Below are 115343 nucleotides of genomic sequence, written 5' to 3' on the forward strand. Positions count from 1 at the left end.
AGCACCAGAAATTTCAATAAAAAGAAACCTTATGGACAACTTACATAAATGGCGACTCGTACTCGGTGGTAAAGAATCAGACGGCACCGGCTTCAATCTCACTGGTGATGAATTGAAAATGGACCAAACCCTCGAAGCCCTCTACGATAGTGAAAAGAAAGGAGGACTCGGTCCCTCCTCTCCTAACGTAAGCCGTTGGTTAGGTGACATCCGCACCTTCTTCCCTGCTTCTGTCGTACAAGTTATGCAACGCGATGCATTGCAAAGATTAAACATCACACAGATGCTCTTTGAAAAAGAGATGCTGGAAAATGTAGAACCAGATGTACACCTGGTTGCAACGTTATTAACGTTGCGTCATGCAATCCCTGATAAAACAAAAGATACGGCCAGACAAGTGGTACGCAGAGTGGTTGAAGAATTATTGAAGAAACTCACACAACCTACACAACAAGCTATTACCGGCAGTTTACATCGCAGTATCCGCAATCGCCGTCCTAAGCATAATGAAATCAACTGGCATGCGACCATCTTGAAAAATCTGCGTCACTATCAACCTGAATATAAAACGATCATACCAGAAACACGTATTGGTTACGGTCGTAAAACAACATCATTAAAAGATGTGGTACTTTGTCTGGATCAAAGTGGATCTATGGGTACGTCAGTTGTATACTCCGGTATCTTTGGTTCTGTCATGGCATCTATTCCTGCTATCAAAACAAAGATGGTTGTATTCGATACATCCGTTGCAGATCTCACAGAAGAATTAAAAGATCCTGTTGATCTATTATTCGGTGTGCAGTTAGGTGGCGGTACAGATATTCAGTTAGCACTGAATTATTGCCAGCAGATTATTACAAGACCAACAGATACTGTACTGGTATTAATCACTGACTTATTTGAAGGAGGTAGTAATGATCGTATGCGTAAGCGTACTGCTGAATTAGTGGCAGCTGGTGTACAGGTAATAGTATTGCTTGCATTAAATGATGATGGTGCACCTTATTATGATCATGACAATGCACAGTTCCTTTCTAATTTAGGTATACCTGTATTTGCATGTACACCGGATAAGTTTCCGGATATGATGGCGGCAGCGTTGAGTAAACAGGATATAAATAATTGGGCAGCAAGGGAAGATCTTGTATTAAAAAAGTAAATGAATTTGGGTGTGGCTCTCAGCCACACCCAAATTCATTTACTCAACCCAAAAGGTCCTGCCAGAGGCAGGACCTTTTGGGTTTATTTACAATTAAAAGATGTTATTGACAGGTAATATCAACATACTTTCAGCCATTCATCATCCTGAGATATCACCCCTGCTTCTATAGATTGTTTAATCGCATTAGAAAGCTCCAGCTTCAACTCCTCCGTCGCTCTCGTAAACCCTAACGCCTTCGCCACTAAAGGTATTGCCGCTTCCTCCGTAATCGCCACCGCATCCCTCACCACCTTCTCTATCGCCACCGTCATTTCCTCCGGTGCTATATACATCACCTTCCTTGATGCCGCAGGCATATTCGCCCTATTCCTCAATACCGGTACTTCCATTTTCGCATCCCACAAGAACGGCTCTTTCACCACAATACTCCCGCTCTCTTCCGCACTTGATATCGCCTGTTTCAACGTTTCACGTATACGACTACCCACTCTCGCTACGCCTGCTGCTTCAATCATTCTTCTCGCTACTTCCTCTGTATGTACCGGACTTTCTACCTGCACAATTTTTTCTAACCAGCTTCTCAATTTATCCAACCCATGTGCATGCAATTCTTTAGAAGAAATCTCCATCGGTAAGATAGCAGTTTCATACAAGGGCTGCTCTGGCATCGTCATATCTTCCTCTTCTCTCACCATGGTAAAATCTTCTGCTATGTCTGGTTCTTCTTCAGGAATCACTTCATTCTTTTTTGACTGTTCAACCGCAGCTAACAATCGCTTGATTTCTCTCGCAGGATGTCTGAACCAATCTGTACTCCATACATGATATAAGTTCCATCCCATATCTTCCATCACCTGTTGTCTCAACCTATCTCTGTCTCTTGCAGAACGTGCAGAATTATAACCTTCCCCATCACACACAATACCTATCATATACTTACCCGGATGTTCAGGATCAGAAATAGCAAGATCAATAAAAAATCCTTTACTACCCACCTGTTTATGTACAACATATCCTGCTGCCTGTAAGTGTTTTGCTACTTCTTCTTCAAAAGGAACTCTCGCTGGCAATCCATCAGCAGATGGTGTATACAATTGTCCATGCTGTGCAAAGTAGAGGAAGTTCTTCAATGCTTTCACACCTTCACTCTCCGTACGGTTCAGATCTATATCATCAGAAGTCAGGTTCGTAAATACCTCACATCTTTGTTTCGCACGCGTGATCAATACGTTCAGTCTCTTCTCACCTCCTTCATTATTCAACGGACCAAATGCTAAACTCACAGATCCATCAGCAGTACGACCATATCCTATACTAATGTAAATAACATCACGTTCATCACCCTGTACATTCTCCAGGTTCTTTACAAAGAATGGTTCATGTGGATGTGCTTTAAAGAATGATTCTACTTCAGGCAGTTTCTTTCTCGCTGCTTCCAGTGATTCCTGTATCGCCTGCATTTGTGCAGTACTAAATGCCACCACACCTAAACTTAAATCAGGATGTTCTTTTGCATGTCTGATCACCGCTTCTGTAATTGCATTTGCTTCCTGTGGATTAGTACGTGTTTTACCACGATCGTAAACAGTATCTTTTAGATGATGATAAATCAATCCCATCTGATGCGTCGCACAAGGACTTGGGAAGATCACCAGTTTGTTCTCATAAAATTCCTGGTTAGACAAAGCGATCAATGATTCATGACGGCTTCGATAGTGCCAGCGCAACATACGTTGTGGAGCACCCTGTGCATCACACATACCTAATATACTTGGCATATCCGCAGTCACATTTTCTTCATCATCAGTCTCCTTTAATAATGAATCGAAGAAACTACCTGGTGGCATCTGTTTGCTATCACCCACTACCACTAATTGTTTTCCTCTCAGCAATGCACCCAATGCATCGACTGGTCTTACCTGCGAAGCTTCATCGAATATTACCAGATCAAACTGCAATGATCCCGGTGGTAAAAAATTAGCAATAGACAATGGGCTCATCATGAATACAGGTTTGATAGCCTGCACTGCCAATCCCGCTACCTGCATCAGTTTGCGGATAGGCATATGTCTTGCTTTCTTATTGAATTCAGTACGTAGTACATTTACCTGTCCACCCGCATCCAGGGGAGGTATTCCATCCCAATGTTTTAATGCAGCACGCGCACGATTGTATTGCAGGTTGAGTGTATCCAGTTTTACAAACTGTTTCACTGATGATTCATGACTCGCTCTTTCAAATTTTCTCAATGCAGCATGTTTCACCAATGCCTGTTCATACAGATATTCGTACCATGTTTTTTGCAAAGCAGGTTTCAAACCTTTCAGTGCTTCCGGCCAATAAATAACTGCATCGATCAAAGATTCCAATCCTTCATTGATAGCAGATGTGGCTAAATTGTTCCACGAAATCATTAAATGTATTTCAGGTAATCCTGCAATCCATGATTCCATCAGTACGATCTGATCTTCGTAAGAACGTTGTAATAAAGGAGTGATTTCTTTGTAACGAATTTGTTCATTGAATGCAGTGGCTGTCACAATTTGTTCGATAGCAGCTCCATGCTGTTGTAAATATTTTAACAGCGTATCGAGATATTTTTTCGCTGCGGCAACAGGCTCATTTTTTTCAAGATAAGAGAGGATCACTTTATCATATGAACCGATACTTACCTGTCTATGTGCATCACTTAAATAATTAGTGATTGCTTCCAGTTCATTCCAGTTACTCAATCCTTTTTGCCAGCGCTGACCAAACAGATCTTTAGCCAATTTTTCATCATCCTGCACTTGCTTATCCAATCGCTTTGCTTCCATGATTGCATCTACACAAGCAAGTTTAGCAGCTGCATCAGCAGGTGCACCATTTCTACACAATGCAGCTAACTGACGATTACTTCGATTGTAATCGCCAATAGCAAACTTGAACCACTTCTCTCCATATGCCAACAGGTTTTGTCTGATCTCCAGCACATTTTGTTCCCATGCCTCAGGTATCAAAATTGCATCATACACCTGATGGATCTGTGCTAATCTTTTTCCTGTTTGCAACAGTTCTTTGATGTCTTCTTTTCTTTGCAGCCAGGCTACATTCGAAATATTCACACCTGTTAATTCAGGACGTACAGAAGCCATTTGTACCACATAAGAAAGATCCATCGTATCCTTCTTATTTAGTGGCATTGGTGTACCTACCTGCGCAGCAATCATCGCACTTTCATGTTGCAGACTTTTGATTGTCTCAACAGTTTGTTGCATGAGTGGTATCAGTTTCTCTTGTTCTGATGGTGTTAAAATAGTTAACTGACTCCCCCAGAATAATAATGCAGATGGCATACCTGTTTCACCTAAGCGCGCAGTGATTCTATTCACCATATTTTCTGCACGCTGCATATTGCTGGCATCCCAGTTTGCAATGTCAGGAATCGGTATGCGTGGTAAGATCAGATCACCTGCTTCTTCTTTTAATTGCAACAGGTAACCCATCAGTTGTTGTGGCGTCAATCCACTTTTACCAACAGGTGCATTTACTGATAAGCAATAATCATTCAACTCTCGTCTGTACTCATGCAGTAAAGCAACTTCCTGTTGCAATTGCATGATCGCTGGTTTACCTAGTTCCAGTGTACGACGCAGTTCCTGATGTAATTCTTTTTTATTTGCTTTATGACTATGCAGTTCTAAACATGCATCGCCCAGTTGAATACTATCCAGTCTTCTCTTCACCACTTCTAACGCTGCCATTTTTTCTGCAACGAAAAGTACTTTCTTTCCTTCACCAATGGCATTTGCAATCAGGTTCGTAATGGTCTGTGATTTACCAGTACCGGGGGGACCCTGAATCACAAGATTTTTCCCTTCCTGTACAGCAAGCATAGCGAGTAGTTGTGAACCATCCGCATCTACTACCTGATGCATTTCATGTGCATTGGTTTCAATGTCGATAAATGTTTCGTCACTTACACGGGATTCACCTTCACTAAATCCTGCACCGAATAAACTTTGCAATACAGGATGCACAGCTGGTTGTTCATCCGCCGGCCAGTTTTCACTATCCATGTCATGGTACAACATCAGTTTTCCGAAAGAGAAAAATCCTAATTCAACAGTATCCATTTTCACTTCCCACTTCGGCATACCATATACCGCATCTGCAATTTCCTGCAGGTAGTCATTGATAGAAATTTCATCCGTTTCCGGCATGTCTGGCAATACAATTCCGAAGTCAGTTTTGATCTTGGTTTGTAAGCTTAAGTTCATCTCTACATCACTACCTGTATACCGTAAACGAAAACGCTCACGTGCACTACTTCTTTCCAGTGATACTGGTATGAGTATCAAAGGTGCTTGTCTTGCTTCTTTGGTATTGTCTTTTTCATACCACTGCAACATTCCTAAAGTAAGGAAGAGGATATTTACACCTTGTTCTTCCAGACTGGTACGTGCTGCATAGTAAGTATTGAGTAATCTGTTTTGTAGTGCGGCGGCAGCTTCCGTAGTTTGCAAACGGGTATCGTACACGACTGTTTCAGGCAGTGCGGTAGATCCTTCTTTTTGCTCTTCTTTCGGAAGTCCTGCATCGTCAGTAGCAGGTGGTGTTACCAATACTTCTTCTTTCAAAAATGCATTGGGGTCGTCCAGCATACTAGCTGCATTATCTTCCGGGGCAACAGCTTTCTCTTTGTTTTCTTTATTTCCTGGTTTGGGTAAAAACGTCATCGCCTTACCCTGTTTCACCAACACTTCATATACGTTGGCACTCTTTTCCTGATCGATATGAACTCCACGGCTAACCGGTAAGCGATAATTTAATAAAGGGTTACGCAGCCCCAGGTCGAGCAACTCCCTTCTCGAGGCTTCCAGTTTGGAGAGGATTGATTCCTGCATGTACAGCTTGTTATTACAACAAAAAAATTACTAATTATTTTTAGAACGAATGATATTAATAATTATTTGGTACAATAGCTGAGTAGTTAGAAAATTAACAGTTTATAAATGCGGGTGTTAGGTTTTAGCGAAAGCCTTCCCAAATGCCCTTCGAACGAATTGATGCTGTCTCTGGCAGCATCAATTCGTTCGATATAGAATTTCAGCACTATCTTTATCATACATAACCATATAACAACACGTGTATCAGGTATTATATTTTCTTTGGGGCACGAACTGGCACATCGCCATCAAGATCATCGGCTATGTATTGATCAGCCTTTCCTTTATAGGGGTGGTCGGCACTATCCTGCTGGAAAACCGTAACCCTGTCAAAGCGTTGTCTTACATCATGTTACTGGTGTTCGTCCCCATTCTCGGATTGATTGTATACTACTACCTGGGCCGTGACCTCCGCAAGCGTCGCCGCTTTACCCTGAAAGGCAGTAAGGACGAGACTTTGATGCTAAGATATTGGGAATCACAGCGTAGAGAAATTGAGCACATGCAGCTCGCCCTCCGCAATTCCGTAGCCAGCAAACAGGAGATCTCTGCTATGCTGTTGAATACCAGAAACTCCGTCCTTTCTCAGAATAATAAAGTCCAGATCTTACTCAATGGTGAAGAGAAATTCCCGGCAGTGATGAAAGCACTCAGGGAAGCCAAACATCATATACACATGGAGTACTACATCTTTGCCGCAGATGATGTAGGCAACGAAGTAGCAGACATACTCATAGAGAAATTAAAAGAAGGTATAGAAGTCAGGTTTGTATACGATGACCTGGGATGCAGTGACATTGGCGATATCCCGGATCTGTTGGAAGAACATGGTGCGGAAGTATTTAAGTTCTCACCTGTACTCATCAATTTCTACCTGAATGCAAACTATCGTAATCACCGTAAGATTATCGTCATAGATGGCAATATCGGCTTCACTGGCGGCATCAATATGGATGACCGGTATCTCAATAACGGTAAGCATCCTGTGTTCTGGAGAGACACGCATTTGCAGCTGGAAGGTGATGTGGTAAACCTGTTGCAGTTACAGTTCATGATGAGTTATCGCTATTGCAGTAAGAATACATTTCCATTCAGTGATCCTTACTTTCATCGTTCCAGTATAAAAGAACATTGCTTTGCAGATATCGTAGCCAGCGGACCTGATTCAGATTTTCCTATGTCGATGCAGACCATACTTATGGCGATCAATGTAGCAAGAAGAAGTATCCGTATCAGCAATCCTTATTTCATTCCTAATGATCAGATACTGAGTGCATTGCAGATGGCCGCCCTGGCAGGGAAAAATGTAGAACTAATAATACCCTCGCGTGGCGATTCATTCTTTGTACAACATGCTGCACAATCATACGTGAAACCTATGCTGGATGCAGGTGCAAAAGTGTATTTCTATCAGAAAGGATTTATTCACGCCAAGACCATCGTGATCGACGATAACCTGGCAATAGTAGGTACTGTAAACCTTGATAACAGAAGCTTTTATTTGAACAGTGAAATTGCAGTAGTCGTATATGACCGGCCGGTAGTACATAAATTAAACGCTGCCTTTGAACAGGATTTACAGGATGCCGTTCAGATCGAACGGCGCACCTGGAAAAACCGCTCTATCTGGCAGCGTTTTATAGATGCAGTGTGCAGATTGTTCACACCATTATTGTAATTGATTAAATATCATCTTCATTCGTCTCGTCCAGATCTTCATGCCTGTCTCCGCCTAAGCTGTAATAATTATTTTCTTCATCTTCCTCACCAATTTCTTCATCCGCATCATCCAGTTCACTGCCTGGTACATCCAGGTCATCTTCATCATTAAATTCTTCCGGAACGGAACCTTCTTCTCTGGCTATTTCATTGTTGATTCTTCGAGATCCTGTTACGCCTTCCACATCCAGTTCCTCTCTCTCTTCATTGTTCATGATGTCTTCACTGGCAGGATAAGTAGGATATCCCGGAAATGTCTGATCTCTTTTTTCCGCTAATTCATCCTGGGTTGGAATGTGTTCATTCCCATCTTTATTTTTTAAGTTTTCTTTTTTCATGGCTTGATCTTTTAAGTATTTATCGAAAAAGTTATGCCAATACGATTTAATTACTGCCTATGAATTTCAAACATACCGGGCTAGGTGTCTTCAGCTCTTCCTTTTGTTTTTTGAGGAGTCCGGTTACTTTGTCTCTTTTAAAGACAGTCACATTATTTGAATTCTGATGAGCCACCAACAGGAAGTTGCCGCTCGGGTCGATCACAAAATTTCTTGGTGTTTTTCCACCTGTTGCGATCTCTCCTTTTTTCACCAGATTCCCTGTTTTGGCATTGATAGAAAAAGTCAAAATATTATTAAGGGGATCACGATTTGTTGCGTATAAAAATTTTCCATCCAGTGAAATGTGGAGGTCGGCTGCCCAGGGTTTGCCTTTGAAATTGTCCGGAAGAATGGACACTGGCTGGAAAGGTGTCAGCTTTCCTTTATCATAATGGAAGGCTGTAATTTTTCCATCCAGTTCATGCAGTACATACACCCATTTTCCATTGGGATGGAATACCAGGTGGCGGGGACCTGACCCCGGAGGGAAAGGTGCAAATCCAGGATTAGCTGGTACTACTGGTTGCACATCACCCTGACGGTAATTGTAAATAGCTATCTGATCTATGCCCAGATCGGATACATATAATTGCTGGTGATCCGGGCTGAAATATACACAATGCACATGTGGTTTTTCCTGTCGCTCTTTGTTGGGACCGGAGCCGGTATGTTCAATAGTTTGTACAGGTGCTTCGAGTCGGCCATCTGGTTTCACAGGGAGGATAGAAAAACTGCCCCCTGAGTAATTGGCGACTACCACATATTTTCCATCCTGGTCAGTGGTGATATAACAAGGGTCGTCACCACCTGAAGGTTGTTTATTTAGAAAGGTAAGTTGGCCGGAAATAGTATCCCATTCAAAGGCACTTACATTCCCTGGATTATTTCCATTGGTTTCATCCACGGCATACACATATTTGTGATCCGGAGAGATAACCAGGTAAGAAGGGTTCTCTACATTTTTCGCAGTGCTTACAAACCGGAAGGTACCGGTTTGGGTGTTGAAAGCATAGACGCTGATACCCTCATCTGATGTTTTGGTATAGGCACCGATGAGTAAATATTTTTCAGCGGATGTATCTGTTTGTGCAAGCAAAGTAGAGGCAAATAGTAAAGCTGTGCTGGTGAGTAAGATTTTGATCATATTCGGGAATTGTTATGCCTAAACAAATTACTAAAAGTATCTAATAACAGGAAAACGCATTTTAAGGGGGTAATTTTAATTTGACCTTTATTTTGAAGGATTGGTATAGGTCATTAAATGATCGTCGAAATTTAAGGAGATAATGAAGTCATTTTGAAATAACATAAATAATTGATTTTCAATAAATTAAAAGAAATAACGCCTTATCAATCGAAAAAGTCATGATTTTCGATGGACACTATGAATTTTGTCTTTGTAAATATTCATAACGCCATTTTCATTGGCCTATTTAAAAACAAAGAACCCAGTCCGAAGAAAGGGACCGGGTGTTTATTATACTTCTAATTTAACCTTCACTTTAAGTAATATTGAGGCAAGGGAATACCTTGCCCTTCATGACAAATTTCTTAAGCTACGAATACAGGAATTTATAAAAACGTATGTTCAGTTTTATTTTCTAAAAGGTGGATAATTTCATAAGGTTTAAAGTAGGAATCATACTACAGGGAAAATATATATTGGTCTAGTGCTCATAGTTGTGTCGTTTCATTGAGGGATATGATTCAGTACTTATAGAAACGAATATAGTCAAAAAAAAATACATGCTCTACAAAAGCATGTATTTTTTATTCTATAAATAAAAAATTAAAATACGAGTTTTATCGCCCCATATACACCATCAGAATTTGTACATCACTTGGATTTACCCCACTGATTCTGGATGCCTGCCCCAAAGTACGAGGTCTGATTTTATTAAATTTCTGCCTTGCCTCTGCACTCAATGATACCAATTTTGTATAATCAAAACTATCCGGGATCACCAGGTCTTCGAGTTGACTCATTCTTTTTACCAGTTCATTTTCCTTTTCGATGTATGTTTCATACTTGATCTGGATCTCTGCCTGTTCCAAAGTTTCATCATCAAATGCAGCAAGTGCATTTTTCATCCTTGTCACATTATCCCTCATAGAGAAAATATCCATAGATGGACGTAACAAAATCTGGTAAGCACGAATTCTCTGAGGCAGTGGAGAAGTATTTTTCTCTGCCAGGAAGTGGTTAATTTCTTCCGGATCGATAGGCAATTCTTTCAGAATCGCTTTTATTTTTTCTACTCCTTCTGATTTCGATCTTACTTTTTCCATCCTGTTCTCTCTTGCCAAACCAATTTTATGACTTCGTTCGGTCAGCCTTAGATCCGCATTATCCTGACGAAGCAATGTTCTGAATTCTGCACGGGAGGTAAACATACGGTAAGGTTCATCTGTACCCTTGTTGATCAGGTCATCGATGAGTACCCCGATGTATGCTTCACTTCTTTTCAGTACAAAAGGTGGCTGACCAGTTGCCTTAAGGTGAGCATTAATACCTGCCATCAAACCCTGACATGCTGCTTCCTCATACCCGGTAGTACCATTTATCTGACCTGCAAAGAACAGGTTTTGAATATGTTTGGTCTCCAGTGAGAACTGCAACTGGGTAGGTGGAAAGTAATCATACTCGATGGCATACCCCGGACGGAACATCTTAACATTTTCAAAACCCGGCACTAATTGCAGGGCTTTATATTGTACATCTTCAGGGAGGGAGGTAGAAAATCCGTTCACGTAAATCTCTACGGTGTTCCAACCTTCTGGTTCTACGAACAACTGGTGTCTATCCCTTTCGGCGAACCTGTTTATTTTATCTTCGATACTTGGACAGTATCTAGGTCCCCTACCCTGTATTCTACCCTGGAACATAGGTGACCGGTCGAAACCAGTCTTCAGCATTTCATGTACCTCATTGCTGGTATAGGTAATAAAACAACTTCTTTGTTGCTCAGGTTTTATCTTCTCAATATCCAGGTAAGAGAAACCTGTGATGACATCATCACCTTTTTGTTCTTCCATTTTGGAATAGTCCAAACTTCTGGCATCGATACGAGGAGGTGTTCCTGTTTTGAGGCGATCACTTTCGAAACCAAAGGAAACTAATTGTTCGGTAATTCCGGTCGCAGCTTTCTCTGCAACCCTTCCTCCACCGAATTGTTTATCGCCGATGTGCATTACCCCATTCAGGAAAGTTCCGTTGGTGAGAACAACACTTTTTGCTTTGATTTCATGTCCAAGACCTGTCACTACCCCATAGCAAATACCATCTTTTACAAGAAGGCCTTTCACCATATCCTGATAGAAATCCACATTTGGGGTTTGCTCCAATGCTTCCCTCCACTTGGCTGCGAAGAGCATTCTATCATTTTGTGTACGGGGGCTCCACATAGCAGGCCCCTTAGATCTGTTCAACATACGGAACTGGATCATGGACTGGTCGGTCACAATACCAGAGTATCCACCCATGGCATCGATCTCCCTTACTATTTGTCCTTTTGCGATACCTCCCATAGCTGGGTTGCAACTCATTTGGGCAATAGTCTGCATGTTCATGGTTACCAGAAGAACCTTTGAACCCATATTCGCGGCAGCCGCCGCTGCTTCGCAACCGGCATGTCCTGCGCCTACCACTATAACATCGTAAGATGGAAACATAATTATAATTATACTAGAGATGCAAAGGTACAACCAAGGAACCACATATTATGTTCCACGTGGAACATTCACAAATAGAGTGAAGCTATAGTATAACTTCATTGCCAACATACCACCAAAAGTGCACCAAAAGGTCACCTCAATATCCCTGGGATATTGAGGTGACCTTTTGGTGCACTTTTGGTGATGATTAAATGACGGTGTTACACCGTAGCCATGATATGGCAATGGTATACCTAAAAAGAAAAAATAATTCTAGTGCTAATAAAAAAGCTACCCAAATGAGGTAGCTTTTCAAAAAATAAACAATGTTCCACGTGGAACATTTATACCGTAATACCTAAATATTCCTTCAGACACTCATTTTCCTTTGCCCTCATGGCAGCCGACTGCTCTTTTGACTTATCCTTATATCCACATAAATGAAGTGCTCCATGAAAAATAACCCTATGCAATTCCTGCTCTACAGGTACCTTGAACTTCTCTGCATTATCCTTCACTCTATCTATACTAATATAGATCTCCCCTTCCGTTACATTAGGATCTGTACCCAATTCAAAAGTTACAATATCTGTATAAGTATCATGTTGCAGGAACTGCTGATTAATTTCCAAAAGGTACTCATCTGAACAAAACACATATTGTAAGTCCTTCAATTTTTGTCCCTCTCTTGCAAACTTCTCTTTTATGTATGCCTTCAACCTTGTTTTCTCTTTCAGGTTTACCTTTACCTCGTGGGAAGTAAAATTAATCGCCATATACAACTGCTGTTTTATAGTGTAAATCTATATGTAAAAGTATAGTGAAATTTCTGATTAACAGCACACTATCTTTGGGGGTCTCCCCAGTAGCCAGTACCTTTGCACCATTGATTAAACACCACATGAGATGAAAAAAAGTGCGATTAAATTGTCCTCCCTTGCGATAGGAAAAAGTGCCGTGATTACTGCTTTCGAAAGCGACGATTTACATATAAAATTAATGGAAATGGGATGTGTGCCAGGTGAAACAGTAAAGATTGAAAAAATCGCACCTCTTGGAGATCCCATCTCAATTATGGTAGCTGGATATAATCTTTCCCTCCGCAAAACCGAAGCAGATTATATCTGGGTAGAAGAACTCTCTTAAAGATTTCCGCCTCTCAAATAAATACCTGATCCATGCCCTCATCCAATTCTTTGCCTACCCATCACCTTGATACATTTCATAAGGAACGTCATCGTACTTCTTCCAATGTCATCTTTGGGTATAACAATTTACCAGTACAACATCAGATCCCAGGATTTGAGTTGTACCCCACCGAAGGCATGATACCGGATTATGGTCCGGCAAAATCTACATTTTACAGAGTCGGTATTATCCTTCAGGGCAATCTCCATATGCAGTTAGGTCTGGAGCATTTCGATATAGGACCTTCCAGCCTGACATTCTCTATCCCCGGACAAGTACATAGTAAGTCTAACGCCAGCCCTGACATCTTCGGTTACTATATATTATTTGACTCAACCTTTCTTGAAGGCCTACTCCCACATGTGCATATGAGCGCCGAATTCCCTTTCTATGACTATGCTGGTTCCCAGCTACTAAATTGCAACGAGCAGGAAATCAATGAAATAGTAAATTTTATAGGAAAAATAGATACAGAACTAAAGGCAGATCATTCAGGTAAACTGACTGCTATCAAAATGTATGTCTACCTGTTACTATTGACAGCCAAAAGATCTTATGAAAGGCAATCGCCAGTCAACAACGTTCCAGCAACGACCCATATGGTCACGCTCTTTTATAAACTGGTGAGCCAGCACTTCCTGCAATACCGGCAGGTGAGCGACTATGCCCGTATGCTCCATGTCACACCCAACCACCTGAACAGGGTTGTAAAAAGTACGACTAACCGCACTGCCTCCGATGCCATTCAGGAAATGTTGGTGCAGGAAGCAAAAGTATTATTACAAAATACCTCACTCTCCATTTCAGAAATTGCTTATCAGTTGGACTTTAGCGAGCCAGCTGCATTCAATCACTTCTTCCGCAAAACCACCGGAGGAACACCACTCCAATACAGAAGCATAATCTGATCAATTCAACGCATCATTCAAACAATTTTTCCCCTCCTGGTATTTGCAACTTTGTACGGTTGAAACAAACAATACGTACAATGGAAAAAATAATCGTCGCCGGTGGTACTTCCGGAATTGGACTAGCCACTGCAAAACTGTTCGCCGAAAAAGGTGCATCTGTAATAGTAACCGGCCGTAGTGAAGAAAAGTTAGCTGCTGCCAGGTTAACAGCCCCTGGTATCACAGCCATTTCTTTAGACAGTACCGATGCCGATGCACTGAAATACTTCTTTGCACAAACTGGTCATTTTCACCACCTGATCCTCACCCTGAGTAGTTCAAAAGGTGGTGGCCCATTCGCCACCATAAATCTGACTGATCTCCGTGCCGGCTTTGATGGCAAATTCTGGCCACACTTACAAACCATTCAGGCTGCACTCCCATGGCTGGATAAGGATGGTAGCATTACTATCATCACTGCAGCATCCTCCACGGCAAAACTGCCTGGTACAGCTGGTTTGGCGGCGATCAACGGCGCCCTGGAGATCATGGTACCTATTCTTGCAAAGGAATTAAAACCATTACGCATCAATGCTGTGTCACCAGGTGTGATCGATACTGATTGGTGGAACTTTTTAAACAGTGAGGAGAAAAGTGCAGCCTTTGAAAGCTATGCACAGGGCATTGCTGTAGGCAGAATAGGTAATCCACAGGATGTGTCTAACCTCATTGAAACTGTTGTGCATAATTCATATATAAACGGCTCAGTACTCAATGTAAATGGGGGACTGATGTGAATTGTGAATTCGCATTTACACACATTTGTGGAAAAGTGCGCAGACTAATTTAATTTTTGAAGGCCTTGAGAATCAAACAGCTTAGACCATACCCAGGTGATCATTATATATGCGATTCTCCTGGCCTTCATTTTGAAATTTAGTCACCTTTCCATTTTTTGTGAATTTTATGTGGATAATTGTTTAAAATATCTGCTTTTACGAACGCGCTGAGAATTAAACGAACCTATTTCAGCTCAATTATTAACATTTCCACACGATTCTCAGGGCCTTTATATATGAAGGCCCTGAGAATTGAATGACATTTATACTATCCTTGATAGTCAAATTTCATCGCAATTATAAAGGCTTCTTTTTTAAAGAGGCTGAGAATGAAATGACTCCTATCCTACCTCATATCTATAAATTTCATTAAAACCTCAAGCCCTTCAATCAACAACGCTTTCACATTTAACTATACAGTAGTTCACATTATGTGTTAATTACCCATTGAATTCTAATAAGCTTCATTATACACATAGGGGATGTGTAAGAATTTTGTGAATAAAGAGAGTAAAATTCTATTTGAAGGGCTCGAGAATGAAGTGATGCGGACAATGGGTGGACCAGAATAATTCTACGCAATTCTCAGGGCCTTCATTTTTATTTTCATTATCTATTCCCACATTCTGTGAATCAGCTGTGGATAAGCAGGCATATAATCTGAATTTGTGAAAGCTCTGAGAATTAAGTGTACCTTATCTACCCCTTGACACATAAATTTTATTGAATTCTCAAGCGGTTCATTCAGGAAGCCTTTCACAATTTAATCCCATAGATATCCACACCATTATATATACTATAGCACAACTACAGGTCACTTATGGGCACAAAAAAGCCCGGTTAAATGACTAACCGGGCTTTAGAATCAAATAATTAATTCATAACTATTTGTATTTCAATACTTTAAATTACAGACCAGCCTGTGCACTAATCTCCAGCATCCGTTCAATGGGTTTTTTGGCCGCTATACGGAGTTGTTCGTTCATAGTGATTTCCGGTTCCTCGTATTCCATACATAAGTAAAGCTTTTCGAGTGTATTGAGTTTCATGTGTGGGCAGTCATTACAAGCACATGCATTGTTAGGTGGTGCAGGAATAAAAGTTTTGCCTGGATTTTCCTTTTGCATCTGGTGGAGAATTCCTGTTTCGGTCACCACGATGTATTCTTTGGCATCATCTTTTTTGGAAAAGTTCAGGATACCAGTGGTGGATCCTATATAGTCAGCGATTTCGAGCACAGCTGCTTCACATTCCGGATGCGCCAAAACTTTGGCTTTGGGATGGCGGATCTTGAGTCGGGTGATCTTTTCCAGGGAAAAAATCTCGTGAACCATGCAAGCTCCATTCCAGAGTAACATGTTTCTACCCGTTTTCTTGGCCAAATAAGCCCCTAAATTCCTGTCGGGGGCAAAAATGATGGGCTGGTCTGTGGGGACGCTATCGATGATCTTTTCGGCATTAGAGGAGGTGCAGATGATATCGCTGAGCGCTTTGATTCCCGCAGAACAGTTGATGTAGGAAATAACCAGATGGTCAGGATGTTTTTCTTTGAACTTGCGGAATAACTCCGGCGGTGCGCTATCGGCAAGTGAACAACCCGCTTTCAGGTCAGGTAACAGCACCTTTTTCTGCGGACTTAGAATTTTTGCGGTTTCGGCCATAAAGTGCACACCAGCAAAAACGATTATGTCAGCATCGGTTTTGGCAGCCTGTTGGCTAAGTCCGAGACTGTCCCCGATGTAATCTGCTACGTCCTGGATATCTGGTTCCTGATAATAGTGCGCGAGGACGATTGCATTTTTTTCTTTTTTTAATCTTTCGATTTCTTCAAAAAGATCCAAACGCGAATTGACCGGCAAATCCAAAAAACCTTTTCGTTGCAAATCTTTTTTTGCGATTTCGAGCTCCCTTATCATAACTATATTTATAATTTATTCTTTTAAAAAAGAAAAACCCACTACTACTAGGGCTGTGAATATGGGGAAAGTAATTTTTGCCACCGTGTACAAATGTAGTTGTTATTCTTTTTGCCTGTTCTATTCACAGGAAATTAACAGCCCATTTCGGCCATAGTATTGATTTTTGGTACTAATATCCACATAGGTGGATTTCTCATGGCGTGAATATTTTGTTAGGGCACCCAGTATTAAGAAAGTGTTAACTACCGGGTATAACAATTCACAAAACGGACCATTTTTCATTCAGACCAACATTTAAGGAAATAACAAATTTAGTTTTACGGTCAACGAACTCGGGTTTTTCAGAGGTTATTGAACAAAAAAGGAGGGTTTTTTAACAGGTCATGTGGATAAAACGAGCTCAAAAATTATTTCTCTATGCATTTCCCGTTTTTAGTTTTACTTTCACTTTTGTACACATTTAGATGTGAATCAGGAATCTGGACAATCTAAAATGTGAATATTGAATCCTTAAATTGATTAAGTGGTTTAAGCCCGAAATAAACGTCAGTAGCGGACCTCTGGGAGGTGATTTTGGAGTGTACACAATACTGTCTTTTTTAACCTTAATGTGGATAACCTGTGAATGAAAGATAAAATACCTATACCGTGATTTGCGATGAAATCCTTTACTGTATTGGGTTTGAGACAAAAAAAACTGTTTTGTAGTTACAGTTATTTTATTCTATTTTTGCTTTCCTTAAAAAATTTAGACTATATAATATATGTCAGTTATTCAGAAGATCAGGGATAAATATGCCGTGGTGATCGTAGTGGTGATCTGCGTGGCTATTGTCAGTTTCCTGCTGCAGGATGCCTTTTTCGGCAGAAATTCCATCATGCGCCGTTCTACCACGGTGGGTAAAGTAAATGGAGAAGAATTAGACTTCTCTACGTACCAACAAATGATCCAGGATGCGGAAGCTTCTGCTCGTCAGCAAAGCCCAACCGGTGCCGTGACTGAACAGATCCAACAGTATGCACGTGAGCAGGCCTGGAATCAGTTCGTAAGCGAACAGATCATGACTGCTCAGTATGATAAACTGGGTATTCAGGTAACTGAAAATGAACTTTTAGATCAATACACTGGTAAAGATCCAAATCCTGTTGTTGTTCAGCAATTCACAGACAAAAAAACCGGTCAGTTTGACCGTTCTGCATTACAGCAGGTACGTAATAATGCTAGCCAGGACCAGACCGGCAGGATTAGTACTGCGTTGAAACAGATGGATGACTATATTGTAAGGTCAAGAATGCAGGAAAAATATGTATCTCTTATTAAAGGTGGTGTATATTATCCTAAATGGTTGGCTGACGCTCAGATAAAAGATAATTCACAGTTTGCGAATGTATCTTATGTATCTGTTCCATATGCATCTATTGCAGATTCTACTATCGCTGTAACCGATGGTGAACTGAATACATATATTAATAAACACAAAGCTAACTTCAAATCTGAAGAAGGCCGTCGTGTAGATTACATCTCTTTCAATGCACTGCCTTCCGCTCAGGATACTGCTAATGCACTGAAAGTATTGCTCGAAGCAAAAGATGAAATGGATACAACTGGTGTTGCAGATATTGAAAACTTCGTAAAACGCAATTCTGATATCGCATACTTTGATGGTTATGTTGCTAAATCCGCACTGATGGTTCCTCAGAAAGATACCATCGCTAGTCTGCCAGTTGGTAGCACGTTCGGACCTTACTACGACGGTAGCATGATCGTATTTGCAAAAATGATGGATCGCAAAACTTTACCTGATAGTGTAAAAGTGCGTCATATATTAATTGCTACTGCTAATCCTCAGACTGGTGCAGGTCTGTCAGATTCTCTGGCTAAGATCCGTATCGATAGCATTGCAGCTGCTGTAAAAGGTGGCGCAGATTTCAAAGCACTGGTTGCTCAGTACTCTGATGATCCTGGTAGCAAAGAAAATGGTGGTGAGTATGATGTAACTCCTTCTTCTTCTTTCGTTCCTGAATTCAAAGATTTTGCACTGGATGGTAAAACTGGTGAATCTAAAGTGGTGAAAACCCAGTTTGGTTATCACCTGATCCAGATTATGAGCCAGAAGAACTTTGGTCCTGCGCTTAAAGTAGCTTACCTGGGTAAACCAGTGGAAGCCAGCAATGAAACTGATAGTAAAGCTTATGCTGCTGCCAACGAATTTGCTGCTCAGAACCATGACGCAAAAACTTTCGAAAAGACAGTACAGGAAAAAGGTTTGAACAAACGTATTGCTGATAATCTCCGTCCTATGGATTTCGTAATTCCAGGTATCGGTGCAGCCCGCGAATTAGTTCATTGGGCTTACGAAGCTAAGAAAGGTGACGTGAGCAATGTATTCACTTTCGATGGTAAATATGTAGTAGCTGTCCTGACCGGTATTCGTGCAGCAGGTACTAAAACATTGGATGAAGTAAGACCAGAAGTAGAAGGACTGGTGAAGAAACAGAAGAAAGCTGAGCAGCTGATTGCTAAGCTGAAATCTCCTGCTACCCTGGAAGCTGCTGCTGCCGCTGTAAACCAGCCACAGCTGAAAGCTGACAATGTAAACTTCGCTACCCCGTTTGTTGCTTCCATGGGCTTTGAACCAAGAGTAGTAGGTGCTATCTTCAATAAAGCATGGGGTGTTGGTAAAGTTACTGCACCAATTGAAGGTAATGCTGGTGTGTATGTAGTGAAGGTTGATAGCTTTGTACCAAATACACAGGGCATGGATCCGCTTACTATGGCAACTCAATATGAGCAAACTGTGAAAGGTACACTGGATCAGGGTGGTCAACTGTATGAAGTGCTGAAGAAACTGAATAAGATTGAAGACAATCGTGCTAAATTCTTTTAAGGAATATAATAACTGATAAATATTAAGCCTTGGGCATACGCCCAGGGCTTTTTTGTTTATGGGGTATTGTTTTAAATGAGTAAAAATTTCGCTCCCAGCAAAGCTGGGAGCGAAATTTTTAGAAAGCGAAGGAGGTCAGACNNGTCTGACCTCCTTCGCTTTCATTCGTTCTTACACGCGATTATTTAGTAAATTTGATTCATGGAAGAGATAGTAAACAAAGTAGCGCAAAGTGGACTCCTCACATTAGATCTGGAAGACTACTATCCTCAGGAAGAAACTGTTGTTTTCGACCTGAAACAATATCTTTTCATGGAGATGATCCTGAAAGAGAAAGATTTCCGTGCCGCCCTTCAAGAATTAGACTGGGAACAATATCGCAATAAAAATGTCGCCATCATCTGTTCTGCAGATGCTGTAGTTCCATTTTGGGGCTACATGCTCGTCATGACCTACCTGGAACCCATCGCACACTATGCAGCCTTTGGTTCTAAAGAAGAAATCTTCAAAACCCAGTTCATGAAGCGCCTCAATGCAATTGACATGACCGCTTACGAAGACAAACGTGTGGTTGTGAAAGGTTGTGGAGATAAAGGCGCCGGCGAAGCCGCTTATGTGGAAATCACCCGTTTGCTGCGCCCGGTGGCAAAAAGTATCATGTACGGAGAACCTTGCTCCACCGTACCGATCTTCAAAAAGAAATAATCAGAACCATCCTCTTTTTCTGAAGAAAATGATCATGCCCACCAGCATGAAGATCATAGATCCTAATACGATAAAGTACCCGTTGTGGGTATGCAGCTCCGGCATGTACTCAAAGTTCATCCCGTAGATACCTGCTACCAAAGTTAATGGCGCCATCAGTGTCGTCACCACCGCCAGTACCTTCATGATCTCATTCATCTTCAGGTTGATCTGGGTATGATATTGTTCCTGTACGTTCAGGAGTGCTTCACGGTAGTTTTCCGCCAGATCGTTGGCCTGTATGATATGATCATACACGTCCTTAAAATATTTCATAGTCCGCTCATCCAGCAGCGGACTTTCGCATTTCATAAACCCATTGATCAGGTCCCGTACCGGTGAGATCGCTCTTTTAAATAACAATAGCTCCCTGCGCAGGTAATTGATCCGCGCCAGTGTGCGGGTATTAGGTTGATGCTGCACCAGATCTTCCATCAGCTCTATACGGTCACCTAGTTTATCAAGAATAAGGAAGTAGCTATCCACAATCACATCGAGCAGGTTATAACATAGATAATCTGCCCCTGCGCTGCGGATCCGCGAATTTTCTATCCGTAGTTTTTCTCTTACATGATCGAATACATCTCTGGTCGCTTCTTCCTGGAAGGAAATGACATAATTTTTTCCTAGTACAATGCTCACCTGTTCATATTCTATAGTTGCTGTCTCTACATTGTAATACGCCATCGGCAGTAAGGCAAACAGGTGTTGCCCTATCTCATCCATCTTGGCCCGCTGTCCGACGCTCATAATATCTTCTTCCAGCAGCAGGTGAATGCCGATTTTTGTACAGATCTCATGCACCGTTTCCTTGTTGATTCCATCTACATTGATCCAGGTTGCTTCTGGTGTATCAATGTATTTGAAAATCGTGCGATGATCCTCCCCTGAGCTCTCTGTGAAATGAACCGGAGTGTAATCAAAAATTGTTACTTTCTCACATCTTCCCGGCGGGCGTGAAGTAGGGCCTGTCACTGGGTTATAGTTCATAATCCGTTGTTTCCTCACCTTGAATGGGTTCAGTACATCCGGAATCGGAATGGGTATGATGGACTTCGACTTACGCATGTTATAAATTTAAACAAAAAAGCGCTTTGCTATGTAGCAAAGCGCTTCTAAAGATATGGCCTTTCATTTGCAAAAGGTACTGCAGGCGAACGTTCCACCAGCAGCAAAAGATTGGTTATTAAGATAGGATATGGAGACTAAGTATTATAATACTTACGCTTCCGTAAAACTTACGGAACAACAAAAACGTTAGTACCAGAAATAGGGAATTACAAATAAAGAATGGGTAAAAATTAAGTCAGTTTCAAACACATCCCATGACACTCACTTCCATTTTGTTGTGATGGTATTTCTCGTCATTCTCAGAAGGTATATGGTTCACACTGATTGTCCTGCAAATAACACTACTGTCATAAGAATTCCAAAAAAAATAGAATAAATACTACAAAAATGTAAGAAAAATGAGTAACGATACCTGCATTGAGTAAAAATGTGGACAATCCAAATGGGGAAATCATCTGTTAAAATACCCGCTGGTAGTGGATGACTAAAAGGAAGGGTTTTTGTACTGGCATAATCAGCACTTAAACACCATCATTTTTAAAACATGAATTATGGAAAACAAGCTGAGTAATAAGAAAGTGGCCATCCTGGTGGCAGATGGTTTTGAAGAAGTAGAATTTACCAAGCCCATGGAGGCATTAAAAGATGCTGGTGCGGAAGTAGACGTTGTATCCCTCCACGATGGAGAAGTAAAAGCGTGGGCTGAAAAAGATTGGGGTAAAAGCTATCCCGTTACGCTGACAGTAAGCAATGCCAATGCGAAAGATTATGATGCCCTGGTATTACCAGGCGGTGTGATGAATCCTGATCATTTACGTGAGAATCAGGATGCCGTAAACTTTGTAAGCGGCTTTTTTGATGATAGCAAGCCAATAGCTGCTATCTGCCATGGTCCGTGGACGTTGATTGAAACAGGTGAGTTAAAAGGAAGAAGGGTTACCTCCTATCCTTCTTTAAAGACGGATTTGGTAAACGCTGGCGCCAACTGGGTGGATGAGGAGGTTGTAGTAGATAATGGACTGGTTACCAGTCGTAACCCACATGATCTGCCTGCTTTTTGCAGGAAAATGGTGGAAGAGATTGGAGAAGGTGTTCACGCTTGAGCAGGCATGTAAAATGAATGTGGGCAGTACAGGAGGGATCCCTCTTTGTTACTGCCCACATTTTTTTATTTTTTCTTTTTATATTTTATTTCTACTGGCGCCATTCCGGTACTAATCATGCCCAGCTTCTTTGCAGCTTTCTTTGATAGGTCTATCACTCTTCCTTCAACAAAGGGGCCTCTGTCTGTGATGGTTACCTTTACAGAGCGGCCGTTGGCGATATTCACCACTTTTACTTTTGTACCAAATGGTAAGGTACGGTGTGCGGCGGTCATTTTGTTCTGATGAAAAATACTGCCACTGGCGGTTTTCCTTCCCTCAAATTTGTCAGCATAATAAGATGCTTTTCCGCTCTCGGTAATTTTCCTGCTACAGGAGGAGAATAAAATAAGCATCGCGCTACACAGCACGAGCATCCATCTTGTGTGTTTCTTTGTAATCATAGGCATGCCGCTAAGTTAAACCAATTAGAAAGGATAACCGATCGCAATATTCAGGATCAGATTCTCTTTGCGCCAGTCCGGATCTCCAAATTTGATATCTTTCATGACCCATCGCTCCCCTTCCGGCAACCATGGTTTTCGAAGCGGAAAGGCCAGATCCAGGCGTACTACCAGGATAGATGCATCTACACGTAAACCGGCACCCGCATCTACTGCAATCTGACTAACAAATCTACTGGTGCTGAACTGACTACCCAGTTTTTCCGGTACTTCCTTCTTCAGCCAGATATTACCAGCATCCAGGAATACAGCAGCATTGAAAATGCCGGTGAGATGCGCACGTATTTCAGAGTTATATTCCAACTTCACATCTCCTGCTTCATTTGCCAGGTATTTACTGCTGGTATCACGATAGCTACCAGGACCCAGTGTTCTGGCGCGGAAACCTCTTAAACTGCTGCTACCACCTATGAAAAATTGCTTCACAAAAGGAAGGGTGGTAGAGTTGCCATATGGCATACCGTAACCGGCAAAGAGCCTGTTCACCCAGGTCAGTGACCTGTTCAGTTTCCAGTAGTGACGCACATCGGCAGACAAACGGATGAATTGTGCAAATGGACTACCGAAAATGGTCTTCATACCTGTATCATTTCTGGGAATGATCAAACCAGCCAGGTTACCGGAGTAATCGATGTTCCCATTCATGTAGAAGGTATGCACCTTATTCGTAGCCTTGTTATCGTAGGTGATATCGTAGTTACCGCCAAGAATAAATTGTTTCTCAATTGCTGAGCGCTGGCTTGGATCATTCAGTAATATACTGTCGTAGCCTGCTGTCGTCTTGGTAGGCAGTACATAGGTGATAGATACCGGTGCCCACTTGTGCTCCAGGAACTGCGTCTTGCGCCAGATGTACTGGAACTGGAAGTTGTAAGCATTCAGGTTATACAGCTGGCTACGGCTATACAGTTCATAACTCACGCTGATGCGGGTGCGGGGTACATAAGGTGTATGTACATTCAGGTTCCAGAATGGCTGATAGAAACGGGGAATCGTCATCGCTGCTTCTGTCTTCAGGTTATATGAGTTACCACCAACCACAGTTGAATTGGTACCCTTGCCTCCCACCTGCCATTCCAGACCACCGGATAATGAGATTTCCAACAGATTAGCATAATGAAGCCAGTTACGGTCTTTGGATGTGATCTTTATTTCGGAACCGGCGAAGTTGTTGGATTTGGATGTACCTCTCAACTCGGCGGACAAGCTACGCCTTGGATAAGGGGTGAGGAAGAAACTGACATTGAGCCTGGAACTGTCTCCCCTCACCTGCCGGAACTGCCCTTTCACAAATTTGAACGTACCCAGGTCAGTGAGACGATGTAGGGTAATGTCATGATTACTCAACCTGTACATACTATCCGGCTTCAGGAATACCATTCTGTCAAATACACTCGGCTTGAATTTTTTGGTAGAATCTATAATACGAATACCGTTATATATTACCGGCGTACCCTTTCGGGAGAGCGAATCCTGGTCCAGTGAATAATTCGGGTACAGCGTGATGTTCTTCATCGTGTACGGTCGCTTTGCCTGTGGAGGAGTTTCGTCTTTTACTTTCAGATAAAGATCAACCATACCATTGTTGGTACTATCAACTTCCACCAGCAGGTGATCGACAGTGAAGTAATAGTAGCCCTGGTCTTTCAGTATGTTATTGATTCTCACTCTTTCGGCCTTGATGCTATCCAGCCTGTAAGGGCGGTTGATCTTGAGAGAGGTATGTTTATAAGCAGCAGCAATGGCTTTACCCAGATCACTGCTGTCTGTTTGGTAAGTCACACTCTTAATACGGTAACGATGATTGGGCGTTACGGTGTAAACACCGGATGCTTTTTTACTACCGGAAGTTTTTATTTCAGAAGTGACCAGCGCCTGAAAGAAACCATTATCCACAAGATATTGCTCCAATACATTGGCAGTGTAATCTGCCTTTACAGAACTTAATAACACAGGAGCTTCTCCCAATTTATTGCGTAACAGGTGATTGAGACCTTTTCCTTTTGGTTTTTTACCAAGGTTATATAGATAGAGCCGGATGGGCATACCCAGGAATTTTTTGTTCGGCTTCGGCCTTACACTGCTTTCCAGGCTGGCATTCAGCGTACCATAATCCCTTGGCTTTTTGCCAACCCACTTGACGGAGGTTCCTGTATAAAGGCGATCGCCTTCCGGTACTGACTTAGTAGAACTACACGAATAAAAGCCCATGGCGAACAATGCTGCCAGTATCGGGGAAATTATATGTTTATAGCTTTTAACCATCTTATTTCTTAGTACTGGTTTTCTTCTGGGAACGGAGTTTTTCAGATTGCTTATCTTTTTTCGCCCGCTGGAATATCTCGCGGAAATTATCATAGTCCATGATCAATGCAAAGGCTACACCGGTTTCTACTACCTGCCCTTCGATAACAGTGGTATTGTCCTGACGCTGGTACACCCTTACACGATAACGGCCATCGCGGGTCAGTTTATATTCTACTGATACGTCGCCTACCAGTGTGCTGGGGTTTGCCTGCGATTCACCTTCCAGCATCACATTGGAACCAATGGATACAGAGAGGCGATCATTGAACAGGCTCTTGGAAGCACCTACTTTCAGATTGGTGGTTTGCTGTGCGGAACCGGATGAATAGTCTTCGTCTGATTGCAGGTCGAAGTTGAGGTCTACACCTTTGATCAGGCTACCAGCCAGGTTATTCAGCTGTTGAGAAAGGATCTTGCTCACACTCTGACGAGCCATGTTGCTCACGCCATAGTCGCTGCTACCTTCGCCTGACATCGGATCTTCAGGTATAAAGCTATTCAGCACCAGCAGACCCATTACCTGTTTGTTCAGTTCAGATGGGATCTGGTTAATCTGTTTGATGCGGTTATACACACTACCACTAAATGCATTTTGTTCTGCCTCCGGCATATCCAGTTCGAAGGAGATGTCTGGTTTCAGCAGATTGCCTTTGATATGGAGGTATACATAGAATGGTAATTTCTGTTTGTACTTGTTCCTGTCTGTCTGGGAGAGACTGGTCAGCTGATCCTGTACCAGGTCAGCCGCTTCTGCATTCACGGTATACTTTGCCGTGATATCCAGATCTGCATCGGTAGCGTCTCCGCTAAAGGTAATGGCACTTCCCTTTTCAATGGAGAAAGAGCGTTTGATCAGTTGGTTCAGCGACATTTCGTACTTACCCTCAGAAATTTCGTAACGGCCGGTCAGACTCATTTTGCTACTGGCATCCAGGGTCGCATTGATGCTGGCAGTACCCTTTGCTTCTACATAGTCACCATTCACAGGGTCAATGATGATACGGATGGTAGATTGAGGCGTTATCTCAGCATTGCCTGAGAAGTTGATGCCTTTCAGCTTTGGGTTTTGCAGTTTAGTGCTGTCTACCATTTTCACCAGCGAAGAATCCAGTGGATTGTCCTTGTCTACAAATATGATAACCCCTTCCCTGTTAGCTACCCCCGGTTCTTCGGATGGCAGGGTGACGGTTACATTCGATTTGTCGCGCAGCTTCACATAAGCATCTACTCTTGGCAGATCCAGGTTGCCCCTTACTTTGATACGGGTGTCTACGAAAGCAGGCCCGTAATACATTTGCTGAGGGTCTACCTGTTTACCGAGGATCATGAAGTTGTCTGCGTTGATATTGAGGTTGAAGTTATAATTAGAGTAGTCTTTTGTATTGATACGACCGTCCAGCACTAACTCATTCTGCAGGCTATCTGCTATTACGAATTTGTTGAACTGTACACCTTTTTCATCCAGTATGATGTTCTCATCAGGCATGGTGATATTGGCGCCTACATAGGTGATAGTACCACCAGCATCATTGAAATGCAGGTTCCCGGTTGCTTTAGGCATGTCGGTAGTACCTGTGATTTTGAAGTGGCCATCAGCACTACCATGCATGCGGGTCATATTACCGAAGGTGAATGACTCCAGCGATTTCATGTTCAGCTGGTTGATATCCACAGAGGCATTGATAATAGAGTCGTACGTTCCTTTTACCTGCAGGTCGTTGTCATTGCCTTTGAGATTCATGTCCAGGCTATACTGGTTAGGCTGTGGCGTGTTCACTTCGGCAGTTAGTGTACCCAGGTCAGATGCCCTGAAAGTCAGACTATCGACCGTGAGTTTTGAACTGATCAGCGGCGATTGATCCAGGTTGCGTATAGTGGCCTGCGCATTCAGGAGGCCATTGGCAAGTAAGGTATCGGCAGCCAGCAATGCGGTGATAGTAGAGAGCTTGAAGTTTTTGATATTCGTTTCGAGCGTGGGCAGTTTGCCATTGGCACTACTACTATCAGGTTTTGTCTGGATGGCGATGGACTGGTCATTGTATGATAACTGGATGTGGGCAGTATCAGGGCCACCATTGTGAATGTGGATCCGGTTGTTCTTATCCACCTGCCATTGCTGACGGTTCAGCAGCAGATCTTGTTTCAGTGAAAGTGCCAGCGCATTGTCCGGCAGGAATTCCACGAAGCCGCCTACTTTATATTTCGGATTGCGTTTTATGTCATCCAGCAGCAGGTCCCAGTCTACTTTCCCAGCTGTAGCAGCTGCCGTCAGGGACGTGTGATACAGGGGCATTACTTTATGATGAATATCTGCGAGAGATACCTGTGCCTTGAGGGTGGTATCTAAGATATTGGCATTAATGGCCAGGCTATCTATTAAGATAGAGTCGTAACTCAGCTTAGGCAGGGCGGCATTGAGCACCAGCAGGCTACTGTCAGAATTCAGACGGCCGCTGATGAGCAATGGATATTCCATGCGCAAGGTCGGCGCCATAGCCTGTAAGCTGCGCGGAAAAGTCAAAGAGGCATTCCAAAATAACAGTTGGCCGGTCGGCAGTTGCACTAGCTTAGCACTGTCATAAGGACTTAATGGCTTGTTGATGATTTGTCCGAACGCAGGGCCGATTTTGGTATAATCGATATTACCATTGGCGTTGATAAAACCAAATGGACCTGTGAGGCGCAGGTATTGCTGGTCCTTGTATTCAGCTAATAAAGAAATGGTATCTAATACGAAGACCTGCCCGTTGGTGGCCACCTGCCAGCTGGTGAGGAATGCATTCCCATCCAGGCGGTTGGGAGTAAGGCTGCTGAAATCTACATCCATATTTCCTCTCAGCTCAAATGGATCACTGTACAGGTGTGTGGTATACAGGTCTGCACGTTGTATCTGGGCATTGGCTTTCAGTGACTGGAGGGTCGTATCATTCAGTGTACCATCAGCATTGAAGGTGAGGTTGATACTGGAATCGTTGCTCTGACCTTCAGCATGTAGTTGTTGCTTGTCGATATTGGCTTTGATACTAACATCGTGGTAGGTATACCTGTTATAAGTCGCTTCGTTGATGTGGGCATCTGCTTTTGCAATCATACCCGGGAAGGTGTATCCCTTGCCAGAAGCCATGATGCGGCCACTGATCCAGCCGATGGTGGTATCATAGAGAAAATAACCTGGTTGAACACGGAAAGAGGTGAGGTTGAGGTCATAACTGCTATGGATACTATCGGTGATGTTGATGAGATGGGCGGTCAGACTGGCATTGGCGGCATTACTCTTCAGGTCCAGCTTTGTCTGCATGTCTTTCATGCCACCGAGGAAGCTACCGGTAATGATCATCTGCTCAGGCAGTCGGGGCGTATCCGGCATAGTACCTGGCGGCAGCCAGGAACGCAGGGCCTTATTTCCGGAAAGGATGTAGAGCGAAGGCAGGTTGGCATACAGGTGATCTACATCTGTTACATGGTCTACTTCACCTTTGGCATTGATACGGTTGCCTTTATTGTCAGTAAGATTGAGTGTTTCGATGATCAGTTTGCCCAGGCTGCCTTTGAGGGAAGTAGTGAGGAAGATTTCCTTATCCCACAGTGGTTTCATGGACGGGTTATTACGGCTGTCAGGCACAAAAGGGAGGAACTCACCAAGGGTGATGTGGGTAGAGTCCAGGTTAGCCTGCAACTGTAAAAGGTCGAGATGGTCAGAAATAGAAGACCAGTTTGGGGCATTCAGCACAATCTGTTTGCGCAGGATACTCCGGTTTGTTTCCAGCAGCAGGTTGCGCAGGGCGATGGTAGTTGCTGTGTATAATACATCGAAGTGACCCTGTTTAATCCCAAAACCTGATTTATCCTCCTGTACGGACAATTTGTGCAATACGGCACTGATAGTGTCCGGGTTATAATTGATATTGCCTACGTGAGCCACGAGGTCTTTGAGGAACAGGTGGTTGTAGTCAGGATCTTTTTTACCGGCACCTCTTGGAGCAGGTGCGGTATTATTATCGTACCGCAGGTTGATATGTTCCAGATCCGTTTTGGTGGCCAGCACTCTCCATGTATTTGGAGCAGCGCTGTCAGCAGGAGCGGGAGCGGAAGTATCTTTTGCGATATTCATGGTGACCATGCCGCCTGCGTTCCTGATGGACAGCTCACTTACCTGTATGAGTGTGGAGTCCATATCGATGCTGGAATTGAGGAGCTGTAGCTTACCTATTTTCCAGCCAGTGCTCAGGCCACTACCCTGATCGGCGTACAGGAAGGAGCTATTTTCTATTTCTAATTTTTTGAGAATAAGGTGGAAGGGTGTACTGGTGGTATCCATGGCAGGAGGCGGCGCTGTTGCTGCCAGTACCTTTGGCCTGTAGTCCTGTTTGAAGTAACCCTTGAGTCCATCGATCTTCAACCCACGAACAGCGTATAATCCCTGGTTCACGAGCAGATCATCAGGATCTACATGAAGCTCCTGGAAGGTGACCACGGCGTCCATACCTTCGGGGCCATCTAAATACCGAAGCGATACATGTTTCAGTGTAACGTCTTTGATGAGGAATTGAAGCGTAGTTCCTGTGCCGGTGCTTACTGTGTCCGGGATCGAATCTTTGGTAACGAAGGCGTCTACAATGAACTGGTAGTTGAAGGAAGAGTCTCCGGGGTTACGGTATATATTGGCCGTGACTGAATCCCATTCAAGGCTATTAATTCTCAGCTCATTGTTGAGAAATGCCAACAGATTGTAGCGGACTTTCAGATTTCCGGAGTAGAACAATTCCTGTTTGGAAGTATCTGCTACGTATACATTACGTAGTTCCAGGTACTGCCACCCGCGTACGCGGAGGTAGCCGATACTAACAGTTGTATGCAATTTTTTCCGGAGATATTGTTCTCCCTGCCGACGGATGAAGTCCTGTACAGATTCCAGCTGCAATACAAGAACAGCCATTACCGGTATAATGAGCAGGATTACAATTCCCCATAAGAGCCAACGCCACCATGGCCGGCCGTGATGTTTTTCATCGTTAGTTGCGGGTGCTGTCATTTAAAAGGATTACATAGAAAATACTGAGTTAAAACGCATTAGGCGGACCCTTGTTTAAACATAGAGTGTTAAACAAAATTTGTACCTACAGAAGGGGTTTAATTAAAAAAGCGCTTTTATCGTCGATAAAAGCGCTTTTTATGAGTATTTATGGGTGGAATTACCAATTGGGAATATTCCGCTGATTGAATTTCTGGATGTAGTAGACCAGGCGGTCCTTATTTTTAGGATCCTGGTAAAACTCCCTTGTTAAAGCAGTATCGTGTGGGAGGATGAATTTCTTCATATTATATAAGGTCAGGTCGTAGAAGTTGCCGGTGGTGAGGTTGATGACTTTTTTGTTCACAGCAGCAGGCGGGGTATTGCTGAATACCATGCCGCCGGTAGCTGTGTTGGGTGTAGCGGAGGTAATGGCGCGCACCTGGTATAAGCAGTAGTAGCCAACTTCTTCAACTTTTTGAAGGCCATTGTCTCTCACGTAAAGGTTAGTGCCGTCGCAATACCCCCAGTATTTTTTTACTTTATGTTCTTTGCCGGCGCTGTCGATGGCGACCAGTTCCGTAGGGGCAGACATGAGGTAGACCTGGGCGGCGGCGGTTTTCCCTTTTATTACAACATTACCGGTTTCGGAGGGTTCGTTGTTGCGGAACTCTTCGAAGGATTTGTAAATGCCTTTTTTATAGTTGTGGGTGTCGTAGATGGTGTGGCCTATCTGAGCGAAGGCGGTATTGAAAGCTCCTGCCAGAAGGAGGAATAAAAACGTCTTTTTCATGATAAACAAAAATAATCAAAATGCCGGAGCCTTTGACTCTGACATTTTGATTAACTCAAACCTTTCCGCGGCCTTCGGTCGCGGAAAGGTTTGAGTTTTTATAAAAAGAAAAGGCCGGGTAAAGACCCGGCCCGGCTGAAGGTTACAACAAAATCTAAACCTGCTTATGAGAATCTTTAAAACTAATGTGTGTTTGTATCAATCAGCAGGTTAAAAAAAGATACGCACATTCACATCAAGATTATGTGTTTACACTGCCAGTGCTGGTAAAGAAGCGTCTTTGCTTTCCAGGTGGGAAACTCCCATCAGGAACTCATCTACTTTACGTGCACACTCACGGCCTTCGCTGATCGCCCATACCACCAGTGATTGTCCACGGCGCATATCGCCTGCGGCAAACACCTTAGGAATAGAAGTCTGGAACGCCTTCTCCCCTGCTTTCACATTGCCTCTTTCATCTTTTTCAACACCCAGATCGTCAAGCAATCCGGTATGCTGCGGATGCAGGAAGCCCATTGCCAGGAAAGCCAGTTCGCAAGGAATTTCTCTTTCAGAACCAGGTACTTCTGTAAATCCACCCGGACGACCATCTGCGCCCAGGCTCCATTGCAGATCTACCAGTTTCAGGCCTTTCAGGTTACCGTTACTGTCACCTACGAACTCTTTGGTACCGATAGCCCAGTGGCGGTTTGCGCCTTCTTCGTGCGAAGAGGTTGTTTTCAGCACCATTGGATATGTAGGCCATGGCATATAAGGAGTACGTTCTCCCGGTGGCTTAGGCATTAGTTCCAGCTGGGTGATGCTCACAGCCCCATGACGGTTGGATGTACCTACACAGTCAGAGCCGGTATCACCACCACCAATCACTACTACGTTCTTGCCGGTAGCCATAATATCTTCCCCGCTTACAGTGCGGTTGCTTACGCGTTTGTTCTGCTGTTTCAGGAAGTCCATTGCATAGTGCACACCTTTCAGCTGACGGCCAGGAATATTGAGGTCGCGAGGGATGGTGGAACCACCAGCCAGCACGATCGCATTGTATTCACGGAGCAGGTCGTTCACGCTTATGTTCACACCTACGTTGGCATTACACTGGAAGGTGATGCCTTCTTCTTCCATTACTTTCACGCGGCGGTCGATCACCCATTTCTCCAGTTTGAAGTCAGGGATCCCGTAGCGGAGCAGACCTCCGGGAACATCGTCTCTTTCGAACACGGTTACCAGGTGACCAGCGTAGTTTAGCTGAGCGGCAGCAGCCAGGCCGGCAGGACCGGAACCAATTACTGCTACTTTCTTGCCGGTACGTATACGAGGTGTTTTAGCCTGTACCAGTCCTTTGTCGAAAGCGATTTCGATGATGTGGCGTTCGATTTCTTCGATTGCCACAGGAGGTTGATTGATACCCAGTACACATGCACTTTCGCAAGGCGCAGGACAGATACGTCCTGTGAACTCAGGGAAGTTGTTAGTGCTGGTTAAGATTTCATATGCTTCTTTCCAGTCTTTGTGATAGACTGCATCGTTGAATTCAGGAATTACGTTACCCAGCGGGCAACCGCTGTGACAGAAAGGAACACCACAGTTCATGCAGCGCGCAGACTGTTCATTCAGCTTGGTATCTGAAAGTCTTTCTACGAATTCGTTATAGTTCTGGACTCTTTCCCGAGGAGCTATCTTTCCAGGCAGCTCTCTTGTAAATTCCAGGAATCCTGTTGGTTTGCCCATTTTGGTTGTCGTTAGATTGTTAATGTTACTACTTCTCTACCTTCTCCTTTGCGTTGGAAGCTGTCAGCACCGCTTTGTATTCTTTCGGGAATACTTTCACAAAATGACGCAGCTGGTTTTCCCAATCCTTCAGGATGAACTTAGCCACAGTACTGTTTGTGTAAGCGTGGTGCTTGGTGATCAGGTCGTGCAGTGCGGTAACGTCATCCTGATCCAGCGGATCGAGGTCAATCATCTCCTTGTTGCAACGGCCGGCGAAATTGCCTTTCACATCGTATACATAAGCAATACCACCACTCATACCAGCGCCGAAGTTACGGCCGGTCTCACCAAGGATGACGGCCCTACCACCGGTCATGTATTCGCAACCGTGGTCACCCACGCCTTCGGATACGATGGTAGCGCCTGAGTTACGTACACAGAAACGTTCACCTGCTTTACCACGGATGTAAGCTTCACCGGAGGTGGCGCCATAGAAGGCTACGTTACCAGCGATGATGTTTTCTTCCGCTTTGAAGCCTGCTTCCGCATTTGGATAAAGGACCAGTTTAGCACCGGAGAGACCTTTACCGAAGTAGTCATTTGCCTCACCTTCCAATTCCAGGGTTACACCTTTGGTGTTGAATGCCCCGAAGCTCTGGCCGGCAGAACCAACGAATTTAAAGTGGATCGTATCTTCTGGTAAACCCGGGCCCTGATAACGTTTAGAGATCTCATTGCTCAGGATTGTACCTACGGAACGGTCAGTATTTTTAACATTAAACTGCTGGAATACCCTGGTCTTCTTGTCGAGGGCTGGCTGTGCAGCTTTCAGCAGCTGCCAGTCAATCACTTCGCTGATACCGTGATCCTGTTCTTCAGATTTGAACAGCGCTGTTGTTGCATCAGCTGGTTCTTTGTACAGGATCTGGGATACGTCCAGGTTTTTATATTTCCAGTGGGTGATGTTCTCTCGTACCTGCAGGCAGTCAGACTGACCCACCATTTCATTTACGGTACGGAAGCCCAGTTCAGCCATGATTTCACGGAACTCTTCTACCAGGAATCTGAACAGGTTCACTACGTTTTCAGGATCGCCATTAAAGCGTTTGCGCAGTTCAGGATCCTGTGTTGCCACACCTACAGGGCAGGTGTTCAGGTGACATTTACGCATCATGATACAGCCTTCAGCCACCAGTGCAGCAGTTGCTACACCCCATTCTTCCGCACCCAGCAGGGTTGCGATAGCGATGTCGCGGCCTGTTTTGAGCTGACCATCAGCCTGCACGGTTACACGGCCACGCAGCTTGTTCTTCACCAGTGTCTGGTGAGTTTCAGCCAGACCCAGTTCCCATGGCAGACCAGCATGCTTGATAGAGCTGATCGGAGATGCACCGGTACCTCCGTCGAAACCAGCGATCAGGATCACATCTGCCTTTGCTTTGGCAACACCGGCAGCGATGGTACCAACACCTGCTTTAGACACCAGTTTTACGCTGATGCGGGCAGCACGGTTGGCATTTTTTAGGTCGAAGATCAGCTGAGCCAGATCCTCGATAGAGTAGATATCGTGGTGGGGAGGCGGAGAGATCAGACCTACACCAGGTGTAGAGTGACGTACTTTCGCGATCCAGTCATCCACTTTATGGCCGGGCAGCTGGCCACCCTCACCGGGTTTAGCACCCTGTGCCATTTTGATCTGTAATTCATCTGCATTGGTCAGATAGTTGCTGGTCACACCGAAACGTGCACTAGCTACCTGCTTGATAGCAGAACGCATGCTGTCCCCGTTAGGCAACTTTTCGAAACGCAGTTCATCTTCACCACCTTCACCAGTATTGCTCTTGGCACCGATACGGTTCATAGCGATGGCCAGTGTAGAGTGGGCTTCGTGAGAGATAGAGCCAAAGCTCATAGCACCTGTTGCGAAGCGTTTGAAAATGCTTTCTGCAGATTCCACTTCATCAAGGGTGATAGACGGACGGTTACGTTTGAAGGCGAAAGTGCTACGCAGGGTAGCTGCTTTCTCGCTCTGGTCGTTTACCGCTTTAGAATATTTCTTGAAGATGCTGTAGTCGCCCATACGGGTTGATAACTGCAGCAGGTGGATAGTGGTTGGGTTGAAGAGGTGGAACTCACCTTTTCTCTTCCACTGGTAGATACCACCTACACCCAGACGGGATACAGGGGTTTCTTTACGGCCGTAACCCATCCAGTGCTTAGCGAGGGTTTCGCGGGCGATCTCGTCGAGGCCCATGCCCTGGATGCGGGATACCGCACCGGTAAAGTATTTATCTACTACCTGACGGTTGATACCTAATATTTCGAATATCTGTGCACCCTGGTAAGATTGCAGGGTGGAGATACCCATTTTGGAGAAGACTTTCAGCAGACCATCGCAGACAGCCTTTACGTAGTTCTTCTTCAGTTTGTCAACATCGTATTCAGTTTCCAGTTTGCCGGTGAGCTTCAGGGCACGAATCGTGCTCAGGGCCAGGTAAGGGTTGATTGCCGTCACCCCAAAACCAAGCAGACAGGCAAAGTGATGTACTTCCCACACATCGCCGGCTTCTACGATGATACCTACCTGACCACGGTATCCTTTGCGGATGAGGTGGTGGTGTACAGCAGATGCAGCGAGGATAGACGGGATAGCGGCATGTTCAGAGTCGATCGCCCTGTCGGAGAGGATGATTACTTCATAACCATCTTCAACAGCATCTACAGCATAGCGACACAGGCGTTGCAGACCTTTCTCCATAGAGCCGGCTTTACCGTCGGCACGGAAGTAAGTTTGCAGGGTCTTCGCCTGGAACAGACCGGTATCAATGCTACGGATCTTTTCCAGCTCGTAGTTGCTCAGGATGGGGTGACGCAGGGCCACACCATGACAGTGCAGAGGATTTTCGTCCAGCAGGTTGCCATTGTTACCTACATAGGTAGCCAGTGACATCACCAGTCTTTCGCGGATTGGATCGATAGGTGGGTTGGTCACCTGTGCGAACAGCTGTTTGAAGTAGCTGGTCAGGTGCTGTGGCTGATCGCTCAGCACAGCCAGGGGAGCATCCGTACCCATAGAGCCGATTGGCTCCTTACCATCCAGTGCCATTGGGGCGATGATGGTGTTCAGGTCTTCGGTAGTATAACCGAAGGCTTGCTGGTATTTAAAGATCTGTTCTGGTTCCAGGTGACTGAAAGTTACACGAGGTTCAGGCAGTTCTTCGAGACGGATTTTGTATTTGTTCAGCCATTCGCCGTAAGGTTGCTGAGAGCAGATGTTCTGTTTCAGTTCCTCATCGCCAATGATTCTGCCGGCTTCCATGTCCACGATGAACATTTTACCTGGTTGCAGACGGCCTTTTTCTTTAATATTTTTAGGATCTACGGGCAGTACGCCGGCTTCTGAAGCCATGATTACACGATCGTCTTTTGTAACAACGAAGCGTGCGGGGCGCAGACCGTTACGGTCCAGGGTACCACCGATGATTTTACCATCTGTAAAAGAGATACAGGCAGGACCATCCCAGGGCTCCATCATAGAAGCGTGGTATTCATAAAATGCTTTTCTTACCGGATCCATGTCCTCGTTGCCGTCCCATGCTTCAGGAATGAGCATCATCATAACATGAGGAAGGGAGCGGCCGGTGAGCAGCAGCAGTTCTACAACGTTGTCCAGGCTGGCGGAGTCAGACTGGCCTTCTTCGACGATAGGCGACAGCATGTCCATTTCTTCCTGAGAGAAGTATTTGGATACGAAGTCCTTCTCGCCGGCGCGGAGCCAGTTGAGGTTACCTTTCAGGGTATTGATCTCACCATTGTGCGCGATGTAGCGGTAAGGGTGAGCCAGTCTCCAGCTAGGGAAAGTATTGGTAGCGAAACGGGAGTGGATCACTGCGAAAGCAGATACCATCTTCTCGTCGCTCAGGTCAGCGTAATAGTGACGTACCTGATAGGTGGTCAGCTGGCCTTTATACACAATCGTTTTAGTAGAGAGGGAGGCAAAGTAAAACAGTGCTTTTTCCTTAGGAACGGTATTCCTAACGGTTTTAGATACATAATTACGGAGCACGAAGAGTTTACGTTCAAACTCGTCATTGTCGGCTATATGATGAGGACAGGCAATAAATACCTGTTCGATTTCAGGTTCTACTGAAAGGGCGCTTTCTCCGATGCCGTCGGGACGAACGGGAACTTTACGATATCCGAGAATATCGAGGCCAAGTTTCTCCGCCGCTCGGGCCAGGATCTCGCGACATTCTTCTCTCCATCGTGGTTCTTTTGGAAAGAAAACCATACCTACACCATATTTACCAAATTCTGGCAGACTAATGCCTATCTTTAGACATTCGTCGTACAAAAACTCGTGCGGGAGCTGGATAAGGATCCCTGCCCCGTCACCGGTGTTTTGTTCACAGCCACATGCACCGCGGTGTTCCATATTTTCCAACATGGTAAGCGCATCCCGGATGATCTGATGCGATTTACGGCCCTTAATGTGGACAGTAAAGCCTGTTCCGCATGCATCATGTTCAAAATCCGGGTGGTACAGTCCTTGCAATTGCTTCACTTCTTGCATTCGTTTAGATTTTTTGACCTTGGCACACACTTCACCCTTCTCAGGGCGCGGTGGAGGTACCGTAATTGTTTCGGGAACGGTATAAAGATACTAAAGGAAGCCGGTATTTTTTATTAAAACCTTCTTATAACACTAAAAATTTAGAAAAGATTAAAAAAGTATAGGCATTTGTTAGAATATAATAAGAGTGAGTGGTAAAAGTGTACTTATTTTACCCTTAGAGGAGTAGATCGTGTTGGAAATTAGTTTAATGTATGCATAGGGAATCCGCACTGGTTGCTATAGCAACCAATAAAATGGGGTTATATAATTATTAAGTGTATGATCCGGACTATACGATAGTCACATTGATCCCCATCTCTTCTACGGCTTTTACAATATGTGCTGAGATGCCACTATCGGTGATAATTTCATCGATATCTTCCAGACCACATATTTTACCAAACCCTCTTCTGCCGAATTTGGACGAATCGGCAATGACAATTGTTTTTTGTGCAGCAGCCACCATGCGCTGATTTAGCTGTGCTTCCATTAGATTTGTAGTTGTAAGTCCGAATTCAATGTCTATGCCTTCGAGGCCGAGGAACAGTTTACTGCAGGAGAAATCGGCGAGGATGCGTTCAGCATAGTTACCCGTTACGGAAGAAGAACTGTTGCGGACAATGCCTCCCAGTTGCAATACTTCTATTTCCGGATAGCGTAGCAGTTCCTGTGCTACGTTGAGTGCAGGGGTGATGACGGTGAGATGGCCTTTAGGGTGAATGTTCCTGGCCAGGGCCAGGGCGGTTGTGCCAGAGGAAATAATTATCGCGTCATTATGTGCGATGAGGGTAGCCGCAGCTGCACCAATGAGATTCTTCTCATCCCGGCGCAGTTTTTCTTTTTCATTTACAGGCTTGTCATTGATATAAGGATTATTGACTGTAGCGCCGCCGTGCGAACGGAACAGTAAGGCCTTGTCTTCCAGTAACTTGAGGTCTTTCCGGATAGTTACTCCAGATACATCAAGCTCTTTGCACAGGTCTATTACATTTACATATCCTTTTTCCGCTAACCGGTCTAATATATATTTATGTCGCTCAGCGATATTTATCATTGACATACGCGCAAAAGATTTTGTTGCTTCAATTGGTTACAAAATTACTTTCATGTTGTTGAATTTAATACATGTAAACGGAAAAAAATATTATGAAAAAGTACGCTTTTTGATGTATAAAAGTGGTTTTGGTGTATAGTATGTTGAAAACTAGTTAACAAAATATTATTTTCAACCACTGAATAGAAAGTCAAAACGAAAGTGGACTACTTGAAAGAGCGAAATAAAAAGAAAGATTTGAAAAGTGAATGTTATTAAATTCAATGAATAAGATGAGATCTTTACAAAAATTGTTGTCGGTAGTAGCCTTGTTGCCCGCTGTGATGGCTGCTGCACCTTTGCCAACGTTTTTTAAGGTAGGTCATAGGGGTACAAGGGGAATGATGCCGGAAAATACGATTCCTGCCATGATCCGTGCAATTGAAGATGGAGCAAATACCCTGGAGTTTGATGTGCATATTACAAAAGACGGACAAGTAGTGGTGTACCACGATGCCTCTTTTGACCCGGCATATACGACCAGGCCCGATGGTAGCGAGATTCAGCCCAGTGAGAGAGGTAAATATATTTTCTACCAAATGAATTATAGTGAGATCAGGCCTTTTAGAATAGGTGAAAAGCCCTATCCTAATTTTCCACAGCAGCAAAGAATGAGGACATATGCCCCATTGCTGTCTGAAATGATTGATTCTGTCGAAGCGTATAATGAAAAACACCACAAGCCGCCGGTTTATTATTTACTGGAAATCAAATCTTCTGAAAAAACGGATGGCAAGGAACAACCTGCCCCGAAAGAATATGTGGAAAAACTGATGGAGGTAAAACAGCTGAAAAAACTGAAACACAGACTGCTGATCCAGTCTTTTGATATGAGGCCGTTGCAGGTGCTGCACAGATCATATCCCAAAGTGACATTGGGATTCCTGACAGGAGATAAGAATGTATCTTTTTACCAGCAGCTGGAAGGCTTGGGATTTCTGCCTACGTTCTATAACCCACATTTTTCTTTGGTGACGAAGGAATTGCTGGATTATTGTCATAGTAAAGGTATGAAGGTAGTGCCCTGGACAGTGGCGGATCTGGAAGATATGAAAAGGTTGAAGGCAATGGGAGTAGATGGAATAATAACGGATTATCCGGATAGGATAAATAAGATATAACCAATTATGAGGCGACCTTCAGTTGCTTAAATTTAAATGAACAAGGCGGTCCGAAAGATCGCCTTGTTCATTTGATGAATGGAGGTTGTTTATCCTAATTAATACACATCTTTGCGAATGACAATCAGGAAATTATCAATATTATGACCAATATGAACAAAACATTATCCGCCCTGGCGGTGGTACTCGCCAGTACCTTCGGCCAGAAAGATACTGTAATGGCACAGACCCAACCGGCAGTTGCCCGCCCTAAGTTGGTAGTTGGTATCGTCGTAGACCAGATGCGCTGGGACTACCTGTACCGTTATGCTGACCGCTACGGAACCGGCGGTTTCAAAAGACTGTTAGGTGAAGGCTTTACATGTGAAAACGCATTCATTACCCACCTGCCCTCCTACACCGCTGTAGGTCACAGCACCATTTTCACCGGATCCGTACCAGCTATCCATGGCATTACGGGCAATGGCTGGACCGACCAGGCCACCGGCAGAGAATTCTATTGCACCGAAGATTCCACCGTAACTCCTGTGGGTACTACCACCGATGCGGGTAAAATGTCTCCACGCAGTTTACTGGCTTCCACCATCACGGATGAACTGCGACTGGCGACTAACTTCCGCTCTAAAGTAATAGGCGTATCCCTGAAAGACCGTGCTTCTATCCTGCCTGCCGGCCATATCGCAAACGGCGCTTTCTGGCTGGATGACAGCAATGCATCTTTTGTGACCAGCAGCTATTACATGAAAGAATTGCCGGAATGGGTAAAGCAGTTCAATGCTAAAAACGAACCGGCTGAACTGATGGCCAAACCATGGGAGACCCTCTATCCTATCAACACATATGTACAAAGCACAGAGGACGACGTGACCTGGGAGAATACTTACAAAGGAGAAACCGCCCCTAAGTTCCCACACGATCTGCCTGCTATTTATAAAGTAAGCAAAGGTAGCCTGCGTGCCACACCAAATGGTAATACCCTCACACTGGATTTTGCAAAAGCTGCTGTGAACGGATATAACATGGGGAGCGGTCCGGTGACAGACTTCCTCACTATCAACTGTGCTTCTACTGATTATGTTGGTCACCAGTTTGGGCCTAACTCTATCGAGGTAGAAGATACTTATCTGCGCCTGGACAAAGATCTGTCAGCGTTCTTTACCTTCCTTGATCAGAAAGTTGGTAAGGGGAATTACCTGGTGTTCCTCACAGCAGATCATGGAGCTTCTCACTCTGTAGGTTTCCTGAAAGAACATGATATTCCTTCTGGTCTGGTAAATGACAAAGCAATCATCGCTGGCCTGAATACTGATCTTAAAGGTGTGTTTGGTGTAGATAGTCTGGTAGCGAATACCAATAACTACCATGTTGACTTTGATGTAAAAAGGATCAAAGCAGCGAAGCTGGATTATGATGCAGTGAAAAAAGAAGCAGTGTACTTCCTGCAGACAGTGCCGGGTATTCAGTTTGCTGCAGATCTGGACAATATTGGAAATAGCGCATTGCCTGAACCGATTAAGCAAATGGCCGTGAATGGATATTATCCTAAGCGCGATGGTGCAGTGATTATGATTCCTGATCCGGGATGGTATGAAGGTAGTCTGAAAGGTACGACGCATGGTACATGGGCGCCTTATGATACGCATATTCCAATGGTGTTCATGGGTTGGCATGTGAAGCATGGATATACCAATGAGAAGACGAGTATGACCGATATAGCAGCGACGGTAGCGGCAATGTTGAAGATACAGATGCCGAGTGGTTGTGTGGGTAGAGCTGTGATGGAAGTCTATAAATAAATGAGGAATTTAATTGCAATTAAATTGAGAGGGGGCCAGCGGCCCCCTCTCAATTTATTATGGTTCGGGATCGAAGTAAAACCTCGCCTTCCCTTTTACTATTCTTATATACATCGGATCACTCGCCAGACTCTCATTCTGCAATCTATCCAGGGATGTCAGCACATAAGTATACTCCTTACCTTTCTCATAAGTACTATCTACATACTGCGGATCTGAACTCTGTGTCAGGATCGTCAGGATCTTCTCAGGATCATTCAGATTGATCACCTCTCTTCCTTCAAAACGATATAACACATACTGCATAGTACGATTGGTGGTATCTCCATCCACCCAATGCAAATGCAATCCATTCGACCTTTCAAAAGCATCTGCAAAATATGGTGGCTCCGGTGCTCTGAAATTCAGCCATGACATTGTAGGTCGTAAAGCCGGATAATGATAGAAGTGATTCCGTAAACTATCTTCTATCCCTCTTGGATTACCATTGAATGATTTAGCGCTATAATAAACATTCCCCTGTACCGTATTGAGGGTTCGGGACTCGGTAATCTGTACCGGTAATTCATTCGGGTTACTCCAGGCCGCATTACTATTGATCCGGTACACCCCGTGGCCAATATACAAATGACGACCATAGGCATGCTGTGCCCACCAGTTCAGCAACAGTTCATAGTCTGCCACCCTGAACCCCCTTTCCCAATACAGTTGCGGCGCCACATAATCTATCCATCCGTTCTTTAACCATTTCAGTACATCAGCATACAAGTCATCATAGTTGGTAGTACCACTTGTATAAGACCCTTCCGGATCTTTGCTTTTATTTCTCCAGATGCCGAATGGACTTATCCCAAACTTCACCCATGCTTTCTCCTGCTTGATGGCAATGCTTACCATATGGATGATGGTGTCCACATTGTACCTGCGCCAATCGTCTTTTTCCATTCCCTGTCCATGCTGGTGATAAGAAGCATTGTCAGGAAATTCCTTGCCTGGCACACGGTATGGATAAAAGTAATCGTCAAAATGAATGGCATCTATATCATAACGGCGTACTACGTCGCGTATGATCTGAGTGACATATTCACGCACCTCAGGTACACCCGGGTCAAAGTACTTCTTGTTATCATAAGTGAGGAACCATTGTGGCCGCATCCTGGAAATGTGGTTCGGTGTTACATTGTTACGACTGGCATTGAATACCGCACGATACGGATTGAGCCAGGCATGAAATTCCATACCCCTTTTATGTGTCTCTTCAATCATAAACTGAAGTGGATCATAATAAGGATTCGGCGCCTGTCCCTGTGTGCCAGTCAGGTATTCCGACCAGGGTTCAAAGGGCGATGCATAAAAAGCATCTGCTACCGGGCGGATTTGTACCACCACGGCATTCATGCCATTACGCTGCTGTGTATTGAGAAGGTTGATAAATTCCTGTTTCTGTTGTTCAACAGGTAACCCTCTACGGGAAGGCCAATCGATATTCTCTACTGTTGCTATCCATACGGCTCTTAATTCCCGTTTGGGTGGCAGCTGTGCCTGGACATGATTAAAAAAGCCTGCCAGGAGGAAAGCAGCCACTAATAAGTGTTTCACCATTCTACAATACGTTAAGACCTGAAAAATTGCGAAAATAAGGAAACCTGATTACTCTCCAACAAGGTGTGTGAAAACACCTAACTGGTTAGTAAGGAGTACTTTGCAGCACAAACGGTGCCGATCTTTCTAAGAAAGACAGATTATTGAAAAGATAAGGTCAGATGAGGACGAAATGATTACTAAACTTTTCTACCCAGATATTGTGAATAGTCAGGTAAGCGTACTTCATATTCCTGGTGCATGAGAGGAGATGTAAGCAGGAAGTCTGCAGAGGTACGATTGCTGGCCATAGGGATATTCCATACTACACCAAGGCGGAGCAGGGCTTTGATATCAGGATCATGTGGAAGTGCTTCCATGGGATCCCAGAAAAAGATCACGACATCGATTTTGCCTTCGGCGATCATAGAGCCTATTTGCTGGTCGCCACCTAGTGGGCCGGATAATAATTTTCTGACAGGGACGTCGAGATTTTCTTCAATGAGCTTGCCTGTGGTGCCGGTAGCGTAAAGTTCATGACGGCAGAGTACGGTTTTGTTGTAGAGGGCCCATTCTATGAGCTCAGCTTTCTTGTGATCGTGTGCGATCAGTGCTATTCTTTTGCGTGCATGCAAGGTTTTGACAGTGGGCATACTCAATGATGGCGTTATTTCCCATAAAGTTAATATATAGAATAATGTGCCATGTATATTTTTAAAAAGATTTCTGGAACGTTGATAATTCGATATTTACCTATATGATTTTGTCTATATCCCCATTGAAAATAGTAATAGTTAAAAGGGCTGAATTCCCTCAGATTCTAGTTGAAAGTAGTTACCTTTGTTCTATCAAAAGTTTAGAATACCATGATTAAAACAGGAAATCCCATCATCAGCATATATACGGAAATGACGCCGAATCCGGAAACCATGAAGTTTGTTGCTAACAAGCTCCTGTACCCAGGTAAGCATATCGACTTTCCGGATGAAGCAAGTGCAAAACCATCTCCACTGGCGGCCGAACTGTTCAGCTTCCCGTTCATCAGAGGTGTGTTTATTATGGCGAACTTTATCACGCTGACAAAGACTCCTGAAACTGATTGGAATGATATTATCCCTACTATAAAAGCTTTTCTGAAAGAGTATCTGGAAGATAACCGCCCTGTTTTGAACGAAGACGAAATCGTTGATAAACCAGCAGCCGGAAACGAAGTAAGTGCAGATGATACAGATGTGGTAAAGCGTATTAAAGAATTGCTTGAAAACTACGTAAAGCCTGCAGTTGAAATGGATGGCGGTGCCATTCAGTTCAAAGACTACGAAGATGGAACTGTGAAACTGATGCTGCAAGGCTCATGTTCAGGTTGCCCTTCTTCCATGATCACACTGAAAGCCGGTATCGAAGGCATGATGAAGCGTATGATCCCGGAAGTGAAGGAAGTGGTAGCTGAAGCGGAATAAGCCATAGTTGAGAGAATGATAGTGTTAAAAATGAGCACAGTCTTTTTGACTGTGCTTTTTTATTTATCCCATTTGCCACTATCTTGCGACTGTTACAAAATCAGGCCTCATACTTATGAAATATCTCTTTATAGCTGCCAGCTTGCTGTTTGCAGCGGAAATACATGCACAGAACGCCCTGACAGTCCACTACAAGGTGCGCTATCATGGGGAAGAAATGAAAGACGCCGCCTCCACTTTATTTATTGATGGTAAAAAGACTCATGTAATAAAGGATACGGACGCTGGCGCAAAAGAACAGCAATACATCGACTATACAGACAACATAACCATGCAGGTGTTACGCCTGGAAGGCAGAGCTGTCACCTTCAAAAAGAAAATAGAAGATTACGAAAAGCCGGAGCTGTTATCCGATACTGCAACCATAGCCGGCTACCTCTGTAAAAAAGCCAAAGTTATCATCCGCTCCAATACTGTTGAAGTATGGTATACCAATGCCCTGAATGTAAAGGGGACACCGGCTTTAGGTGTTACTCCTGGATTAGGATTGGTGTTGAAGACTGTGAGAAACGGAGAAATGGAGGTCGTAGCTACCGAGGTAAAGAAGGGCAAAATCAATCCGAAAGACCTGAACTGGCCGGACGCTACCGCAATGGGTACCCTGGTAGATCAGGCTAACTACTCCCGTGAAGTGATTGACAGTCGCTATACCACCATTCCGGTATTCAGTAAGGAACAGGTTTCCTTTGGATATGACAAACCTAATCCTGCTGCGGACCAGCGCGATGTGACCTATCACTATGCTGGTGGTACCGTGGTGCTGAAAAAAGTAAAACTGCCTAAATACGAACCCGGTCGCCAGCTGTTTGCAGAACTGGCCCAGTATTCCAACGGGGATGCTTATGACCGCACCGGTTCAGTATTTATGATTCCTGTGGATAAACAGCGTTCTTTCCTGAATGGTCTGCAGAATGGTGTGAAGGACCTGCCAGTTTATAAGGAGAAATACCAGGGCGTAGTCGCTACTGACGATTACCAGCCTACCATGGAACTGCTGCGCTTCTTTACCCCTTTTGGCATTCATCATTATAATGAAAGAAGCCAGATAGCTGGTTATAACTGGGCTGATTCTGCAGTATTCCGCCAGGAGATCACAGAGCTGCAGTCAAGGATGGAAGGTGATGTCTGGTTAGGGGTTTTCATCGGTAACTATGACAAAGGTGGCCATATCGTAAGTCTGCGTCTGAAGTACTTTAAAGGTGACGATGATGGAGGATTACAGACACCAGATTATTTACAGCCGATTTTCAATACTACTAACCTGATGGAAATGGCAGGACAGGAATATGGTACAATGTTCGACCATGATTCCCTGACCGTGAAAGTAAATATTCCGGAAGGTGTAAAGAACTTACAGCTCCGTTACATCACCACTGGTCATGGCGGCTGGGGCAACGGCGATGAATTCGTGCCTAAGCTGAATGAAATATTTGTAGATGGCAAGCGGGTATATCACTTTGTGCCATGGAGAACAGATTGCGGTACTTACCGGTTGCTGAATCCATCATCCGGCAATTTCTCAAACGGGTTATCATCTTCCGACCTTAGCAGGTCCAACTGGTGCCCGGGTAGTTTGACACCGGCCGTATATATCCCACTACCAGATCTGGCGCCTGGCGTACATGAATTTAAAATAGCGATTCCATTAGGAAAGAGAGAAGGAACCGCTTTCAGCGCGTGGAATGTATCGGGGGTATTGATGGGAGAGAAAAAATAGCATGTAAAAAAACGTTGTTCGACGCTTCTTCGACCGTTGTTCGACTGTTGTTCGATGCTTCTTCGACGCTTCTATAAGCTAATACTGATTTTCAAACAGTTACACTACCCGATTTTTTTAGGGTATGGGTACACTTATCTTTGCGGCATGAATGTGGATGTATTTTACCAGGCGCTGATAGAAGGAGTCAGGGCCATGAGCTGGCTGGAAATCCTGGCAGCGATTTTTGGCGCCATCAGTGTAGTATGTAGTAAGCAGAACAGCATCTGGTTATATCCAACAGGTCTGGTCAGCACGGGTATTTATGCATACCTGTTATCCAGGGAGCAGTTTAAGCTCTATGCTGAAGCGACACTGAATGTTTATTATTTCATCATGAGTGTATACGGCTGGTACCACTGGGCCAGGAAGAAAGCTTCTGAACCGGAAGTTCCTATTGCCTGGGCATCCGGAAGGGATTGGGTTGTAACCGTGGCAATTACTTTGATTGGCTGGGCAGTGTTCTATTACCTGCTGAGTCATTTCTCGAACTCAGATGTACCGTTGATAGATGCATTTGTATCAGCCACCGCCTGTGCTGGTATGTGGTTGTTGGCACAGCGGAAAATTGAAAACTGGATCTTACTGAATATATCTAACCTGGTAGCGGTCCCGTTATTATTTCATAAAAAACTAGTCGCAACTGCGGTATTGACCATCTTCCTGTTTATAGTAGCAGTGATGGGTTATTTTAGCTGGAAGAAGATATGGAAGAGCTATACAAAGTAGTGGTTATTGGTCCGGAGAGCACCGGCAAAAGTACGCTCAGTGAGTTTCTGGCGTCGCATTACGAAACGATGTGGGTGCCTGAATATGCCCGTCAGTATATAGAAGAATTATCTCGCCCATATGAGCAGTCCGACCTGCTGACCATTGCAAAAGGGCAGCTGGAACTGGAGGCAGCAAGAGCGAAGCTGGCAAACCGCCTGCTGGTATGCGATACCGATCTGCATGTGATCAGAGTGTGGAGCGAGTATAAATATGGTGAATGCGATCCATGGATACTCGCGGCTATTGCAGAAAGAAAATACGATCTGTACCTGCTCACCTATATTGATATTCCATGGGAAGATGATCCGCAAAGAGAACATCCGGACCCGGCTATGCGTGAACACTTTTATAATGTCTACAAAGAGATTGTACAATCTTCAGGCGTACGCTGGGTGGAGATCCGCGGAACATTTGAAGAAAGGCAGGAAACGGCGGTGAAGGTGATAAATCAGTTACTTGGAACTGATCAGTTCTGATATATCCGGATCGCCGGCCAGTAAGCGCATTTGTACTAAAATTTTCTTTTGTCTGTACAGGGTGATCCTTGCAGGTGGTACCACAGTATATCTGACAGGATTGGGCAGGCAGGCGGCGATCATAGCCGATTGCTCTCTGTTGAGACTTGCCGCTGTTTTATGATAATACTGCTGAGCAGCAGCTTCTACACCAAATACTGCATTGCCGGTCTGAGCTATGTTAAGATATACTTCCAGAATGCGTTCCTTGCCCCAGAGTTTTTCAATCATGAAGGTGAAATAAACTTCCAATCCTTTTCTGAAATAGCCTCCCCCCTGCCACAGGAATACGTTTTTCGCTACCTGCTGGCTAATCGTGCTGGCGCCATGAATCTTCTTACTCTTCTGGTTATGCTTCATGGCTTTTTCGATTGACTTAAAGTCAAAGCCATTATGGTCAGGGAATAACTGGTCTTCACTGGACAATACTGCCAGCTTGGTGAATTCAGATATCTCTGAATAATTTACCCATGTTTTATGAAACTTTGTGTCGCTACCCCATGTGCCAAACCAACTTGAAATCATCGTAACAGTAATGGGGGGATTGACCCATTTTAATGCAATGAGGTACACGAAATGAGCAATAAATAAGACCAGGAGAATCCTCTTCAAGTGTCGCCATGTTCTCGGAACAATTCCTTTCAACTTCATCCACAAAATGATTTTGGAAATTGGGCGGAAAGATAGTAAGATTATTTAATGTCCATGTTAAGTATGGTCAGCTTTTTATACAGCTGGTGTGGTAATTGGTAGTATAATCGTAAATTTACTCTATGCTTTTAACTTTACACCCGGACAACCCGAATCCCCGTCATTTAAAGACGATCGTGGAATGTCTGAAAGATGGAGGCGTGATTATCTATCCGACCGATACGGTTTACGGCATGGGCTGTGACATCTCACAGCACAAAGCTATAGAACGCATTTGCCGCATCAAGCATATTAATCCTGCCAAGGCCCAGTTTTCGTTTATATGTTACGATCTCAGTCATTTGTCTGACTATGCACGAAGTGTTGATACACCTACCTTTAGAATGCTGAAGAAGGCATTACCGGGACCATACACATTTATTCTGCCCGCCAGCAGGCAGGTGCCCAGAATGCTGAAGCAAAAGAAAGATACGGTTGGTATACGCGTGCCCGATAATAATATCAGCAGAGCAATCGTGAAGGAATTAGGTAATCCTATTCTGAGCACATCGTTGCCTATTGAAGCTTACGTAGAAGAATATACTGATCCGGAGATCATCCATGAAAAGTTTGAAAACATCGTGGACATTGTCGTGGATGGTGGTCCTGGTGGTATGCAGTTTTCTACAGTGATCGATTGTACGGGGTCTGAACCTGAAATGATCAGGGAAGGGATTGGCAGTTTTGAAGAAATCGTCTAAAACATTTGAGTATGAAAATATGTAGTGTTTTTTTGCTGCTGTTTTTAGGATTTAATGTTGTAAAAGGGCAAAATAAACTCTCTGTAGCGCCATTATATCCGCTTCAAAAAAAGATGACGCCGTCAATTACTTTTGTAAAACCCACTACAGCTGTAACTTTCACGCCGAAAGTGACTCCTCCCCTGACTCCTCATTCCTATTATGATCAGTGCTTCGGATATTTCTGCAAAAAGGAGTGGAACTTTGAGCAGCGTACAAAGGTGCCGTTGAAGTTCAGGTTAGGAACCTACCAGGAAGCGCAACGCATTGAAGGCAAATAAAATATGTGCTTTCTGTGTGGCTTAAAATCCTTTTTCATAGCGGAATAAGAGAAATTTTATTGACAAAAGCAAATAATTTACTTGCTTCCGGCAAGTAATAAAAAGGGGCTTTTTCCATTGGAAAAGCCCCTTTTTATTGAGAAAAAGAACACTATTGTTTGATGCCCAGTTTTTTAGCGATATCTGCAGGCAGTGCTTTTTTGTTCAGCATGATGCAGGTCGTCTTATAAGCGAAGAAATTTTCAGAAGCATAGAAGTAGCCACTACCCGGATTGGTAGTACCCCATGAATTTTTCACACGGAAGTATACTTTACCATTCTGGTCTTTTGCCATACCTATGATGTGCATACCATGGTCATCCTGCGTTTCGAAATTGTCGAAAGCTTTCTGACGCAGTTCAGGAGTGATGGTTTTTTCTTTTACCGGTTCTTCAAATACTTTCTTTTTCTCGTCAGCGGTCATGTCACTAAAGTCAGTTTCCGGAACTACAGCCAGGCCTTCAAAGAAGTTGAATCCTTTTTCTGATACATCAGATGCCCATGCAATGGTGTAACCAGTCTGGATCGCATTTTCTGCGATAGCAGTAAATTCATTCAGGGGTACATTGTACACTCTTTCCCAATTCCAGTTGTCCGGCACTTCCAGTACGAACTGTTGGTAATAAGGGTGGTGAGTGAAAGATGAAATCAGTACATAATCATCTGCATTCAAACCCAGTTCTTTTGCAAAGGATTGCGGCGTGTAAGATTTACCCTGGTAATCAAATTTTTCAGGAGCATCGCCCATGTATGCATTCAGTACGCCATCAACGGCTTTCTTCCAGTTAGGATTGACAGTACCTTCATTAGCGCCGATGGTCTTGGTCATACCTTCCAGGATAGAGACCATTTCAGCGTGGTTATATACTTTATCGCGGTTGCCGTCGTATACTGCCTGTGGTACCAGTCCGTATTCGCGCAGGCAGAGCAGATCGTCAGGGAATCCACCACCCTCACCAAAGTTAGCTTTGCCATGCATACGCACGTAGTTTGCCGCCTTAAGAGGATACATTTTTCTCACCACAAACATTTCGCTCAGGTTTACGCCTTTGCCTTTGCCATTGCGCAGAGCTTCGGCCTGAAAGAAAGACAGACCGGAGAAGGACCAGCAGGTACCGGTACGACCCTGGTTTTCTACATCACCTGCATCTAAGTTCTTGATTACGGTAAATTGGTATTTGCTGCCTTCTTTGTTAGTGGTTTGCGCCATGGCAGTCGTGGTGGAATAACACACGGCCAGGCCTAAAATCCATTTCTTCATTTTGGTTTGGTGTTTTGATTTGAAAACGAGGTTTCAAATGTAAGCCAATCCAATTATACTCAGAAAGAAAGTTAAGGTAAGCGGTTGTTAGTCCTGGGGGAGTTCGTATTGCGCACGGGATATTTCCCAGCGCCATAATTGCGTGTCGGGGTTTTCGCCGGCAAAGGACATTCCTGATTTCTGGAGCACTTTTACAGAAGCGGTATACTCCTCCTCTGTATGGGCGACTACCCGGGTCACATAGGAGTGCCCAAAGGCGAAACGGATCAGGGCCTGTGTCAGCTCTGTACCAAACCCCTGTTCGCGGTAGGCAGTCGTGATTTCGTAGCCAATTTCTACTACGCCGTTAGCATCGGGGCGGCCTTTGAAGCCACCGGTACCAATCAGCCGTTTATCTTCCTGGTGAACCACCAGGTATAGAAACCAGCCAAGCATCGAGGGATCGTTGCGCAATTTGTCGTACGATATCAGTACAATTTCAGGGAACTCTGTCCAGAATAGAGGTATATCAATATCCAACAAATGGCCCAACGTTTCTTTTCCTTGTAACAACGCTTCGAAGTACTGTAATGTACAAGGCAATATTTGCAACCTTGAGGTCAGGATCATGGCCGAAAGCTAGTAAACGAATTTGGAAAACACAAGAGGGGTGTAAGTACTAAGTGCTGCGGCAATGCAGTATCTTTTCTTATAAATTCCATGGTGAATAAAGGCCGGACAATGATCAATTGTCCGGCCTTATTGTGAATATATTTAACACTTTATTAGTAATTAGTGGGCTTCCAGCCAGTTGCGGCCAAGGCCTATTTCAGCTTCTACCGGAACCGCCAGTGGCAGTGCATTGCGCATACCCTCCAGGATGATCGGCTGGATGATTTCAATCTCATCTTTATGAACATCAAATACCAATTCATCATGTACCTGAAGGATCATTTTTGAACGCAGGTTTTGCTCCTTCATTGTTTTGTGGATGGAGATCATGGCCAGCTTGATCATATCGGCAGCAGTACCCTGAATAGGCATGTTGATGGCATTTCGTTCTGCATAACCTCTTACCACCGCGTTGGAGCTGTTGATGTCTTTCAGCCAGCGCTTACGGCCCAGCAGGGTTTCTACATAGCCATTCTGCTGTGCAAACTGTTTCTGTTTATCCATATAGTGCTGGATCGCCTGGTACTGCGCGAAGTAGTTATCGATCAGCATTTTGGCTTCACTACGTGGAATACCCAGGTTCTCGGAAAGACCGAAGGCGCTCACACCGTAAATAATACCGAAGTTTACGCTCTTGGCATTGCGGCGCATATCAGAGGTTACCTCTTCCAGCGGAATGCCGTATACCTTGGCCGCAGTAGCCGCGTGGATATCTATACCCTGGCGGAAAGCGTCTATCATAGCCTCGTCTTCGCTGATGGCAGCAATGATGCGTAGTTCTATCTGGGAGTAATCCGCAGAGAGAAGGGTAAACTCTTCATTGCGGGGTACGAATGCTTTGCGGATTTCCCTGCCCCTGTCAGTTCTGATCGGAATATTCTGCAGGTTCGGGTTGGTGCTGCTCAAACGGCCGGTTACAGCTACTGCCTGGTTATAGGAAGTATGTATCCTGTTTGTGCGTTTATTAAGCATGGTTGGCAGTGCATCTACATAGGTAGATTTCAGCTTACTCAGCTCACGGAATACGAGGATGTCGTCTACGATCTGGTGCTTGCTGGCCAGTTTTGCCAGTACGTCTTCACCTGTAGCATATTGACCGGTACGGGTCTTTTTTGCTTTCGGATCAAGGGCCAGTTTTTCGAAGAGTACCTCACCCAGTTGTTTCGGAGAGGCGAGGTTGAAACGCACACCAGCCTGAGTGTATACGCTTTCTTCCGCCCTTCTGATTTCAGTATCCAGCTCGCGGGAGTAATCGATCAGGGCCGGGATATCGATGGCGATACCTTCGAATTCCATATCGGTGAGGACTTTCACGAGTGGGTTTTCCACTTCGTAAAATACCTTTTCTACGTTTTTAGCAGGCAGCAGTGGGGCGAACTTTTCTTTTAGCTGCAGGGTGATGTCGGCATCTTCTGCTGCATAGTCCTTGATCTTATCGATCTCCACATCGCGCATGTTGCCCTGATTCTTACCTTTTTTTCCAATGAGGGTTTCGATAGAAACCGGTTCGTATTGCAGGTACTGAGCGCTGAGCAGATCCATGCTGCGGCGGCCTTCAGGCTCTATGAGGTAGTGGGCAAGCATCGTATCAAAAACAGGTGCTTTGATCTCTACACCATACCACTTAAGTACCAGCATATCGTATTTCAGGTTCTGGCCAATGAATACGATGTGGGTAGTTTCGAAGAGCGGACGGAATTCGTCTACAATGGCCTGTGCCCCGGCTTTGTTAGCAGGTACGGGTACATACCAGGCTTCGCCGGCTGCAAATGAGAAGCTCATTCCTACCAGGTCTACAGCATTTGCATCGGTACCTGTCGTTTCAGTATCGAAGCAGACTTCCTGTTTGGAGAGCAGGGTGGCCAGCAGTTCTGCTCTTTTTTCAGGTGTGTCTGCCAGGTGGTAGTTATGTGGTGTATTGTTGATATTCTTTTCAGCAACCAGGATACTTACTATCTGTTCAGGGGTATCTTCAGTGATAGCTGCCGCGGAGGTAGCGGTAACGTTGCCGAATAGGTCCAGTTGAACTTTACCGTTAGTAGTAACTTCACTACTGGCGCCAAAGGTATCGCCAAGAATACGTTTGCCCAGGGTTTTGAATTCCAGTTCAATGAAGACTTCAGAGAGCGCTTCTTTGTTATGGTCTTTGATGCAGAAGTCTTCTTCGTGGAAGGTCACAGGAACATCGGTGATGATAGTGGCGAGTTGTTTGGAGAGGATGGCGCTATCCGCACCAGCTTTGATCTTTTCTCCCATTTTACCACCAATCTTGTCTGCATTGGCCAGTACATTTTCGATGGAATCGTACTGGGCTAAAAGTTTCATGGCGGTCTTCTCTCCTACCCCCGGAATACCAGGAATGTTGTCGACAGCATCACCCATGAGCCCCAGGATATCAATAACCTGGTGCACATCTTTGATCTGCCATTTTTCACACACTTCTTTTGGGCCAAGAATTTCTTCTTTGCTGCCCATGTAAGGTGGTTTATAGATGAATACATTTTCTTTTACGAGCTGGCCATAGTCTTTGTCCGGTGTCACCATGTATACTGTGTAACCCGCTTCGGCAGCCTGCCAGGCGAGGGTCCCGATTACATCATCGGCTTCATAACCGTCTAATTCAACACAAGGGATATTGAAACCGGTGATAATACGTTTGATATCGGGAATAGCGTCAAGCAGATCTTCAGGTGCGTCTTCACGATTCGCTTTGTAATCGACAAAGGTGGTATGTCTTTCGGTGGGGGCATGCGTATCGAATGCCACTGCCATGTGTGTAGGTTTTTCTTTATTGATCAGGTCTATCAAGGTGGAAGTAAAACCAAACTGGGCATTGGTGTTACGACCAGCGCTGGTGAGGCGAGGGTTCCGGATCAGGCCATAGTATGCGCGATATATGAGAGCCATGGCATCCAGTAAAAAAAGTTTCTTTTGCATCTGCCAAAAGTAACTATGAATTGTGAAATATATCGCCTGAGTTAGGATCTTTGCCCTCAAAGAAACGCACATGAAAAAAATATACCATCTGTCGACCTGTAATACCTGTAAAAAGATTATAGATGCGGTAAAGGCGAAGGAGAATGGGTTTGAGTTGCAGGATATAAAGACGGAGAAGATAACACCGGCGCAGCTGGAAGAGATGCATAAACTGGCAGGAAGTTATGAGGCGTTGTTTAGCCGGAGATCACAGAAATATCGTCCTATGGGATTACATGAAAAAGAGCTGACGGAGAAAGATTATCATGATCTGATCCTGCAGGAATATTCTTTTTTGAAGAGGCCTGTGAGTATTGTGGGGAAAGAGATCTTTATCGGGAATGATAAGAAGAATGTAGAAGGGCTGGAAGCGGCTGCGAAAAAATAATTTTTATAGTTTTTGAAGNNCTTCAAAAACTATAAAAATTCAGACGATTGCCGAAGGCAATCGTCTGAATTTTTGATCTTCATTTATAAAGAGGCAGCAAAATTTCTGACTACTTGTTTATACTGTTCCATATCTTCCTCATGTTCAAAAGATTTGAACGGGAATGTTTTGATATCCTCCAATGCTTTCTCCAATCTGAATTCAGATTGATTCACATTATAGAAGAATCCTTTTTTCATCAGGAACTTACCCAGATATTCCTGCTCAGACTGCCCCGGAGTGGGTACTAATATCGCTTTCTTATTCAGCTTTACAAGGTCCATGAGGGTGGTATAACCAGAACGGCTTAACACCATATCAGCCCCGAGCATTGCTTCATTCAATTCTTTTGCATTCAGGTGGTTTACCTGTTGAATACGTGGTGTGACCTGTTTCGTTTCAGGCGTACCTGGTTTACCACTTACGATCAGCGCACTGATAGGTAATGCTGCTACTTGTTCCAGTACCATTTTTTCCAGGTTGGAACGTTGAGGTTCAGGACCTGAAATCAGGACCAGTAGATCGTATTTTTTAGGCACATCTGGTCTGTTCTCAAAACGGCTGAGGCAACCTAAATAGGTAGTATTAGGAGGCAACACTTTTGGATGACCCAATATACCTGAAAGGTTGTTGGAGCCGGCATAGTCCGGTATCCAGCAGGCACCATACCTGCGGATGTAGCTGTAATTGATCTTTTGCAGAATGGTCTCAATGATCCCGCCAAACGGGGTCTTGATCAACAACTGGTGAGAGATAATAACAGTAGGGATGTCCCGGTGATAGAGGCCGAAGCGGTTGTCGGAGATGACAGCATCGATGTTGTGTTCCTTCACAACCTGTTGCAGCCATCGTTGCTCATACTTGATAGACTTGATGATCTGAGGGATCTGCTGAATAATTTTCGGCCCAAAGAACCAGCCCTTTTGAGCATACTGGATGCGGTATCCGGGAAGCGGCAGGATAGTCAGCTGTGGGAATTCCTGGCCTAACAAGGCAGCATGTTTCCCCTCGGCAGCAATAACTACATTACAGCCTGCGTTTAATAATTCGTGAATGATAGGGATATCCCGGGTTGCATGACCTAATCCCCAGTCCAGAGGGACTACCAGAACTGTTTTACGCGCAGATTTTGTAGGCAAATATTTGAAATTTTTACGAAATTAGCTTAATTTAGAAATGCGCACTGTTAAGAAAAGGTAAACTCTCGTACAGACTGGCATCTATAACATTTTTGAGGAAACAACATAGAGTATGAAATCAAATAAATGGCTGACTATCTTTCTTCTTTGCGCTACAATCAGTATAATCGGACAGAGCTGTAAAGTTTTAAAGAAAAACGATTGCGGATGTCCTACTATGAATAAAAAACGCATGCACTGATCTTTATTGAGAATAGCCGGATCGTTCCCGCGCATATTAAAGACCTTGTACATCCAGTTGTTGAGCACACCAAATCACTTACGCCTACTGAAAACGCCTTTAAACAACATTTAGGGGAACAATCAATTTATTCTAATGAAACAGGTTGAAAGGGATTTATTGTTTGTCCTGCATGAAGACAGGTACAGCGAGAAACAAATTCAAAATGCAGTAAGACAGATTAACGAAATGCTATCCATGGTAGAAACAATGGACTATCTATGTAACGTAATGGAAGTGGCTGATTGTAACAGGAACAAAATCACCAGCAAGCGTCCAGTACTGCAAAAAGCATTATCAAGACAAGAAGTCAAACCTTTTGAATTCATCATACATAAGAACTAAATACCAGACAGTTCAATTGTAGTGGCAGGCAGGTCGTCACTCTACACCCTGATGTCATCAGTCAGGCATTGCTACGTGTATCACTAACATAGCCGATTACTATCTTTATTCACGTTTGTCGTTAATTCACAATTGATTCGTAGGTTTGCGAGCAAACAAATTTCTATTGATGGCAGACTTCGCGCAACTTCACGATTACCTGATTCCCATCTCAAAAGCAGACCTGAACAATGAACTGGAATATGATGAGTACCAGATCGGTGCCATCTGTGATTGCTATGAAGATGGAAACATTCCTGATCTGGATGCGGCTGACATTATATTAGTAGGTGCTGCTGATGAGCGCGGATATGGACCCGGCAAAAAAGGGCCGGATGCTGCAGATGCCATCCGCCGTGAATTCTTCAACCTCTTCTACTGGCACAAAGAAGTGAAGATCGCCGATATCGGTAACCTGCGCCCTGGTATTGAACTCACTGATACCTATGCCGGTCTGAAAACAGTAGTGGCCGAACTGGTTAACTCCCAAAAAACAGTCATTATCCTGGGCGGTTCTCACGACCTGACCTATGCTCAATACAAGGCTTACGCAACGCAGAAATATGTGATAGAAGCCACCGTGGCCGATGCGTTGATAGACCTCAAAGAAGATTCAACAATCCCGGCAGACAGCTTCCTCATGGAAATGTTCACCGAACAACCCAACTACATCCGTCATTACAATCACCTCGGTTTTCAGAGTTTCTATGTACATCCCCGGATGCTGGAAACACTGGATAAACTCCGGTTCGATTGCTACCGCCTGGGCAAGGTGAGAGAAAACATGGACGAGATGGAACCGGTGCTGCGGAACACAGATATGCTGAGCCTGGATATCAATGTCATTAAAAACTCCGATGCTCCTGCTAATACCCTCTCCCCTAATGGGTTGGCTGGCGATGAGGCCTGTGTGCTCTCCCGCTATGCAGGTATGAGCGCCCGACTGAGTTCCTTCGGCATTTATGGTTATCGTCCTGAAAAGGATAGAAACCAGCTGACGGCTAAACAGATTGGTCAGATGATGTGGTACTTTATGGATGGCGTAGCTATCCGGCATAAAGAAGCCGTGCTGCAGGACCGCGAAGCATTCTGGGAGTTTAATATTGTATGCGGGGACATTGAAACCGTATTCCTGAAAAGTAAAAAGACCGGGCGCTGGTGGATGCAGATGCCTGGGAAAGAATTCTTACCCTGTGCCTATAACGATTACCTGCTGGCGAGCAATAATGAGATCCCGGAGAGATGGTTGCGCCACCAGGAGCGGATGTAAACACCACGAACGGCAATGAAAATAATAGTAATTAAATCGTACCTATCATGCCGAACACTAAGGAAACCCGCGCCCGAATTAACCTGATCCAGAACCTGCAGGACATCGCCCTGATTACCATCGGTGTGCTGCTGGCCGCCGTTGGCCTAAAGGGGTTTCTATTGCCCAATGAATTTCTGGATGGAGGCGTAACGGGTATTTCACTGCTTATCAACCGACTAACCGGATGGAATATTTCCGTACTCCTGGTCATAATAAATATCCCTTTTATATTACTGGCTTACAAGCAGCTTTCTGTTGAATTTACCATCAAGGCCATGTGTGCCATTGTGGGATTGGCCTGTGCCCTCGTATTTATCAAAGTACCAACTATCACCAGCGACCACCTGCTGATCGCTATTTTCGGCGGTTTCTTCTTAGGCGCCGGAATCGGCTTGTCAGTAAGAGGCGGTGCCGTATTGGATGGTACGGAAGTACTGGCCCTTTACATCAACCGCAAGACAGTGCTGTCCATGGGAGAAGTGATTATGTACTTCAACCTGGTCATCTTCAGTGTAGCGGCGATCCTCATTAATATTGAAACAGCACTGTATGCGATACTGACTTACCTGGCTGCATCCAAAACGGTAGACTATGTAATCTCCGGTTTTGAAGAATACATCGCCCTCACAATTATCTCCAATGAAAGTGAACTGGTGCGCAAAACATTGACGCTGACCCTGAGGAAAGGTGTGACCGTATTCAAGGGACAAAGTGGTTATGGTAAGCGTGGTTCAGTGGATAAGGATATTGATATTATCTACACCGTGGTTACCCGCCTGGAAGTGCACAAAATCATTGACGAAATAGAGAAAATAGATGAAAAAGCATTTATAGTGCAACACAATATCAATGATACAAAGGGTGGCATGATCAAGCGCCGGGCCACCCATCATTAATTAAGAATGGATGCTCTTGAGTAGCTCTATCACTCTGTGTTTCAGGTATGCAGCTTTGTTGTCTGTGAGGATCATATCGTCGTCCAGACCTGCGAGGGTCTGCGGTCTTTTCTTTTCAGCACGGACTTCGATGTCTTTGAAATAGGCTTCTTTCTTTTCTGTCCATTGAGCCTGAGCGATTTCTAAAGTTTCGCGGCGGGGATTGTCCAGATTATTGTAGACCTGATTGTAAACGGCGGCGAGGAGGCTATCCATTTCCTGATAGTAGGCCAGTGCACAGTTATAAGAGTTTCCTCCCTGACTTAAACATTCCTGATAGCGTAATTCAATAGAGTCTACAGCTGTTTTTCTGGTTTGTCCAAATACGGTCAGAGTTATGCACAATGGCAGGCATAGTAAAAGTAATTTCATAAGATATGATTAGGTATACAAATATAGTAAAAAATGATAATACTATTTTTCGGGATCTAAAAAGCAAAAAGAGGTTGGGCCTTTGGCCCAACCTCTTTTTGCTGGAAAATAAAATGGGTGGTCTTTCAGACCACCCATTTTATTTTTAAATAACTACCAACTCATACCAATCTTCCGGCTTGAAATACTGCTTAGCTAACACATGCAGTTCTTCCGCTGAAATCGTCTTGATCGTCTTGATATTATTATAGAAGTAATTCTCATCCAGGTCATTGAGGATCAGGTTCTTCCAGCGCTGTATAATCTGGAAAGCTCCATCCAGGTCACCCAAAATAGACCCGATCATGAAGTTCCGTACCAGCGCCATTTCCTCCTCATCCACCACTTCATCCTGCATGATGCGCATCTCCTTATAGATCTCTTCAATCGTTGCTTCGCACACATCTCTGCCAGCTTCCGTATGGATATTGATAGCACTTGCCTGGCGGAAATTGTATACCTGCGAAGAAATACCATAGGTATAACCTTTCTCCTCACGGATATTGCTCATCAGGCGGGAACCAAAGTAACCACCGAAAATGGTGTTCAATACCATCATCTTCGAATAATCAGGATGGTAGCGATTAGGGAAATGACGTGCTATACGCACAGCACCCTGTACCCCATTCTCATCATTGAAAATGCGGAATTTTTTTTCTTCCGCCGGCATGATGGAAATTTCCGGTTTGATGATCGTCGCTTCTCCATTCCATTTGGTGGTACCAAAGTATTGGTTCAGCTGAGGGATCAATTGATCCGGTAGTTTGCCAGCCACGAATATGCGGCAGTTATTGTAAGTGTAATGTTGCTGATAGAAAGCTCTCAACGTTTCTGTCTGCAGTGCATCGTATGCCTCCATGCTGCTCACGCGGCCATAAGGATGGAATTCTCCAAACAGGTATTTGTCAATATGCCTGTTCGCTACGAAATCACATTTCTGCAGATTCACCGCCAGCCTTTGCTTCATGTTCTGCTGGAAAGTGGCCAGTTCTTCTTCAGAAAAAGCCGGATCCAGTATCACTTCCTGCAGCGTAGGCAGCAGGGAAGAAAAGCTTTTGGTCAGACAGTGAAGGGTGTAAGTACCAAATTCATGGTGGCAGCTCCTGTTCAGGTAAGCCCCAAAGTAATCGATACTTTCATTTATTTGCAGTGCAGAATGCTTACCGGCTCCATTCTTCATAAGGAAGTTGGAAGCAGACGCAATGAGGTTTTCTGATTCGTACCAGCTACCTGCGGGAAATACCATTTCCAGCTGCAAGGTTTCCTGTTCATCCGATTCAATAACGTATACTGGGATGCCATTATCCAGTGTGAATTTCTCATACGGTTTCAGTGCGACTTCAAAATCAACGGCATCTTTTATCTCAGGGGCGAGTTTACGATTTATCATTAATCTTAGTGAATATTAGCCTGCGTAATAGTAAATAGTATTTGAGTTCTTCTCGTCAAAGAGTATAGCTGCCTGTTTGTGCATTTGCTCGGCAGTTACCGCTTCGTAGTTGCTGAATTCCGCATTCATGAGCGAGGCATCGCCCATCAGCTCATAGAATGCGAGGTTATTCGCTCTGTTCAAAAGTCCCATGTCTTCAAAAGCGAGCATGCTTTCCACGCGGTTTTTCACTTTTTGCAGCTCTCTTTCAGGGATGATTTCCTGTCGTACTTTATCCAGCTCTTCCTGTATCGCTTTTTCAGCATCTTTCATCTTCACGCCTTTTACCAGTTTGCCCTCGATGGTGAACAAACCTGCATCCAGCGTGCCGAAATGATAACAATCAATATTACTGAAGAGTTTTTTCTCTTTTACCAGTACCTGGTGCAGACGGGAAGAAGCGCCGCCACCCAGAATATCAGAGATCAGATCGATTGAGTAATAGTCCTTGTCCAAACGACCCGGCATATGATAACATTTGTACAGGGCATCCAGTGGTACATTGGCTTTTACTTCCAGTTTGTGCGCACCCTGTTGTGCCGGTTCCTGCGGAATATTACGTTGAATAGGCTCTCCTGCAGGAATATCGCCGAACCATTTTTCTGCCAGCGCTTTTACCTGGGAGGTGGTCACTTTTCCTGCTACTACCAGAATGGCATTGACCGGACGGTAATATTTGAAGAAGAAACTTTTTACATCGTCCAGTTTTGCATTTTCAATGTGTGCCAGTTCCTTTCCGATGGTCATCCATTTGTAGGGATGCACAGCGTAAGCCAGGTCACGCATCTTGTGCCAGATGTCGCCGTAAGGTTTGTTGATGTAATGTTCCTTGAACTCTTCGCATACAACCTTGCGCTGTACATCCAGACTCTTTTCGCTGAATGCCAGGGAGAGCATACGGTCGCTTTCCAGCCAGAAAGCTGTTTCTATATTTTCTGCGGGAAGTTGAATGTAGTAGTTGGTCAGGTCACTGGTCGTGTAAGCGTTGTTTTCACCACCGGCCATCTGAAGCGGTTCATCATATTCCGGGATGTTGACAGAGCCGCCAAACATCAGGTGTTCGAATAAGTGCGCAAATCCTGTCTTGTCAGCATCTTCATCGCGGGAGCCCACATCGTACATAACATTTAACACTGCCATTGGCGTGGTATGGTCTTCATGCACAATCACGCGCAGGCCATTGGCTAAAGTGAATTTATTATAATGGATCATATTCCTATTTATGAGAACTGCAAGTTAAGGTATTAAAAATAAAGAGGAATGTCCATATTGATTTTGCCAAAGGCAGGCTAAATACTTATTTATCGAGGTAGATTTCCCGTTGTTTATAGTTGATGGTAATGGTGCGGAATTGTGACCAGATATAAGAGCCAATGGAACCGGCCACTTCTGTTAATCCGCCTACGTCATTCACCTCCTTACAGTAACTGCCGGAGACCTTTTCCATGCGTACAGCGCCAAAGGCCAGGTAAGGAATGATGGTATTGAGGTAAGTGAGTTGCTGGTACAGGTCTCCTACCTTGTCTGTACCGACGATGGGCAGAACCTCTCTTAGGTGGTATTTTTCAACGAAAGGCCAGTTAAACAGAATACCGTAATCACCACCGGTAATGAAGTGGTAACGGCTACCCAGGGATCGGCCATCAGGCAGTTCTATCACAGCTTCTATGACAGGAGTATCAAAATTCAGCGTCATGGGCAGGCGCTTGCCAGGTACGCTCATTGGTGTTTTGCCCTGACGATATAGTAAGATCCGGGAATTGGTATAGTCAATCTGGACGATGAACATTTTGATCAGGTCCACGCCAATAATGCCGTCGATATGAATAGGCGATTTTTTGAATTCCTGCAGCGGTTCTAAATACACTTTTACCAGCGGTAATCGGGCCTTCCCAAAATAGAGCAGATTGATCGTGGAGGTGGGTACCCTGACTACAATATCGTCGGTGCCACTCAGTCCCCCATCTTCTTTGGTTTCGAGTTTCAGCTTTTTAGCCGTTTCGTTACTCAGCGTGCTGGCTTCGGCGCCTGTATCGAATATAAAATGTAGGCTATCCTCCGAACTACTCTGAGAGGCACTGATAATCAAAGAGTGATCATAGACCCGGAATGGCAGAATGGCTACCGGTTCTGCGGAGACAGGTGGTGCCTGGGCGGCCGACAATAGCGGCAAAGTAATAAGTATGTAGAACAGTAGCTTTTTCACGTTACACATCAAACGAAAGATAATGCAAAGTATTATAAAATACTTTTGATGAGTACTTTTTTCAGCATGAGCTCATTGTTCCTGCTGATGAGTAACATAGGCCGGGTACCTACATTTTTTAGCTGTTCCCTTACGTCCTGTATGTTGTTAGTGAAGAGGTTATTGATCGCCATGATGATATCTCCGGGCTTTAATCCTGCCTTTTCAGCAGGAGATCCTTTGATAATATCGGTGATTTCAATTTTTCCGTCAATCATATACATAACCAGCCCGGTATAGGAATAATCGAATGGTTCCTTGAAGTGATTATTGGGCAGCAGGTAGATTTCCTTTTTGCCATAATTGAGATAGATATTGAAACGGCGAAGAAGATCATTGCCAATCATGCCACCAAGAAAAGGATAGGCTGTGATATTCGTCTGATCGTCAAAGACATAGACAGGTACGTTCCGAAAGTTAAAATTGCCGATTTTGAACTCCCCGATAGTGGTTACATCCATAGTCATTTTCCCTCCAAGGCCCTGGGCTTCGGTTTGAATTACTTTTCGTTGTTTTTTCCGGGTGGAGAGTACGGTACTGTCGCTCACGAAGTGTTTGGAAAACAAAAGACACATACCCGCGCCTGTATCAAAGTAATACCGGCTTTCACGCTGGGTTTTACCATTGCGGAGCTGACCGGTGACAATGGGAATCTGGGTGAGGGTAGGATGTAATAATGACCCACCTTTAGGATAAGTGAATTTCCCATGGGTAAACAGCAGTATCTCTTCGGCATTATAGTCTACCAGCACATTATAGCGGCTTAGCAGGCTATACCCAATAATGCCATCTATTTGAAGGCCATATACCTGGCTGATCAGCTCATAGCTGTTGACATGAAAATTGAGGCTGTCTACCTCCAACCCTGGCAGCAGCAGCGTTCGGTCCATGGCGAAATCCACTCTTTTGGACCCTCCAACCCCACGTACAACTTTGTCAGATGGTGTGAGCTGAATACCTAAGCGGATACAGGTGCTGGTGTCCAGAGATATGCCTGCACTACCGGTATCAAGGATGAACTGGAGTGTATCGGAAAAACCTTTTATCTGTGCGAGTATCACCACTACGCCCCCATAGTATTGTCTGAATGGAAAGCGACAGATCAGCGTACCTTCTTCTTCCTGAGGCAGTTTTGATTGAGCGGTTGCAGCGTGGAATATAGAAAGTGCTAATAAAATGATACAACAGTGCTTTGACAATGTTGCTTTTTGCATACGAGAGAATGACAGAATAACAGTTGTATAAATGTAGGATTAAAAAAGCCGATTACCTCCTAAAAATCCACCAATGGCGGGATATTGTTTTTTGCTACCTTTGTTTATCATGGAACTGAAAGATCTATATAGGAAAGCATTAAATTTTGAGTGGCTTACACCGGAAGAAGGGGTATATCTGTTTGAAAAAGCACCGCTTACGGAGCTGATGCACATCGCAAATGAGCTTCGTAAACAGCAGGTTCCACACGGAAAAGTTACCTGGCAGATAGATCGAAACGTAAACACTACCAACGTGTGTACGGCTAACTGCAAATTCTGTAACTTTTATCGTATCCCAGGTCACGGAGACGCTTACATCACGTCAATTGAAGAGTACAAGGTAAAGATCGAGGAGACCCTGAAATTTGGCGGCGACCAGTTGCTGCTGCAGGGCGGACACCACCCGGATCTGGGCCTGGCATTTTACGTGGATACCTTTAAGCAGCTGAAACAGTTGTATCCTACCCTCAAGCTGCATGCCCTCGGTCCCCCTGAAGTGGCACACATCACAAAACTGGAAAAAAGTACACATATAGAAGTGCTGAGCGCACTGAAAGAAGCTGGTCTGGCCAGCTTACCAGGTGCCGGGGCTGAAATCCTGAACGACCGCGTGCGTAGGCTCATTTCCAAAGGGAAATGTGGTGCACAGGAGTGGTTGGATGTAATGCGGGCGGCACATAAGCTGAATATCGCATCCTCCGCTACAATGATGTTCGGGCACGTGGAAACTATAATGGAGCGTTTTGAACACCTGGCGGATATCAGACAGGTACAGAGCGAGAAACCGGAAGGTCATTATGGCTTCACCGCTTTCATTCCATGGACATTCCAGGATGTAGATACCCTGTTGTCCAGGATCAGAGGGGTACACAACATGACCACTTCCGAAGAATATATCCGTATGATCGCTTTGAGCCGTATCATGCTGCCTAATATCAGGAATATCCAGGCTAGCTGGCTCACAGTAGGTAAACAGGTTGCTCAGATCTGTCTCCACGCTGGTGCGAACGATTTCGGATCTATCATGATCGAGGAAAATGTGGTAAGTGCTGCCGGTGCTCCGCACAGATTTACCTACAGATCCATGCAACAGGCGATCAGGGAAGCTGGCTTCGAGCCGCAGCTGAGAACCCAGTTGTACGAGTTCAGGGAAATCCCGGGGGGCATCCAGGAACAGGTGATTAATTATTAATACTGATGTATATACGTATAGCGGCTTGCGACCAATCGTCGCAAGCCGCTATTATTTTTAGCAGGTCAATGTAACTCTCCTCTTTTTTTCCCGTCTAACCAACAGTTAAAAGGAGGAGATTATGAAAAGGCTAGGAGTATTGCTATTATGTATAGGGCTGTTGTCCATCACAGCCTGTACCAGTACCAAACTAACTTCGTCCTGGAAAACACCTGATGCCAGGCTGGATACCAGCAAAAAAATGATTGTGATAGCCCTTGTTCCACCCAGGGACAAAAAACTGCGCATTTTAATGGAAAATGAGCTCGTCAATGAGCTACAGAAAGAAGGCTTCAACGCAGTATCTTCATTTGCCAAATACGGCCCGGACGACGCCCTGTCGAAGACAGGAGATGAGAAGGCCGCTCTGCACAAATTTAGAAATGGTGATGTGGACCAGGTGCTCACTATCGCCATGGTAGATAAAACAAAATCCAGCGGCTATGTGCCCTCCTACCCTTATGCCCCTTATTACAGGGGATGGTACGGCGGTATGTTTACCCCTGGTTATTATACCACGAATGTGCGGTATGAATGGGATACGAATCTGTATGACCTGGGACAGAAAAAACTGATCTACAATGCACAGTCAGAAGCGATTGATCCACCCACTGCTTATAAGCAGGCATCACAGTTCGCCCGTCAGATAGTTCGTGATATGCAGCGGCGACAGTTGTTTGCAAAAAGTTAAGTTTATTATATTTGAGGTTTGGTCACTATACCCCGGACGGTATAGGGGCCAAACCTTAATTTTTTATGCTGGAGTTAGCCGTAGACGATCAGATTTTACTCAGGCAGTTACAACCTGAAAATGCACCGGTGCTTTATCGCACCCTCGATACATCCCGTAAGGCGTTGCGCCGATTTCTCCCATGGGTGGATTACAATACCAATGAAGATCATTCCCTTCGTTTTATAGAGATGATGCTGCGCAAAGCAGAAGACCAGGAAGCAATTGCCTTTGGTATCTGGTACAATGGTCAGCTGTGCGGAGTATTGGACCTACATTGCTGGGATCACCTGCTGCAAAAAGCCGAAATCGGCTATTGGCTGGCAGAACATTGCCGTGGCAAAGGTATTGTCGTCGCCTGCTGCAAGGTGCTCATCTCTTTTGCTTTCGAAAACCTGAAACTCAACAAAGTAGAAATTCGCTTTGCTCTGGAAAATGACCGCAGTGCCCGTATTCCTATCAAACTTGGATTTACGAAAGAGGGTATTTTGCGCCACAATGCCAAACTACATGGACATTTTGTAGACATGGTAGTTATGGGTATGCTGCGCAATGACTGGAAATACTGATTTAAGTAGGAATCAGATATCACATATCAGCACGGCTTCTTTCAGCGACGAAAGTTTATCCGTTTTGGTAGGAATGAATTCCTGTGCTACAAAACCTTTATACCCTGTTTCATAAATTGCTTTCATGATAGCCGGGTAGTATAATTCCTGGCTGTCATTGATCTCATTTCTGCCGGGCGCGCCGCCAGTGTGATAATGACTGAAATAAGTATGGTTGTCGCGAATGGTGCGGATGATGTCGCCTTCCATGAGCTGCATGTGGTAAATGTCATAGAGAAGGCTAAAACGTTCTGAACCTATCCTTTTGCTCAGGGCCACGCCCCAGTGTGTATGATCGCATTGATAATCAGGGTGATCAACTTTGCTGTTCAGCAGCTCCATCACGATATTCACCTTCTTTTTTTCAGCATACGGCAATAAGCGCTGCAAACCCATAGCGCAGTTTTCAATACCCTGCTCATCATCCAGTCCCTCTCTGTTACCAGAAAAACAGACTACGGAAGGAAAGCCGGCTTTGGCCGTTTCATCGATCAGGTACTGATAATAAGTGATGAGGTCATCGTGGTGTTCCACACGGTTCCACCCTTTGGCGATATTCCATGCATCGTTCACAGATGCTACCATGGCACAGGTGAGGCCAAATTGCTTTGCGGTTTCAAACTGGTGGGGATACAGGAGATCGATGGATTCCAGCCCTATTTCTTTAGCACCCTTGCAAAAGGTGTCCAGTGGAATGGATTCATAAGGCCAGGCACACACTGAATGACGGATACGACCTTTGAGCAGAGTGGACATATAACGATAGAATTTTTTATAAATATAACGTGGAACTACGCATTTTTGAAATGCGTACAACCAATCCGGGGTGAAATTCGTAACTTTATAGTAGTATCAAACGTTATAGAAGTACAGTTACGCCTGAGTTAGAAAAAATTACGAGTAATCCCAGAAAGAAGAAAAAATCAGCATTTTTTAAAGGATTGTATCCCAAATCATTATTCCCAAAATATCGCCCCGGCCATAGACTCCGTAATTACTATACCACCATCCGTAATTGAAATTGGTAAGCTATTTGATTATACTAAAATGTTCACAATTTAAAGCGGAGGTCAATATGGAAAAGAAATTTACTCCGGCCTTATGGATTTGTATACTGATGGACCTGATTGGCTGTGCCAGTTATGCAGTGCCCGTGTTAGGCGAAGTGAGTGATGTAATTTGGGCTCCCATTTCCGCTATCATATTCTACAGAATGTTTGGTGGCAGTATGGGTGCATTCGGAAGTGTGTTCAACTTTATGGAGGAGTTATTCCCGGGTCTGGACTTTATTCCGACGTTTACACTAAGCTGGATAGTACGCAGGATTGCTAATGGTATAAGAGAGCGCAAATCCCCTGCGCCGAAATACAAAGTTGCATGATCCGATGGTACTGCCTCTATGGTCAAACGACAAAGTTATTAAGGTTGTAAGGTTATAAAGCTGATGGTACGAGGGGAGATGTTTCACCGTCACCTTTATTTCCTTTCAACCTTTCAAAAAATCTGGAGTCATTTTACATGTATAATACATAAAAAAAGGAGTGCATATCGCACTCCTTTTCTGTTTTACATTCCACCGCCACCGCCCGGAGGAGGACCTCCCGGCATGCCGCCACCCGGAGGACGCATAAAGCGCATTTCGCGTGGAGGGCCTTCACGATTATTATTATTGTTCGTACCGAACTTACGCAGGAAGTAAGTAAAGCTGATCATAAAGTAACGTTGCAGTACCATGTTCTGTGTATCCTGGATGTAGTTCTCACCCGTAGTACGGCTGATGCTGATATTTTGTTTCAGCAGGTCGTAAGCATAGAATTTAAATTGTCCCTGTTTTTTCTTCCCCACAAACTTGGATACATATCCGTTCAGCAAAGTATAATCTACGTTGTAACCCGCAGCCCGGCCTGCATTCAATGTGTATGTCATGTCACTGCCCACCTGAAAACCTGCAGGCAGATTGATGTTGAAATCCAGAGAGAATGAATAGTTGAAATAGTTGGTGTTGTTGCTTGGCAGGATGTCGTATCGTGCTGCTGCATACTGTACACTACCAGATGTAGATACATCAAATAATTCTTTGAAGAAGTAATTGAATGTAATGCCTTCGGTCAGACTGAAGTTTCTGGTATAGTATTTCTTGATATCGCTGAAATCCTCATCTTCACCTGTGAAGCTCGCATCTCTTTTGTAAGAAACGTTCGTACTGATATTCAGAGAAGTGATGTGATTCTTGATGGGAATAGAGTTCACCATACTACCACTCAGTGAATACACCCCATTCGTATTGATCGGTTTAGTGTATTGCTTACCGGTAGAGTCATCTGTACGGTTCGCATTTACAATCTGGTTGTTGGCGAATGTTGCATTTGCATTTACAAAAATACCACGGAATGAACTTCTGTTAAATGCGTTGTAACCCGCCATCAGACTATGTGTGAACGTAGGCTTTAGATTAGGATTACCCTGCTGTACATACAGTGAATTGGTCAGATCTGGTAGTGGTTGCAACTGAGAAATAGTTGGTTGTGTTGTGCTACCATTATAGCGGAAACGGAACCTTCTACCCTGCTCAAAATTATAGTTGAAACTTGCAGATGGAAAGTAGTTCACCGTGTACTGAGAGATATGTGTATTCCTGCTTACGTTATCATTCACCAGACTATTAAACCTCACATTCATACCGAAGGTATAGTCATACTTGAACTTGTTCGTACGGATATTAATACCTGCCTGATTAGAAGAAAATGTATTTTCAAAAATGTTACTCAGGCTATCATTCAGCACATCATATTTTCCGGAAGCATTTGCATCATAAGTCAGGTTTTTGGAAGAGCTATAATTATTGCTATAAGTATAATCCAGTTCCAGGTATCTGTCTTTCATCAACGGTTCAGTGTACGTCAATGTTGCCTGATAATTTTTACCGATGTTATTCGCATTTGTCTTCCTGTCATAACCGCTGGTATAAGCGGACGTAGTATCAGTCGCTACATATTCGTCCAGCGACTTATAATAGTTCTGACGATCGGTAGTATTATATCCATACGTAAAGTTGGCGCTCAGCGTACGACCTGTTTTATGAAACTTCTGACGGTACAATGCAGAGCCTGAAAAGTTTGGAGAAGAAGCACCACTACGGTTGGTATTGGAGCCATCGATAGAGGTTACTTTATTGTTATCCTGCTGTTGGTAGTAGCTGGTTGAATTTGTACTACCATCAGTATAGGAGAATGTAGGTGTAAATATCAAAGAGTGGAAAGAGTCAATTTCATACTCGATCCGCATGTTGAGACGGTTGTTCTTATTTTGAGTAAGGGAACCGGTAGTAGAGTTGTAATAGTAAGAACTATCGGATGTAAAAGTTTGCTTTGTGTTCTGATTTTTAGTTTCAGTTTTTACATCGTTGATGAAGTAACTACCATTGATTTTTAATTTTGATCCAAAGTCCTGATTATAGTTGAAACCTGCATTCCAGTTGGTAGTGATGCCTGTGGTGCTGTTACCACCCAGGTTGCTGATAGTAGATTGAGCAGCACCTCTGCCACCGCCGCCACTACGGCCGTTACTACCACCACTGCCATTGTTGCTGCTGGAGAAGTTGAATACGTCCTGCATGGTAAAGCCCATGTTATTGACGTTATTACCACTACCCAGGAAAGAGAGCTGACGGTTATCGCGGAAGGCGTTTGCATTTGCATTGATAGCAAAACGATCATCTGTACCATAGCCGGCAGATGCCTTTCCGAATACCCCTTTTTTCTTGTCTTTTTTAATTGTGATATTGATGGCTTTTTCAGTATTACCATCATCGATACCTGTAAACTGTGCCTGATCTGATTTACGGTCTATCACCTGAATTTTATCGATCACTTCAGCAGGCAGATTTTTAGTGGCGAGTTTGGGATCATCGCCAAAGAATGGTTTACCATCTACCAATACTCTCTTTACCGTTTCACCCTGTGCTGTGATCACTCCATCTTTATCCACAGTAACACCGGGCAGTTTTTTAAGCAGGTCTTCCACCACTGCGTTTTCGCGGGTTTTGAAAGCATCTGCATTGAATTCGAGGGTATCTTTTTTTACCACAACAGGCGGTATTTCCTGTATGATCTCCACTTCACCCAGGGTGATACCTTTGCCCAGGAGGTGAATGGTACCCATATCAACTACAGGTTGTGCAGCAGATACAGTAATGCTTTTGAAAATTGGTTTATAACCCAGGTAAGTAATATATACCCGGTAGCCACCGGCAGAAAGACCGGTAAAGCTGAAGCCACCTTTTTTGTCAGTAAATGCAGTAGCTGCAAGAGAAGAATCCTTGCCATTCAGCAATGCTACGGTGGCATCAGCCAAAGGATGAGATGCGGTTGAGTCAGTCAGTTCTCCTTTAACCTGACCTGATTGCGCTTTGGATATAAGCGCAATCAGGATCAGGCACAAAGTCATAAGGGGGATCCTTTTCATGAGGAGGATGTAAGTTAAAGTAGTAGTCTTTTAATTCCTGTTTTGTCTGTCACGGAATTTATCTCTGGCCTCCTGACGCATTTTGTGCATTTCTTCTTCACTCACTTTCTCCGCATTACCAGGCAGGGAAACTTTTTCAGGAGGTACCGGTTTAAAGTCTACTTTCTTTGCTGTAAAGGAACGGTTGTTACTTTCAGCAGCCAGTACGACGCCATTTGGTTCAGGTAACAGGCCATTTACAGGGCTGTAGCTGAAAGGCAGGTCAGTTGTATACCATACGGTATAAGTTTCATCCCTTACGGTCACAGTAGCTTTTTTGCAATTGTAACCAGCGATTTTCTTAGTCTTATCACCCGGTTTTACATCTTTTGCCGGACGGAAATCTTCTTCTGCAAAGTAGGTTTTAGTAGAGTCATCTGGTTTGGTAAATGTTTGCAGGTATTTATGGCTCTGCAGGTCTACGAATCCGCCACCCATCATACCAAATCCACCACGGAAACGGCCACCACCAACTCCTGGAGGAGGGCCTTGTTCACCACCTTCACCCGGAGGAGGAGGAGGTCCCTGACGATCCATGCCGCCACCAAAGTTAGGACGTTCTGTTTCCAGCTTACCGTGGCCGGCTGCGAAAAAGAAATGTTGGTTTATAGTGATTACTTGTCCTTCTTCATCGCCGCCATCACCGCCTCTTGGAGGCATTTTTTGACTCAATTCATAATCGATCACACCGCTGTTCTTGTCCTGTGCCTGTGCCGTGAAGCCAGTGAAGGCTATCAGGGCGGCACCAAAGAGGGTTTTTGATAAATGGTTCATGTGTTTGTTTTTTTTCTTTCACAAAAGTCAATATTCGGCACGCATTTTCAGGTTAAATAGCTTTATTTATTGTTAATTACTGTTAATGAAAGAACATAATATGGGCGCAATGGTTAAGGTTCCTTATTTACTGTTAATTACTGTTAAGGGGATAGCCATGATTATCCTATAATCAAATAGCTTTGCATGATAAATTCATTGATATAATGCGCCAGCGGATCCGAAACATTCTGATACTCATGTGTATATGCATTCTAGGCATCTACATGTTCCAGGGATACTGGTTATATAACTCTTATCACATACAGTTAGAACAGTTCAGTAAAGATATTAACGAATCATTGCGTACAGCTGTCTACAACAAACAGTTTGCCGACGTACGCCGGTACTTCAGGCGCTTTAACAGAGAGCATGGAGACAGCCTGAGAGGCCCTGGTGGCGATATACCTCCTCCTGGTCCTGGTCCCGAAGAGGGCGAAGGTCGCATGCACGTAATGGTCGATGCGAACGATCATGCCGGTCCTCATCAGAATCCCAGCCGTGTGTATGCCGATACGCTGGCCAGGCAAATTTCCGATTTTCTGCTCCTGAACAATATTACCAGCGATAGTGTCAAACTGATAAAGCTGGACTCCATCTTTAGTGCAGAACTCCACGGCCGTCAGATCAAAACTGATTTCCGCCTGGATACTTTTCATATCAACTTTGAAGGTTTTGCCAGGGAAAGTTTCCGCGATAGTCTGCGCAGACGGGGTCCACAAAAGACAAGCAAGATCCCATTCAATCCCGCAAGCAACCTTTTTGTTCAGGCGGTGTTTCAATCACCCATGCAATACATCCTTGCCAAGATGCTCTGGACCCTGGTAGGTTCCTTTGTTTTGCTGGTGCTGACGACGATCTGCTTTATCTACATGTTGCGTACCATCCTGAAACAAAAGAAACTCTCAGAGGTAAAGAATGATTTCATCAACAATATGACGCATGAGCTGAAAACGCCTATCGCTACAGTATATGCAGCTGTTGAAGCCATGCAGAATTTCAATGCCCTCAACGATCAGCGCAAAACGCAAACTTACCTCGACATCTCCAAGCAGGAGCTGCAAAGGTTGTCTGACCTGGTTGAAAAAGTATTGCACATCGCATCGGAAGAAAGAGAAGAAATAGAGCTGTACAAAGAAGAAACGGACATCAACGAAATCATGGATACGATCATTACTAATCACCAGCTCAAAACTAACAGACCCGTGCAATTCAGGTATGATAACCTGATTGGTGAGCGGCTGGTAAATGTAGACCGTACCCACTTGTCAAATGCGATCAATAACCTCGTGGACAACGCCATCAAGTACTCAGGAGAATTGCCTGTGGTAAACATCCGTAGTTCCATAGAAAACGGTAACTTGATCGTTCGGGTAAAAGATAATGGCATAGGTATTCCTAAAACATACCAGGAAAATATTTTTGATACTTTCTTCCGGGTACCGACCGGCAACCTGCACAATGTGAAGGGATTCGGACTGGGCCTCAGTTATGTCAGGAAAATAGTAGAACTGCACGATGGTCGTATCACAGTACACAGTGAACCGGACAAAGGCAGCGAATTTATCATCCAGATACCTGTCTGAGATTAAATCTGTAACTATGGCTAAAGTATTATTGATAGAAGACGAATGGCAACTGGGACAAATCGTAAAAGATAGTCTGGAAATGCGTGGCTTTGAAATGCTCTACGCGACTGACGGAAAGGAAGGACTGGATTTGTACCATCAGCACAAACCAGATGTGGTGGTGCTGGATATCATGATGCCAAACATGGACGGCTTCACCGTTACTACAGAAATCAGGAAACAGGACAAAGTGACCCCGATTATCTTTCTCACAGCCAAATCCCAGACTGCGGATGTGGTAAAAGGATTTGAACTGGGAGGCAATGACTATCTGAAAAAGCCATTCAGTATGGATGAGCTGATTGTAAGGATCAAAGCTTTGCTGCAGCGGTTCAATGATCAGCCAGCGGCGCAGGAGGCTTCTGGTGCCGATGTAATCCAGATTGGCCAGTACCATTTCAACTACACCAAACAAACCCTGACCCGCAATCATGAAACTGCTTTCCTCTCCCACCGGGAAGCTGAGATACTGCGGCGCCTGTCAGAAAATTTGAACCAGGTAATAGAAAGGAAGAGTATACTGCTGGATTTGTGGGGCGACGACAGCTTTTTCAACGCCCGCAGCATGGACGTTTTCATCACCAAATTGCGCCGCTACCTCAAAGATGACCCAAGGGTACAAATTGTCAACATCCGGGGCGTGGGTTATAAATTAATTTTCTGAGTATATCATTATCTTTGCTGTCTTATGGATCACATAGAACAGCAAATAGCTGCCTACAAACAGGAAATCCAGGCATTTGAACCGGCCACAGCTGCCGACCTGGAAGCATTCCGCATCAAATTCCTTGGTACCAAAGGGATTGTAAAAGCTATATCCGGAGAAATGGCGAACGTGCCCAAAGAGCAGAAAAGAGAATTCGGTTTACTGCTCAACGGGTTTAAGCAATTCGTAGAAGAGCGCTATGCGCAATTTGAACACCTGAAAGATGGTGCCGGTGCTGCCGCTACCGATGCGGACTTTACCCTGCCTGCGGAACCTCACCGCCTGGGTACCCGTCATCCTATCAGCATAGTAAGAAATAACATCATCAGCATATTTGAACGCCTGGGTTTTGCGATTGCAGAAGGGCCTGAAATAGAAGATGACTGGCATAACTTTACCGCACTGAACCTGCCGGAAAATCACCCGGCCAGGGATATGCAGGATACTTTCTACATCAGCAAGGCACCGGACTGGTTGCTGCGCACCCATACTTCTTCCGTACAGGTAAGGGCAATGGAAAAAGGTGAGCTGCCTATCCGTATCATCTGTCCCGGACGTGTATACCGCAATGAAACTATTTCCGCCCGTGCACACTGCTTCTTCCACCAGGTAGAAGGATTGTACATTGATGAAAACGTTTCTTTCGCTGATCTGAAACAAACGCTCTATCACTTCGTAAAAGAGCTGTTTGGCGAAGATATCCGTATCCGCTTCCGTCCTTCCTACTTCCCGTTCACTGAACCCAGTGCAGAAATGGATATTTCCTGCCACATCTGTGGTGGTAAGGGTTGTAACGTATGTAAGCATACCGGTTGGGTAGAAATCCTGGGTTGTGGTATGGTGCATCCGAAGGTGTTGGAGAACTGTGGTATCGATCCTGAAAAATACACTGGTTTTGCCTTCGGTATGGGTATAGAACGTATTACTATGCTGAAATACCAGATTAAGGATCTGCGGTTGTTCTCAGAAAATGATGTTCGATTCCTGGAACAATTTGAAGGAGCAGTCTAGCAACAAGCATATTTGAATATATTTACAAGCAGGAGAAAAGCGCGCAATTGAATTATCCATACGCCTTTTCTCCTGTTTTTCTTTTTTACCCCCAAAAGACGAAGATGATCCACCTGGAACAAATGCAAACGATCGCTGTATGCGGGGCTGGCACCATGGGCGCCGGCATAGCACAGGTAGCCGCTGCCAGCGGTTTCAACACAGTATTGTTCGATGTACAACCAGCTATGCTGGACAAAGCCAGACAACAGATCAGTAGTCAATTATCCACCCTGGAGCAGAAAGGAAAACTGAAGGAAGGGATGGCGGTCCAGATCATGCAACGCCTGCATTTTACGGCACATACCGGCGATGTAAAGGCAGATGTGATTATAGAGGCCATCGTGGAAAAAATCGATATTAAAACAGCATTATTTCGGGAATTAGCGGCTGTGAATAATGAGTACACGATCTTCGCTTCCAACACCTCTTCTCTCTCCATATCATCCATTGCAGCGGCGGTGCCTCATCCTGAACGGGTAGCGGGCATGCACTTTTTTAATCCCGCACCGGTAATGAAACTGGTGGAGATTGTGAGTGGTGAAAAAACAACGGACAGTGTTGCACAACTGTTGCATGCATTGGCAGTTAAAATGGGTAAAACACCGGTACAGGTCAGGGATACTCCCGGCTTTATTGTAAACAGGGTTGCCAGGCATTATTATTTAGAAGCCATGCAGGTTGCAACGGAAGGAATTGCACCGTACAAAACAATAGATCGCCTGCTGGAAAGTGCAGGTTTCAGAATGGGACCTTTTACCCTGATGGACCTGATCGGCAACGATGTAAACCTTGCCGTGACGCAATCATTGTACGATGCATTTGCAAAGGCTCCCCGTTTTACGCCGAGTCCATTACAGATAACCTGTGTGCAGGCCGGTGATTTAGGAAAGAAAACCGGGAAAGGGTTTTATAATTATCTTTAGACAAACGGAACAAGATTACATGATATTAGTAACAGGAGGAACGGGATTTTTAGGCAGTCATTTATTACGAAAACTGGTGAAAACAGGCGTACCTGTAAGGGCATTATACCGCAAGGAAATTCCTGAACAGCTCAAAGAAATTGCAGACAAAATCACCTGGATAAAAGGTGATGTACTGGATGTAGTCGCACTGGAAGAAGCCATGGAAGGTGTTGAAAAAGTCTATCACTGTGCAGGTGTAGTATCATTCCGCCCGGAAGCGCGTGAGCAGATAATGAAAGTGAACATAGATGGTACTGCCAATGTGGTAAATCTGGCGCTGGATGCTGGCGTGAAAAAACTGGTACATGTGAGTTCCGTAGCTGCTCTGGGGCGTGCAAAGACCGGGCAGATGATCGATGAAAATACTGAATGGCAGGATAGTCATCACAATTCACAATATGCCGTGAGTAAGTACAGGGCAGAGATGGAAGTATGGAGAGGTATTGCAGAAGGATTACCTGCTGCCATCGTAAACCCATCGATTATCCTGGGCCCTGATTTCTGGGAAGATGGTTCCGGTCTGCTCATTAAAAATGCCTGGAAAGAATTCCCTTATTATACAGAAGGAATTACTGGTTTCACAGATGTGGAAGACGTGGCTGAAGTGATGATACGCCTGATGGAAAGTAATGTAAGCGGACAACGTTTTGTAATCTCCGCAGACAACTGGCGATATGTAGATCTGTTTACAGAAATGGCGATACAACTGGGCAAAAAGCCGCCACATAAACTGGTGAAACCATGGCAGGCAGAGATAGTATGGCGGATAGAAACATTGAAGAGTAAGATCACCGGAAAAAAGGCCGTGTTAACAAAAGAAACTGCACATACTGCGCAACTGAAAGTATACTACAATAACGGGAAGATAAAGGAGGTATTGCCGGACTTTACGTTTACACCACTGAAAGAAACGGTGGCCCGTATGAGTAAAGCATATCTGAAAAAGATGCTGTCCTCATCTAAGCAGTAATGCCGCTATTGCTGCAGCAACTACAATGCGCTGTTCCTCTTTTAAATTATTCAGGTCTAACCATACCCGGGGACTATTACCAGGTATGACTGCCGCCACTACCTTCTTCCGGTACACAAATTCGTACCGGATATTTTCATAAGAATTTACGATGCCAAAATGGTTATTGGCAGTGACTTTGAACTCTCCCAGTGAAGAGCGGAGTATGCCTGCCTGTTTGTTGTCGTTCAGGTCCAGATAAGTCATATTCCGGAGGATCATTTCCCAGGTACCCAAAGTAGAATCGGCAACCTGGATGACGATATAAGTAAGTTTATTGTTAGCCTCAACATGTTCCAGTACGGATGGTAACGAACGATCTGAGAAAGCGATGCGAGGGGTAAATAGCGACTGAATATGCGCCTTACTCCCTGTGTTGCAGGTATCACATAGCAGCTGGAAATTGAAGGCGTCAATGGGGTTCTTTATGAAGGAGAAAGAAGCAGGTTGATCGATACCGTTTTTACGGTCGCCTGTGGTATACTTATCGAAGGAAATTGTTTTGGCGGTAAACCAGCCGTCTTTAATAGTGACAGGAACTTCGGTAAGCCCTTTCTGGGCTACGGCAGTCAGGGTGGAAAACAGGAGAAGCAATGTTCGGAAAAGCATGTTCCAAATGTATAAAAAAATAGCTTCTGCAGGGTGGCAGAAGCTATTTTACAAAAGCGTTTATTTAGACGTTAATTTCTCCCAGATTTCAGGGATACGTTTGATCCATGCCAGTTCTTTCATCTTCATGCGTGCATCTTCTACCGGAGAACCAAAGTACGTTTTTCCTCCTTCCAGTGAAGCTGGTACACCACTTTGTGCCAGCACCACAGCTCCCTTACCGATCACCAGATCTTTGGATACACCTACCTGACCCCAGAGGATCACATTGTCTTCGATATGTGCTTTACCACCGATTCCTACCTGTGCAGCAAAAAGACAGTTACGACCAATTACGGTACCATGACCGATATGAATCATGTTGTCAAACTTAGTACCGCGACCAATGATAGTATCACCACTTACACCCTTGTCAATGGTACAGCCAGCGCCGATTTCCACATCGTCTTCAATGATCACGCGACCGCAGCTTTCCATCTTATCATACATCACTTCCCTGTCTGCTCTTTTCTTAAAGTAGAATGCATCTGCGCCAATCACGGTACCTGCATGAATGATTACGTTGTTGCCAATTACTGTATGATCATAGATGGTAACGTTGGGATGAATAAGACAGTTCTCGCCGATAGTAACGTGATTTCCGATGAACACATTTGGCTGAATGATAGTGTCCTTCCCTATTACCGCAGTATCGCTGATGGGTTTGGTCGCTGGTTCAAAAGGACGGAACCTTTTCACAATTTTAACATAAGCACTGAACGGATCAGGTAATACAAGCAATGTTTTACCGGGAGGACAGTCAACTTTTTTATTGATGATAATAATTGTTGCTGCAGAACGCAGACACTTATCATAGTACTTTTCAAAGTCTACAAATGAAATATCACCCGGAGTAACCTTATGTATTTCGTTAATGCCGGTTGCCATTTGCTGATCGTTGCCTTCCAGCTCTGCGCCTATGTATGCAGCGATTTCGGTTACCGGTATTGGAGCATTGAACTTCATATATTCTGCTGTTTAGTGCAACAAAGGTAGGTGAGAATCGGGATATTATCGTTTGTGTAAATTTGGTTTGATTGCCGGCACAAAAAATCTTTCAGTTGTGCTTTTTAACTGTTGTTATCCACACTTTTTTTAGTGGTGTGAATAAAAAAGTTTGCATTTTTTTTCTTTTGTGATAAAATTCTTTTTAATATTGTGTAGGGAATTTTTGTTCCCTGTACTTACTAACCCATTCACATAACAAGAAAGTCTGATTGTAAAAAACGGTCAGACTTTTTTTATGCTCACTCAAACCCTTTATTCATCAATATTTCAGCCGATAGTGCTATCACAATTATGTGATAATTTATCATAGCATGGTTATTCCATTTTTTGGAAAAAATTCCAATCTCAGGATACACATTCAACGTAAAGCAATAAGAATGAAGTCAATAAGATTTAGATAGCACTACTGAATAGCTGTGATTGTGGTTGTCTGCGCCATAAACGAGCATCAAATGCCATACAGATATTACGGATAAAAGGACGTCCTTTTTCTGTTACAAAAACCTTCTTTGGTTTTACAGCAACTAACCCATCCTTTTCAAGTTCCTGCAGTCTTTGCAAACCTTCTACAATCGCATCACACTGCACATCTGCCTTGTTCCAGGTAGTTTCAAAATTGCACATCAGTGCCTGAATATGGCGGCGAAGTAACAGGTCTTCGGTACTCAGAATATGTCCTCTTACTACCGGAAAGTCATCGTTGTTTACCCTTTCCATCCACCGATCGATCGTCTTCTCGTTTTGTGTATAAGCATACCAGCTATCGCCGATAGATGATGCACCTAAACCAATCATCAGTGAAGTATGATGATCTGTATAACCCATAAAGTTGCGGTGCAGGGTACCCTCCTGTGCTGAGCGGTACAGGGAATCATGTGGACGGGCAAAGTGATCCATTCCTATCTCTGTATACCCATTTTCAGCAAACATCGTTTTACCCAATTCGTACAGCGCGCGTTTTTCTTCATCCTTAGGCAAGTCTGTTTCAGAATATTTGCGCTGACCATTTCCCTTGATCCAGGGTACGTGTGCATAGCTATAGAATGAAATCCTGTCCGGACCCAGATTGATAATCTTATTAATGGTATCCTGTACACTTGTCATCGTTTGTAAAGGCAAACCATACACCAGGTCATAGTTGATGGAAGTAAATCCAATCTCCCTGGCCTCGTTCGTAACCCGCTCCACCGTTTCAAAAGGTTGTATACGGTTGATAATATCCTGCACCTTTGGATCAAAATCCTGGATACCCAGACTCATACGTCTGAACCCTAAATTGTACAGGGTTTGCATATGTGCCACAGTGGTATTATTGGGATGCCCTTCAAAACTCAGAGACGCATCAGAGATCAGGTCAGCATGTTCATAAATACCAATGATGAGTTGCGCCAGGTTGTCGGCGCTGAAGAAAGTAGGCGTACCTCCTCCAAGGTGAATTTCGCGGATTCTCGGGCGTTTTTCAAACAGTTTAATGTAGAGGCCCCACTCCCGTAAGATAGCGTCCATATAGGGCTTTTCTACCCCATGATTGATGGTTATATGCTTGTTGCATCCACAATAAGTGCACAACTTTTCGCAATAAGGAAGGTGTATGTAAATGCTGATACCCTCGGTTGAGTTGGTCGCCTTAAAAGATTCCTGCAGGGATTGTTTCCATCTTGTAGCATCAAAGGTTGATTCATCCCAGTAGGGAACGGTGGGATAACTGGTGTACCGTGGTGCAGCGGTATTATATTTCTGAATGAGAGTCATTGTAGTCAAGGTTTAATACAGTGTAAAGAAACCCGCTCTTCCTGAGGAGAAAGTACCGGACTGATATACGGAATGCCCAGGTTCAGGCCACGCATGATCAGCAAGATGGCCATAATGCCGGCTATAACGGGTATGAAACGTCTGATGCGGTTACGGAAACGCAGACTGATCAGCTCTGTGAACCAGCTTACCGCTACCATCGCCGGTAAGGTGCCCGTTCCAAAAGCTGTCATGAACAGTGCTCCCTGCCAGGTTGCACCTGTTGCTATCGCGCCTGCTATGGCGAAGTAAACCAATCCACAGGGCAGTAAGCCGTTGAAAAAACCGATTGCATAAAGTGTACTGAAACGACGTTGACGAAGTAAGTTGCCAAGGATCGATTTAATTCTTTTGGTATAAAATCCTCCTATTGCAGGAAGACGAAAGGACTTCCATCCGTACTGAAAAAAAATGACCAGCAGCAATAACCCTCCTACTGTAATAGAAAGCCATTGCTGCAGGCCACCGAGATAAAATTGTCTGCCCAGCCATCCGAAAAAGATGCCAAGGCCTGTATAAGCGCTCACACGTCCTGCATTGTACAGTAATATGCCTCCCAGCCTGCGCGTACCTTCCAGGTGCTGAACCGGCAAAGTAAGCGCTATCGGCCCGCACATACCTATGCAGTGAAAACTGCCTATAAAACCCAGCGAAAGCGCATAAAGAAATGTCAGGAACATATTGTGTGCTGTTTAAATTAGTTCACCGATATATTCTCTTCCTGGACGTAGTGTTTGCCCTTGGCATCCCATTCCATTTGAACCTGGTAATCACCCTTTTTCAGTTTCTGTTTGCTGATGCTCATAGTACCTTCTACACCAGCGCGGAGCGGAACTGTTACGTCCTGACGGGAATCCGCAGCTTTGTAAAAAAGGATCTTACCACTCAGTGGTGTTCCCTGCATTTCAGGAGGGAAAGTCACATCTATATGATCGCCGGCCTGATCGATCTTCACCGGTGCCGAAAGTAATGCTGCTTCTTTACGTCCGTCTATCACCTGTTGGTATTTCAGCTCTTCCGCATAATAGTCATTGTTCACCATTTCCACATGTGCATGCATACTCTTGGTAACCAATGTGAGCATACCGGCGGCAAAAAGAACGAATACAACGATGATGCTATGTCCCCAGTTCATGATGATTAGTTTATAAAAGTTATTGGAATTGTATCGGTCCCAGGAAAGTAGTTTTGATGGAACCGGTTTTCTTGTCGCCTGCATATAGTGCTACATGCAGCACCGTTTTTCTTTTCCCGATCGCACTTTTGGGTAATACGATAAAGAAGGTGCCTTCTCCCTGTGATTCTGCTTTTACTTTGATCACAGAAGCGCCAATTGATTGTATACGACCTGCTATATCTTCCAGTCTCAACGTCAGCGGAATATCAGCTGTCGTTTTGTTGATTAGTTTTACACTGTACAGGTTGGATACGCTGTCCTCTCCTCTCTCCTGGTACAACATACCTCCAGCACGGATGATATCGCCACCTACCGGTTGTCTGCTTGCCAGCATAAAAGTGATGGCTGCAACGATCAGCACCAGGATACTGCTGTACACTTTCATACGGGCGGTGATCGTCAGCGGTTGTTTGTTGGCAATACCATCTTCTGATGCGTAACGGATCAGGTTCAAAGGTCTGTTCACCTTCGCCATCATGAAATTACATGCATCGATACAGGCAGTACAGCCTACGCATTCCAGCTGGGTGCCGTTACGGATGTCTATACCTGTGGGGCACACCTTTACACATTGTGCACAGTCGATACAATCTCCGAAGGCAGCATCCTGTTGTTTCTTAAAATGGCTTCTGGGTTCTCCCCTTGAGTAGTCGTATGCTACGATCACGGAATTTTTGTCCAGCAATGCGCCTTGTAAACGGCCATACGGACAGACAATAGTACATACCTGCTCCCTGAAAAAAGCAAAGACGCCATAAAAAATGCCTGCAAAAATGAGAATGGCCGTAAGGCCACCAATATGTTCAGTTACAGGTCCCGTAATAATGCGCGAAAGGTTGTCTAAACCTATAATGTAAGCCAGAAAGGTGTTGGCGATCACGAATGAAAGCGTATAAAATAACACCTGTTTGCTGGTCTTTTTGAAAATCTTGTCTGTAGTCCAGGGGGCTTGATTCAGTACTCGCTGTGCAGCCGCATCACCTTCTATCCAGTATTCTATCTTTCGGAAAAGCATTTCCATAAAGATGGTCTGGGGGCACGCCCAACCGCAAAAAAGACGGCCAAAGGCCATCGTAAAGATGACTATAAAGAGGATAAAGGCAACCATTGCCAACCCGAAGATGAAGAAATCCTGGGGCCAGAAAAGAGCGCCGAAGAGGATAAAACGGCCTTCAACTACGTTAATTAAAAAAAGGGGCCGGCCGTTTATCTGAATAAACGGTCCGGCAAAAAACGCAATGAAATAGAGATAGCTAAGAATACTTCTCGCATTATAAAGTTTACCCTTAGGTCTCTGTGCATAAATCCAATTGCGTTTCCCTTGTTTATCCACAGTCGCCAAACTGTCTCGAAACGTTGTATCCATTGTGAACGCATTAAAAAGTGGGCCGGGACTGATTTCCGTATAACCGGTCAGTCCGGCCCGTGAAAGGTTATTTTTCCAGATTACCCTGTGGCTCCTTCGGATTAGGAGGGTTAGTGCCATGAATACTCTTTACATAGCTTGCTAACTGTGCCAGCTGTCCGGGAGAGAAATCATCTTTCCATGACTTCATCCCTTTTTCAGGTATGCCATATTTGATAGTCGTGAATACCTTGTTGATCGTTCCTCCATGTAGCCAGTAGTCATCCGTGAGGTTGGGTCCTACCACACCCTGACCCTGTGGGCCATGGCAGGGAGCACAATTGCTCGCGAAAAGTTTGGCCGCAGCAGCCAGATCCGCAGGATCGGTCAGCTGTTTCAAAGTATTCTCATCTACATTGTTCGCCGCATTTTTCAGATAGGCAGCTTTAGCTTCATCCGCTTTCGCATTGGCTATAGCCAGCTCTTCTATCTGTGATGGTGCTGAGTGAGCAACCTGGAATCGCCAGAGGTATACTACGGCAAATACAATACTGATGTAGAACCCGTATCTCCACCATGGAGGTGTTGGATTGTTCAGCTCATGGATACCATCGTAATCGTGGCCCATGTCTGCTTCAGCTTCAGAGTCAGCATCCAGCGTCTTAGTGTCATTCAGCTTTTCCAGCCAGTGGATACTTTTTTTGCCTTCAGCTACTGCTTTTTCAGCTTTCTCAGCTCTTACTTTACGTCTGCTCTTAATACCCACCAGGATACGAAGCGCATACAGCAGAGCGATGATAACGAGGAGTTCAAGGCCGATTACAGAGATCAGCAGGTAAAAGGAAGATGTGGACAGACCGCTGATGATGTTTGTTGTGGCTGTTGTTGTCACAGCTTCCTGTGCCATAGCGCCGGAAGCTGAAAAGAGGCTGCCTACCAGTAAGCCTCCGATCAGGAGTGCTTTACTGTTTTTCAGTCGCTCCTTATAGATGTCAATAGCACCAATAACAGCACTACCCAATATTACAATAGCGATGAACAGGCCTACGATCACGGTGAGGAGTACGATAGCTACAGGGTGGCCCAGTTCTGATGGACCATCTGGCTTGTAGGAGGTGTATTCTTCCGCAGCCGCAGGTAAGCTGGCCAGCAGTGAGAACAACAGTGTTGTATTAAAAAGTCTTTTCTTCATTGTTGGTCAGGTTTCAGCTTTCGTCTAATGGGATATTACTGATGTGGTCCACCATACCTTTTGGTGCTTTGAAAGCCCAGAAGGCCGCTACTATAAAGAACAGCGAAAAGAGGACCAGCGATATCAGCGGGTAAATGGTTACACCGGTGATGGATTGCAGATAGTTTATGAACTTCATGATAAATCAGTTTATTTCGTTTTGATATCCTTACCCATCCTTTGCAGATAAGCAATTAACGCTACGATTTCACGGTCTTTACCAACATGCAGTTTTTCTTTTTCCAGAGAACCGGCAATTTCATTTGCTTGTTTTTCCAGATCTGCGGTTGCCTGATTTTCATATCCTGGCGCGTATGGTACACCGAGTTTACGCATTACATTGATCATAGCTGGTGTCTTGGTCTTATCCAGTCTGTCTTCAAATAACCATGGGTATCTTGGCATGATAGAACCTGGAGACATAGAGGTTGGATCCAGCATGTGATTGTAATGCCATGAGTCAGGATACTTGCCACCTATTCTGGCCAGATCCGGACCGGTACGTTTTGAACCCCATTGGAACGGGTGATCGTACACGAATTCACCTGCTTTGGAATATTCACCGTAACGGGCTACCTCATCACGGAAAGGACGGATCATCTGGGAGTGACAGGTATAACAACCTTCGCGGATGTAAATATCACGGCCATGCAGTTCAAGCGGCGTATAAGGTTTTACGCTGGAGATAGTAGGAATGTTGCTTCTTACCAGGAAGGTAGGCACCAGTTCCAGTAAACCACCAATTGCTACTACGATCAGACTGAATACTGCCAGTTGAATTGGACGACGTTCAATCCAGTTGTGCCAGTGTGCTTTACCATGTACCTCTATCACTTTTGGCAGTGCTGGTGCTTCTGCAGCTTCGTCAGCTACAAACGTACCACGACTGATCGTCTTCGCCAGGTTCACAATCATCAGTATCACACCAGAGATGTAGAATACACCACCTACAGCACGCAATGCATACATTGGAACAACCGTGTGAACTGTTTCAAGGAACTGATATTTCAACTGTCCTTCAGCAGTAAACTCTTTCCACATCATGCTCTGAGTGAAAGCAGCCCAATACATTGGAATCACATAGAAGATGATACCCAGGGTACCCAGCCAGAAGTGAGTATTTGCCCATTTGCGGTTGTACAGTTCCGTGCTGAAAATACGTGGCAGCATCCAATACAGGATACCGAAGGTCAGGAAGCCATTCCAACCCAGTGCACCTACGTGTACGTGAGCGATAGTCCAGTCGGTATAGTGGCTGATAGCATTTACGTTTTTAAGGGAGAGCATCGGACCTTCGAATGTAGACATACCATAACAGGTCAGTGCTACTACAAAGAATTTCAGTATCGCATCTTCCCTTACTTTATCCCAGGCACCACGCAGCGTGAGCAGACCATTCAGCATACCACCCCATGAGGGAGCAATCAGCATGATGGAGAATACAGTACCCAGTGACTGTGCCCATTCAGGAAGAGCAGTATATAACAGGTGGTGAGGACCAGCCCAGATGTAAATAAAGATCAGCGCCCAGAAGTGGATGATAGACCAGCGATAGGAATACACAGGTCTGTTCGCAGCTTTAGGTACGAAGTAGTACATAAGGCCCAGGTAAGGAGTGGTCAGGAAGAACGCAACCGCATTGTGACCGTACCACCATTGTACCAGTGCATCCTGCACACCGGCATACCAGGAGTAACTCTTCATGAAGCTCAGTGGCAACTCGAAAGAGTTGATGATGTGCAGCATGGCAATAGCTACCCATGTACCAATGTAGAACCAGATGGCTACATACAGGTGGGCTTCTCTCCTTTTCAGAATCGTACCCAGCATGTTCGCACCAAATACAACCCAGATAAGTGTGATAGCAATATCCAGTGGCCATTCCAGCTCGGCATATTCCTTACCGGTAGTATAACCCATGAACAGCGAAAGGGCACCACAGGCAATAATTGTCTGCCAGCCCCAGAAGTGAATTTTGCTCAGCAGGTCGCTGTACATGCGTGCCTTACACAAGCGTTGAAGTGAATAGTACACACCCATGAAAATACCGTTACCTACGAAAGCGAAGATGACAGCATTGGTGTGAACGGGCCGGATACGGCCAAAGGTCGTAGGTGCAAAGTCCAGGTTAATGCCCGGGAGTACCAGCGCCAGCGCGGCCCAAAGACCTGCCAGCATACCAATAAGCCCCCAGCCAATACTGGCATATGCAAACCATTTCACGGTACGGTTGTCGTACGCAAATTTTTCAAGAGACATATTTGTGCGATTACGGATGACGAGTTGATCGTAGAAAAAAATTAAACTTCCTGTTGCTGATTACTTATTGCTTACAATTAGGTGGAGTGGCAGTGCTGTTGTTGTTACAAGATGGTGCTGGTGGTGTAGATCCGCTGGCGTGTTCGGTTGGCTTGTGCTCAAAAAGAATTCGATGGGCCGGCGAGAAATGATCTTCAAACTGTCCGCTTCTTACCGACCAAATAAAGGCCGCCAGGAAACATATCGCTACCAGTAGACTGGCTCCTAGTAATAAAATGATCACGCTCATGGTGAGTTGTTTTAATTTCCATGAACAAAGCTAGCCTACTACGTTTGCGGGGACGATGATGCCGCTCAATGAGTGCGCTGATATAAATCAGTGCACTCATTGAGCAGTATCCTGCTTTAATAAATTGAGTAGAAGAATCCTGAAAACCCACCTTTGCTCCCTTAGGCAAAGGCAGGTTTTTGAAAAAAGTAATGGCCTGTTTTTAGCGTCTGTCGGCCCATTCGCTCAGGCCATATGAGAGTAATATCATGCTGATAGAATTGGCCGGCATCAGAATCGCCGCTGTAAGCGGAGATAAAATACCCTGCACTGCAAATGACAACCCGATCACGTTATAGATCAGTGAAATTACAAAGCTGATGACAATGATCCGTTTGTTCGCTATACAGATCCTGATAAACTTTGGTAATCTCGTCAGTTGTCCTGCTTCTAAGATCCCATCACTCGCGGGTGTAAAGTTGTTGCTGTCTTCGGTTAATGATATACCTACATCACTCTGTTTCAGTGCGCCTGCATCGTTGAGACCATCGCCGATCATCAGCACACGTCTGCCCTTCGTTTGCAGGTCCAGTATGTAGTTTAGTTTGTCTTGTGGTTGTTGGGTAAAGCGGAGTGTGGCGTCTTCTCCCATCAATGATTTCAGATAGCCCGCTTCCCGGTCATTATCGCCAGAGAGCAGGGAGAGGCTGTACCCCTTTGTTCTCAGGCTTTGCAGCAGCGTACTAATGCCTTCACGGTATTGGTTACCGATCAGGAAATATCCCAGCGGCTGCTCGTTGATAGCTACGTATACAATGCTACCATCGTTGTGCATAGCAGCAGTGCGGGTGCCTGTAAAGGAGGCGTTGCCCAGCAATATTGCATCTTCCTGTATATATCCGCTTACGCCCATACCTGTGGTGGTTTTGAACCCGCTTACAGGTACTCTTGGAATGTTGTGATAAAAAGCGCTGATCAGTTTACTGAGTGGGTGGGTAGATTGAGCGGCTACAGAAGCGATGCTCATAATCTGTGCCCTTGAAAGTGCAGGCCCATGCCAGGTGACAGGGATATCCTTGTTGCCGGTCAGCGTACCTGTTTTATCAAATACAATGTCTGTAATACCCGCCAGCCTTTCAATGGCACCCGCATTGCGCAGGTACAATTTATGTCTGCTCAGAATGCGGAGAATGTGACCATTGGTGAAAGAAGCGGCTAAGAGTAATGTACACGGACAGGCTACAATCAGGATAGACGTGGCTGCCGGCCAGATCCTCGTGTGGTCAAACTTCCACCAGTAAAGGGCTGACAGCGCTGCGATTGCCAGCAGCAACCAGGTGAAGTTACGCGCTACCAGGTGAATGAATGACTCCTGACGGGTCACTTTCTGCTTCAGTTCATCCCTGTTCCAGAGACTGGTCAGGTAACTTTGCGCCACTTCCTTGATCGTCAGGATCTCGATGTTTCCTTCTAACTGTTTACCTCCTGCATACACGATCTCACCTATCGATTTGCTTACCGGCACCGACTCTCCGGTTACAAAGCTATAATCTACGAGGGCTGTACCGCGTACCAGGATACCATCTGCTGGTATCAGCTCATTGTCGTGAATGAGTAAGGTATCATTTACTTTGATGTCAGGAAGTGCAGTAGGCACTTCCTGACCATCTTTTATAATTGTAATGGCTAACGGGAAATAAGAGGTATAATCCCTGTCGAAAGATAATCCCTGGTAAGTCTTGTCCTGCAGAATTCTGCCGATCAGCATGAAAAATACGATACCGGTCATTGAGTCGAAATAACCGGAGCCAGAGCCTGAAAACACATCGACCAGGCTGCGTACAAAGGTGACAACGATGGCGAGTACGATGGGAGCATCAATGTTCAGAAAACCTGTCTTGAGGCCACTCCACGCCGATTTGAAAAATACCTGAGCACTATAAAAGAATACGGGCAGTGACAGTGTCACATTCAGTATTCTGAAAATCTCATTCATTTTCGCATCGGAATAACCATAGTTACCAAAGTACTCTGGAAAACTGAGCAGCATGATATTACCAAAGGCAAACCCGGCTACCCCTAGCCGGTAAATCAGGTCCCGCTGTACACGGGGTTTCTTTTTCTGCATGTCCTGCAGGCTGATATAGGGCTCATAGCCAATGCTGGTCAGTATTTCAGCAATGCGGCGAAGGGTCGTCTGCGACTGCTGGTATACAATACGCGTTTCCTTGCGGGTAAAGTTTACCGTTACGCTTTCAACCCCGCTATCCAGCTTGTGCAGGTTCTCCAGCAACCAGAGGCAGGAGCTGCAGTGAATATGTGGAATGTAAAAAGTGATGTGCGTATGATCGTCATCCCTGTATTGGATCAGTTGCTGCTGGATTTTATTATCGTCAAGAAAGGCAAATTTGTCCTTCCTCACAGGTATCCTTTGAGCAAGTCCGGGTTTATCATTTAAGTTATAGTATTCACAAAGGTCATTCTCATTGAGCAGTTCGTACACTAGTTTACATCCCTGACAACAAAAGATCTTATCCCCAATAATGATAGTAGTGTCAGCACAGGCCTCCCCGCAATGTTCACACTCCACTTCTATCCCAGGGACGGCGGTAAATGTAGCCATGATAAAGGATTTGGTGCAAAAATACCGGCAATGCGAAGGGGGAAAAATGACAAGAGTCAAGAACGGGGCTGACAACAATCAGGAAATAAAGGAAATGACAGGACGGTGATAATTAGTCCTGCAGGTTGGCGGTTTTGGTGATTTCTTCTTGGTTGAGCAGGCGGATTTTCTTGCCCTGTAGCTCAATCAGACCGTCTTTTTTGAATTCGGAAAGCAGGCGGATGGCTGATTCTGTGGCTGTGCCTACCAGGTTGGCAATCTCTTCACGGCTTAGGCGCACATTCAGGGTGGTGCCATCCTGCTCTACGCCATAAGTTTCCTTGATGAAAAGGAGCGTTTCGGCCAGTCTTTCCCGCACCGGCTTCTGAGCCAGGTGGGTGATCTTGGTCTCGGCCTTACGGAGTTCGCTGGCAATGATGCGCATCATCTCGAAAGAGAGGTTAGCATCTTTTTGCAGGATGCTCATGAAAAGGTCTTTGGGAATAAAGCACACGGAAGAATCGTCCAGTGCAATAGCAGAAGCGGTGTACCTTTCCGCAGACAGAAGTGCCTTGTAGCCGATGATGTCACCTGGCTTAGCCAACCTGACGATCTGTTCGCGGCCATCATCTCCTGAATGAGAGAGCTTAATTTTGCCGGTATTTACGCAGTAAATGCCGAAAGGATAGGTGCCTTCCTGGAATACTACTTCTCCTTTTTTGTAGGTGGAGCATACTTTGGCGGCGTCTATCTCTTCCAGATTGCACTTTTCAGCTTTGAATAATATTGATCCAAAGCGATCCTGACAGTTCATACACGAGGCATTATGGAAAGGCGTACACATAGTATTCAATCTCCAAAATTACTAATTTAGTGGATTAAAACCTGCAAAAAATCACTTCCGGGAGCATTCCTTATGGCATTTAATTATTATATAATATATAAACCTTTCCAGGTACTTACCCGTTTCGGCAAAGAAGAAGGGAAAGCCAGCCTGGGAGATTTTTTTAAAGTTCCCCCGGATGTTTACCCGGTGGGACGTTTAGATTACGACAGTGAAGGCCTCCTGGTGCTGACCAATGACAAGGCCCTCAATCACCGCCTTCTGGATCCGAAATTTGCACATGAAAGGGAATACTGGGTACAGGTAGATGGAGCTGTGACCGACACTGCTGTACAACAGTTGCGTCAGGGGGTACCTATCAATATTGATGGTAAAATGTACAAAACCCGCCCCTGTAAGGCCACCCTTTTTCCGGAAGATCCGGAGGTCCCTGACCGCAACCCTCCTATCCGTTTCCGTAAGAGCATTCCCGCCCCGTGGATAAAATTGTCCCTGAAGGAAGGAAAAAACAGGCAGGTCAGGAAAATGACCGCTGCCGTTGGCTTCCCAACGTTGAGACTTATACGTTACCGGATAGGTAAGGCTACTATAGCCGGTTTGCTGCCGGGCGACATCAGGGAATACAGCCAGCAGGAGCTCTATGACCTGCTCTTTAAAGCCTGATCTTGAACGTTTCTTTGCGCTTTGGCCTAATTTAGGTAGGTTTGTTGCTTACAAATCTCTATTATGCTGAAATCAATGACCGGCTTCGGAAGGGCTGAAATCACCCGGGGAGAGACAACAATAGTGGTAGAAATTAAATCACTGAATGGAAAACAGTTTGAAGTAAACCTGAAAATTTCCCCGTTGTTAAAGCCCTACGAGTTTGATATACGCAACCAGCTGCAACAAACGTTAGTACGTGGAACGCTGGATGCCAGTGTTAATATCAGGCAAAACGGTGCAAACCGTCCGGTGGTCATTAATACAGATCTGGCAAAGTTCTATCATCAGTCTATCACCACACTGGCCGATGAACTGAATTTGCCTAAAGAAGATATGCTCAATGTGCTGATGAAGCTTCCAGAAGTGGTGAGCCCTGCTAATGAGCAGATCTCTGAAGAAGAGTGGCAGGAAGTCGAAACAGCACTGAAACAGGCTATTTCCGACCTCGATGCCCATCGCCTGGACGAAGGTTCTGTGCTGGCAGCGGACCTGCTCACACGTATAGAGAACATTGAAAACTACACCATCAAGGTAAGAGAACTGGATCCGCAGCGTAAAGACAGGGTAAGAACCAGACTCGAATCTCTGCTGGCAGAATATGTAGGTAAAGAAAACATAGACGAGAATCGCCTGGAACAGGAACTTATATTTTATTTAGAAAAACTGGACATCTCTGAAGAACTGGTAAGACTGGAAAACCACTGCCGTTACTTCAAAGAAATCCTGAAAGAAGCAGAACCTTCCAAAGGTAAAAAACTGGGATTCGTATTACAGGAAGTAGGCCGTGAAATTAATACGACCGGTTCCAAAGCTAATGATGCCAACATCCAGCAATGGGTAGTGCTCATGAAAGATGAGCTGGAAAAAGCGAAAGAGCAGGTGCTGAATGTGCTGTAATAAAAAACCGTATCGCAATAGTATATGAATAAATTCTTCCGGATGATGGCTGTAGGAATGTTGCTGGTAGCAGCTTCCTGCGAGCCCATGAAGATGGACACCTATGAAAAGAACCTGGAGATCCCGGGGCATGAATGGGCCTACAACTATAAGCCAGCATTTGAGGTCACCCTGCAACCGGCAGATACAGCCTATTTGTATAACATCTATGTGAATATCCGTCACAAGGATGCATACCCCTATAGCAATATTTACCTGCTGATCGATACCCAGTTTCCGGGCGAACAACCAATACCACAAAGGGTAGAACTGCCCCTTGCTGATATGACCGGTAAATGGCTGGGTAGTGGGCTGGACGATATTTATGAACACCAGATCCCCATTCAGCAACATGCGATACTGAACAAACCAGGTATTTATAAGTTTACCTTTGAACAAAACATGCGGCAAAATCCGCTTCCGGATATCATGAATGTTGGCTTACGGGTGGAGAAAGCCGGTTTACGGACCAATGAAAAAGCTACTCAATAAACTACAGGACGGGAAAGCCATTTCCGTTATCTATCTGTTTGTACTTGCATATACGATCCTGGCACTCGTATGGTGGGGGGTGCTCCTGTTTATGCAAAGCGAACAGATATCCCGCTTCGAAATCCAGAACCTGGTGCTGAGAACTGACAGTGTTGCACATCCGGTAGAATATCAACAGGAACTGGCACGGATACAAACTACAGAATACCGCCGTACTGTCATGTTTATCGGCGAGGGAATTATTTTTCTGGCCATTATTTTAATGGGTGGTTTCTTTGTATACCGCTCCATCTACAAGCAAATGAAGCTCTCACAGCAACAGCAGAACTTCATGATGGCCGTAACACACGAACTGAAATCCCCTATTGCTGCCGCCAAACTCAATCTGGAAACCCTTCGTAAACATAGACTGGATGAGGAAAAGCGGTTTAAACTACTGGACAATACCATTCGCGAAACCAATCGTCTTGATCAGCTGTGTAATAATATACTGCTGGCATCCCAAATGGAATCAGACCGTTATAAACTGTTCCGCGAAGACCTCAATTTTTCTGAATTGCTGGTCAATGGCGTAAAGGAAATCAAAGGTAGAATAGCCACACACTCCATACAGGCACATATTTTGCCTGATGTATGGCTGAATGGTGACAAGTTCATGCTGCAGATAGCGCTGAACAACCTCGTAGAGAATGCTGCTAAATATGCACCCAAAAATACGGTCATAGACGTACGGTTAGAGGAAAATGCCGGCCAGCTTAGGCTGGTAGTGAAAGATGAAGGACCAGGCATCCCAGTTGATGAACGGGAAAGGATCTTCCTTAAATTTTACCGCATAGGCAACGAAAATACCCGCAAAGCCAAAGGCTCCGGGTTGGGCCTCTTCCTTACCAGAAGGATCGTACAGCAACATGGAGGCACTATCATCGTAAAAGATAATGTACCTGCCGGAGCATATTTTGAAATCACATGGCCGGTATATTCCGTACAAACGGCGTAAATTACATTATCAGTAATTTAAGCTTATCGAAATTTAAACTATGAAGGAAGCTACAAAAGCATCCATACTACTGGTAGAAGATGAAGAGAATCTTCAGGAAGCCCTCAAGCTGAACCTGGAGCTGGAAGGCTATGAAGTTACGGCTGTAGATAATGGAACCGCTGCTTTAAAGGCAGTGAAAAACGAGTATTTCGACCTGATCATACTGGATATAATGTTGCCGGAAATGGATGGCATCGCCGTGTGCGAAAACATCCGTATCCAAAACAATGAAGTGCCCATCCTCTTCCTCAGTGCCAAGAACAGTAGTGCAGACCGCGTATTGGGCCTGAAAAAAGGTGGCGACGACTACATGACCAAGCCTTTCAACCTGGAAGAGCTGCTGCTGCGTGTAGAAAAACTGATCTTAAAAAATAAGAAGATCCAGGATAAGGACTCCGTCTCGAATGTCTACCATTTCGGTGATAATCAAATTGATTTTGCTGCGCAGGAGTGCATCGGCAAAGATGGTAAACACTATGAGCTGAGCAAAAAAGAAACCATGCTCCTCAAGCTACTGATCGAAAATAAAGGTGAAGTTGTGACCAGAGAAAAGATCCTTCAGGTCGTATGGGGGTACAATGTATATCCTACCACCCGTACGATTGATAACTTTATCCTCAACTTCCGCAAGTACTTCGAAGAAGACAGCCGGAACTCAAGATATTTCCATTCAGTAAGAGGCGTAGGCTACAAGTTTACAGAATAGTCCTCCCTGCTGGCCAACCTGTTAATTGCGAAGTGCGGTTCACGTATTTCGCAATTTTTTATTTATAACCCCTGATTCCCCTACCACTTACCGGCCAAATCACACCGCTTTTAGCATAAATACTGCCTTGTAAGAAGTGTTGCTTTCGCCTTCGGGGTATTTGACGGATATTGTTATTCCTAGTCAGACAAAGTTGCATTTAGTTCCGAACTAAGATTTAATTGTATCCTTGGAATAGTAAACCGATAAGGCGTGAGTTTTTGCTTTGATTTGTTCAATGCAGCGGGCTGGCAATATTGGCTGTTTTTTTTATTGAGCCTGACCCTGGTATTCATTCTGTTCCGAAGCCGGGAAAGTAAGCTGAAAAAGGATGTGGCAAAAGAAATAAGCAGGCAGCAGGCAATCATCCATCTTGAAATGCATGCATTTCAGGCACAGATGAACCCTCACTTTATTTTTAATAGCCTGAATGCTATACACCACTACATCCTGACTACCAGTACGGATCTTGCATCCCTGTACCTTACACGTTTTGCCCGCTTAATGCGGCTCATCATCCGTAACTGTAACAAAGAATGGGTGAACCTTGAAGAAGATGTGGAGGCACTGGAACTTTATCTGCAGCTGGAACAACTCCGGTTCGGCCCACAGTTCGACTACCAGCTGGAAGTCCTTCCTTCTGTGTCTCAGCAGCTTACTTTTGTCCCTCCCCTGCTTATACAGCCATATGTACAGGATGTCATCTGGCGCCGCCTTTTGTTAAGGCCGGGCAAAGGTGGTATGCTCAATATCACCATTGACCGCGAAGGAGATACTATTGCTGTATGTATAGAAGATAATGGCGTACACCATGAAGCGCCCGACCTGGACCAACAGTCCTATCTGAACAAAGGAATTACCATTGCCGTAGAAAGATTGCAGGTGATCAATGAAAAATATCACATTCAGGCCAAAATAGCGGAAGAAGAAGATCTCACCGGCCATCGTATCAAAATCTCCATGCTCCATGTCAATAGCCGTATGATGCCAGCTTATGGGGGCTAATGCTTAGCTCCCAAATTAAAAATAGATCCAATGTCAGCAGATTTTGTATTTTCAATGCAGAATTCATTACCAGTGACAATATTTTCGTAAACAGATAGATTCATAGTATAATCTCTATAATACCTAGCCCTCAACCAATAGAGAAATACGATAGGACAAGAATTATTTATCAGATCATGCGAACCATCATCGTTGATGACGAACGGCTGAGTCGGAGTGTACTAAAGCTATTATTAGAAAAACATTGCCCCTCTGTTACTGTCGTCGCCGTATGTGCGGATGGCCTTTCTGCGCTTGAAGCCATAAATAAATATCAACCTGAATTGCTTTTCCTGGATGTGGAAATGCCGGGCCTCAATGGTTTTGAGGTGATAAATGCCTGCGGCCATATAAATACCGCGATCATTGTCACCACTTCTCACGAAGAGTATGCCCTACAGGCAATCCGTCATAATGTAGTCGACTTTTTGATGAAACCTATCCTCAGGGATGATCTGCAGGACGCGGTGGACAAAGCGCTGGTGAGGCAGGCGCATCTTACAGAAAAGGGAAAGTCCCTTACCCGGTCAGGCAATAACTTGGAATTGCTACATCAGCAACTGCATCCTGGTGAAAGACTGGGATTGCCCAGCCCCGAAGGTGTGCGGATGATCCTGGTAAAAGATATTCTCTACTGCATGGCCGATGGGATCAATACCCGCATGCACCTGCTGTCTGCACCCGCACCTGCTATGGTTTTCCGTTCCCTCAAGGAAATAGAAAATATGCTGAGGAACAAAGGATTCTTCAGGGTACACCACAGCTATGTAGTCAATCTGAACTACATGGAACGTTACCTGAAAGGGGATGGCGGAGAAATTATCATGAATGATGGAAGCTGTATTCCTGTCTCCCGGCATAGGAAACAGGATTTCATGGAGCGAATCGAGCGGTTATAGTTTTTTGATATCTCCACAAGACATCCAGCCGGTTTTTCCGTCTGGCAGCTCTATCTTACAAAATTCACTGGTACCGTCAGTGATCTGCACTTTTACACCTTCATGTAGTTCGAACAGATCTTTACTGCCCTGATCGGGAGCTGATTTCACCTTTACTACATTCCCCATGATGATGCCATTGTCATGCGTTGTGGCACTGACATAAGTGGTAATACCCATGAACAGGTAGAAAGCGAAAAGCAGGCCGAATACCCCTGTCACACTCTTCACAACAGTGGGCTGCAGTGTAGGACGAAGTAATAGTAAGATGCTGCCTAAAACCGTGAGCCAGCAAAAGATAATGGCGCCGGTAGCCCAGCCATTAGGGTGATGCATATATTTGATAGCTGTCCACCATTGCTGGAAAAACAGCTGTGGCAATTCGTTGACATACCCTTCCACCCGCTGATTGGCAATGGCGAGGTTGTGTTGAGCCGCTTTGCTGAATGGATCTGCGAGCAGGGCTTTTTCATAGCTGTACACAGCCAGACCGGTACGGTTAGCTTTGTACCAGGCATTGCCTGTGTTGATGAGGAGCTCCGGCTGATCAAAACCTTCATCTACCAGTCGCTGATAGATGCCGGCAGCTTCAGTGTATTGTTTCTGTCTGAAAAGGGCGTTAGCTTTCTCAAATTCCTGCTGTTGTGGAGCGGTTGCCGCCAGCAGGCGGGTACTGCTCATCAGTGTGCATAAAAGTATAGCGGTTACGATCTGTTTCACGTTGTTGACTATGATTTTATTTAAACGGCGCTCTTCGCCCTTGTTAGTTCATCTTCCAGTTTACTGATTACCTGTACGGCCTGTTGATAGGTACCCTGCATCCTGGTATTGTTGTGGTTGGGCGTATACAGGGCCATTTCACAATTATCCAGCAGGTCAAACAGGTCGGCGGTATATTGCTCACTGACGTGTTGCTGCGCCAGTTTATCCTGGATCAGTTGTTTACTCAGGTCAGCAAATGGTACATGCAGTTTGTTACTCAGATAGCCCCATACAGCGCGGGAAGTCTCTTCGTAAAATGCTTTGTCCTTGCCTTCTTTCAGATAGCGGGCAGCCAGTTCCAGTCGCTTGAGCGCTACCTTATTAGCATAGCGGTGTTTCAGGAATGCTGCATTGTTCTGCTGGTAATCCAGGCGGCGGCGGTACAGCCATGCACCGATCAGTGCCAGCAGCGGCAATACCAGCAGCAGGTAGAACCAGATAGAAGTAATGAAGTAAGTATTGTGTTTAACCCAATCCAGCACGCTGTTACTATTGTTCGTGATGGCGTTTTTATTGATGCTGAAATCTTCTTTGTCTCTCTTCGTTTGCTTACCAGCTGTCACATGAATGGTGAATGGCTTGGAGCTAACAGTTTTGTAAGTTTTGGAAGCCGCATCGAAGTAAGAGAATTCCACAGGTGGAATGGTCTGCTCCCCTGCTTCTACCGGCATCAGCACATATTCAAAAGTACGGCTACCAGTAAGTGGGTTGCTGTTCTTTTCAATATTGTCTGACACTTTTGGATCGTATTTATCAAAGCTGGCAGGGATGTCAACTTTGGGCGGATTCAGCAGGTTCACATTGCCCTGGCCGGAGATGGTCACTTTCAGGGTAAGTGCATCGTCGGTAGACAGGCTGTTCTTATCCACAGTAGCGGTCATGTTAAATTTGCCCACGGCTCCATTGTAGCTTGCCGGGCGACTATCGACCGGCAGTGGTTTTACAGTAACTTTTACCGGTGCTGTCTGGATCTTGTAAGGAACATCCTGGTATTCTACTTCCGGACGGTTAAAGACATCATCGAAGAATGGATCATTGAACGCGTCTTTAAAAGCCGGGTCATTGAACATATCAGCGAGTGGATCTTTGCGTTTACCATTCTTCACCAGTTTCACCAGTCTTACATGGTTGTCTACCTCTACAGGATCCAGTTCCAGCGTTCCTGACTGCATCGGGAACAGCATGGTTTTACGGATTACGAATACCCTGTAGGGAATGCCGTTTACCATTTCTTCACTGGCCTGTGGCGGGTTTGGCAATTCTATATCTTTAGCGGAAAATCCTTTGAACGCAGGTACTTTGGTCACACTGGCGTTAGTCGGTAGGCGGGTGTACAGCTTGTAGGTCGCAGTCAGCTGTTCGCCTTCGTAGAGGGATGTTTTGTCAACATCTACTTTTACGAAAATGTTCTTTTTTAGCTTGGCATTGATGTCTTCACCATTCTTAATCACACCTTCCATTTCTTCTGCCTGATGGCTGGGAGCACTACGCTGGCCCATGCCGGCAAATGGATTGACAGGTACCTGCTGGCGTTGTGGTTGTTGCTGTTGGGCAGCGGAACCGCTGATGCCTTTTGCCACTTCGATGGTGACAGGATTGGACTTTACAATATCGCCGTTCACACGGGCGGCAGCAGCAGGAATGGTAAAGTTACCCACCCGTTTTGCCCTGATCAGGTAGATCAATGCAATATAATCAGAACGTCGGCCATTGACGATCGAAGTACCCTGCATCTGGTTAGGGCCCTGCAATAGTTCAAAGTCGTTGAAGTTCGGTGGTGTGAACTGGGTTACATTGGTCCCGTTTTCCAGCATAAACTGGATCTGGAACGGTTCGTCCAGTGCCACTTTATTGCTTGATACAGTGGTGGTGAATTTAAATTCCTGCGCTCGCAGACTAGATGCTATACCCAGTAAAAACAGCAGGGATAGCAGCGACCTCCTTATGCTAAAAGTGATGACCTTCATAATGTATAACAAATTTAACCAAACGGCGCCCCTTAACGCGGCTGTCGCGGTTAAAAGTTAGTTAAAAAAAATATAGATATGAGGGCGTAAAACGCTTGTTTGTAAAGGTTTTAGCCAATATCTCCCAAAATTGGACGCATGATCACTTCTTCCACAACAGCCTGAGCAGAGAGTGTGTAGGCTGCCCATAGCAGGTTCGCTACATCAGCAGGTTCCATCATTCTGTCCGCAGGGCCATCCCATCCCTCCCACGATGCGGTGAGCGTTGGTCCGGGGCTGAGGGCGGTTACCTTTACATTGTGAGATTTGAGCTCTTCACGCAGGTTTTTGGAGAAGCCCAGCAGGGCGAATTTAGTGATGCTATAAGCCCCTCCATTTGGATAGGCATTGTAGCTGGCGGTAGAGCAAAGGTTAAAAATGTGTCCTTTACGTTGTGTGATCATTGAGGGTAATAATTGCCGGGTGATAGTATGTGCGCTAAATACATTTACGGCCATCAGATATTCCAGCAGTCCGTCTTCCTGCTCGTGCAGGGCCCCGGGAATGTACAGTCCTGCGTTATTCACGAGGATGTCTACAGTCTGGAATGTCTCTTTTATTTTATTGGCAAAAGCCAGTACGTCTTCCTTTTTGCTCATATCGGCAGAGAATGTCAATACCTCTGCCTGTGGCGCTTTTGCTTTAATGTCTGCAGCGGCAGCAGCCAGTTTGGCTGCATCCCTGGAACAAATAGCTACATTAAATCCTTCCATGGCAAGTTTTTCGGCGATGGCTTTCCCTATACCTTTACTGGCACCTGTGACTACTGCGTTCATAAATCCTGTTTAGAAGCTGGAAAATAGTAAAAAATGTGGATTTCGTATCTTTGTAAGACATGAAATACAAGCATATATTTTTTGATCTGGACCACACATTATGGGATTTTGAAACCAATGCTTACCAGGTCTTAGAAGAATTATACCACACACATACGCTGGCCAGCAGAGGAGTTCCCTCATTTGAGGTGTTCCACCGCACCTACATGACACATAACGATAAATTGTGGGATCGTTTCCGCAAAGGATTCATTAACCGCAACGATCTTCGGTTCAAACGATTCAGCAGAACCCTGCTGGATTTCAAGATTGGAGACGATAAGTTGTCGCATGCCATGGGTACCCAGTTCCTGGAAATCCTGCCTTATAAAACCACTTTATTCCCCAATGCAAAGGAAGTACTGGAATACCTGGCAGCAAAGAACTACCCGATGCATATGATCACGAATGGTTTTGAAGAAACCCAGCTGATTAAGATGAAAAGCTCCGGGATAGATCAATTCTTCACCCATGTAATTACATCAGAATTAGCAGGTAGTCTCAAGCCTTATCGCGAAATATTTGATTACGCTTTGAAAATGGCGGGCGCTACTGCTGAAAGTAGTATCATGATAGGCGATGCATTGGAAATTGATATTCTCGGGGCGCACAATGCAGGAATAGATCAGGTGTACTTCAATACCCTTGTGCCTGTGACAGGAACATTAAAACCGACATATGTGATCAAAGGATTGCAGGAGCTGAAAGATATCTTATAAGGTTTGTATACTCGTTCTATACTACTTGTATACTCATTCTATACTTATTGTATACTCGTTCTATACTCATTCTATAGTGCCAGACCGCTGCTACAATACTACTTGTATACTTATCCATAAAAAAGCCGGCTATCAATAATAGCCGGCTTTTTTATAATTATTTCTTGTTGACAGGTTTTGCTGCTGGCGTAGCCTGTGCGGTAGCTGGAGCGGATTTGGCCTTCTTTGTCCGCAGGCTGGCCGTATTACCCGGCTGCTTGCAGCAGGCACTTTTTCCGGTAGCATCCTTTTTACAGCTGGCTTTAGCCTTTTGTTTGTCCTGTGCCATAGCGGCGCCTGTCAGGAAAATCAAGGTCATTGCACTGAATAACATCTTCTTCATTAGCTGGATGATTTAGTTACCTTTTAAAGTTAACCTTTTTCTGCTTATAAAGTAGCGATCACAGTCTGGCCGGAACGAACTACCTGTTCCAGTTGCACATCTACTTTAGTACCGATAGGCAGGTACAGATCCACACGGGAACCGAACTTGATAAAGCCCAATTCCTCATTCTGGGTCACCTGCATACCTGGTTTCAGATAGTTTACGATACGACGGGCAAGTGCACCGGCAATCTGTCTTACCAGAATGTCTGCCTTACCATTGCCGATTACTACGGTATGACGCTCATTTTCGGTAGAAGACTTAGGGTGCCATGCTACCAGGTATTTACCTGAATGGTATTGAGACAGCTTCACTTCTCCGCTGATTGGATTTCTGTTTACGTGCACGTTCGCAGGGCTCATAAAGATGGATACCTGCAGGCGCTTGTCTTTGAAGTACTCCGGTTCGTAAGTCTCTTCAATTACGACTACTTTACCATCGCAGGGAGCCATAACCAGGCTTTCTCCCAGTTTCATTTCTCTTGCTGGAATGCGGAAGAAAGAAACGATAAACAGGAATAAAACCACAGAAAAGGCAGCGACGATATTGCCTACAAGTGGCATACCGGGTAGGAAATAAATGACTGCACCACTGATCAGTGCTAGTACTACAAAGGCGATCAGAATACTGGCCAATCCTTCTCGATGAATCTTCATGCTATAATTGTTAGGTGATATAGTTTGGTTAAAGCGAATACAAAGTTAAACCATTGCGAAGAAATGGATGTAAATCCATGCAAAAGGTGCCGCCAGTATAAGAGAATCGAAGCGGTCCATAAACCCTCCATGCCCTGGCATAATATTGCCGGAATCTTTCACCCCCGCCATACGCTTGAGTTTAGATTCTATGAGGTCGCCAGCAGTACCAATTACTGCTGCCAGACCTGCCAGCGCCATCCAGTGTTGCAGAGACAGCCACTGGCTCCCCCAGTTGTAGCCATATTCGCCGGCAGCGGCTACGGCCAGGATCATCCCTCCTACTGTACCTTCGATGGTCTTTTTAGGAGAAATGGAGGGGAAAAATGGTGTCTTTCCTATCAGAGAACCCACAATGTAGGCCATCGTATCGTTGATCCAGATAAAAATAATAAGCAGCAAAGGAATGAGCCAGCCGGGGCCTGTACCTACGCCATCCGGACCGGATTTGAAGCGGATGGTGTCATAATTCAGACACAGGTGCACAAGCAGACCAAAGGAAACCGTGATATATAGCAGGCCCAGTGCGGAATAGCCGAGATTTTTCAGAGAAAACTCTTTGCTAAGCAGGATTTCGCCAATAGGCAACACCATCATGAAGATGATAGCCATACACCAGCCAAGGAAACCTAAAGAGAGATTGCCACCCGCAAAGTGATCACCACTAAATGCCATCATCAATGCACAGCTGGCTACCAGCACCCCGTTCTGGTGCCATCCGGAAACAGCGCCATAGTCAGGATCGATATGCTTGATAAGTTTGAAATACTCCTTTAAGGCAAAGAAATTAACCAGGAAGAATAACAGGAAAAAGGTAAATGGACTGTATAGGATCCCGGCCAGCATGATCGCTACAAATACTAACGCCGAAGCTGTACGGGTGAAGAATGTTTTCATCTATTAAAGAGAATAGTTTGTACAAAAATGGGTAAAATAAACAGTCCATGCAAATGGTATCTGTAAAATTACCAATTAAATGTGTCTTATACTCAACAGGTTGCTATTGAATTGCTGGCTTTGACCGGCGCTGTAACACCCACACCCAAAGGCCAGTAACGACCAGACTTGCAATGGCTGCCAGCCAGTTCGACTGCCCGCTTGCCATCGGATCGGTTTTCATCAGGTGCATCTGGAACAGATACATAAGTACTACCTGCAAACCGTTGTTGATGGAATGTGCCAGAATGGACAACCACAGGTTCCCTGTCAGATAATAGATCACACCCAGCAGGAAACCCAGTATCACTCTTGGTACAAAAGATAGCCATTGCATGTGTACAGCGCTGAATAGTAGCGCCGTAACCAGTATCGCTAACCATGCGCCATTTTTTACCGGCATCATTTTTATCATGAGTCGCTGTACAACGCCTCTGAAGAACGCTTCTTCGGCGATCGCTGGCATCACTGCAAAAAATAAAACGTTCCCTAATAGAGTAGAAAATGTATCCATTTTGAGTAGATCGCGGGTCATCTTCTCTGCTACCTCTTCCTGCATACGCATGGTCTCCGAAACTGGCCATGTTTGATTCCACTGGGCGGAAAGGTCTACCATTGGCAGACTTACAAGCATTATCAAAATTGCTAATATTGCGGGTGTCAGCTTCGGCCCACGGTTCAGGGAAAGATATTCCATGGGTTTTGGCATAGCTAATCTGGCAAAAATTAACGCCGGCAAAAGATAAACGACTAAAGTGTAAAGTATTTGCGTTAATTTCCTATAGCCGAGAACTTTAGGAACCGACGAATCCAGACTTTGCAGCGTGAAAATGGTATACCCGCTGATATGAGGAAAAACGATAATTAAAAATAGAAAGTAAAGCAGGTAGAAACCGATGAAAAAGCCAATGAATATTACAAATTGAAAGGACGGTGGATACTGCTTCATATAACCTGTCTTAGATTAATTTTGCGTAAATTTACAGTGTGAAATTGAGTTGGCAATTGCAATCCGGGAAATTCCGGCACCTTGGTCAACCCTTAACAGAAAAAGATGGTAAAGATAGGTAACATACTATTGGGCGATTTTCCGCTATTACTTGCTCCCATGGAGGATGTAAGTGATCCGCCCTTTCGTGCGGTGTGTAAGGATAAGGGTGCTGACCTGATGTATTCAGAATTTATCTCTTCGGAGGGTCTTATCCGTGACGCAATCAAAAGCCGGCAAAAGCTGGACATCTTCCCTGAAGAACGTCCGGTAGGTATCCAGATATTCGGAGGCGATGAAGAGCCTATGGCTATGGCCGCTCAGATCGTGGAAGCCACCAACCCCGACCTGCTGGACATCAACTATGGATGCCCCGTTAAAAAAGTAGTATGCAAAGGAGCCGGTTCCGGTATCCTGAAAGATATTCCCAAAATGGTAAGACTGACCGCCGCAGTAGTAAAAGCTACTAAACTGCCGGTAACAGTAAAGACCCGCCTGGGATGGGACGACGATACCAAAAATATTGAAGAAGTAGCCGAAAGACTACAGGATGTAGGCATCCAGGCCCTCACCATACACGGGCGCACCCGCACCCAGATGTATAAAGGCCATGCCGACTGGAGCCTCATCGGGAAAGTCAAAAATAACCCTCGTATCCACATTCCTATATTCGGCAACGGCGATATCACTACGCCCGAACAAGTCATCGCTGCCCGTCAGAAATATGGCGTAGATGGCGTTATGATAGGTCGCGCTGCAATAGGATATCCGTGGATCTTTGATGAGATCAAGCACTTTATGGCTACCGGCAAGCATTTGCCCCCACCATCCATTCAGGAAAGGGTAGACGTTTGTAAAAAACACCTGCGCCAGTCAGTAAGCTGGAAAGGCGATGTGGTAGGCATACTCGAAATGCGTCGTCACTATACGAATTATCTCAAAGGGTTACCCCACATAAAAGAATTCAGGCAACAATTAGTAACTTTCAGTACACTGGCAGCAGTAGAAGAAGTTTTAGACACAATAGCAGAACATTACAAAGGTCACATTATAGAAAGGGCCTCTACCCTTCCTGATAATTCTAACCTGCCAGTAAACTTAAACAATGAAGTAGCAGATTGTAACGTTTACGGATAAACCCCAGGTTCAACTATTAAATTTTCTTTCACATGGCCACGATTAAAAATCTGAAAAATGAAGTCTGGAAAGACTTGCAGATCAAAAACAAATCTGCCCTGCGTAAAAAGTATGCAGTATCTAACATGGGAAGAGTGATTAGCTATTATGAAGATATAACAGACGGTAAGTTGCTCTCAGGCTCTACCGTCGAAGGTTATACCGTGCTAAATGTAAAACCCGCTGATAGTTACCAGTCACTGTACCTCCACAGAGAAGTAGCGAAATTATTCAACAAGAAACCCGGTCGTTCTCACAAGTATGTAATTCACATCGATTACGACAAGAAGAACAACAAAACCACAAACCTTCAATGGGCTACCAAAGAAGAAATGGAAGCCCACCAGCAATTCAGCCCCGCCAAACTCGCTTACAAGGAAAAACAACGTAACCGCGTCAAAGGTCTGAAACTGAACATTACTAAAGTTAAGAGCATCAAGCGCTTACTGGCCAAACCTGGTCGCAAGACCATGAAACAGATCGCTGAACAATTCGATATCAGCGAAATGCAGTTATACCGTATCAAAAGCGGTGAAAACTGGAGCCATGTTACTCTGGATTAAAGCCTGACTAGTCAGGAATGATCATATGATGTTGTCTGACATATAGCCATCTGCCTTACGGCGGGTGGCTTTATTTTTTATTGTGCCCTGATCTTATCCAGCACCTTGCTATAGTGCATACTACTCCGCAGTGCCGGCTCATATCCCATCAGTATTACCTGCTGTCGTGCCCGTGATAGGGTAACCAGCAGCTTCCTGTCTACCTCTATCGTATGCTCCTCCCATCTGAAAGTGCCAAGGCTTTGTAACATATTCAACTGAGTAGGATGATATACCGCCAGTGATATGATGATGATATCATTCTCTGCGCCCTGGAAGCGTTCAGCGGTATCTATGTTGATGGCTTGTAGTACTTCGTTAGTGCCTATCAGTTCTCTGATCAGACTTATCTGGGTGCGCCATGGTGTCACTACTCCCACTGTTTCTTTATTAAAAGCCGCTCCCCTGCTCTCCTGTAGATAAGTGAGCAGTGATACCACCTGTTGTGCCTCTGTCAGATGCATTTTGGAAGTCGGCTCCATAGGACTGGGCAGGAAGATGGTTCTGCCTTGTGAAAGTATGTGATGCCAGTCGCCATCAGCTACATCCTGCTTTACAAAAGGAGCTGCCTGTAAAGGTTGGCCTGGCGATAACTGGTGAGCATAGTAATGATTGATCAGGTCTGCGATATCATTGTGCATGCGGAAATGGGTATTCAGCATGCCCCAGCCATGATGCCAGCCGTTTTGTTTACAAGCCTGGATCAGCCTTTCGAATAGTGTGCAGCGCAGATCTGTAATACCTGTACTGTGTAAAAGGGGCTCTTCCGTCATACAGAAATTATCTGCCTGCGCGACCACTGGTGGCAGCTGGTTCTGATCTCCGATCAGGATAAACTTCTGAAAAGGCAACACCAATCCTAAAAGCTGTGGCTCCGTCAACTGAGAGGCCTCGTCTACAATGAGGGTATCCGTTTTAACCCCCAGCAATTGCAGGTTAGGTAACCGGGTAGCCATCGTTGCCACCGTAGCTACAAAGATCTGCTGATTGGCAATGTACTCCCTGGCCTGTGCAATATCCCCTTCCAGGCAATAGGTTCTCAATTGATTTTCTGCTGCTGAACGGCGGCCGCCCAACCGCAGGTATTGTACACCTTTGCTTTCCAGCTTTTTGCAAATTTCGTCTACTGCCTTGTTGGTAAAAGCCACGATCATCATCTGGGTGCCGGCAGCTGCCAGAGAAGTCACCATCGAAGTAAGCAGGGAGGATGTCTTACCGGTACCGGGAGGTCCCTGTACCAGGTAATAGTCTTTGGCATCCAGCGCAGCCTGCAGGATCTCTTGCTGATTGCTGTTGAACATGGTGGGGGCAGGTAGCGGAAATGGCACCCTGACGGGTTCCCGCATGCCCAGTAACAACTCCATTCTGGCAGCAAAGCGGGGTTCCAGTACATGAAACAGCGCCGTCGCTGAGATCCAGAAGTTGGATTCATAAATATCGTGTTCGATCACCCATTGTTGCTGGTGAGCAAAGAAGTCGTGGGTGATCTGTCGGTTGTTCAGTGAAAAGGTCAGCCTGTCTTTCTGCAATTCATCTACCCTGCCTTTCAGGATCTGGTGTTGCAATGGCGCCAGTCCGGTGGTATCTCTTGGATAAATGATGGCAGTATCCCCGGGGCGAAAGTTATGATTCACCGGCTCCTGTATGGTGAATACAACACTACTCTGGGCTTCATCAAAATTCTGGAAACAGAGGCCGGGAATAATCGTGAACCGGGTTAGCTTTTCCGATTCGGGTTGTAACCAGAGAGCGGCAAAGCCTTCAGCATCTTCTTCCCTGTGCATGGAGGCATACATACCACACTTGGCCAGCAGGAACTCCCTGAGCAAGAAAGAAAGGAACTGCTGATAGTAGCTTCTTAGCAGTGGACTGGCCTTGCCATAAGTTTCTTCGAAGTTGGCAAAGTGCACTACGCTGAAAGAAGGCAATCCTTCGCCAGCGAGTGTCGTGATTTTTTCAAGTATATCATATTCTCCTGAGGAGAGTCTTAATAGTTGGGAGACGATTTCATTGCGCAGGGCGAGCAACTCATTTTCCGCTGGGCGGTTATTCGCCATGTTGCGCAATGGGCTATTGGATGCAGAAGAATACAGGATCGCAGAGCTGCCACAGCGCTGATCGCCAAAAGTAGATTGTAGCAGCAGGTTATACCCTGTTACCTGCATTTCGTGGTTCTTCCAGGCTCCAAAATCCGGCGCCCTGCCACTTTTGAGCTCAAAGATCTCCTTACGGGTAGGATCTGTATCATCTTCTGCCAGGATATCCAGACGGCCCTGTAGGCCATATAAAGCAGAAAAGAAGGTCGGTTCTATTCTCACCGGCCGGTCTTTCAATTCCCTGGATGCCTCCAATAAATTTGGCCAGTGCGTTTCCCTGATGTCGGCATACATGCTGTTCAGCTCCTGTCTGCCATAGCCAGCCGCCTGCAATACATTTTCGGCCACTGCTTCTACAAAGGATTCCCGGAGCTTCATATCCGGGTGACGTAGCACATTGTCCAGCAGGGAGTTGACGATATTTCCCTTGAAAGCAGGCAACCCGGTCGTTTGTGGTACCAGTTTCCTGACTAAGTATAAAAACGGATTAGGGCCGCTGCGGCCAAAGCATTCTGCCAGATCACTGATGTCGATGAGGAGATCGGGTTCCAGTATAAACCGGGTGGCTTTCACTGCTTCGTACTGGCCCGTAGCCTCATCACGATCTGCATGCAGAATATGGAGGGTATCATATACCCGTACCTGTTTGTGAAGGGCAGCAGTATGTGGCTGATAAACAGTAGTAATGTTGATCAGGAACTCCCCTGCCTCATCATCTTTGCCCTGGAGTACAAACGACTCCACACCATCAGGTGTTTTTTGCAAAGGGCCTACGCCGGTAACGAGGCATTTGAGGAGGGGCACCAGCGGATTATCATCCACCGGACCCTGTATCAGGGTCTCTCCTGCTACGGAGGCACAACGTTCCAGCAGCGCTTCGGGGGGAGGAACCTCGTAATATTGTTCAATGACATCGGCCAGGGTACGGATACAGAGCAGGGCATCCTGCTGATCGGCACGGAGGCCGCCCATCATGGCTTTGGTGGTAAGAATGCGAAGAATGGTCAGTTGGCGCCGTTGATTGGATGCTACTCCGTGCTTGTCGAAGTAGAACTGCATACGGGCAAACAGGTTGCTGAAGCTACGGGCTTCATTTTTGGTGAGATGCCGGAATAACTGCTCGAGTACGCCCCGCAAAAATCGCAGGGTGACTAGCGGCTGGTGCCCATCTCCGGCTTCCAGCAGGCGCATATACAACATATGGCCGGTGAGGGCTTTATCGCTGGTATTCACTGACATAAGTTAAATACAGATTTCCACTTATATTGATATCCCTAAANNTTTAGGGATATCAATATAAGGGGGTAGTAAATTAAGCAGCCTTTTTCTTCCTGTTTTTGTTTTTGGCTGAGCGGAACTCCCAGGGAGCGATAGGTTTTCCCTGCTTCCAGAGTCCCAGTTTATTACGTTTGGCTGTGGCCTGTGCCGCGGCCAATGGTGCACTTTTAGAATATTCTGTATAATGCCAGGCATGCCCTCCGGCTATCATCCAGCCATTAATGTATTCACCTTTGCTACTATAGACATCGCCTATCCAGCGCTGATACCTGTCTTTTCGTAACAGTTCGACCGTTACGATCTTGTTGAAACACAAATCGGACAATGCCTGTTTGCTTTTCTGGTAGTAGTCCTGCCCCTTCTCCGGTGCATCGATCGCAGAAAGCCTGATGCGGAACGTCTCTTTTTTTACCAGTACCTCAAATGTATCTCCATCTATGATCCGCACTACCTTTCCTTTTATTTTCTTCGGTGGGCTGGCCACTATTGTCTGAGTAAACAGACAAAGGAGCATACACATGATCACTCTAAAAAAAAGTTTAGGCATTGCATAGGATTTTGGGATGCGAAGTAACAAATTTTCCCCCGAAGAGCCTAACCATTGTGGCTGATTCATTTGCACATTTGCATATCTTGTTATACCTTCCCCTTGATTTAAAGCATATAGTGAACAACATGTCTAGCAAAAAAATAGCTATCATCGGTGGTGGCAATCTTGGTGCTGCCATTGCACAGGGTTTACTGAAAAGCGGGTTTTCACAACCAGCCGACCTGACGATTACCAGAAGAAACGTGACGGCTCTGAAAGACTTTCAGACAGCCGGTGTCAATACAACTGCTGATAACGAAGCCGCTATCCGTGATGCGGAGATCGTTGTCATCGCCCTCAAGCCGTACAACTGGAAAGATGTACTGAGCAAAGTGCAGACCGCCTTTGATCCATCCAGGCAGGTGCTGATCAGTGTCATGACTGGGGTGTTAATGGATGACCTGGAAAAGGTAGGTGGTACCGGTATCGCAGTCGTACGTGCCATGCCGAATACAGCCATTGCTATTCAGGAGTCAATGACCTGTGTGTGCTACAAGAATGTGGCGCCTGAGCTGCAGGATTATGTGAAGGATATGTTCGACCAGCTGGGGGTAACCGTAGCTATCGACGAAAAGCTGATGGATGCGGCCACGGTACTGGGTGCCTGTGGTATTGCATATGCACTGCGTTTTATCAGGGCCAACATCCAGGGTGGTATCGAAATCGGCTTTGACGTACGTACGGCAAACCTGATCGCGGCACAAACCGTGAAGGGGGCGGCAGAATTGCTGATCCGTGAGAAACGCCATCCGGAAGAAGAGATCGACAAGGTGACTACCCCTAAAGGTTGTACGATTGCAGGTCTTAATGAGATGGAACACCAGGGATTCAGTTCTTCACTGATCAAAGGAATCACAGTATCCTACAATAAGATTCAGAAAGACTAAGATAGGGAGAAACAGGACGGGGCTTAGACTACTTCTGCTTTGGGATAGTCAAAGAATAGAAAGTTCTTGGTGGCGCTGTCAAACTCTTTCCATGAATTGATATTAGCTTTTACAGCAAAAACGCCGGTGGTAGGGATATTGTCTATCCTGATTTCCTGCGTGATGTAATTGGCGAAGTCGGTGATACCTGGATTGTGAGCGAAGATGGCGACAGTGTCGATATCATCATCAATCTTAGTGATCATTTTCAGGAAGGTAGAGGCGTAGCAAAGATAGAGTTCGTCTTCCAGCAGGATGGCATCTTTGTCATAATGCCATTCTTTAGCCATGAGACGGGCAGTCGTTTTGGTGCGTTTGGCGGGGCTGGCGATAAGGAGTTCGGGAACGATTCCCCTGGAGTGTAGGCGAGTGGCCATTTCTGGTGCGTTTTGTTTGCCCCGTTTGTTGAGTGGCCGGTCAAAATCATCTACGTCCGGATCATTCCAGCTAGATTTTGCGTGGCGGATCAGCAGTAACGTTTTCATCCTGTTATTGATAATTGACTTTTAGTTACTTACTAATTTACTGAAATAACTGGATCACTTCATGGTGTGGCCTGCTGCATAAAGCCTGATTTAAGATAAAATTAATAATGCCCGTAGCAGGTGCTGCCTAAAAATAAAGCCCGTTGCGTAGCAACGGGCTTTATTTTTAGTATCCTCTTTCGTTCTTCCCTTCCATGAAGTTCATAAACGCCTTATTCACTACCCTATTCCCTCCCGGTGTCGGATAATTCCCTGTAAAGTACCAATCCCCTAAGTTATTAGGACAAGCCTCGTGCAGGCTCTCAATAGACTGATAAATCACATTTACCTCTGCGCTTATTCCTTTCGGAGTGATGATCTCTGCAATCTTTGCAGAAATCTGCTCAGTAGTAAATGGTTTATAAATATTCCTCACCACGTTCTGCGCATGCAATGTATTTGTACGTTGTAACTCATTGCACAAACCATACGCTTCCTGCAGTATATGCTCCTTACCATGGTCTTTCAGCAGGGCAATTGCTGCCTGGAAAGCCACAAAATCACCCATCTTGCTCATATCAATACCATAGCAGTCAGGATAACGGATCTGTGGAGCAGAAGAAACGATAATAATACGTTTTGGACCCAGTCTGTCCAGCATTTTGATAATGCTTTCACGCAGGGTGGTACCTCTTACGATAGAGTCATCGATCACTACCAGCGTATCCACACCCGGACGAACAGTACCATAAGTGATGTCATACACGTGCTGCACCATCTCATTACGGCTGGTATCGGCAGTGATGAACGTACGCATCTTCACGTCTTTGATAGCAATTTTGTCGATGCGGATACGGCGGTTCACCATTTCAGTCAGCTTTTCCTCATCGAAGTCTTTGCCCCATGATACGATCCTTTCTACCTTGATTTTATTCAGGTAGTCTTCCAAACCCTTGATCATACCATAAAAGGCAATCTCAGCAGTGTTTGGAATAAAGGAGAAGATGGTATTCTTCAGGTCATTATTAATATCTGCAAGAACCCGCTCAGCCAGGTTGTAACCCAGGCGGGAACGCTCTTTATAGATCTTTTCGTCATTACCACGGGAGAAGTAGATCCTCTCGAAGCTACAAGCTTTACGTTCTTTCTGATCCAGGATCTGCTCAATGCTGTATTCGCCGTTTTCTTTTACGATCAGGGCGTTTCCTGGCATCAGTTCGTGTACTTCATTTTCACCTACATTGAATGCGGTACGGATGGCAGCACGCTCAGAAGCGGCTACGATCACCTCGTCATTCACATAATAATAAGAAGGACGGATACCGTGGCCATCGCGGATCACGAAAGAATCGCCGCTACCCAGCAGGCCACACACGTGATAACCACCGTCGAACATAGAGAAGGCATCCTTCAGGATCTTCTTCACATCCAGTCCGTTCTGACGTACTTCATCTTCTTTGCACAGGAAGTGGTGTACAACTTCCAGCATCGCCGCGAGGTCACTGTTACGGTGAGTTTCTCCCGGGTCTACATTTACGAACTTAAACAGTTCATCAGCATTTACGAGGTTGAAGTTGCCTGCGATAGAGAGGTTGCGTGCGGGGATGGTGTTATATCTTACGAACGGGTGGCAGAGTTCTACGTTGTTTTTACCCTGAGTGGCGTAGCGGAGGTGACCCATCATGTTTTCGCCGAGGAAACGCATGTGGCCTTTCATGAGGCCGGGGTACTTGGTAATTTCCGGTTGGTACTTTTCGATTTCGTCGATTTCGTCTCTTACCTTGCCGAAGATGTCTCCTATGGCTTGGGGAGCGCTGCTTCGAAGCCTGTGCATGAAGGGAACCCCGGGTTCGGTGTTCAACTTCACAGTGGCTATACCTGCACCATCCTGTCCACGGTTATGCTGCTTTTCCATCAGCAGGTACAATTTGTTGAGGCCGTAGAAAACCGTTCCATATTGTTGCTGATAATAAGAAAAAGGCTTCCTAAGTCTTATAAATGCTAATCCGCATTCATGTTTTATGGCTTCGCTCATCCCATTATGAATTGAAGGCGCGAAGTTACGTTGAAAAAACCTAAACAAAAAGGCGGATCGATTTGATCCGCCTTTTCAGTAATTACTTCTGTGCTACTGCACCCATCCATCTGGCTATATGCCCACATTTCTTATACTCATTATCTACATGGATGTAATATGTAGGGATTGTTTCTCTCAGCCATTTATCTCTTGCTTCTGCCTGTTTGATGGCCAATGTACGCTGTTGAATACGTGCGTAATCGTCATTCAGGTTTTCGCGGTGAGGGTTGGTACGTGTTTTCAGGTATACGATACGAAGCTGGGTAGCTTTGCTTTCTTCGTCTACATACTGTACAGGTTCTGATATGCCGCCTGGTTTCAGGGTATCGAGCATCATAACGATGGCTCTTTCTGATGGCTGATCCAGCTGGTCCATAGTGATCAGGGTACCGCCGCTTACATTGTTCTGCAACATACCACCTGTAAATTTGGCCATTTGCTCATCGCTGAATTTGTTCACAGCATCACCGAAGTTCATTTTACCATTTACGATGAGTTGACGAATGCTATCCAGTTTCACCTTTGCAGCAGCGATATCAGACTTACCAACGAGTGGTTTAAGCAGGATGTGCTGTACGGTGATGTTGTCGCCCTGGCGTTTCAGACACTGGATCAGGTGGTAACCGAACTGGCTTTTTACAGGAGAAGAGATCTCATTTTCCTTGAGCCTGAAAGAGGCAGCAAGGAATTCAGGATCCCACTGTTTGTCAGTACGGTTCAGGATGTAGATACCATTATTTTCTTTGGTACCTGGATCTTCGGAGATCATGATGGCCTGGCGGCCGAAGTCGGCTTTCTTTGCCAATACATCTTTTTTGATCTCATTCAGGCGGTCGATGGTGTATTGTTCCATCTCTTTGGTTGCCTTTGGAATGATGATCAGTTGACCGATTTCCAGTTCAGACTCATAAAATTTGAGGCTGTCCTTAGGAATACCGTCAAAATATCTTTTCACCTCAGAAGGTGTAACTTTCACAGAGTTAGTGATCTTGTCCTGCATAGCCTTGGCCAGCAGCCCTTCTTTGATAGGCTGGCGGAAGCGCTCACGCAGCTGGTATACGGAGTAACCGGTTATTTCTTTCATTTTCTCACGGCTACCGTACAGTTGCTCGAAGTAGCGGATACGGTTGTCGATCTGACCATCCACATCTGATTCACTTACGGGCAAGCTGTCTCTCTCTGCCTGAATCACCATTACTTTTTGGGCAATGATCTGTTCCATGATCGTACAAGCCGCATCAGGAGGCAGATTACCGTCCTGAATCTGGCGTTGCATATTCACCAGTTCCCCTTCTACATCGGAGCTCAGGATGATCTTATCTCCCACAATAGCGGCAATTTTGTCCGCCACCATTCGCTGCTGCGCAGAAGCAACCTGACCGAGCAGCATCACAACTGCAGAAAAAGCCAAAAATTTATTCATAGTATTAAATAGCACAGTGAGTCTCAAAAATAACCAAAAAATAAGCCGCGTAAGAGCGGCTTATTTTTTTAACAAAATTTTATTGCTGTAAAAGCCTTGTGCAGGCTGCATTAGAGCGTACGTTTAACTTCTACTTCTTCGAAACCTTCTACGATATCGCCCACTTTCAGGTCGCTGTAATTCTTGATACTCAGACCGCACTCCATGTTGGATGCAACTTCCTTCACATCGTCCTTATAGCGTTTCAGGGATTGAAGTTCGCCGGTGTAGATCACGATACCTTCACGTACCAGGTTGACACGGGTGTTACGGGTGATCTTACCATCCAGTACAAAGCAACCTGCAACGGTAACCTTGTCGAAGCGGTAGGTTTCGCGGATTTCCACGTTCGCAACCACTTTCTTCTCGATCTTCGGTTCCAGCATACCTTCCATCGCGCTCTTCAGTTCATCGATAGCGTCATAGATGATGGAGTAAGTACGGATTTCGATATTTTCTTTCTCTGCCAGTTTGCTAGCCTGAGAAGAAGGTCGAACCTGGAAGCCGAGGATGATCGCATCGGATGCGGTAGCCAGCAATACGTCGGATTCGGTGATCTGACCTACTGCCTTGTGTACAACGCTCACCACGATTTCTTCGGTAGACAGTTTCTGCAGGGAGTCGCTCAGCGCTTCTACAGAACCATCGAAGTCACCCTTGATGATTACGTTCAGTTGTTTGAAGTTGCCCAGTGCCAGACGGCGGCCAATTTCATCCAGTGTGATATGTTTCTTAGTACGGATACCTTGTTCGCGGATGATCTGAGCACGACGGTTTGCAGTTTCCTTCGCTTCAGATTCATTTTCATACATTCTGAATTTCTCACCGGCCTGTGGAGCACCGTTCAGACCCAGCACCTGTACAGGAGCAGATGGCCCGGCGGAGTCAACGCGCAGACCGCGTTCGTTGAACATCGCTTTGATCTTACCGAAGTTAGAACCGGAAGCGATGGTATCGCCCTGACGGAGGGTACCATT

Annotated in this window: 94 protein-coding genes (1 of these 94 only partly in view); 40 read left to right on the forward strand and 54 right to left on the reverse strand. The window is 44.9% G+C overall.

Annotation, left to right across the window (positions count from 1 at the left end):
• Positions 1–1162 (forward strand): VWA domain-containing protein (locus BW716_RS07335; protein WP_306460910.1); only part of this gene is annotated, 1162 nt, incomplete at its 5' end.
• A 119-nt stretch (positions 1163–1281) separates the two neighbouring features.
• Here BW716_RS07335 and BW716_RS07340 read toward each other — a convergent pair.
• Positions 1282–6051 (reverse strand): DUF3320 domain-containing protein, encoded by a 4770-nt coding sequence (locus tag BW716_RS07340; RefSeq protein ID WP_083721884.1) that lies wholly within the window; start codon positions 6049–6051, stop codon positions 1282–1284.
• A 241-nt stretch (positions 6052–6292) separates the two neighbouring features.
• Between BW716_RS07340 and cls the strand changes: the two genes are divergently transcribed.
• Positions 6293–7771 carry a cardiolipin synthase gene (gene cls, locus BW716_RS07345; protein ID WP_083721885.1) on the forward strand — a complete coding sequence of 493 codons (1479 nt, stop codon included), beginning with the start codon at positions 6293–6295 and terminating at the stop codon, positions 7769–7771.
• Between the two features lie 4 nt (positions 7772–7775).
• On the opposite strand, the gene BW716_RS07350 is transcribed toward cls, so the two are convergent.
• The 4 genes from BW716_RS07350 to ybeY form a co-directional block, all read right to left on the reverse strand.
• On the reverse strand, positions 7776–8150 hold the full coding sequence (locus BW716_RS07350; protein WP_143708773.1) for a hypothetical protein: 375 nt from the start codon (positions 8148–8150) through the stop codon (positions 7776–7778).
• A gap of 46 nt (positions 8151–8196) precedes the next feature.
• Positions 8197–9336, reverse strand: coding sequence for a lactonase family protein (locus BW716_RS07355; protein ID WP_083721886.1), 1140 nt, complete (start codon positions 9334–9336; stop codon positions 8197–8199).
• Between the two features lie 659 nt (positions 9337–9995).
• Positions 9996–11864 (reverse strand): tRNA uridine-5-carboxymethylaminomethyl(34) synthesis enzyme MnmG, encoded by a 1869-nt coding sequence (gene mnmG / locus BW716_RS07360; protein ID WP_083721887.1) that lies wholly within the window; start codon positions 11862–11864, stop codon positions 9996–9998.
• 326 nt (positions 11865–12190) lie between these two features.
• Positions 12191–12622 carry an rRNA maturation RNase YbeY gene (ybeY, locus tag BW716_RS07365; RefSeq protein WP_083721888.1) on the reverse strand — a complete coding sequence of 144 codons (432 nt, stop codon included), beginning with the start codon at positions 12620–12622 and terminating at the stop codon, positions 12191–12193.
• Between the two features lie 130 nt (positions 12623–12752).
• Between ybeY and BW716_RS07370 the strand changes: the two genes are divergently transcribed.
• The 3 genes from BW716_RS07370 to BW716_RS07380 all read left to right on the forward strand — a co-directional run bounded on the left by BW716_RS07370 (position 12753) and on the right by BW716_RS07380 (position 14721).
• The gene (locus BW716_RS07370; protein ID WP_072358978.1) at positions 12753–12992 is read left to right on the forward strand and encodes a FeoA family protein; all 240 of its coding nucleotides are present in this window, start codon (positions 12753–12755) and stop codon (positions 12990–12992) included.
• 32 nt (positions 12993–13024) lie between these two features.
• The gene (locus BW716_RS07375; RefSeq protein ID WP_083721889.1) at positions 13025–13942 is read left to right on the forward strand and encodes an AraC family transcriptional regulator; all 918 of its coding nucleotides are present in this window, start codon (positions 13025–13027) and stop codon (positions 13940–13942) included.
• A gap of 80 nt (positions 13943–14022) precedes the next feature.
• The gene (locus BW716_RS07380; RefSeq protein WP_083721890.1) at positions 14023–14721 is read left to right on the forward strand and encodes an SDR family oxidoreductase; all 699 of its coding nucleotides are present in this window, start codon (positions 14023–14025) and stop codon (positions 14719–14721) included.
• 950 nt (positions 14722–15671) lie between these two features.
• Here the strand turns inward: BW716_RS07380 and nadA are convergent.
• Positions 15672–16679, reverse strand: a complete 1008-nt coding sequence (nadA, locus tag BW716_RS07385; RefSeq protein WP_083721891.1) for a quinolinate synthase NadA — start codon at positions 16677–16679, stop codon at positions 15672–15674.
• Between the two features lie 767 nt (positions 16680–17446).
• Here nadA and BW716_RS07390 point away from each other — a divergent pair.
• Positions 17447–19570, forward strand: coding sequence for a SurA N-terminal domain-containing protein (locus BW716_RS07390; protein WP_083721892.1), 2124 nt, complete (start codon positions 17447–17449; stop codon positions 19568–19570).
• A 201-nt stretch (positions 19571–19771) separates the two neighbouring features.
• Entirely contained in the window at positions 19772–20275 is a 504-nt protein-coding gene (locus tag BW716_RS07395; RefSeq protein ID WP_083721893.1) for a DUF2480 family protein, read from the forward strand.
• Here the strand turns inward: BW716_RS07395 and corA are convergent, their stop codons facing one another.
• Positions 20276–21382, reverse strand: coding sequence for a magnesium/cobalt transporter CorA (gene corA, locus BW716_RS07400; RefSeq protein ID WP_083721894.1), 1107 nt, complete (start codon positions 21380–21382; stop codon positions 20276–20278). It abuts the gene before it with no gap.
• 554 nt (positions 21383–21936) lie between these two features.
• Here corA and BW716_RS07405 point away from each other — a divergent pair.
• Positions 21937–22488 carry a type 1 glutamine amidotransferase domain-containing protein gene (locus tag BW716_RS07405; protein ID WP_083721895.1) on the forward strand — a complete coding sequence of 184 codons (552 nt, stop codon included), beginning with the start codon at positions 21937–21939 and terminating at the stop codon, positions 22486–22488.
• A 65-nt stretch (positions 22489–22553) separates the two neighbouring features.
• Here the strand turns inward: BW716_RS07405 and BW716_RS07410 are convergent, their stop codons facing one another.
• The 7 genes from BW716_RS07410 to BW716_RS07440 form a co-directional block, all read right to left on the reverse strand.
• Positions 22554–22937 carry a septal ring lytic transglycosylase RlpA family protein gene (locus BW716_RS07410; protein WP_235643533.1) on the reverse strand — a complete coding sequence of 128 codons (384 nt, stop codon included), beginning with the start codon at positions 22935–22937 and terminating at the stop codon, positions 22554–22556.
• An 18-nt stretch (positions 22938–22955) separates the two neighbouring features.
• Positions 22956–25256, reverse strand: coding sequence for a BamA/TamA family outer membrane protein (locus BW716_RS07415; RefSeq protein WP_179091028.1), 2301 nt, complete (start codon positions 25254–25256; stop codon positions 22956–22958).
• 1 nt (position 25257) lies between these two features.
• Entirely contained in the window at positions 25258–30330 is a 5073-nt protein-coding gene (locus BW716_RS07420; RefSeq protein WP_083721897.1) for a translocation/assembly module TamB domain-containing protein, read from the reverse strand.
• A 160-nt stretch (positions 30331–30490) separates the two neighbouring features.
• Positions 30491–31102 (reverse strand): hypothetical protein, encoded by a 612-nt coding sequence (locus BW716_RS07425; protein WP_083721898.1) that lies wholly within the window; start codon positions 31100–31102, stop codon positions 30491–30493.
• A 249-nt stretch (positions 31103–31351) separates the two neighbouring features.
• Positions 31352–32827, reverse strand: coding sequence for a glutamate synthase subunit beta (locus BW716_RS07430; RefSeq protein WP_083721899.1), 1476 nt, complete (start codon positions 32825–32827; stop codon positions 31352–31354).
• Positions 32828–32855: 28 nt separating this feature from the next.
• The gene (gltB, locus tag BW716_RS07435; RefSeq protein ID WP_083722018.1) at positions 32856–37382 is read right to left on the reverse strand and encodes a glutamate synthase large subunit; all 4527 of its coding nucleotides are present in this window, start codon (positions 37380–37382) and stop codon (positions 32856–32858) included.
• A gap of 331 nt (positions 37383–37713) precedes the next feature.
• Positions 37714–38484 carry a DeoR/GlpR family DNA-binding transcription regulator gene (locus tag BW716_RS07440; protein WP_083721900.1) on the reverse strand — a complete coding sequence of 257 codons (771 nt, stop codon included), beginning with the start codon at positions 38482–38484 and terminating at the stop codon, positions 37714–37716.
• 266 nt (positions 38485–38750) lie between these two features.
• Between BW716_RS07440 and BW716_RS07445 the strand changes: the two genes are divergently transcribed.
• Both BW716_RS07445 and pafA read left to right on the forward strand, forming a co-directional pair.
• The gene (locus tag BW716_RS07445) at positions 38751–39638 is read left to right on the forward strand and encodes a glycerophosphodiester phosphodiesterase family protein (protein ID WP_220388723.1); all 888 of its coding nucleotides are present in this window, start codon (positions 38751–38753) and stop codon (positions 39636–39638) included.
• A 152-nt stretch (positions 39639–39790) separates the two neighbouring features.
• A complete protein-coding gene (gene pafA, locus BW716_RS07450; RefSeq protein ID WP_083722020.1) occupies positions 39791–41434 on the forward strand; it encodes an alkaline phosphatase PafA in 1644 nt (547 codons plus the stop codon).
• Positions 41435–41491: 57 nt separating this feature from the next.
• Here the strand turns inward: pafA and BW716_RS07455 are convergent, their stop codons facing one another.
• Both BW716_RS07455 and BW716_RS07460 read right to left on the reverse strand, forming a co-directional pair.
• Positions 41492–43036 (reverse strand): glycoside hydrolase family 10 protein, encoded by a 1545-nt coding sequence (locus BW716_RS07455; protein ID WP_083721901.1) that lies wholly within the window; start codon positions 43034–43036, stop codon positions 41492–41494.
• Between the two features lie 179 nt (positions 43037–43215).
• Complete coding sequence (locus BW716_RS07460) at positions 43216–43668, reverse strand: methylglyoxal synthase (RefSeq protein ID WP_072358941.1); 453 nt, start codon at positions 43666–43668, stop codon at positions 43216–43218.
• 213 nt (positions 43669–43881) lie between these two features.
• Here BW716_RS07460 and BW716_RS07465 point away from each other — a divergent pair, with 213 nt between their 5' ends.
• From BW716_RS07465 to BW716_RS07480, 4 genes are all read left to right on the forward strand, one after another.
• Positions 43882–44475 (forward strand): NifU family protein, encoded by a 594-nt coding sequence (locus tag BW716_RS07465; RefSeq protein WP_083721902.1) that lies wholly within the window; start codon positions 43882–43884, stop codon positions 44473–44475.
• A gap of 115 nt (positions 44476–44590) precedes the next feature.
• Positions 44591–46252, forward strand: coding sequence for a PNGase F N-terminal domain-containing protein (locus BW716_RS07470; protein WP_083721903.1), 1662 nt, complete (start codon positions 44591–44593; stop codon positions 46250–46252).
• A gap of 147 nt (positions 46253–46399) precedes the next feature.
• Positions 46400–47020, forward strand: coding sequence for a nicotinamide riboside transporter PnuC (pnuC, locus tag BW716_RS07475; RefSeq protein ID WP_083721904.1), 621 nt, complete (start codon positions 46400–46402; stop codon positions 47018–47020).
• Positions 46999–47538, forward strand: a complete 540-nt coding sequence (locus BW716_RS07480; RefSeq protein ID WP_083721905.1) for an AAA family ATPase — start codon at positions 46999–47001, stop codon at positions 47536–47538. The genes pnuC and BW716_RS07480 overlap by 22 nt, the downstream gene beginning before the upstream one ends.
• Here BW716_RS07480 and mtgA read toward each other — a convergent pair.
• Positions 47515–48189 carry a monofunctional biosynthetic peptidoglycan transglycosylase gene (mtgA, locus tag BW716_RS07485; RefSeq protein WP_235643535.1) on the reverse strand — a complete coding sequence of 225 codons (675 nt, stop codon included), beginning with the start codon at positions 48187–48189 and terminating at the stop codon, positions 47515–47517. The genes BW716_RS07480 and mtgA overlap by 24 nt on opposite strands.
• A gap of 161 nt (positions 48190–48350) precedes the next feature.
• On the opposite strand from mtgA, the gene BW716_RS07490 reads away from it, so the two are divergent.
• Both BW716_RS07490 and BW716_RS07495 read left to right on the forward strand, forming a co-directional pair.
• Complete coding sequence (locus BW716_RS07490; protein ID WP_083721907.1) at positions 48351–48968, forward strand: L-threonylcarbamoyladenylate synthase; 618 nt, start codon at positions 48351–48353, stop codon at positions 48966–48968.
• Between the two features lie 11 nt (positions 48969–48979).
• Positions 48980–49288 (forward strand): hypothetical protein, encoded by a 309-nt coding sequence (locus tag BW716_RS07495; protein ID WP_083721908.1) that lies wholly within the window; start codon positions 48980–48982, stop codon positions 49286–49288.
• A gap of 151 nt (positions 49289–49439) precedes the next feature.
• Here the strand turns inward: BW716_RS07495 and BW716_RS07500 are convergent, their stop codons facing one another.
• The 3 genes from BW716_RS07500 to polA form a co-directional block, all read right to left on the reverse strand.
• The gene (locus tag BW716_RS07500) at positions 49440–50588 is read right to left on the reverse strand and encodes an aminopeptidase C (RefSeq protein WP_083721909.1); all 1149 of its coding nucleotides are present in this window, start codon (positions 50586–50588) and stop codon (positions 49440–49442) included.
• Positions 50589–50675: 87 nt separating this feature from the next.
• Positions 50676–51197, reverse strand: coding sequence for a GNAT family N-acetyltransferase (locus BW716_RS07505; protein ID WP_083721910.1), 522 nt, complete (start codon positions 51195–51197; stop codon positions 50676–50678).
• Positions 51198–51359: 162 nt separating this feature from the next.
• On the reverse strand, positions 51360–54176 hold the full coding sequence (polA, locus tag BW716_RS07510; RefSeq protein WP_083721911.1) for a DNA polymerase I: 2817 nt from the start codon (positions 54174–54176) through the stop codon (positions 51360–51362).
• Between the two features lie 70 nt (positions 54177–54246).
• On the opposite strand from polA, the gene BW716_RS07515 reads away from it, so the two are divergent.
• The gene (locus BW716_RS07515) at positions 54247–54603 is read left to right on the forward strand and encodes an arsenate reductase family protein (RefSeq protein ID WP_083721912.1); all 357 of its coding nucleotides are present in this window, start codon (positions 54247–54249) and stop codon (positions 54601–54603) included.
• Between the two features lie 83 nt (positions 54604–54686).
• Here the strand turns inward: BW716_RS07515 and BW716_RS07520 are convergent, their stop codons facing one another.
• The gene (locus tag BW716_RS07520) at positions 54687–55781 is read right to left on the reverse strand and encodes a glycosyltransferase (protein WP_083721913.1); all 1095 of its coding nucleotides are present in this window, start codon (positions 55779–55781) and stop codon (positions 54687–54689) included.
• Between the two features lie 376 nt (positions 55782–56157).
• On the opposite strand from BW716_RS07520, the gene BW716_RS07525 reads away from it, so the two are divergent.
• The 3 genes from BW716_RS07525 to BW716_RS07535 all read left to right on the forward strand — a co-directional run bounded on the left by BW716_RS07525 (position 56158) and on the right by BW716_RS07535 (position 58653).
• A complete protein-coding gene (locus tag BW716_RS07525; RefSeq protein ID WP_083721914.1) occupies positions 56158–56406 on the forward strand; it encodes a hypothetical protein in 249 nt (82 codons plus the stop codon).
• A gap of 169 nt (positions 56407–56575) precedes the next feature.
• Positions 56576–57715 (forward strand): formimidoylglutamase, encoded by a 1140-nt coding sequence (locus tag BW716_RS07530; protein ID WP_083721915.1) that lies wholly within the window; start codon positions 56576–56578, stop codon positions 57713–57715.
• Between the two features lie 47 nt (positions 57716–57762).
• Positions 57763–58653 carry a YitT family protein gene (locus BW716_RS07535; RefSeq protein WP_083721916.1) on the forward strand — a complete coding sequence of 297 codons (891 nt, stop codon included), beginning with the start codon at positions 57763–57765 and terminating at the stop codon, positions 58651–58653.
• On the opposite strand, the gene BW716_RS07540 is transcribed toward BW716_RS07535, so the two are convergent.
• The 5 genes from BW716_RS07540 to BW716_RS07560 form a co-directional block, all read right to left on the reverse strand.
• On the reverse strand, positions 58654–59064 hold the full coding sequence (locus tag BW716_RS07540; protein ID WP_083721917.1) for a lysozyme inhibitor LprI family protein: 411 nt from the start codon (positions 59062–59064) through the stop codon (positions 58654–58656).
• 145 nt (positions 59065–59209) lie between these two features.
• Positions 59210–60493, reverse strand: coding sequence for a pitrilysin family protein (locus BW716_RS07545; protein ID WP_083721918.1), 1284 nt, complete (start codon positions 60491–60493; stop codon positions 59210–59212).
• Positions 60494–60508: 15 nt separating this feature from the next.
• Positions 60509–61744, reverse strand: a complete 1236-nt coding sequence (locus BW716_RS07550; protein ID WP_083721919.1) for a pitrilysin family protein — start codon at positions 61742–61744, stop codon at positions 60509–60511.
• Between the two features lie 85 nt (positions 61745–61829).
• Positions 61830–62738, reverse strand: coding sequence for an aspartyl protease family protein (locus BW716_RS07555; RefSeq protein WP_179091029.1), 909 nt, complete (start codon positions 62736–62738; stop codon positions 61830–61832).
• A gap of 32 nt (positions 62739–62770) precedes the next feature.
• Entirely contained in the window at positions 62771–63991 is a 1221-nt protein-coding gene (locus tag BW716_RS07560; RefSeq protein ID WP_083721921.1) for an aspartyl protease family protein, read from the reverse strand.
• 109 nt (positions 63992–64100) lie between these two features.
• Between BW716_RS07560 and mqnC the strand changes: the two genes are divergently transcribed.
• The 3 genes from mqnC to BW716_RS07575 all read left to right on the forward strand — a co-directional run bounded on the left by mqnC (position 64101) and on the right by BW716_RS07575 (position 66563).
• Positions 64101–65225 carry a cyclic dehypoxanthinyl futalosine synthase gene (gene mqnC / locus BW716_RS07565; RefSeq protein WP_083721922.1) on the forward strand — a complete coding sequence of 375 codons (1125 nt, stop codon included), beginning with the start codon at positions 64101–64103 and terminating at the stop codon, positions 65223–65225.
• 121 nt (positions 65226–65346) lie between these two features.
• A complete protein-coding gene (locus tag BW716_RS07570) occupies positions 65347–65955 on the forward strand; it encodes a hypothetical protein (protein ID WP_083721923.1) in 609 nt (202 codons plus the stop codon).
• 65 nt (positions 65956–66020) lie between these two features.
• Positions 66021–66563 (forward strand): GNAT family N-acetyltransferase, encoded by a 543-nt coding sequence (locus BW716_RS07575; RefSeq protein ID WP_083721924.1) that lies wholly within the window; start codon positions 66021–66023, stop codon positions 66561–66563.
• 12 nt (positions 66564–66575) lie between these two features.
• Here BW716_RS07575 and BW716_RS07580 read toward each other — a convergent pair whose 3' ends face one another.
• Complete coding sequence (locus BW716_RS07580; RefSeq protein WP_083721925.1) at positions 66576–67358, reverse strand: hydroxypyruvate isomerase family protein; 783 nt, start codon at positions 67356–67358, stop codon at positions 66576–66578.
• A gap of 319 nt (positions 67359–67677) precedes the next feature.
• On the opposite strand from BW716_RS07580, the gene BW716_RS07585 reads away from it, so the two are divergent.
• Positions 67678–67983 carry a hypothetical protein gene (locus BW716_RS07585; protein WP_083721926.1) on the forward strand — a complete coding sequence of 102 codons (306 nt, stop codon included), beginning with the start codon at positions 67678–67680 and terminating at the stop codon, positions 67981–67983.
• A 185-nt stretch (positions 67984–68168) separates the two neighbouring features.
• Here the strand turns inward: BW716_RS07585 and BW716_RS07590 are convergent, their stop codons facing one another.
• Together BW716_RS07590 and BW716_RS07595 are read right to left on the reverse strand one after the other, a co-directional pair.
• Positions 68169–71066, reverse strand: coding sequence for an outer membrane beta-barrel family protein (locus BW716_RS07590; RefSeq protein ID WP_083721927.1), 2898 nt, complete (start codon positions 71064–71066; stop codon positions 68169–68171).
• 30 nt (positions 71067–71096) lie between these two features.
• A complete protein-coding gene (locus BW716_RS07595; protein WP_083721928.1) occupies positions 71097–71879 on the reverse strand; it encodes a GLPGLI family protein in 783 nt (260 codons plus the stop codon).
• A 239-nt stretch (positions 71880–72118) separates the two neighbouring features.
• Between BW716_RS07595 and BW716_RS07600 the strand changes: the two genes are divergently transcribed.
• The 5 genes from BW716_RS07600 (at position 72119) to BW716_RS07620 (ending at position 77240) form a co-directional block, all read left to right on the forward strand.
• Positions 72119–73504, forward strand: a complete 1386-nt coding sequence (locus tag BW716_RS07600; RefSeq protein ID WP_179091030.1) for a cell wall metabolism sensor histidine kinase WalK — start codon at positions 72119–72121, stop codon at positions 73502–73504.
• A 16-nt stretch (positions 73505–73520) separates the two neighbouring features.
• Positions 73521–74210, forward strand: coding sequence for a response regulator transcription factor (locus tag BW716_RS07605; protein ID WP_083721930.1), 690 nt, complete (start codon positions 73521–73523; stop codon positions 74208–74210).
• A 24-nt stretch (positions 74211–74234) separates the two neighbouring features.
• Positions 74235–75263, forward strand: coding sequence for a phenylalanine--tRNA ligase subunit alpha (gene pheS, locus BW716_RS07610; RefSeq protein WP_083721931.1), 1029 nt, complete (start codon positions 74235–74237; stop codon positions 75261–75263).
• A 104-nt stretch (positions 75264–75367) separates the two neighbouring features.
• Positions 75368–76228, forward strand: a complete 861-nt coding sequence (locus BW716_RS07615) for a 3-hydroxyacyl-CoA dehydrogenase NAD-binding domain-containing protein (RefSeq protein WP_083721932.1) — start codon at positions 75368–75370, stop codon at positions 76226–76228.
• Between the two features lie 19 nt (positions 76229–76247).
• Entirely contained in the window at positions 76248–77240 is a 993-nt protein-coding gene (locus tag BW716_RS07620) for an SDR family NAD(P)-dependent oxidoreductase (RefSeq protein ID WP_083721933.1), read from the forward strand.
• Here BW716_RS07620 and BW716_RS07625 read toward each other — a convergent pair.
• The 12 genes from BW716_RS07625 to BW716_RS07680 all read right to left on the reverse strand — a co-directional run bounded on the left by BW716_RS07625 (position 77226) and on the right by BW716_RS07680 (position 90422).
• Positions 77226–77888 (reverse strand): hypothetical protein, encoded by a 663-nt coding sequence (locus BW716_RS07625; RefSeq protein WP_083721934.1) that lies wholly within the window; start codon positions 77886–77888, stop codon positions 77226–77228. The genes BW716_RS07620 and BW716_RS07625 overlap by 15 nt on opposite strands.
• A gap of 60 nt (positions 77889–77948) precedes the next feature.
• Complete coding sequence (locus BW716_RS07630) at positions 77949–78893, reverse strand: UDP-3-O-(3-hydroxymyristoyl)glucosamine N-acyltransferase (protein WP_083721935.1); 945 nt, start codon at positions 78891–78893, stop codon at positions 77949–77951.
• A 435-nt stretch (positions 78894–79328) separates the two neighbouring features.
• Positions 79329–80687: an oxygen-independent coproporphyrinogen III oxidase gene (hemN, locus tag BW716_RS07635; RefSeq protein ID WP_083721936.1), complete on the reverse strand. Its 1359-nt coding sequence runs from the start codon at positions 80685–80687 to the stop codon at positions 79329–79331.
• Positions 80688–80692: 5 nt separating this feature from the next.
• A complete protein-coding gene (locus tag BW716_RS07640; RefSeq protein WP_083721937.1) occupies positions 80693–81406 on the reverse strand; it encodes a sulfite exporter TauE/SafE family protein in 714 nt (237 codons plus the stop codon).
• Between the two features lie 17 nt (positions 81407–81423).
• On the reverse strand, positions 81424–81861 hold the full coding sequence (locus BW716_RS07645; RefSeq protein ID WP_179091031.1) for a FixH family protein: 438 nt from the start codon (positions 81859–81861) through the stop codon (positions 81424–81426).
• A gap of 19 nt (positions 81862–81880) precedes the next feature.
• Positions 81881–83269, reverse strand: coding sequence for a cytochrome c oxidase accessory protein CcoG (gene ccoG, locus BW716_RS07650; RefSeq protein WP_083721939.1), 1389 nt, complete (start codon positions 83267–83269; stop codon positions 81881–81883).
• A gap of 67 nt (positions 83270–83336) precedes the next feature.
• Positions 83337–84440, reverse strand: coding sequence for a cbb3-type cytochrome c oxidase N-terminal domain-containing protein (locus BW716_RS07655; protein ID WP_083721940.1), 1104 nt, complete (start codon positions 84438–84440; stop codon positions 83337–83339).
• 13 nt (positions 84441–84453) lie between these two features.
• Positions 84454–84618 (reverse strand): cytochrome C oxidase Cbb3, encoded by a 165-nt coding sequence (locus tag BW716_RS07660; RefSeq protein ID WP_083721941.1) that lies wholly within the window; start codon positions 84616–84618, stop codon positions 84454–84456.
• Positions 84619–84629: 11 nt separating this feature from the next.
• A complete protein-coding gene (gene ccoN / locus BW716_RS07665) occupies positions 84630–86738 on the reverse strand; it encodes a cytochrome-c oxidase, cbb3-type subunit I (protein ID WP_083721942.1) in 2109 nt (702 codons plus the stop codon).
• Between the two features lie 64 nt (positions 86739–86802).
• The gene (gene ccoS, locus BW716_RS07670; protein ID WP_083721943.1) at positions 86803–87027 is read right to left on the reverse strand and encodes a cbb3-type cytochrome oxidase assembly protein CcoS; all 225 of its coding nucleotides are present in this window, start codon (positions 87025–87027) and stop codon (positions 86803–86805) included.
• Between the two features lie 202 nt (positions 87028–87229).
• Entirely contained in the window at positions 87230–89629 is a 2400-nt protein-coding gene (locus BW716_RS07675) for a heavy metal translocating P-type ATPase metal-binding domain-containing protein (protein ID WP_083721944.1), read from the reverse strand.
• 112 nt (positions 89630–89741) lie between these two features.
• On the reverse strand, positions 89742–90422 hold the full coding sequence (locus BW716_RS07680) for a Crp/Fnr family transcriptional regulator (RefSeq protein ID WP_235643547.1): 681 nt from the start codon (positions 90420–90422) through the stop codon (positions 89742–89744).
• Between the two features lie 102 nt (positions 90423–90524).
• Between BW716_RS07680 and BW716_RS07685 the strand changes: the two genes are divergently transcribed.
• The 7 genes from BW716_RS07685 to BW716_RS07715 all read left to right on the forward strand — a co-directional run bounded on the left by BW716_RS07685 (position 90525) and on the right by BW716_RS07715 (position 96312).
• Positions 90525–91115 (forward strand): pseudouridine synthase, encoded by a 591-nt coding sequence (locus BW716_RS07685; RefSeq protein ID WP_083721946.1) that lies wholly within the window; start codon positions 90525–90527, stop codon positions 91113–91115.
• Positions 91116–91178: 63 nt separating this feature from the next.
• Positions 91179–92054 (forward strand): YicC/YloC family endoribonuclease, encoded by an 876-nt coding sequence (locus tag BW716_RS07690; RefSeq protein ID WP_083721947.1) that lies wholly within the window; start codon positions 91179–91181, stop codon positions 92052–92054.
• Between the two features lie 24 nt (positions 92055–92078).
• The gene (locus BW716_RS07695; RefSeq protein WP_083721948.1) at positions 92079–92585 is read left to right on the forward strand and encodes a gliding motility lipoprotein GldH; all 507 of its coding nucleotides are present in this window, start codon (positions 92079–92081) and stop codon (positions 92583–92585) included.
• Entirely contained in the window at positions 92566–93582 is a 1017-nt protein-coding gene (locus tag BW716_RS07700; protein WP_179091032.1) for a sensor histidine kinase KdpD, read from the forward strand. Before BW716_RS07695 ends, BW716_RS07700 begins: the two co-directional genes overlap by 20 nt.
• Before the next feature lie 40 nt (positions 93583–93622).
• Positions 93623–94330, forward strand: coding sequence for a response regulator transcription factor (locus tag BW716_RS07705; RefSeq protein WP_083721950.1), 708 nt, complete (start codon positions 93623–93625; stop codon positions 94328–94330).
• A gap of 252 nt (positions 94331–94582) precedes the next feature.
• Positions 94583–95374 (forward strand): sensor histidine kinase, encoded by a 792-nt coding sequence (locus BW716_RS07710; protein WP_143708775.1) that lies wholly within the window; start codon positions 94583–94585, stop codon positions 95372–95374.
• Positions 95375–95550: 176 nt separating this feature from the next.
• Positions 95551–96312 (forward strand): LytTR family DNA-binding domain-containing protein, encoded by a 762-nt coding sequence (locus tag BW716_RS07715; protein ID WP_083721952.1) that lies wholly within the window; start codon positions 95551–95553, stop codon positions 96310–96312.
• Here the strand turns inward: BW716_RS07715 and BW716_RS07720 are convergent.
• From BW716_RS07720 to BW716_RS07730, 3 genes are all read right to left on the reverse strand, one after another.
• On the reverse strand, positions 96307–97071 hold the full coding sequence (locus BW716_RS07720; protein WP_143708776.1) for an SH3 domain-containing protein: 765 nt from the start codon (positions 97069–97071) through the stop codon (positions 96307–96309). The two genes, BW716_RS07715 and BW716_RS07720, sit on opposite strands and share 6 nt — an antisense overlap.
• Positions 97072–97091: 20 nt before the next feature.
• Positions 97092–99080 carry a BatD family protein gene (locus BW716_RS07725; protein WP_083721954.1) on the reverse strand — a complete coding sequence of 663 codons (1989 nt, stop codon included), beginning with the start codon at positions 99078–99080 and terminating at the stop codon, positions 97092–97094.
• A 110-nt stretch (positions 99081–99190) separates the two neighbouring features.
• Positions 99191–99895, reverse strand: a complete 705-nt coding sequence (locus BW716_RS07730; protein ID WP_083721955.1) for an SDR family oxidoreductase — start codon at positions 99893–99895, stop codon at positions 99191–99193.
• Between the two features lie 59 nt (positions 99896–99954).
• Between BW716_RS07730 and BW716_RS07735 the strand changes: the two genes are divergently transcribed.
• The gene (locus tag BW716_RS07735) at positions 99955–100653 is read left to right on the forward strand and encodes a YjjG family noncanonical pyrimidine nucleotidase (protein ID WP_083721956.1); all 699 of its coding nucleotides are present in this window, start codon (positions 99955–99957) and stop codon (positions 100651–100653) included.
• A 157-nt stretch (positions 100654–100810) separates the two neighbouring features.
• Here BW716_RS07735 and BW716_RS07740 read toward each other — a convergent pair whose 3' ends face one another.
• The 4 genes from BW716_RS07740 to BW716_RS07755 all read right to left on the reverse strand — a co-directional run bounded on the left by BW716_RS07740 (position 100811) and on the right by BW716_RS07755 (position 103405).
• Positions 100811–101035: a hypothetical protein gene (locus tag BW716_RS07740; RefSeq protein ID WP_083721957.1), complete on the reverse strand. Its 225-nt coding sequence runs from the start codon at positions 101033–101035 to the stop codon at positions 100811–100813.
• 44 nt (positions 101036–101079) lie between these two features.
• The gene (locus tag BW716_RS07745; RefSeq protein ID WP_083721958.1) at positions 101080–101733 is read right to left on the reverse strand and encodes a phosphatidylserine decarboxylase family protein; all 654 of its coding nucleotides are present in this window, start codon (positions 101731–101733) and stop codon (positions 101080–101082) included.
• A gap of 45 nt (positions 101734–101778) precedes the next feature.
• Positions 101779–102669, reverse strand: coding sequence for a phosphatidate cytidylyltransferase (locus BW716_RS07750; protein WP_083721959.1), 891 nt, complete (start codon positions 102667–102669; stop codon positions 101779–101781).
• A 103-nt stretch (positions 102670–102772) separates the two neighbouring features.
• The gene (locus tag BW716_RS07755) at positions 102773–103405 is read right to left on the reverse strand and encodes a CPBP family intramembrane glutamic endopeptidase (protein WP_179091033.1); all 633 of its coding nucleotides are present in this window, start codon (positions 103403–103405) and stop codon (positions 102773–102775) included.
• 357 nt (positions 103406–103762) lie between these two features.
• On the opposite strand from BW716_RS07755, the gene dusB reads away from it, so the two are divergent.
• Positions 103763–104833 (forward strand): tRNA dihydrouridine synthase DusB, encoded by a 1071-nt coding sequence (gene dusB / locus BW716_RS07760; protein WP_083721961.1) that lies wholly within the window; start codon positions 103763–103765, stop codon positions 104831–104833.
• A 32-nt stretch (positions 104834–104865) separates the two neighbouring features.
• On the forward strand, positions 104866–105435 hold the full coding sequence (locus tag BW716_RS07765; RefSeq protein WP_083721962.1) for an NUMOD4 domain-containing protein: 570 nt from the start codon (positions 104866–104868) through the stop codon (positions 105433–105435).
• 77 nt (positions 105436–105512) lie between these two features.
• Here BW716_RS07765 and BW716_RS07770 read toward each other — a convergent pair whose 3' ends face one another.
• Positions 105513–108809, reverse strand: a complete 3297-nt coding sequence (locus BW716_RS07770) for a DEAD/DEAH box helicase (RefSeq protein ID WP_083721963.1) — start codon at positions 108807–108809, stop codon at positions 105513–105515.
• 73 nt (positions 108810–108882) lie between these two features.
• Positions 108883–109395, reverse strand: coding sequence for a thermonuclease family protein (locus BW716_RS07775; RefSeq protein WP_179091034.1), 513 nt, complete (start codon positions 109393–109395; stop codon positions 108883–108885).
• A 128-nt stretch (positions 109396–109523) separates the two neighbouring features.
• On the opposite strand from BW716_RS07775, the gene proC reads away from it, so the two are divergent.
• On the forward strand, positions 109524–110324 hold the full coding sequence (proC, locus tag BW716_RS07780; RefSeq protein ID WP_083722021.1) for a pyrroline-5-carboxylate reductase: 801 nt from the start codon (positions 109524–109526) through the stop codon (positions 110322–110324).
• 23 nt (positions 110325–110347) lie between these two features.
• On the opposite strand, the gene BW716_RS07785 is transcribed toward proC, so the two are convergent.
• The 4 genes from BW716_RS07785 to infB form a co-directional block, all read right to left on the reverse strand.
• A complete protein-coding gene (locus BW716_RS07785) occupies positions 110348–110848 on the reverse strand; it encodes a histidine phosphatase family protein (RefSeq protein ID WP_083721965.1) in 501 nt (166 codons plus the stop codon).
• A gap of 166 nt (positions 110849–111014) precedes the next feature.
• The gene (locus BW716_RS07790; RefSeq protein ID WP_083721966.1) at positions 111015–112862 is read right to left on the reverse strand and encodes an amidophosphoribosyltransferase; all 1848 of its coding nucleotides are present in this window, start codon (positions 112860–112862) and stop codon (positions 111015–111017) included.
• Positions 112863–112944: 82 nt separating this feature from the next.
• A complete protein-coding gene (locus BW716_RS07795) occupies positions 112945–114327 on the reverse strand; it encodes a peptidylprolyl isomerase (protein ID WP_083721967.1) in 1383 nt (460 codons plus the stop codon).
• 110 nt (positions 114328–114437) lie between these two features.
• Positions 114438–115343 carry the end of a translation initiation factor IF-2 gene (gene infB, locus BW716_RS07800; protein ID WP_083722022.1) on the reverse strand. The gene runs 2733 nt beyond the window's last position, so 906 of the gene's 3639 nt are visible here — the last part of the coding sequence; its start codon lies off the right edge, out of view — the gene reads right to left on this strand; the stop codon is at positions 114438–114440.

Origin of the sequence: [Flexibacter] sp. ATCC 35208 (assembly GCF_001975825.1) — a bacterium.
Taxonomy (GTDB): domain Bacteria; phylum Bacteroidota; class Bacteroidia; order Chitinophagales; family Chitinophagaceae; genus Chitinophaga.

Excerpts from the sequence above, each read along its gene's own strand:
- BW716_RS07430 (WP_083721899.1), bottom strand. The coding sequence starts at position 32,827 with ATGGGCAAACCAACAGGATTCCTGGAATTTACAAGAGAGCTGCCTGGA.
- BW716_RS07500 (WP_083721909.1), bottom strand. The coding sequence starts at position 50,588 with ATGAAGAAATGGATTTTAGGCCTGGCCGTGTGTTATTCCACCACGACT.
- BW716_RS07620 (WP_083721933.1), top strand. The coding sequence starts at position 76,248 with ATGATATTAGTAACAGGAGGAACGGGATTTTTAGGCAGTCATTTATTA.
- BW716_RS07775 (WP_179091034.1), bottom strand. The coding sequence starts at position 109,395 with ATGCCTAAACTTTTTTTTAGAGTGATCATGTGTATGCTCCTTTGTCTG.
- BW716_RS07630 (WP_083721935.1), bottom strand. The coding sequence starts at position 78,893 with ATGAAGTTCAATGCTCCAATACCGGTAACCGAAATCGCTGCATACATA.
- BW716_RS07625 (WP_083721934.1), bottom strand. The coding sequence starts at position 77,888 with ATGCTTTTCCGAACATTGCTTCTCCTGTTTTCCACCCTGACTGCCGTA.
- corA (WP_083721894.1), bottom strand. The coding sequence starts at position 21,382 with ATGCGTAAGTCGAAGTCCATCATACCCATTCCGATTCCGGATGTACTG.
- BW716_RS07595 (WP_083721928.1), bottom strand. The coding sequence starts at position 71,879 with ATGAACCATTTATCAAAAACCCTCTTTGGTGCCGCCCTGATAGCCTTC.
- BW716_RS07540 (WP_083721917.1), bottom strand. The coding sequence starts at position 59,064 with ATGAAATTACTTTTACTATGCCTGCCATTGTGCATAACTCTGACCGTA.
- pafA (WP_083722020.1), top strand. The coding sequence starts at position 39,791 with ATGAACAAAACATTATCCGCCCTGGCGGTGGTACTCGCCAGTACCTTC.
- BW716_RS07425 (WP_083721898.1), bottom strand. The coding sequence starts at position 31,102 with ATGAAAAAGACGTTTTTATTCCTCCTTCTGGCAGGAGCTTTCAATACC.
- pheS (WP_083721931.1), top strand. The coding sequence starts at position 74,235 with ATGGATCACATAGAACAGCAAATAGCTGCCTACAAACAGGAAATCCAG.
- mnmG (WP_083721887.1), bottom strand. The coding sequence starts at position 11,864 with ATGTTTCCATCTTACGATGTTATAGTGGTAGGCGCAGGACATGCCGGT.
- BW716_RS07550 (WP_083721919.1), bottom strand. The coding sequence starts at position 61,744 with ATGATCCATTATAATAAATTCACTTTAGCCAATGGCCTGCGCGTGATT.
- nadA (WP_083721891.1), bottom strand. The coding sequence starts at position 16,679 with ATGATAAGGGAGCTCGAAATCGCAAAAAAAGATTTGCAACGAAAAGGT.
- BW716_RS07600 (WP_179091030.1), top strand. The coding sequence starts at position 72,119 with ATGTGTATATGCATTCTAGGCATCTACATGTTCCAGGGATACTGGTTA.
- BW716_RS07490 (WP_083721907.1), top strand. The coding sequence starts at position 48,351 with ATGCTTTTAACTTTACACCCGGACAACCCGAATCCCCGTCATTTAAAG.
- BW716_RS07675 (WP_083721944.1), bottom strand. The coding sequence starts at position 89,629 with ATGGCTACATTTACCGCCGTCCCTGGGATAGAAGTGGAGTGTGAACAT.
- BW716_RS07605 (WP_083721930.1), top strand. The coding sequence starts at position 73,521 with ATGGCTAAAGTATTATTGATAGAAGACGAATGGCAACTGGGACAAATC.
- BW716_RS07525 (WP_083721914.1), top strand. The coding sequence starts at position 56,158 with ATGAAACAGGTTGAAAGGGATTTATTGTTTGTCCTGCATGAAGACAGG.
- BW716_RS07545 (WP_083721918.1), bottom strand. The coding sequence starts at position 60,493 with ATGATAAATCGTAAACTCGCCCCTGAGATAAAAGATGCCGTTGATTTT.
- BW716_RS07725 (WP_083721954.1), bottom strand. The coding sequence starts at position 99,080 with ATGAAGGTCATCACTTTTAGCATAAGGAGGTCGCTGCTATCCCTGCTG.
- BW716_RS07380 (WP_083721890.1), top strand. The coding sequence starts at position 14,023 with ATGGAAAAAATAATCGTCGCCGGTGGTACTTCCGGAATTGGACTAGCC.
- BW716_RS07655 (WP_083721940.1), bottom strand. The coding sequence starts at position 84,440 with ATGAAGAAAAGACTTTTTAATACAACACTGTTGTTCTCACTGCTGGCC.
- BW716_RS07350 (WP_143708773.1), bottom strand. The coding sequence starts at position 8,150 with ATGAAAAAAGAAAACTTAAAAAATAAAGATGGGAATGAACACATTCCA.
- BW716_RS07405 (WP_083721895.1), top strand. The coding sequence starts at position 21,937 with ATGGAAAACAAGCTGAGTAATAAGAAAGTGGCCATCCTGGTGGCAGAT.
- BW716_RS07740 (WP_083721957.1), bottom strand. The coding sequence starts at position 101,035 with ATGAAGAAGATGTTATTCAGTGCAATGACCTTGATTTTCCTGACAGGC.
- BW716_RS07340 (WP_083721884.1), bottom strand. The coding sequence starts at position 6,051 with ATGCAGGAATCAATCCTCTCCAAACTGGAAGCCTCGAGAAGGGAGTTG.
- BW716_RS07370 (WP_072358978.1), top strand. The coding sequence starts at position 12,753 with ATGAAAAAAAGTGCGATTAAATTGTCCTCCCTTGCGATAGGAAAAAGT.
- BW716_RS07460 (WP_072358941.1), bottom strand. The coding sequence starts at position 43,668 with ATGCCCACTGTCAAAACCTTGCATGCACGCAAAAGAATAGCACTGATC.
- BW716_RS07755 (WP_179091033.1), bottom strand. The coding sequence starts at position 103,405 with ATGGAATATCTTTCCCTGAACCGTGGGCCGAAGCTGACACCCGCAATA.
- BW716_RS07570 (WP_083721923.1), top strand. The coding sequence starts at position 65,347 with ATGAAAAGGCTAGGAGTATTGCTATTATGTATAGGGCTGTTGTCCATC.
- BW716_RS07615 (WP_083721932.1), top strand. The coding sequence starts at position 75,368 with ATGATCCACCTGGAACAAATGCAAACGATCGCTGTATGCGGGGCTGGC.
- ccoS (WP_083721943.1), bottom strand. The coding sequence starts at position 87,027 with ATGAGCGTGATCATTTTATTACTAGGAGCCAGTCTACTGGTAGCGATA.
- BW716_RS07480 (WP_083721905.1), top strand. The coding sequence starts at position 46,999 with ATGGAAGAGCTATACAAAGTAGTGGTTATTGGTCCGGAGAGCACCGGC.
- BW716_RS07535 (WP_083721916.1), top strand. The coding sequence starts at position 57,763 with ATGCCGAACACTAAGGAAACCCGCGCCCGAATTAACCTGATCCAGAAC.
- BW716_RS07700 (WP_179091032.1), top strand. The coding sequence starts at position 92,566 with ATGAAAAAGCTACTCAATAAACTACAGGACGGGAAAGCCATTTCCGTT.
- BW716_RS07580 (WP_083721925.1), bottom strand. The coding sequence starts at position 67,358 with ATGTCCACTCTGCTCAAAGGTCGTATCCGTCATTCAGTGTGTGCCTGG.
- BW716_RS07685 (WP_083721946.1), top strand. The coding sequence starts at position 90,525 with ATGGCATTTAATTATTATATAATATATAAACCTTTCCAGGTACTTACC.
- BW716_RS07795 (WP_083721967.1), bottom strand. The coding sequence starts at position 114,327 with ATGAATAAATTTTTGGCTTTTTCTGCAGTTGTGATGCTGCTCGGTCAG.
- BW716_RS07465 (WP_083721902.1), top strand. The coding sequence starts at position 43,882 with ATGATTAAAACAGGAAATCCCATCATCAGCATATATACGGAAATGACG.
- BW716_RS07355 (WP_083721886.1), bottom strand. The coding sequence starts at position 9,336 with ATGATCAAAATCTTACTCACCAGCACAGCTTTACTATTTGCCTCTACT.
- BW716_RS07770 (WP_083721963.1), bottom strand. The coding sequence starts at position 108,809 with ATGTCAGTGAATACCAGCGATAAAGCCCTCACCGGCCATATGTTGTAT.
- BW716_RS07790 (WP_083721966.1), bottom strand. The coding sequence starts at position 112,862 with ATGAGCGAAGCCATAAAACATGAATGCGGATTAGCATTTATAAGACTT.
- mqnC (WP_083721922.1), top strand. The coding sequence starts at position 64,101 with ATGGAACTGAAAGATCTATATAGGAAAGCATTAAATTTTGAGTGGCTT.
- BW716_RS07785 (WP_083721965.1), bottom strand. The coding sequence starts at position 110,848 with ATGAAAACGTTACTGCTGATCCGCCACGCAAAATCTAGCTGGAATGAT.
- BW716_RS07660 (WP_083721941.1), bottom strand. The coding sequence starts at position 84,618 with ATGAAGTTCATAAACTATCTGCAATCCATCACCGGTGTAACCATTTAC.
- BW716_RS07495 (WP_083721908.1), top strand. The coding sequence starts at position 48,980 with ATGAAAATATGTAGTGTTTTTTTGCTGCTGTTTTTAGGATTTAATGTT.
- BW716_RS07690 (WP_083721947.1), top strand. The coding sequence starts at position 91,179 with ATGCTGAAATCAATGACCGGCTTCGGAAGGGCTGAAATCACCCGGGGA.
- BW716_RS07395 (WP_083721893.1), top strand. The coding sequence starts at position 19,772 with ATGGAAGAGATAGTAAACAAAGTAGCGCAAAGTGGACTCCTCACATTA.
- ccoG (WP_083721939.1), bottom strand. The coding sequence starts at position 83,269 with ATGGATACAACGTTTCGAGACAGTTTGGCGACTGTGGATAAACAAGGG.
- BW716_RS07445 (WP_220388723.1), top strand. The coding sequence starts at position 38,751 with ATGAGATCTTTACAAAAATTGTTGTCGGTAGTAGCCTTGTTGCCCGCT.
- BW716_RS07705 (WP_083721950.1), top strand. The coding sequence starts at position 93,623 with ATGAAGGAAGCTACAAAAGCATCCATACTACTGGTAGAAGATGAAGAG.
- BW716_RS07745 (WP_083721958.1), bottom strand. The coding sequence starts at position 101,733 with ATGAAGATTCATCGAGAAGGATTGGCCAGTATTCTGATCGCCTTTGTA.
- dusB (WP_083721961.1), top strand. The coding sequence starts at position 103,763 with ATGGTAAAGATAGGTAACATACTATTGGGCGATTTTCCGCTATTACTT.
- ccoN (WP_083721942.1), bottom strand. The coding sequence starts at position 86,738 with ATGTCTCTTGAAAAATTTGCGTACGACAACCGTACCGTGAAATGGTTT.
- BW716_RS07645 (WP_179091031.1), bottom strand. The coding sequence starts at position 81,861 with ATGAACTGGGGACATAGCATCATCGTTGTATTCGTTCTTTTTGCCGCC.
- pnuC (WP_083721904.1), top strand. The coding sequence starts at position 46,400 with ATGAATGTGGATGTATTTTACCAGGCGCTGATAGAAGGAGTCAGGGCC.
- BW716_RS07470 (WP_083721903.1), top strand. The coding sequence starts at position 44,591 with ATGAAATATCTCTTTATAGCTGCCAGCTTGCTGTTTGCAGCGGAAATA.
- BW716_RS07765 (WP_083721962.1), top strand. The coding sequence starts at position 104,866 with ATGGCCACGATTAAAAATCTGAAAAATGAAGTCTGGAAAGACTTGCAG.
- BW716_RS07515 (WP_083721912.1), top strand. The coding sequence starts at position 54,247 with ATGAAAAAAATATACCATCTGTCGACCTGTAATACCTGTAAAAAGATT.
- proC (WP_083722021.1), top strand. The coding sequence starts at position 109,524 with ATGTCTAGCAAAAAAATAGCTATCATCGGTGGTGGCAATCTTGGTGCT.
- BW716_RS07410 (WP_235643533.1), bottom strand. The coding sequence starts at position 22,937 with ATGCCTATGATTACAAAGAAACACACAAGATGGATGCTCGTGCTGTGT.
- BW716_RS07695 (WP_083721948.1), top strand. The coding sequence starts at position 92,079 with ATGAATAAATTCTTCCGGATGATGGCTGTAGGAATGTTGCTGGTAGCA.
- BW716_RS07420 (WP_083721897.1), bottom strand. The coding sequence starts at position 30,330 with ATGACAGCACCCGCAACTAACGATGAAAAACATCACGGCCGGCCATGG.
- BW716_RS07455 (WP_083721901.1), bottom strand. The coding sequence starts at position 43,036 with ATGGTGAAACACTTATTAGTGGCTGCTTTCCTCCTGGCAGGCTTTTTT.
- polA (WP_083721911.1), bottom strand. The coding sequence starts at position 54,176 with ATGCAAAAGAAACTTTTTTTACTGGATGCCATGGCTCTCATATATCGC.
- BW716_RS07530 (WP_083721915.1), top strand. The coding sequence starts at position 56,576 with ATGGCAGACTTCGCGCAACTTCACGATTACCTGATTCCCATCTCAAAA.
- BW716_RS07715 (WP_083721952.1), top strand. The coding sequence starts at position 95,551 with ATGCGAACCATCATCGTTGATGACGAACGGCTGAGTCGGAGTGTACTA.
- BW716_RS07640 (WP_083721937.1), bottom strand. The coding sequence starts at position 81,406 with ATGTTCCTGACATTTCTTTATGCGCTTTCGCTGGGTTTTATAGGCAGT.
- BW716_RS07375 (WP_083721889.1), top strand. The coding sequence starts at position 13,025 with ATGCCCTCATCCAATTCTTTGCCTACCCATCACCTTGATACATTTCAT.
- BW716_RS07440 (WP_083721900.1), bottom strand. The coding sequence starts at position 38,484 with ATGTCAATGATAAATATCGCTGAGCGACATAAATATATATTAGACCGG.
- BW716_RS07575 (WP_083721924.1), top strand. The coding sequence starts at position 66,021 with ATGCTGGAGTTAGCCGTAGACGATCAGATTTTACTCAGGCAGTTACAA.
- BW716_RS07680 (WP_235643547.1), bottom strand. The coding sequence starts at position 90,422 with ATGAACTGTCAGGATCGCTTTGGATCAATATTATTCAAAGCTGAAAAG.
- BW716_RS07730 (WP_083721955.1), bottom strand. The coding sequence starts at position 99,895 with ATGAACGCAGTAGTCACAGGTGCCAGTAAAGGTATAGGGAAAGCCATC.
- BW716_RS07390 (WP_083721892.1), top strand. The coding sequence starts at position 17,447 with ATGTCAGTTATTCAGAAGATCAGGGATAAATATGCCGTGGTGATCGTA.
- BW716_RS07505 (WP_083721910.1), bottom strand. The coding sequence starts at position 51,197 with ATGATCCTGACCTCAAGGTTGCAAATATTGCCTTGTACATTACAGTAC.
- BW716_RS07415 (WP_179091028.1), bottom strand. The coding sequence starts at position 25,256 with ATGGTTAAAAGCTATAAACATATAATTTCCCCGATACTGGCAGCATTG.
- BW716_RS07590 (WP_083721927.1), bottom strand. The coding sequence starts at position 71,066 with ATGAAAAGGATCCCCCTTATGACTTTGTGCCTGATCCTGATTGCGCTT.
- ybeY (WP_083721888.1), bottom strand. The coding sequence starts at position 12,622 with ATGGCGATTAATTTTACTTCCCACGAGGTAAAGGTAAACCTGAAAGAG.
- BW716_RS07750 (WP_083721959.1), bottom strand. The coding sequence starts at position 102,669 with ATGAAAACATTCTTCACCCGTACAGCTTCGGCGTTAGTATTTGTAGCG.
- BW716_RS07735 (WP_083721956.1), top strand. The coding sequence starts at position 99,955 with ATGAAATACAAGCATATATTTTTTGATCTGGACCACACATTATGGGAT.
- hemN (WP_083721936.1), bottom strand. The coding sequence starts at position 80,687 with ATGACTCTCATTCAGAAATATAATACCGCTGCACCACGGTACACCAGT.
- BW716_RS07560 (WP_083721921.1), bottom strand. The coding sequence starts at position 63,991 with ATGCAAAAAGCAACATTGTCAAAGCACTGTTGTATCATTTTATTAGCA.
- BW716_RS07585 (WP_083721926.1), top strand. The coding sequence starts at position 67,678 with ATGGAAAAGAAATTTACTCCGGCCTTATGGATTTGTATACTGATGGAC.
- gltB (WP_083722018.1), bottom strand. The coding sequence starts at position 37,382 with ATGCAAGAAGTGAAGCAATTGCAAGGACTGTACCACCCGGATTTTGAA.